113 protein-coding genes (1 of these 113 only partly in view) are annotated in these 109,392 nt (G+C 67.0%); 64 read left to right on the forward strand and 49 right to left on the reverse strand.

Annotated elements, in window-relative coordinates:
• Window positions 1-67: 67 nt before the first annotated feature.
• From dnaA to mutM, 3 genes are all read right to left on the reverse strand, one after another.
• Window positions 68-1,504 (reverse strand): chromosomal replication initiator protein DnaA, encoded by a 1,437-nt coding sequence (gene dnaA / locus DM450_RS00005; protein WP_142637300.1) that lies wholly within the window; start codon window positions 1,502-1,504, stop codon window positions 68-70.
• Window positions 1,505-2,613: 1,109 nt separating this feature from the next.
• Window positions 2,614-2,874 (reverse strand): 30S ribosomal protein S20, encoded by a 261-nt coding sequence (rpsT, locus tag DM450_RS00010; RefSeq protein ID WP_142632045.1) that lies wholly within the window; start codon window positions 2,872-2,874, stop codon window positions 2,614-2,616.
• Between the two features lie 145 nt (window positions 2,875-3,019).
• On the reverse strand, window positions 3,020-3,832 hold the full coding sequence (gene mutM / locus DM450_RS00015) for a bifunctional DNA-formamidopyrimidine glycosylase/DNA-(apurinic or apyrimidinic site) lyase (RefSeq protein ID WP_142637302.1): 813 nt from the start codon (window positions 3,830-3,832) through the stop codon (window positions 3,020-3,022).
• Window positions 3,833-3,946: 114 nt separating this feature from the next.
• Here mutM and DM450_RS00020 point away from each other — a divergent pair, with 114 nt between their 5' ends.
• The 6 genes from DM450_RS00020 to dut all read left to right on the forward strand — a co-directional run bounded on the left by DM450_RS00020 (window position 3,947) and on the right by dut (window position 10,786).
• The gene (locus DM450_RS00020; protein WP_142632046.1) at window positions 3,947-4,855 is read left to right on the forward strand and encodes a DMT family transporter; all 909 of its coding nucleotides are present in this window, start codon (window positions 3,947-3,949) and stop codon (window positions 4,853-4,855) included.
• A 206-nt stretch (window positions 4,856-5,061) separates the two neighbouring features.
• Window positions 5,062-5,793, forward strand: a complete 732-nt coding sequence (locus DM450_RS00025) for a class I SAM-dependent methyltransferase (RefSeq protein WP_142632047.1) — start codon at window positions 5,062-5,064, stop codon at window positions 5,791-5,793.
• Window positions 5,794-5,803: 10 nt separating this feature from the next.
• Window positions 5,804-7,384, forward strand: a complete 1,581-nt coding sequence (ubiB, locus tag DM450_RS00030; protein WP_142632048.1) for a 2-polyprenylphenol 6-hydroxylase — start codon at window positions 5,804-5,806, stop codon at window positions 7,382-7,384.
• Window positions 7,348-8,655 (forward strand): hypothetical protein, encoded by a 1,308-nt coding sequence (locus tag DM450_RS00040; RefSeq protein WP_260610006.1) that lies wholly within the window; start codon window positions 7,348-7,350, stop codon window positions 8,653-8,655. Before ubiB ends, DM450_RS00040 begins: the two co-directional genes overlap by 37 nt.
• A 42-nt stretch (window positions 8,656-8,697) precedes the next feature.
• Window positions 8,698-10,332, forward strand: a complete 1,635-nt coding sequence (locus tag DM450_RS00045; RefSeq protein WP_142632049.1) for a phosphopantothenoylcysteine decarboxylase — start codon at window positions 8,698-8,700, stop codon at window positions 10,330-10,332.
• Window positions 10,313-10,786, forward strand: a complete 474-nt coding sequence (gene dut, locus DM450_RS00050) for a dUTP diphosphatase (RefSeq protein WP_142632050.1) — start codon at window positions 10,313-10,315, stop codon at window positions 10,784-10,786. The genes DM450_RS00045 and dut overlap by 20 nt, the downstream gene beginning before the upstream one ends.
• Window positions 10,787-10,796: 10 nt before the next feature.
• Here the strand turns inward: dut and DM450_RS00055 are convergent, their stop codons facing one another.
• From DM450_RS00055 to DM450_RS00065, 3 genes are all read right to left on the reverse strand, one after another.
• On the reverse strand, window positions 10,797-10,976 hold the full coding sequence (locus tag DM450_RS00055) for a hypothetical protein (protein WP_142632051.1): 180 nt from the start codon (window positions 10,974-10,976) through the stop codon (window positions 10,797-10,799).
• 198 nt (window positions 10,977-11,174) lie between these two features.
• Complete coding sequence (locus DM450_RS00060; protein ID WP_260610007.1) at window positions 11,175-11,342, reverse strand: hypothetical protein; 168 nt, start codon at window positions 11,340-11,342, stop codon at window positions 11,175-11,177.
• Window positions 11,343-11,484: 142 nt separating this feature from the next.
• Window positions 11,485-12,183, reverse strand: a complete 699-nt coding sequence (locus DM450_RS00065) for a DUF4136 domain-containing protein (protein WP_409529347.1) — start codon at window positions 12,181-12,183, stop codon at window positions 11,485-11,487.
• A gap of 191 nt (window positions 12,184-12,374) precedes the next feature.
• Between DM450_RS00065 and DM450_RS00070 the strand changes: the two genes are divergently transcribed.
• Window positions 12,375-13,055, forward strand: coding sequence for an MOSC domain-containing protein (locus DM450_RS00070; RefSeq protein WP_142632053.1), 681 nt, complete (start codon window positions 12,375-12,377; stop codon window positions 13,053-13,055).
• A 39-nt stretch (window positions 13,056-13,094) separates the two neighbouring features.
• Here DM450_RS00070 and trpS read toward each other — a convergent pair whose 3' ends face one another.
• The 3 genes from trpS to secB form a co-directional block, all read right to left on the reverse strand.
• The gene (gene trpS, locus DM450_RS00075; protein ID WP_142632054.1) at window positions 13,095-14,114 is read right to left on the reverse strand and encodes a tryptophan--tRNA ligase; all 1,020 of its coding nucleotides are present in this window, start codon (window positions 14,112-14,114) and stop codon (window positions 13,095-13,097) included.
• Window positions 14,115-14,339: 225 nt separating this feature from the next.
• Entirely contained in the window at window positions 14,340-15,911 is a 1,572-nt protein-coding gene (murJ, locus tag DM450_RS00080) for a murein biosynthesis integral membrane protein MurJ (protein ID WP_142632055.1), read from the reverse strand.
• A gap of 100 nt (window positions 15,912-16,011) precedes the next feature.
• Window positions 16,012-16,527, reverse strand: coding sequence for a protein-export chaperone SecB (gene secB / locus DM450_RS00085; protein ID WP_142632056.1), 516 nt, complete (start codon window positions 16,525-16,527; stop codon window positions 16,012-16,014).
• 392 nt (window positions 16,528-16,919) lie between these two features.
• On the opposite strand from secB, the gene DM450_RS00090 reads away from it, so the two are divergent.
• The 3 genes from DM450_RS00090 to DM450_RS00100 all read left to right on the forward strand — a co-directional run bounded on the left by DM450_RS00090 (window position 16,920) and on the right by DM450_RS00100 (window position 19,622).
• Complete coding sequence (locus tag DM450_RS00090) at window positions 16,920-17,627, forward strand: Tim44/TimA family putative adaptor protein (protein ID WP_142632057.1); 708 nt, start codon at window positions 16,920-16,922, stop codon at window positions 17,625-17,627.
• A 112-nt stretch (window positions 17,628-17,739) separates the two neighbouring features.
• The gene (locus tag DM450_RS00095) at window positions 17,740-19,005 is read left to right on the forward strand and encodes a murein transglycosylase A (RefSeq protein ID WP_142632058.1); all 1,266 of its coding nucleotides are present in this window, start codon (window positions 17,740-17,742) and stop codon (window positions 19,003-19,005) included.
• Complete coding sequence (locus DM450_RS00100) at window positions 19,002-19,622, forward strand: Smr/MutS family protein (protein ID WP_142632059.1); 621 nt, start codon at window positions 19,002-19,004, stop codon at window positions 19,620-19,622. Before DM450_RS00095 ends, DM450_RS00100 begins: the two co-directional genes overlap by 4 nt.
• A 97-nt stretch (window positions 19,623-19,719) precedes the next feature.
• Here the strand turns inward: DM450_RS00100 and DM450_RS00105 are convergent, their stop codons facing one another.
• The 3 genes from DM450_RS00105 to ahpC form a co-directional block, all read right to left on the reverse strand.
• On the reverse strand, window positions 19,720-22,602 hold the full coding sequence (locus tag DM450_RS00105; RefSeq protein ID WP_142632060.1) for a TonB-dependent receptor domain-containing protein: 2,883 nt from the start codon (window positions 22,600-22,602) through the stop codon (window positions 19,720-19,722).
• A 323-nt stretch (window positions 22,603-22,925) separates the two neighbouring features.
• Complete coding sequence (gene ahpF, locus DM450_RS00110) at window positions 22,926-24,515, reverse strand: alkyl hydroperoxide reductase subunit F (RefSeq protein WP_142632061.1); 1,590 nt, start codon at window positions 24,513-24,515, stop codon at window positions 22,926-22,928.
• A 160-nt stretch (window positions 24,516-24,675) separates the two neighbouring features.
• Window positions 24,676-25,242, reverse strand: coding sequence for an alkyl hydroperoxide reductase subunit C (gene ahpC / locus DM450_RS00115; protein ID WP_142632062.1), 567 nt, complete (start codon window positions 25,240-25,242; stop codon window positions 24,676-24,678).
• A 201-nt stretch (window positions 25,243-25,443) separates the two neighbouring features.
• On the opposite strand from ahpC, the gene DM450_RS00120 reads away from it, so the two are divergent.
• Window positions 25,444-25,836: a hypothetical protein gene (locus DM450_RS00120; protein WP_142632063.1), complete on the forward strand. Its 393-nt coding sequence runs from the start codon at window positions 25,444-25,446 to the stop codon at window positions 25,834-25,836.
• Window positions 25,837-26,143: 307 nt separating this feature from the next.
• Here the strand turns inward: DM450_RS00120 and aroC are convergent, their stop codons facing one another.
• Window positions 26,144-27,211, reverse strand: coding sequence for a chorismate synthase (gene aroC, locus DM450_RS00125; protein WP_142632064.1), 1,068 nt, complete (start codon window positions 27,209-27,211; stop codon window positions 26,144-26,146).
• 94 nt (window positions 27,212-27,305) lie between these two features.
• Here aroC and DM450_RS00130 point away from each other — a divergent pair, with 94 nt between their 5' ends.
• From DM450_RS00130 to DM450_RS00145, 4 genes are read left to right on the forward strand one after another with little or no spacing between them, the layout of a single operon-like run.
• A complete protein-coding gene (locus tag DM450_RS00130; protein WP_142632065.1) occupies window positions 27,306-27,620 on the forward strand; it encodes an antibiotic biosynthesis monooxygenase family protein in 315 nt (104 codons plus the stop codon).
• Entirely contained in the window at window positions 27,617-27,964 is a 348-nt protein-coding gene (locus DM450_RS00135; RefSeq protein WP_142632066.1) for an ArsC family reductase, read from the forward strand. The genes DM450_RS00130 and DM450_RS00135 overlap by 4 nt, the downstream gene beginning before the upstream one ends.
• A gap of 25 nt (window positions 27,965-27,989) precedes the next feature.
• Window positions 27,990-28,571, forward strand: a complete 582-nt coding sequence (gene pnuC / locus DM450_RS00140) for a nicotinamide riboside transporter PnuC (RefSeq protein ID WP_142632067.1) — start codon at window positions 27,990-27,992, stop codon at window positions 28,569-28,571.
• The gene (locus DM450_RS00145) at window positions 28,568-29,083 is read left to right on the forward strand and encodes an AAA family ATPase (protein WP_142632068.1); all 516 of its coding nucleotides are present in this window, start codon (window positions 28,568-28,570) and stop codon (window positions 29,081-29,083) included. Before pnuC ends, DM450_RS00145 begins: the two co-directional genes overlap by 4 nt.
• 151 nt (window positions 29,084-29,234) lie before the next feature.
• On the opposite strand, the gene ubiG is transcribed toward DM450_RS00145, so the two are convergent.
• On the reverse strand, window positions 29,235-29,987 hold the full coding sequence (gene ubiG / locus DM450_RS00150; protein ID WP_142632069.1) for a bifunctional 2-polyprenyl-6-hydroxyphenol methylase/3-demethylubiquinol 3-O-methyltransferase UbiG: 753 nt from the start codon (window positions 29,985-29,987) through the stop codon (window positions 29,235-29,237).
• 81 nt (window positions 29,988-30,068) lie between these two features.
• Between ubiG and DM450_RS00155 the strand changes: the two genes are divergently transcribed.
• A complete protein-coding gene (locus tag DM450_RS00155; protein WP_142632070.1) occupies window positions 30,069-31,328 on the forward strand; it encodes an aspartate kinase in 1,260 nt (419 codons plus the stop codon).
• Between the two features lie 79 nt (window positions 31,329-31,407).
• Here the strand turns inward: DM450_RS00155 and DM450_RS00160 are convergent, their stop codons facing one another.
• Window positions 31,408-31,935 (reverse strand): DUF2239 family protein, encoded by a 528-nt coding sequence (locus DM450_RS00160; protein WP_142632071.1) that lies wholly within the window; start codon window positions 31,933-31,935, stop codon window positions 31,408-31,410.
• A 91-nt stretch (window positions 31,936-32,026) separates the two neighbouring features.
• Here DM450_RS00160 and DM450_RS00165 point away from each other — a divergent pair, with 91 nt between their 5' ends.
• The gene (locus tag DM450_RS00165; protein WP_142632072.1) at window positions 32,027-32,362 is read left to right on the forward strand and encodes a GIY-YIG nuclease family protein; all 336 of its coding nucleotides are present in this window, start codon (window positions 32,027-32,029) and stop codon (window positions 32,360-32,362) included.
• 472 nt (window positions 32,363-32,834) lie between these two features.
• Here DM450_RS00165 and DM450_RS00170 read toward each other — a convergent pair whose 3' ends face one another.
• Window positions 32,835-34,130 (reverse strand): acetyl-CoA hydrolase/transferase family protein, encoded by a 1,296-nt coding sequence (locus tag DM450_RS00170; protein ID WP_142632073.1) that lies wholly within the window; start codon window positions 34,128-34,130, stop codon window positions 32,835-32,837.
• A gap of 96 nt (window positions 34,131-34,226) precedes the next feature.
• Window positions 34,227-34,688 carry a hypothetical protein gene (locus tag DM450_RS00175; protein ID WP_142632074.1) on the reverse strand — a complete coding sequence of 154 codons (462 nt, stop codon included), beginning with the start codon at window positions 34,686-34,688 and terminating at the stop codon, window positions 34,227-34,229.
• 143 nt (window positions 34,689-34,831) lie between these two features.
• Between DM450_RS00175 and DM450_RS00180 the strand changes: the two genes are divergently transcribed.
• From DM450_RS00180 to DM450_RS00195, 4 genes are all read left to right on the forward strand, one after another.
• A complete protein-coding gene (locus DM450_RS00180; protein WP_142632075.1) occupies window positions 34,832-35,851 on the forward strand; it encodes an NAD(P)H-dependent flavin oxidoreductase in 1,020 nt (339 codons plus the stop codon).
• A gap of 11 nt (window positions 35,852-35,862) precedes the next feature.
• Window positions 35,863-36,729 (forward strand): formyltetrahydrofolate deformylase, encoded by an 867-nt coding sequence (gene purU, locus DM450_RS00185; RefSeq protein ID WP_142632076.1) that lies wholly within the window; start codon window positions 35,863-35,865, stop codon window positions 36,727-36,729.
• Window positions 36,730-36,738: 9 nt separating this feature from the next.
• A complete protein-coding gene (locus tag DM450_RS00190; protein ID WP_142632077.1) occupies window positions 36,739-37,155 on the forward strand; it encodes a VOC family protein in 417 nt (138 codons plus the stop codon).
• A gap of 95 nt (window positions 37,156-37,250) precedes the next feature.
• Window positions 37,251-38,126, forward strand: a complete 876-nt coding sequence (locus DM450_RS00195; protein ID WP_142632078.1) for a dienelactone hydrolase family protein — start codon at window positions 37,251-37,253, stop codon at window positions 38,124-38,126.
• A gap of 93 nt (window positions 38,127-38,219) precedes the next feature.
• Here DM450_RS00195 and DM450_RS00200 read toward each other — a convergent pair whose 3' ends face one another.
• Window positions 38,220-39,206 (reverse strand): CorA family divalent cation transporter, encoded by a 987-nt coding sequence (locus DM450_RS00200; RefSeq protein WP_142632079.1) that lies wholly within the window; start codon window positions 39,204-39,206, stop codon window positions 38,220-38,222.
• 115 nt (window positions 39,207-39,321) lie between these two features.
• Here DM450_RS00200 and msrB point away from each other — a divergent pair, with 115 nt between their 5' ends.
• Window positions 39,322-39,726: a peptide-methionine (R)-S-oxide reductase MsrB gene (gene msrB, locus DM450_RS00205; protein WP_142632080.1), complete on the forward strand. Its 405-nt coding sequence runs from the start codon at window positions 39,322-39,324 to the stop codon at window positions 39,724-39,726.
• A gap of 89 nt (window positions 39,727-39,815) precedes the next feature.
• On the opposite strand, the gene DM450_RS00210 is transcribed toward msrB, so the two are convergent.
• Window positions 39,816-42,095 (reverse strand): transglycosylase domain-containing protein, encoded by a 2,280-nt coding sequence (locus tag DM450_RS00210; RefSeq protein WP_142632081.1) that lies wholly within the window; start codon window positions 42,093-42,095, stop codon window positions 39,816-39,818.
• Window positions 42,096-42,268: 173 nt separating this feature from the next.
• Between DM450_RS00210 and DM450_RS00215 the strand changes: the two genes are divergently transcribed.
• Window positions 42,269-42,688, forward strand: coding sequence for a DUF4440 domain-containing protein (locus tag DM450_RS00215; RefSeq protein WP_142632082.1), 420 nt, complete (start codon window positions 42,269-42,271; stop codon window positions 42,686-42,688).
• Between the two features lie 59 nt (window positions 42,689-42,747).
• Here the strand turns inward: DM450_RS00215 and DM450_RS00220 are convergent, their stop codons facing one another.
• Window positions 42,748-43,323 carry a hypothetical protein gene (locus DM450_RS00220; RefSeq protein ID WP_142632083.1) on the reverse strand — a complete coding sequence of 192 codons (576 nt, stop codon included), beginning with the start codon at window positions 43,321-43,323 and terminating at the stop codon, window positions 42,748-42,750.
• A 213-nt stretch (window positions 43,324-43,536) separates the two neighbouring features.
• Here DM450_RS00220 and DM450_RS00225 point away from each other — a divergent pair, with 213 nt between their 5' ends.
• Window positions 43,537-43,932 carry a hypothetical protein gene (locus DM450_RS00225; RefSeq protein ID WP_142632084.1) on the forward strand — a complete coding sequence of 132 codons (396 nt, stop codon included), beginning with the start codon at window positions 43,537-43,539 and terminating at the stop codon, window positions 43,930-43,932.
• A 140-nt stretch (window positions 43,933-44,072) separates the two neighbouring features.
• On the opposite strand, the gene DM450_RS00230 is transcribed toward DM450_RS00225, so the two are convergent.
• Window positions 44,073-44,366 (reverse strand): hypothetical protein, encoded by a 294-nt coding sequence (locus DM450_RS00230; protein WP_142632085.1) that lies wholly within the window; start codon window positions 44,364-44,366, stop codon window positions 44,073-44,075.
• A 336-nt stretch (window positions 44,367-44,702) separates the two neighbouring features.
• On the opposite strand from DM450_RS00230, the gene DM450_RS00235 reads away from it, so the two are divergent.
• On the forward strand, window positions 44,703-45,191 hold the full coding sequence (locus tag DM450_RS00235) for a COG3650 family protein (RefSeq protein ID WP_260610011.1): 489 nt from the start codon (window positions 44,703-44,705) through the stop codon (window positions 45,189-45,191).
• A 394-nt stretch (window positions 45,192-45,585) separates the two neighbouring features.
• Here DM450_RS00235 and DM450_RS00240 read toward each other — a convergent pair whose 3' ends face one another.
• Complete coding sequence (locus DM450_RS00240) at window positions 45,586-46,014, reverse strand: OsmC family protein (RefSeq protein ID WP_142632086.1); 429 nt, start codon at window positions 46,012-46,014, stop codon at window positions 45,586-45,588.
• 300 nt (window positions 46,015-46,314) lie between these two features.
• Here DM450_RS00240 and DM450_RS00245 point away from each other — a divergent pair, with 300 nt between their 5' ends.
• Window positions 46,315-46,704 carry a hypothetical protein gene (locus DM450_RS00245; protein ID WP_142632087.1) on the forward strand — a complete coding sequence of 130 codons (390 nt, stop codon included), beginning with the start codon at window positions 46,315-46,317 and terminating at the stop codon, window positions 46,702-46,704.
• Between the two features lie 240 nt (window positions 46,705-46,944).
• Window positions 46,945-47,256 (forward strand): hypothetical protein, encoded by a 312-nt coding sequence (locus tag DM450_RS00250; protein ID WP_142632088.1) that lies wholly within the window; start codon window positions 46,945-46,947, stop codon window positions 47,254-47,256.
• 48 nt (window positions 47,257-47,304) lie between these two features.
• Here the strand turns inward: DM450_RS00250 and DM450_RS00255 are convergent, their stop codons facing one another.
• Window positions 47,305-47,778, reverse strand: coding sequence for a cupin domain-containing protein (locus tag DM450_RS00255; RefSeq protein WP_142632089.1), 474 nt, complete (start codon window positions 47,776-47,778; stop codon window positions 47,305-47,307).
• A gap of 110 nt (window positions 47,779-47,888) precedes the next feature.
• Here DM450_RS00255 and DM450_RS00260 point away from each other — a divergent pair, with 110 nt between their 5' ends.
• A complete protein-coding gene (locus tag DM450_RS00260; RefSeq protein WP_142632090.1) occupies window positions 47,889-48,689 on the forward strand; it encodes a sugar phosphate isomerase/epimerase family protein in 801 nt (266 codons plus the stop codon).
• A 143-nt stretch (window positions 48,690-48,832) separates the two neighbouring features.
• Here the strand turns inward: DM450_RS00260 and DM450_RS00265 are convergent, their stop codons facing one another.
• Entirely contained in the window at window positions 48,833-50,428 is a 1,596-nt protein-coding gene (locus DM450_RS00265) for a GMC family oxidoreductase (protein ID WP_142632091.1), read from the reverse strand.
• Window positions 50,429-50,923: 495 nt separating this feature from the next.
• Here DM450_RS00265 and DM450_RS00270 point away from each other — a divergent pair, with 495 nt between their 5' ends.
• Complete coding sequence (locus DM450_RS00270; RefSeq protein WP_142632092.1) at window positions 50,924-52,204, forward strand: dipeptidase; 1,281 nt, start codon at window positions 50,924-50,926, stop codon at window positions 52,202-52,204.
• Window positions 52,205-52,217: 13 nt separating this feature from the next.
• Here DM450_RS00270 and DM450_RS00275 read toward each other — a convergent pair whose 3' ends face one another.
• The 6 genes from DM450_RS00275 to DM450_RS00300 all read right to left on the reverse strand — a co-directional run bounded on the left by DM450_RS00275 (window position 52,218) and on the right by DM450_RS00300 (window position 56,063).
• Window positions 52,218-52,424 (reverse strand): hypothetical protein, encoded by a 207-nt coding sequence (locus DM450_RS00275; RefSeq protein WP_242526267.1) that lies wholly within the window; start codon window positions 52,422-52,424, stop codon window positions 52,218-52,220.
• A 159-nt stretch (window positions 52,425-52,583) separates the two neighbouring features.
• Complete coding sequence (locus tag DM450_RS00280; protein WP_142632093.1) at window positions 52,584-53,045, reverse strand: DUF1810 domain-containing protein; 462 nt, start codon at window positions 53,043-53,045, stop codon at window positions 52,584-52,586.
• 156 nt (window positions 53,046-53,201) lie between these two features.
• Window positions 53,202-54,038: a 2,3,4,5-tetrahydropyridine-2,6-dicarboxylate N-succinyltransferase gene (dapD, locus tag DM450_RS00285; RefSeq protein ID WP_142632094.1), complete on the reverse strand. Its 837-nt coding sequence runs from the start codon at window positions 54,036-54,038 to the stop codon at window positions 53,202-53,204.
• 225 nt (window positions 54,039-54,263) lie between these two features.
• Window positions 54,264-54,917: a guanylate kinase gene (gmk, locus tag DM450_RS00290; protein ID WP_142632095.1), complete on the reverse strand. Its 654-nt coding sequence runs from the start codon at window positions 54,915-54,917 to the stop codon at window positions 54,264-54,266.
• Window positions 54,918-54,982: 65 nt separating this feature from the next.
• Window positions 54,983-55,525, reverse strand: coding sequence for a hypothetical protein (locus DM450_RS00295; RefSeq protein WP_260610428.1), 543 nt, complete (start codon window positions 55,523-55,525; stop codon window positions 54,983-54,985).
• 34 nt (window positions 55,526-55,559) lie between these two features.
• Entirely contained in the window at window positions 55,560-56,063 is a 504-nt protein-coding gene (locus DM450_RS00300; RefSeq protein WP_142632097.1) for an SspB family protein, read from the reverse strand.
• Between the two features lie 205 nt (window positions 56,064-56,268).
• Here DM450_RS00300 and hisB point away from each other — a divergent pair, with 205 nt between their 5' ends.
• From hisB to rutA, 20 genes are all read left to right on the forward strand, one after another.
• On the forward strand, window positions 56,269-56,871 hold the full coding sequence (hisB, locus tag DM450_RS00305) for an imidazoleglycerol-phosphate dehydratase HisB (protein ID WP_142632098.1): 603 nt from the start codon (window positions 56,269-56,271) through the stop codon (window positions 56,869-56,871).
• Window positions 56,871-57,164 carry a YciI family protein gene (locus DM450_RS00310; RefSeq protein ID WP_142632099.1) on the forward strand — a complete coding sequence of 98 codons (294 nt, stop codon included), beginning with the start codon at window positions 56,871-56,873 and terminating at the stop codon, window positions 57,162-57,164. The genes hisB and DM450_RS00310 overlap by 1 nt, the downstream gene beginning before the upstream one ends.
• The gene (gene hisH, locus DM450_RS00315; RefSeq protein ID WP_142632100.1) at window positions 57,161-57,799 is read left to right on the forward strand and encodes an imidazole glycerol phosphate synthase subunit HisH; all 639 of its coding nucleotides are present in this window, start codon (window positions 57,161-57,163) and stop codon (window positions 57,797-57,799) included. The genes DM450_RS00310 and hisH overlap by 4 nt, the downstream gene beginning before the upstream one ends.
• Before the next feature lie 138 nt (window positions 57,800-57,937).
• Window positions 57,938-58,669, forward strand: coding sequence for a 1-(5-phosphoribosyl)-5-[(5-phosphoribosylamino)methylideneamino]imidazole-4-carboxamide isomerase (gene hisA, locus DM450_RS00320; RefSeq protein ID WP_142632101.1), 732 nt, complete (start codon window positions 57,938-57,940; stop codon window positions 58,667-58,669).
• The gene (locus DM450_RS00325) at window positions 58,666-58,911 is read left to right on the forward strand and encodes a hypothetical protein (protein WP_142632102.1); all 246 of its coding nucleotides are present in this window, start codon (window positions 58,666-58,668) and stop codon (window positions 58,909-58,911) included. Before hisA ends, DM450_RS00325 begins: the two co-directional genes overlap by 4 nt.
• A 21-nt stretch (window positions 58,912-58,932) precedes the next feature.
• Window positions 58,933-59,694 carry an imidazole glycerol phosphate synthase subunit HisF gene (gene hisF / locus DM450_RS00330; protein WP_142632103.1) on the forward strand — a complete coding sequence of 254 codons (762 nt, stop codon included), beginning with the start codon at window positions 58,933-58,935 and terminating at the stop codon, window positions 59,692-59,694.
• A gap of 125 nt (window positions 59,695-59,819) precedes the next feature.
• Window positions 59,820-60,020 (forward strand): PEP-CTERM sorting domain-containing protein, encoded by a 201-nt coding sequence (locus tag DM450_RS26065; RefSeq protein ID WP_242526266.1) that lies wholly within the window; start codon window positions 59,820-59,822, stop codon window positions 60,018-60,020.
• Window positions 60,021-60,070: 50 nt separating this feature from the next.
• Complete coding sequence (locus tag DM450_RS00340) at window positions 60,071-60,397, forward strand: phosphoribosyl-ATP diphosphatase (RefSeq protein WP_142632104.1); 327 nt, start codon at window positions 60,071-60,073, stop codon at window positions 60,395-60,397.
• Window positions 60,398-60,442: 45 nt separating this feature from the next.
• Window positions 60,443-60,820, forward strand: coding sequence for a histidine triad nucleotide-binding protein (locus tag DM450_RS00345; protein ID WP_142632105.1), 378 nt, complete (start codon window positions 60,443-60,445; stop codon window positions 60,818-60,820).
• 133 nt (window positions 60,821-60,953) lie between these two features.
• Window positions 60,954-61,466, forward strand: a complete 513-nt coding sequence (locus DM450_RS00350; RefSeq protein WP_142632106.1) for a YbgC/FadM family acyl-CoA thioesterase — start codon at window positions 60,954-60,956, stop codon at window positions 61,464-61,466.
• Window positions 61,466-62,176 carry a protein TolQ gene (tolQ, locus tag DM450_RS00355; protein WP_142637314.1) on the forward strand — a complete coding sequence of 237 codons (711 nt, stop codon included), beginning with the start codon at window positions 61,466-61,468 and terminating at the stop codon, window positions 62,174-62,176. Before DM450_RS00350 ends, tolQ begins: the two co-directional genes overlap by 1 nt.
• A gap of 77 nt (window positions 62,177-62,253) precedes the next feature.
• Entirely contained in the window at window positions 62,254-62,646 is a 393-nt protein-coding gene (locus DM450_RS00360) for an ExbD/TolR family protein (protein ID WP_370584544.1), read from the forward strand.
• Between the two features lie 15 nt (window positions 62,647-62,661).
• Window positions 62,662-63,660 carry a hypothetical protein gene (locus DM450_RS00365; protein WP_142632108.1) on the forward strand — a complete coding sequence of 333 codons (999 nt, stop codon included), beginning with the start codon at window positions 62,662-62,664 and terminating at the stop codon, window positions 63,658-63,660.
• The gene (tolB, locus tag DM450_RS00370; RefSeq protein WP_142632109.1) at window positions 63,657-65,081 is read left to right on the forward strand and encodes a Tol-Pal system beta propeller repeat protein TolB; all 1,425 of its coding nucleotides are present in this window, start codon (window positions 63,657-63,659) and stop codon (window positions 65,079-65,081) included. The genes DM450_RS00365 and tolB overlap by 4 nt, the downstream gene beginning before the upstream one ends.
• Before the next feature lie 140 nt (window positions 65,082-65,221).
• On the forward strand, window positions 65,222-65,758 hold the full coding sequence (pal, locus tag DM450_RS00375; RefSeq protein WP_185928657.1) for a peptidoglycan-associated lipoprotein Pal: 537 nt from the start codon (window positions 65,222-65,224) through the stop codon (window positions 65,756-65,758).
• A 133-nt stretch (window positions 65,759-65,891) separates the two neighbouring features.
• Complete coding sequence (locus DM450_RS00380) at window positions 65,892-66,428, forward strand: J domain-containing protein (protein WP_142632110.1); 537 nt, start codon at window positions 65,892-65,894, stop codon at window positions 66,426-66,428.
• Window positions 66,429-66,485: 57 nt separating this feature from the next.
• Complete coding sequence (rutB, locus tag DM450_RS00385; RefSeq protein WP_142632111.1) at window positions 66,486-67,220, forward strand: pyrimidine utilization protein B; 735 nt, start codon at window positions 66,486-66,488, stop codon at window positions 67,218-67,220.
• Entirely contained in the window at window positions 67,220-67,603 is a 384-nt protein-coding gene (rutC, locus tag DM450_RS00390; protein ID WP_142632112.1) for a pyrimidine utilization protein C, read from the forward strand. Before rutB ends, rutC begins: the two co-directional genes overlap by 1 nt.
• Window positions 67,596-68,378, forward strand: a complete 783-nt coding sequence (gene rutD, locus DM450_RS00395) for a pyrimidine utilization protein D (protein ID WP_142632113.1) — start codon at window positions 67,596-67,598, stop codon at window positions 68,376-68,378. The genes rutC and rutD overlap by 8 nt, the downstream gene beginning before the upstream one ends.
• A 5-nt stretch (window positions 68,379-68,383) precedes the next feature.
• Window positions 68,384-69,460 (forward strand): pyrimidine utilization protein A, encoded by a 1,077-nt coding sequence (rutA, locus tag DM450_RS00400; RefSeq protein ID WP_142632114.1) that lies wholly within the window; start codon window positions 68,384-68,386, stop codon window positions 69,458-69,460.
• Window positions 69,461-69,505: 45 nt separating this feature from the next.
• On the opposite strand, the gene DM450_RS00405 is transcribed toward rutA, so the two are convergent.
• Together DM450_RS00405 and DM450_RS00410 are read right to left on the reverse strand one after the other, a co-directional pair.
• Complete coding sequence (locus DM450_RS00405) at window positions 69,506-70,300, reverse strand: hypothetical protein (RefSeq protein ID WP_142632115.1); 795 nt, start codon at window positions 70,298-70,300, stop codon at window positions 69,506-69,508.
• A 154-nt stretch (window positions 70,301-70,454) separates the two neighbouring features.
• Window positions 70,455-71,228, reverse strand: a complete 774-nt coding sequence (locus tag DM450_RS00410) for a DUF4019 domain-containing protein (protein WP_142637318.1) — start codon at window positions 71,226-71,228, stop codon at window positions 70,455-70,457.
• 136 nt (window positions 71,229-71,364) lie between these two features.
• Here DM450_RS00410 and DM450_RS00415 point away from each other — a divergent pair, with 136 nt between their 5' ends.
• Window positions 71,365-71,868: a GNAT family N-acetyltransferase gene (locus DM450_RS00415; RefSeq protein ID WP_142632116.1), complete on the forward strand. Its 504-nt coding sequence runs from the start codon at window positions 71,365-71,367 to the stop codon at window positions 71,866-71,868.
• A 126-nt stretch (window positions 71,869-71,994) separates the two neighbouring features.
• Here the strand turns inward: DM450_RS00415 and infC are convergent, their stop codons facing one another.
• Window positions 71,995-72,516, reverse strand: a complete 522-nt coding sequence (gene infC, locus DM450_RS00420) for a translation initiation factor IF-3 (protein ID WP_142632117.1) — start codon at window positions 72,514-72,516, stop codon at window positions 71,995-71,997.
• 164 nt (window positions 72,517-72,680) lie between these two features.
• Window positions 72,681-73,385: a ligase-associated DNA damage response endonuclease PdeM gene (pdeM, locus tag DM450_RS00425; RefSeq protein WP_142632118.1), complete on the reverse strand. Its 705-nt coding sequence runs from the start codon at window positions 73,383-73,385 to the stop codon at window positions 72,681-72,683.
• A 58-nt stretch (window positions 73,386-73,443) separates the two neighbouring features.
• Between pdeM and hemF the strand changes: the two genes are divergently transcribed.
• Both hemF and add read left to right on the forward strand, forming a co-directional pair.
• On the forward strand, window positions 73,444-74,310 hold the full coding sequence (gene hemF / locus DM450_RS00430) for an oxygen-dependent coproporphyrinogen oxidase (protein ID WP_142632119.1): 867 nt from the start codon (window positions 73,444-73,446) through the stop codon (window positions 74,308-74,310).
• Between the two features lie 112 nt (window positions 74,311-74,422).
• Complete coding sequence (add, locus tag DM450_RS00435) at window positions 74,423-75,556, forward strand: adenosine deaminase (protein WP_142632120.1); 1,134 nt, start codon at window positions 74,423-74,425, stop codon at window positions 75,554-75,556.
• 20 nt (window positions 75,557-75,576) lie between these two features.
• Here add and DM450_RS00440 read toward each other — a convergent pair whose 3' ends face one another.
• Window positions 75,577-75,963: a VOC family protein gene (locus DM450_RS00440; protein ID WP_142632121.1), complete on the reverse strand. Its 387-nt coding sequence runs from the start codon at window positions 75,961-75,963 to the stop codon at window positions 75,577-75,579.
• A 102-nt stretch (window positions 75,964-76,065) separates the two neighbouring features.
• Between DM450_RS00440 and soxR the strand changes: the two genes are divergently transcribed.
• Window positions 76,066-76,506 carry a redox-sensitive transcriptional activator SoxR gene (gene soxR / locus DM450_RS00445; protein ID WP_142632122.1) on the forward strand — a complete coding sequence of 147 codons (441 nt, stop codon included), beginning with the start codon at window positions 76,066-76,068 and terminating at the stop codon, window positions 76,504-76,506.
• A 1-nt stretch (window position 76,507) separates the two neighbouring features.
• On the opposite strand, the gene DM450_RS00450 is transcribed toward soxR, so the two are convergent.
• From DM450_RS00450 to DM450_RS00470, 5 genes are all read right to left on the reverse strand, one after another.
• On the reverse strand, window positions 76,508-77,050 hold the full coding sequence (locus DM450_RS00450) for a hypothetical protein (RefSeq protein WP_221889442.1): 543 nt from the start codon (window positions 77,048-77,050) through the stop codon (window positions 76,508-76,510).
• 7 nt (window positions 77,051-77,057) lie between these two features.
• The gene (gene smc / locus DM450_RS00455) at window positions 77,058-80,495 is read right to left on the reverse strand and encodes a chromosome segregation protein SMC (protein WP_142632123.1); all 3,438 of its coding nucleotides are present in this window, start codon (window positions 80,493-80,495) and stop codon (window positions 77,058-77,060) included.
• 32 nt (window positions 80,496-80,527) lie between these two features.
• Complete coding sequence (locus tag DM450_RS00460; protein ID WP_142632124.1) at window positions 80,528-81,298, reverse strand: thioredoxin domain-containing protein; 771 nt, start codon at window positions 81,296-81,298, stop codon at window positions 80,528-80,530.
• 125 nt (window positions 81,299-81,423) lie between these two features.
• Window positions 81,424-82,188: a DsbA family protein gene (locus tag DM450_RS00465; RefSeq protein WP_260610016.1), complete on the reverse strand. Its 765-nt coding sequence runs from the start codon at window positions 82,186-82,188 to the stop codon at window positions 81,424-81,426.
• Window positions 82,185-82,745 (reverse strand): DUF721 domain-containing protein, encoded by a 561-nt coding sequence (locus tag DM450_RS00470; RefSeq protein ID WP_142632125.1) that lies wholly within the window; start codon window positions 82,743-82,745, stop codon window positions 82,185-82,187. The genes DM450_RS00465 and DM450_RS00470 overlap by 4 nt, the downstream gene beginning before the upstream one ends.
• A gap of 29 nt (window positions 82,746-82,774) precedes the next feature.
• Between DM450_RS00470 and mutY the strand changes: the two genes are divergently transcribed.
• Genes mutY through nudC form a run of 3 tightly spaced genes read left to right on the forward strand, consistent with a single transcriptional unit; the run spans window position 82,775 to window position 86,030 of the window.
• The gene (mutY, locus tag DM450_RS00475; RefSeq protein WP_142632126.1) at window positions 82,775-83,821 is read left to right on the forward strand and encodes an A/G-specific adenine glycosylase; all 1,047 of its coding nucleotides are present in this window, start codon (window positions 82,775-82,777) and stop codon (window positions 83,819-83,821) included.
• A gap of 26 nt (window positions 83,822-83,847) precedes the next feature.
• Entirely contained in the window at window positions 83,848-85,116 is a 1,269-nt protein-coding gene (locus DM450_RS00480) for a serine hydrolase domain-containing protein (protein WP_142637324.1), read from the forward strand.
• Window positions 85,116-86,030 (forward strand): NAD(+) diphosphatase, encoded by a 915-nt coding sequence (nudC, locus tag DM450_RS00485; protein WP_409529367.1) that lies wholly within the window; start codon window positions 85,116-85,118, stop codon window positions 86,028-86,030. The genes DM450_RS00480 and nudC overlap by 1 nt, the downstream gene beginning before the upstream one ends.
• A gap of 169 nt (window positions 86,031-86,199) precedes the next feature.
• On the opposite strand, the gene DM450_RS00490 is transcribed toward nudC, so the two are convergent.
• The 6 genes from DM450_RS00490 to DM450_RS00515 all read right to left on the reverse strand — a co-directional run bounded on the left by DM450_RS00490 (window position 86,200) and on the right by DM450_RS00515 (window position 92,929).
• Window positions 86,200-86,901, reverse strand: coding sequence for an HAD family hydrolase (locus DM450_RS00490; protein ID WP_142632128.1), 702 nt, complete (start codon window positions 86,899-86,901; stop codon window positions 86,200-86,202).
• Between the two features lie 70 nt (window positions 86,902-86,971).
• Window positions 86,972-88,252 carry an N-succinylarginine dihydrolase gene (locus DM450_RS00495; protein WP_142632129.1) on the reverse strand — a complete coding sequence of 427 codons (1,281 nt, stop codon included), beginning with the start codon at window positions 88,250-88,252 and terminating at the stop codon, window positions 86,972-86,974.
• Window positions 88,253-88,258: 6 nt separating this feature from the next.
• A complete protein-coding gene (locus DM450_RS00500) occupies window positions 88,259-89,281 on the reverse strand; it encodes an arginine N-succinyltransferase (RefSeq protein ID WP_142632130.1) in 1,023 nt (340 codons plus the stop codon).
• Window positions 89,278-90,486, reverse strand: a complete 1,209-nt coding sequence (locus tag DM450_RS00505; RefSeq protein ID WP_142632131.1) for a hydrolase — start codon at window positions 90,484-90,486, stop codon at window positions 89,278-89,280. Before DM450_RS00505 ends, DM450_RS00500 begins: the two co-directional genes overlap by 4 nt.
• On the reverse strand, window positions 90,483-91,901 hold the full coding sequence (gene astD, locus DM450_RS00510; RefSeq protein WP_142632132.1) for a succinylglutamate-semialdehyde dehydrogenase: 1,419 nt from the start codon (window positions 91,899-91,901) through the stop codon (window positions 90,483-90,485). Before astD ends, DM450_RS00505 begins: the two co-directional genes overlap by 4 nt.
• Window positions 91,898-92,929 carry a 2-oxoadipate dioxygenase/decarboxylase family protein gene (locus DM450_RS00515; protein ID WP_142632133.1) on the reverse strand — a complete coding sequence of 344 codons (1,032 nt, stop codon included), beginning with the start codon at window positions 92,927-92,929 and terminating at the stop codon, window positions 91,898-91,900. The genes astD and DM450_RS00515 overlap by 4 nt, the downstream gene beginning before the upstream one ends.
• A gap of 345 nt (window positions 92,930-93,274) precedes the next feature.
• Between DM450_RS00515 and DM450_RS00520 the strand changes: the two genes are divergently transcribed.
• Together DM450_RS00520 and DM450_RS00525 are read left to right on the forward strand one after the other, a co-directional pair.
• On the forward strand, window positions 93,275-95,620 hold the full coding sequence (locus tag DM450_RS00520; protein WP_142632134.1) for a glycosyltransferase family 4 protein: 2,346 nt from the start codon (window positions 93,275-93,277) through the stop codon (window positions 95,618-95,620).
• A 31-nt stretch (window positions 95,621-95,651) separates the two neighbouring features.
• The gene (locus DM450_RS00525; RefSeq protein ID WP_185928658.1) at window positions 95,652-96,965 is read left to right on the forward strand and encodes a glycoside hydrolase family 130 protein; all 1,314 of its coding nucleotides are present in this window, start codon (window positions 95,652-95,654) and stop codon (window positions 96,963-96,965) included.
• Window positions 96,966-96,978: 13 nt separating this feature from the next.
• Here the strand turns inward: DM450_RS00525 and DM450_RS00530 are convergent, their stop codons facing one another.
• Window positions 96,979-97,977, reverse strand: coding sequence for a cell wall metabolism sensor histidine kinase WalK (locus tag DM450_RS00530; protein ID WP_142632136.1), 999 nt, complete (start codon window positions 97,975-97,977; stop codon window positions 96,979-96,981).
• Window positions 97,978-98,382: 405 nt separating this feature from the next.
• On the opposite strand from DM450_RS00530, the gene zwf reads away from it, so the two are divergent.
• The 5 genes from zwf (at window position 98,383) to DM450_RS00555 (ending at window position 106,297) form a co-directional block, all read left to right on the forward strand.
• Window positions 98,383-99,840, forward strand: coding sequence for a glucose-6-phosphate dehydrogenase (gene zwf / locus DM450_RS00535; protein ID WP_142632137.1), 1,458 nt, complete (start codon window positions 98,383-98,385; stop codon window positions 99,838-99,840).
• A gap of 223 nt (window positions 99,841-100,063) precedes the next feature.
• Window positions 100,064-101,878 carry a phosphogluconate dehydratase gene (edd, locus tag DM450_RS00540; protein ID WP_142632138.1) on the forward strand — a complete coding sequence of 605 codons (1,815 nt, stop codon included), beginning with the start codon at window positions 100,064-100,066 and terminating at the stop codon, window positions 101,876-101,878.
• A gap of 8 nt (window positions 101,879-101,886) precedes the next feature.
• Window positions 101,887-102,879 carry a glucokinase gene (locus DM450_RS00545; RefSeq protein ID WP_142632139.1) on the forward strand — a complete coding sequence of 331 codons (993 nt, stop codon included), beginning with the start codon at window positions 101,887-101,889 and terminating at the stop codon, window positions 102,877-102,879.
• A complete protein-coding gene (gene eda, locus DM450_RS00550) occupies window positions 102,876-103,502 on the forward strand; it encodes a bifunctional 4-hydroxy-2-oxoglutarate aldolase/2-dehydro-3-deoxy-phosphogluconate aldolase (RefSeq protein WP_142632140.1) in 627 nt (208 codons plus the stop codon). Before DM450_RS00545 ends, eda begins: the two co-directional genes overlap by 4 nt.
• Window positions 103,499-106,297, forward strand: a complete 2,799-nt coding sequence (locus DM450_RS00555; protein WP_142632141.1) for a phosphoenolpyruvate carboxylase — start codon at window positions 103,499-103,501, stop codon at window positions 106,295-106,297. The genes eda and DM450_RS00555 overlap by 4 nt, the downstream gene beginning before the upstream one ends.
• Before the next feature lie 48 nt (window positions 106,298-106,345).
• On the opposite strand, the gene DM450_RS00560 is transcribed toward DM450_RS00555, so the two are convergent.
• Together DM450_RS00560 and DM450_RS26070 are read right to left on the reverse strand one after the other, a co-directional pair.
• Window positions 106,346-107,839 carry an OprO/OprP family phosphate-selective porin gene (locus tag DM450_RS00560; protein WP_260610023.1) on the reverse strand — a complete coding sequence of 498 codons (1,494 nt, stop codon included), beginning with the start codon at window positions 107,837-107,839 and terminating at the stop codon, window positions 106,346-106,348.
• A 295-nt stretch (window positions 107,840-108,134) separates the two neighbouring features.
• Window positions 108,135-108,326 carry a hypothetical protein gene (locus DM450_RS26070; protein ID WP_260610025.1) on the reverse strand — a complete coding sequence of 64 codons (192 nt, stop codon included), beginning with the start codon at window positions 108,324-108,326 and terminating at the stop codon, window positions 108,135-108,137.
• On the opposite strand from DM450_RS26070, the gene DM450_RS00565 reads away from it, so the two are divergent.
• On the forward strand, window positions 108,313-109,392 hold the 5' portion of the coding sequence (locus DM450_RS00565) for an OprO/OprP family phosphate-selective porin (protein WP_260610026.1). Its footprint extends 225 nt past the window's final position; the window shows 1,080 of its 1,305 coding nt (coding positions 1-1,080); its start codon is at window positions 108,313-108,315; its stop codon lies off the right edge, out of view. The two genes, DM450_RS26070 and DM450_RS00565, sit on opposite strands and share 14 nt — an antisense overlap.

The following is a 109,392-nucleotide window of genomic DNA, read 5'->3' on the forward strand; positions in this document are numbered from 1 at the left end:
TGTGGATAAAGTGTGGAGGTCTTGTGGGCTATTCGTGGACTATCGGGGGATAGTCCGGGGAAAAGCTTCAGGACTCCAGCTGGCGCAGCAGCGAACGGACGTCGCCGTCCATGTCGGCATCGCGCGTGCGCAGTTCCTCGATCAGGCGCACGGCGTGGATCACCGTCGAGTGATCGCGGCCACCGAACTTGCGGCCGATCTCCGGGTAGGAGCGCGGCGTCAGCACCTTGGCGAGGTACATCGCCACCTGGCGCGGACGCACCACCGCGCGGGCGCGGCGCTTCGAGCTCATCTCGGTCCGGTCGATCCGGTAGAACTGGCAGACCGTGCGCTGGATCTCGTCGATCGTGATGCGGCGGCGGTTGGCCGAGAGGATGTCGGTCAGCTGTTCCTCGGCCAGCTGCAGCGACACGGCCTGGCCGGTCAGCTGGGCATAGGCGATCAGCTTGTTGAGGCCGCCGACCAGTTCACGCACGTTGCGGTTGATGGTGCGGGCAAGGAACTCGATGACGTCCGAAGGCACGTCGACCGAAGCGAAGCGGCCGAGGCGATTCTGGAGGATCGAGCGGCGCAGTTCGATGTCCGCCGGCTGGATGTCGGCAACCAGGCCCATCGACAGGCGCGAGAGCAGGCGCGGCTCGACGCCGTCGAGCGCCTGGGGCGCACGGTCGGCGGCAAAGACCAGGCGCTTGCCTTCCTGCAGCAGCGCATCGATCGTGTAGAGCAGTTCTTCCTGCGCCGAGGCCTTGCCGATGATGAACTGGATGTCGTCCACCAGCAGCAGGTCGAAACCGCGCAGGCGCGACTTGAACTCGATCATCTGGTTCTGGCGCAGCGCCTGGACAAATTCGACCATGAAGCGCTCGGCCGAGCAGTAGAAGATCCGCGCATGGGGGTGGTGCTGGAGATAGGCGTGGCCGATCGCGTGCAGCAGGTGGGTCTTGCCCTGGCCGGTCGCGCCCTTGAGATAGAGCGGCGAGAACTGCGGCGTTTCGGTGGCAGCCATGCGCTGCGCGGCGTTGCAGGCCAGCACGTTCGACTGGCCGGTCACGAAGCTCGAGAAAGTCTGCGAGGCGTCGATGCCGGCAGGGCCCTGGCCCAGGGCCGCGAAGGCTTCGCCGGCGAGCACGGCCGAGATCGGGTCCGCGCTGCCCTGTGCCGAATCATTGGCGGGAGCGCTGGCCGGAAGGGCGCCGCCGCCGCCAAGGCGCAGTTCGGGAAGCTGGCGGCGACCCGGATGCACAAGCACACGCACGTGGCGCACGTCGGGACGGGCGATCTTCCATGCCAGCGAGAGGCGGTCCGCAAAACGGTCCGCGACCCAGTTCGCCGAAAACTCGGTGGGCAGGTAGAGATCGAGCGTGCCGGTTTCCTTGCAGTAGTTGCCCGGCTGGATCGGCTTGATCCACTGGCTGTGGGCCTGCTGACCCAGATCCTTGCGTAAACCCTGGCTGATGTCCGCCCAGTCGGCCGCCAGATTCACGGCTTCCTGATCCTCTTCCATCACCAACTTTACCGCCTTCGATTTTTTGCTCACGCCGTTAGCGCCCTGACCTGCTGTACCTGACATTAAACCAACCCCCCTTGTTGGCTGCTGCCCCGAACGGGCCCTCGCGCAACCGGAACTGGTCCATCGCCAATTGTTACGTTTACAAACGTAAAGATGCCCCCAGCCGCAAACGCATGTTTGCAGCAGATGCTTCGTTGCTGTCGATGTTCCCCGGCCGGTTCCGCAACGGCCGGGGACCCTTTTAGAAACGGGTTTGGTTGTGGTGCAATATGCCACTCCCCAAATAAAAAAAATTATGCCTGTTGACTCGGCCGGGAGTGCCCAAAATCCGTCATGAATGGATTTTTTCGTGTAAATTCATGGGCTTGAATTGAGGGCGCCACAAGGCGCCACGCGAATCGCGAGGTTTCTGCCGTTTCAATGGATTGGCGTTCCCGCGCGCAGCCGAGCGGCGCCGGAGCCGACCGGGGGCGGCTCCGACTTCGTTCTTGTTCCGTACCTTACGGTGCGGATCGCCGGGGCGATTGCCCCCCGTCCGGCGCTGCGACTCGCATGCGATTCGTCCCTGATTCCGAGTCCCGGCGGGCGCCGGGTGGGCATCGGGCGGGCAAGGAACGAATCGAATGGCGGCTCCCGCCCGCTCCGTTCCGGCACCTGCTGCACCGCGGCATATCCCGGGTCGCGGCAAGCCGTGGGTCCGGCATCGCTTGCCGTCAACGGGCAGCCGGAACGCGGCAGGGCGCGGGTAGCGGGAAAGGCGGTGGAACCGTCGGACCGGGATGCGGGGGCATCCTGCGACGATTCGGGCGAGCCGGAACGGGTTGCGCGCGGTCGGCGGGGCAGCGCGGCCATTGGCTGTAGCTGGCGGCTGTAGCTGTCGCTTTGGCTAGCGCCGGGGCCCGGGTCCGTCTCGAAAGGCGGATTCGGGCCCTGTCGGCGCAGGCCGCTCCGAACGGGGCGTTCCCGAAAGACGCGTCTTCGGTCCCTGAAATGCCATCGGCCCAAGCTTTCCGTCCGATTCTTCGCCGTGAAGCGAAAATTCCGGACGGCAGCTTGGGCCGAAGCATCAGTCCCGCCGTGAAGGCCGGACTGTCAGGCCGGGCTCAGAGAGCCGAGACGGCCTTGGTCAGGCGCGAGAACTTGCGCGCTGCGGTGTTCTTGTGAAGCACACCGCGGGCAACGCCGCGTGCCAGCTCGGGCTGGGCTTCCTTGAGCGCGGCCGAAGCAGCGGTCTTGTCACCACCGGCGATCGCGGCTTCGACCTTCTTGACGAAGGTACGGATGCGGCTGACGCGGTTGGTATTGATCTCGGCGCGGCGCTCGTTGCGACGGATGCGCTTGCGGGCTTGCGGCGTATTGGCCATCGAATTTCCTCTGTCTGGCCCCCCACACAGCGGTGATGGCGGCCCAATGCCTAACGAATCTGCTTGGCGAGCGGACTCGCCGGAAAGCGCGCCCCTTAGCGGTGTGACGCTATTCCGTCAACCCGCGAGGCGCCTCCGAAACCGCCTATTTCTGGCATTTCGGGCACCAGAACGTGCTGCGTCCACCCTGGACGAAGCGCCGAACGGTGCCGCCACATAGGCAAGGCTGGCCTTCGCGTCCATAGACCTGCCACGAAGTCGCGAAATAGCCCAGTTCTCCGTTGGGTTGGGCGTAGTCGCGGATCGTCGAGCCGCCCGCCGCGATCGATTCGGACAGCACCTCGCGAATCGCCGGGACCAGTCTCTTGAGCGCGGGGAGGGTGACGCGTCCCGATTCCCTGTCGGGCCGGATGCCGGAGCGGAACAGCGCCTCGCAGACATAGATGTTGCCGAGTCCGGCCACCAGCTGCTGGTCGAGCAGCATCTGCTTGATCGGGGCGATTCGCCCGGCAAGGTGGCTTTTGAGATGGGCCGCCGTCAGGCCCTCGCCGAGCGGTTCGGGGCCGAGCGCGGCGAAGGGGCCCCACGAATCGAGCGTGGCGGTGGGCACCAGGTCCACCGAACCGAAGCGCCGCGCATCGTTGAGCGCCAGCACATGGCCCGAGCCCGTCTCGATCACCAGATGATCGTGCTTTTCCGGTTTCTCGGGTTCGATTCGCCAGCGTCCGGACATGCCGAGGTGGAACACCATGGTCTGGTCGCGGTCGGTATGGATGAGGCCGTATTTGGCGCGCCGGCCCATCGCGGTGACACGCGCGCCGGTCATGACCTGCACGAGGTCGGGCGGGAACGGGCGGCGCAAGTCCGCGCGGTTGAGGGTGACGCGGGCGATCCGCTCGCCCTCGAGATAGCGGGCGAGGCCGCGCACGGTGGTTTCGACTTCTGGAAGCTCTGGCATCGTGCGGGAGAGATAGGGCGTCGCCGGGTCCATGGGAAGGAACGGCGTTGCCGGATCAAGTTTACGGCCGTCCCGTGCCTCGTCAGGGAGCGAACATCCCGCTAAGCCGCCGGCATGGAAGAGAACCGCTCCAATTTCCGTGCCTTTGCCATGCTTGGCCTCGTCATGCTGTTCTGGGCGGGCAACTCGATCACCGGGCGGGCGGTGCGAGACGACATCCCGCCGTTCACGCTCGCTTTCGGGCGCTGGCTGATCGCGGTGGCGGCGCTGCTGCCCTTTGCACTGGGGCCGCTGCGGCGCGAGTGGCGCGCGGTGGTGGCCGGATGGCGGTGGATCGTTGTGCTGGGGGTGCTGGGCGTCGTCTGCTTCAACGGCTTCATCTACAAGGGCCTGCACTACACCACCGCCGCCAATGCCCTGCTGCTGCAGGCGGCGATCCCCGCTGTCGTCACCGTGCTGGACCGGGTGCTGTTCGGCGGGCGGCCCGGAAAGCTGCATGTCCTTGGCGTGGCCGTCTCGACGCTGGGGGTTGTCGCCATCGTCTTCAAGGGCGATCCGGCGGCGCTGATGAGCCTGAGCTTCGGGCGCGGCGATGCCCTGGTGTTCTGCGCGGTGGCGGCATGGTCGTTCTATACGGTGCTCTTGCGCAAGCGCCCGCCGGTGCCGCCGGCGGTGTTCCTGCTGCTGACCTTCACGCTGGGCGCACTGGCGATGGCGCCGCTTTCGATGATGGAGGCGGCGAGCGGGCAGGCGGTGCGCTGGAGCCCCCATGCGCTGGCCGCCTTCGCCTATGTCGGCCTGTTTCCTTCGGCGGTGGCTTATTTCATCTACAACCGCGCGACCGCCGATCTGGGCGCGGCCCGGGCGGGGCAGGCGATCACGCTGATGCCGCTGTTCGGCGCGCTGCTTTCCGCGCTGCTGCTGGGGGAGCGGCTGATGCCCTACCACTTCGCGGGCATGGCGCTGATTCTGGCGGGGATCGTGTTCTCGGCGCTGGCGCTGCGTCGCATAAAGACTGGTTGAAAATCCGCTGAAGGCGGATTTTGGCGGCACCAGCCCACTCCCCCACCCGACCACCCACGAGTGTATCCTGATGGGTGGTCGGGTGGGGGAGTGGGCTGGTGCCGCATGAAAATGCCCGGATGGGCATTTTCCAAACATTCCATACGACAAATTGACTGCAAAACTCCGGTGGCGCCCGGGCGGCCGGACGGCTAGAGGACTGCGCCATGAGCGAAACGGTTTCCTTCGGCTACGAGGATGTGGCCACCGACGAGAAGGAGGCGCGCGTCGGCGCCGTCTTCTCCAGCGTTGCACGCAAGTATGACGTGATGAACGATGCCATGTCCGTGGGCATGCACCGTCTGTGGAAGGACAAGTTCGTGCGGCGCGTGAAGCCGCACCGCGACGAGCAGATCCTCGACATGGCGGGCGGTACCGGCGACATCGCCTTCCGCATGGCCGCGCAGGGGGCCTCGGTCACCGTGTCGGACATCAACCAGGACATGCTCGACGTCGGCGTCGAGCGGGCGATGGAACGCGGCATCGACGGCCTCGTCTGGTCGCGCCAGAACGCCGAGGAACTCTCGTTTCCCGCCCGTCACTTCGATGCCTACACGATCGCCTTCGGCATCCGTAACGTCACCCATATCGACAAGGCGCTGGCCGAGGCGCACCGCGTGCTCAAGTTCGGCGGCCGCTTCTTCTGCCTCGAATTCTCGACCACCGAATGGCCCGGCTTCAAGGAAGTCTACGATGCCTATTCGCACCGCCTGGTGCCGAAGATCGGGCAGGCCATCGCCGGGGACGCCGATTCCTACCGCTATCTGATCGAATCGATCCGTCGTTTCCCGAAGATGCCCGAATTCGAGAAGATGATCCGCGAAGCCGGCTTCAGGCACACCAAGGTCGAGCCGATCATGGGCGGCCTCGTGGCGATCCACTCGGGCTGGAAGGTCTGAGACGTACACCGTGACAGGTTCGACCACGCATATCCTGCGGCTCCTCAAGTGGGGCCGCGTCCTTGCGCGCCACGGGGCGCTGCGCGGGATCGAGAATGACCGCAATGCCCCGGTTCAGGTCAAGCGCCTGTGCCGGATCGCCCGTTTCGGCGCGCGCCAGCCGGTCGAGCCGGACTATGCCGGCGCCTTTCAGGAAATCGGCCCGGCGGCGATCAAGCTGGGGCAGGCGCTGGCCACCCGGCCCGACCTTGTCGGCGAAGGTCCCGCGCGCAACCTGCTGACCTTGCAGGACAGCCTGCCGCCGGTTGCCTTCTCCGAAATCCGCCGGGTGATCGAGACCAGCTTCGGGCGTCCGCTCGAACAGGTCTATGCCTCGATCGAGGAGCAGCCGGTCGGCGCCGCCTCGATCGCGCAGGTCCACCGCGCGGTGACGCCGGACGGGCGCACGGTCGCGGTCAAGGTGCTGCGCCCGGGCATTCGCGAGCAGTTTGCCGAGGACGTCGAGACCTACGAATGGGCCGCCGCGCACCTCGAGGCGCTGGGCGGCGAGGCGGCCCGCCTGCGCCCGCGCGCGGTCGTCGCCAATCTCAAGCGCTGGACCCTGCGCGAGCTGGACTTGCGCCGCGAGGCCGCATCGGCCTCCGAACTCGCCGAAGTCATGCACGGCATCCACGGCTACCGCGTGCCCGGCATCGACTGGGACCGCACCAATGGCCAGGTGCTGACGGTCGAGTGGATCGGCGCCACCAAGATGAGCGACATCGCCGCGCTCAGGGCAGCGGGCCACGACCTGCCCAAGCTGGCGCGCAAGCTGGTGCTGACGTTCCTCACGCAGGCGATTTCCTGCGGCTTCTTCCATGCCGACATGCACCAGGGCAACCTGTTCGTGGAAGGCAGCGGGGAAGAGGGGGCGACGATCGTCGCCATCGACTTCGGCATCATGGGCCGGATCAACCGGCAGGCGCGGCTGTGGCTGGCGGAAATCCTCTACGGTCTCACCACCGGCAATTACCGCCGCGTCGCCGAGATCCATTTCGAGGCGCAGTATGTGCCCAGCTACCACACGGTGGAAGAGTTCGCGACCGCGCTGCGCGCCGTGGGCGAGCCGATGCGCGGCAAGCCGGTGTCCGAGCTCTCGGTCGGGCAGATGCTCGACGGGCTCTTCGCGATCACCCGCGACTTCGACATGGCCGTGCAGCCGCACCTGCTGCTGCTGCAGAAGACCATGGTCATGGTCGAGGGGCTGGCAACCGCGCTCGATCCCGACATCAACATGTGGGACGTCGCCGCGCCTTTCGTGAAAAGCTGGATCCGCGACGAACTCGGCCCCGAGGCGGTGATCGCCGACCGTCTGCGCGAAGACCTCGGCACCCTGTTCCGCCTGCCCGCGCTGGTGCGGCGGATCGAGGAGAAGTTCCCGGCCAAGGGCGGGGCGCCCGAACAGGCGCCGCTGCCCGAAGTCGACCTAATCTGGTCGCCCGGCCGCGAGCGTAAACCTCAAAGTAACCATTGGGCGGGTTATGCTCTGGCGGCAATCCTGGGGGGCGGTGCTGCATGGGCGTTGACGTATTGGACACTGCTGGCGGGCTGAGCACGCCCGTCGGTACGCCGGCGGGCGCGGCCGAGGGGGCACAGGCCGAGGGGGCGAAGGACGAGGGGGCGAAGGACGAGGGGGCACAGGACGAGGGAGGCGGCGGGGACGTCTCGCTGGTCTTTGCCGCCTGGCCGGCCTGGTGCGCGCGGATCGCACTGGCGGTGCTGGCGGCACTGCTGGTCGCCTCGGCCATGGTGCCGGTCGCCAAGCCGGGCAGCCGCTCGCCGTGGTCCGGCCCGGTCGAAGGGCCGATCCCGGCTGCCGGTAAGCCCGGCGCCGCGGCCAAGCCTTACGACGAGGACATCGCGCTTTACGAAGCCGCCATCGCCCGCATCGCCCGGGGCGAGGCCTATTACGACTTCATCGTCCCCGAACAGCGCGCGCGCGACTATCCGGTGAACCCGGCCATTGCCGTGCGCCTGCCGACGCTGGCCTATCTCGATGCCTGGCTGGGCGCTGCCGGACAGATCGTTGCCGCCATCGCGCTGATGCTGGGCATCATCGCGGCGTGGTGGCGCAAGCTGGGCGAGGCGGGCATCTCCCCCCGGCTCAGGCGCATGGCGACGGCGCTGGTCTTCGTGGGGGCATCGCTGGGGCTCAACCGCCACTATTTCCCGCTGCACGAACTCTGGGCGGGCGGCCTCATCGCGCTGGCCTTCGGGCTCCACCGGATCGGCGGGCGCGGGCCAAAGGGGCGTTTACAAAAGGGGAGGTGGCACGCCGCTTTTGCCGCCGCCGCGCTGGCGCTGGCGATCCGCGAGCATACGCTGCCCTTTGTCCTGCTGCTCGCGGTGACCGCGCTGTGGCAGCGCAACTGGCGCGAGGCGGCGGCGTGGTCGGCCTTGGTGGCGGTGTTCCTTGCCGCGCTCGCCTGGCACGTGTCGCTGGTCTCGTCGCAAGTCTTGCCGAGCGATCCGCACTCCGCCCCCTGGCTGGTGCTGCGCGGCCTCTCCGGCTGGCTGGGCAATGTGGTCCAGTCGAGCAACTTGCGCTGGCTGCCGCACTGGCTGTCGGGCCCGGCGGTGATCCTGATGACGTTCGGCTGGCTCGGCTGGAACCGCAAGGAAGGGCTGTTCGCCTTCCTGCTGGCGGCGGGCTACGGGGTGCTGTTCATGGCGGCGGGGCGCTGGGACAATTTCTACTGGGGGGCGATGCTGGCGCCGGTGATCTTTGCCGGTATCGCCTTTGCGCCGCGTGCGCTCCGGGGGCTTGTGGTTGCCGCGAGGATACCCAATTCTCCGGTGAATACCGTAAACCGCCATCCCTAAATGGATTGCGCGCCCGTGAACGCTGTTGCACAAGCCCGGACCATGAGTGGTCCCCGTATTCTCCTGGTCGTCGGCGGCGGCATCGCGGCCTACAAGGCCTGCGAACTCGTGCGCCATATCCGCAAGGAAGGCGGCGAGGTGACTTGCGTGCTGACCGAGGGCGGATCGCACTTCGTCACCCCGATGGCGCTGGCGGCGCTGTCGGAGCGGCCGGTCTTCACCTCGCTCTGGGACCTCAAGAACGAGGTCGAGATGGGCCATATCCAGCTCAGCCGCGAGGCCGACCTGGTGGTGGTCTGCCCGGCGACGGCGGACCTCATGGCCAAGATGGCCTCGGGCATTGCCGATGACCTTGCCACCACGATGATGCTGGCGACCGACAAGCCGGTCATGGCCGTGCCGGCGATGAACGTGCGCATGTGGCAGCACCCGGCGACCATGCGCAACGTGCAGATCCTGCGCGAGGCGGGCGTCGACGTGATGGAGCCCGACGAGGGCACGATGGCCTGCGGCGAGTTCGGCCCCGGCCGCCTGCCCGATCCCATCGCGATCTGGCAGCGCATCGCCTGGGCGCTCGGGCTGGGGCCGGTGGAAGTGGCGCCGCTGCCGGGGTCTATTCCCGCTTTGCCGCAATCGGAGGCCTATCCCGAAGTCGGCCTCGATCTTGCCGACCCGTTCCCCTGGCAGCCGCAGTTCGCCGCGCCCGAACCCGAGCCGAGCGCCGAGGACGCGCCGTCGGACAGCTTCGGTCTGGGCGGCCTCAGCGGTTCGATGATCAGCCGGGGCCTGCAGAAGGCCAAGCAGGCGATCCGCTTCGGCGCCGAGGACGGAGCCATTGCCGATCCGCTTGGCGGCGGCGGGGCGATTGCCGATCCGGCAGCGGGCCTGCTGATCGCGCGTAAGGGCGCCGCCCGCTCGGCGCCGCCGACCGATCCGGCGGCGATCAACCACACCGTCTCCCCGGCTCCGGCGCCGCAGCCGTTCGGCGGTGCGGCGTTCGGAGCGGCTCCGTTCGAGAAGCCGGCCAACGGTCCGCTCTCGGGCCGCCATGTGCTGGTGACGGCGGGGCCGACCTGGGAACCGATCGATCCGGTGCGCTACATCGCCAACCGGTCTTCCGGCAAGCAGGGCTTCGCGATTGCCGCCGCCGCCGCTGCGGCCGGTGCGCGGGTCACGCTGGTGGCCGGGCCCGTCCATCTGCCGACCCCGCCGGGGGTCGACCGGGTCGACGTCGAAAGCGCGCAGCAAATGGCCGATGCGGTGAAGCAGGCGCTGCCCGCCGATATCGGCGTGATGGTGGCCGCCGTGGCCGACTGGCGCACGATCAGCGTCGCCAAGGACAAGCTCAAGAAGCGCGGCTCGGCCCCGCCGGCGCTGCTGCTGACCGAAAACCCCGACATTCTCGCCAGCGTTGCCGCGCGGCCCGACCGGCCGCCGCTGCTGATCGGCTTTGCCGCCGAGACCGAGGACGTGATCCGCTACGCCAAGGAAAAGCGCAAGCGCAAGGGCGCGGACTGGATCATTGCCAACGACGTCTCCGGCGATGTCATGGGCGGCGACGTCAATGCCGTTCACATCGTGCGCGGCGACGACGTGATCTCCCTTCCCGAAATGCCCAAGGAGGAGGTCGCGCGCCTCCTCGTCGAAAGGTTCGCAGATGCACTCCCCCGCCACTGAAATCCCGGTTGCCGTCAAGATCCTTCCCCACGGTGAAGGCCTGCCGCTGCCGGCTTACGCCACCGACGGCGCGGCGGGCATGGATGCGGTCTCGGCCGAGGACGTGACGCTGGCCCCCGGCGGCCGTCATGCGGTGGCCACCGGCCTTGCCATGGCGATCCCGGCAGGCTTCGAGATCCAGGTGCGCCCGCGCTCGGGCCTTGCGCTCAAGCACGGCATTTCGGTGCCCAATGCGCCTGGCACCATCGATTCCGACTATCGCGGCGAACTGAAGGTCATCCTCATCAACCACGGCGCCGAGCCTTTCGAGATCCGCCGCGGCGACCGCGTGGCGCAGCTGGTCCTCGCCCCCGTCACCCGTGCCTCGTGGCTGCAGGTCGAGGAGCTTGACGAGACGCTGCGCGGCGAAGGCGGGTTCGGCTCGACCGGCGGCGTGGTCGCGCTGGGGAACTGACCGTTGCGGGTCAGGCGCCTGAAAAGGCGCCTGACCCGCACGGGATCGGCAGGATGACCACGGCAAGCAGCAGCAATGCGATGAGGCAGCCCTTGCAGCCCCATTTGCGGTGAACGCTGTCTGCCGTATCTGCGGCGTCGAGCGCATCGGCCGCAAGAGTGATGGCATCGGCGACGTGATCGAGAGGCATGCCGCCCATCTCTGATCGGCAGGGCTGGTTTTCAAGGTGATGCGGCGAAATATCAGTCGCTTGCGAGAATTTAGAGCGTTTTCTAATCAGGTGGAATCACCTGATGACTCGGAAAACGCGTAAGATCAAAATCTTGGAGCAGTTGATCCGATGCAATCGGATCGGAAACGGCTCTAACGGTCTCGCGCCTGCGCCGGTTCAGTCCTTGCGGTCGATTCGCGCGCGCTTTTCGCGGTGTCGCCTGAACCCGTACCAGCCCACTGCCCCAAGCCCGAAAATCGCGGCCAGGCCTTTGGCAAGGAACGAGAAGGCCGATGTCAGCGCTCCGATGGTCACCCCCCAGAAGAGCTGCGACATGATGGCCATGAAGGTGTTCATTGGTTCGGGGCTATATCCGGCGCGGCTTGCGGGAGATACCCCATAAAGCAGGAACGGGCCCGCCGGTTGCCCGGCGAGCCCGTCTCCTGCTGGCCCCCCGCCTTGCAGCGGAGCGCGCAGACCCGTCAGGTCACTTCTTTTCCGGCGCCACCGAGATGCGCAGCGTCTCGCCCGAGTTGCCCGGGAAGTTCGTGAACATCGCCTCGACCAGGTTCGGCACGAGGTACTGCAGGCGGTTCGAGGTCGAGACCGCTTCGGCCTTGCCTTCGAACAGGCGCTGGTTGTCGACCGCGCGGTCGATCTTCAGCGAGATGCCGCTGGTGAACACGGTGTAGCTGTCGACACCGCCGTCGAAGAAGGGATCATACCAGCCATAGGACCAGGGGCCGCCCCAGCGCGGGCCGTAGAAGCCGCGGCCGTAGAAACCGCGACCATAGAAGCCGCCGCCGTACCACGGGCCCCAGTAACCGCCCATGCCGGGCGAGGAGCGCACGCGTTCGCGGCCATTGTCGACGCCGTAGTCGAAGCGCACGATCAGCGTGGCCTTGGCGGGATCGTCGACCGGGGTGTAGCCGAGCTTGGCCACGCGGTCGCGCACCAGCGCGGCATAAGTCGCGAATTCGAGGCCGCCGGCCAGCTTCGGATCGTCGGCGACGACGGCAAAGCTCTGGCCCTGCGGGGCCGGCAACTGCGACTGGAAGCGCGATACGTCGGCCTTGAACGGGGTGGCGCATGCAGCAAGCGCCATGAGCAGTACGGCGACTACCGCGATCCTCAGCTTGCCGAAATGCGTTCCGGGGCCGAAATCCGTTCCGGAATTGTCTGTCATTGGTCTCACTCCATGAACCCGACAGGCCCGAAACGCCCTTCCCAAGCGCGGCCTGTGATTCCTTGCGACTCTGCCTTATTATCAATGCCCTGAATAGCGGTTGAATGGTGGCACAACTGTGATGGGTCGTGGCCCTGTTCATCCGCTGCTCATGGCCCCAGCAGACCGACCCCATGTAGGAGCGCCCGGCAATGCCCACCAGTCCCCCGATCGCGGCTTGCGTGCCGATTCGCTCGCTCCAGTGCGGAAAGGTGCGCGCCTTTCGGGGCGTTGAGGAACCCAGCGCCATCGCCAAGCAGCCGGTGGCGGGGGCGGTGCGGGTCCACCTGTTGGGGCTGGAAGGCGATGCCCAGGCCGATCTTTCGGTCCACGGCGGGCCGGACAAGGCGATCCACCACTATCCGCACGACCACTATGCCTTCTGGCGCGAACAGCTGGGCGACCATCCCCTGCTCGCCCACTACGGTGCCTTCGGCGAGAATATCGCCACGCAGGGGCTGACCGAGGAGGCGATCTGCATCGGCGACCGCTGGCGGCTGGGCACGGCGCTGGTGGAAGTGAGCCAGGGGCGTCAGCCGTGCTGGAAGCTCGACCACCGATTCGGCGGCGCGGCGGTCAATGCGGGCATGGTCCGCTCACGCCGGGCGGGCTGGTACTACCGGGTGATCGAGCAAGGCGAGGTGGCCGCCGGAGAGACGATGGAACTGGCCGCGCGGCCCTGGCCCGAATGGAGCGTGAAGCGGGTGTTCGGCCTGCTGATCGCCGGCGATTACAAGCAGGATCGCGAGGGGCTTGAGGCCTTGGGGGAAGTCGCCCAACTGGCGGCACCGTGGAAGCGGCGGCGGGCGAAGCTCATGGGTCTGGACGTCTGAGAGCGGGACGGCGCGAACCCGCGCCGCCCCGCCCAGCGATCAGCCGCGCACGAGGCCGAGCGCCTCGTAGGTCTTTTCGAGCGTCGGGATCGCCAGCGCGCGGGCCTTTTCGGCGCCTTTCTTCAGGATCGCATCCAACGCGTCCTTGTCCTGCCGCAGTTCGACAAAGCGGGCGTTGATCGGCGAGAGCTTCTCGACCAGCAGTTCGCCCAGCGCCGGCTTGAAGCTGCCGAAGCCCTGGCCGCCGAACTGCGCCAGCACGTCCTCGACGCGGGTGCCGGCCATGACCGCGTAGATCGAGACGAGGTTCTTCGCCTCGGGGCGGCCTTCGAGGCCGTCCTTGTCCGCAGGCAGCGGTTCGGGATCGGTCTTGGCCTTCTTCACCTTCTGCATGATGGTGTCGGCATCGTCGGTCATGTTGATGCGGCTCATGTCCGAGGGATCGGACTTGCTCATCTTCGAGGACCCGTCGCGCAGGCTCATGATGCGGGCGGCTTCGGGCGGGATGAACGGTGCGGGCAGGGTGAACAGCGGCGCGTCCTCGGCACAGAAGTCGTTGTTGAACTTCTGGGCGATGTCGCGCGCGAGTTCGAGGTGCTGCTTCTGGTCCTCGCCCACCGGCACGTGGGTGGCCTGGTAGATCAGCACGTCGGCGGCCTGGAGCACCGGGTAGGTGAACAGCGCGACCGACTGGCCCTCGCGGTTCTTGCCGGCCTTGTCCTTCCACTGCGTCATGCGGTTCAGCCAGCCCATGCGGGCGGTGCCGTTGAGCAGCCACTGCATCTCGGCGTGCTGGGGCACCTGGGCCTGGTTGAACAGCACCGAACGATCGGGATCGACGCCGCAGGCGACGAGGGCGGCGACCATCTCGCGGGTATTGGCCGAAAGGTCCGCCGGGGTGTGCGGCATCGAGATCGCATGGAGATCGGCGAGGAAATAGAGGCACTCGCCGCCGTTGGCGGTGGCGTCGTCCTGCATCGAGACCCAGTTGCGGATGGCGCCCAGGTAGTTGCCGAGGTGCAGGTTGCCGGTGGGCTGAATGCCGGAGACGATACGCATGGACGCGTCCTTCGCGAGTTTATGGGTGGTGGGTCGTAGGGTGTGGATGCGCCGGTGAGGGCGCGTATGCAGATGGGGGCGGTGCGCGACGCGCGCCCTGCGTCAGTGCGCGACGCGCGAGACGCTCCGCCATCGCCACGAACGGCGACGGGTCTGGGCAGACTTCGGATGCGAAAGGCTCTGCATGGGCGTGGCTCATAGCACAAACCGGCATGGATGGAAGCCTCAGGACGCGGTGCGGCGGCGGCGCAGCAGGGCAAGGTCGGCGCGGGTGAAGGCGCCGGTCACCAGCGTCGCCAGCGCGTAGACCAGACCGCCCGCCGAAACCAGCGCCGCCAGCGCCAGCCCGCGCACCAGCCAGCTGCCGTGGAGATAGGGCGTCAGCAGGTCCTGCCCGAACCACAGCACCACCCCCATGGCAACGGCCGCCAGGGCCAGGCGCGGGGCGCGGCGCTTCAGGCGGGCATCGACCCGGAAATGGCCGCGCCTGACCAGCGTCCAGTAGAGCATGGCGACATTGACGGTGGAGGCAATCGCGGTGGCGAGCGGCGGCCCCATGTGCTGCAGCGGCACGATCAGCGCGAGGTTGAACGCCAGGTTCACCGCCATCGAGATCATCGCGTAGCGCACCGGGGTGCGGGTGTCCTGGCGGGCGTAGAAGCCGGGCGTCAGCACCTTGACGAGGATATAGCTGGGCAGGCCCAGCGAGAAGGCGGCGAGCGCCTCGGCGGTGCGGGCGACGTCGCCCGCGTCGAACTTGCCGTAGCCGAACAGCGCCGCGGCGATCGGCTGGCCGCAGACGATCAGCGCCACCGAGGCGGGCAGGGTGAGCAGCAGGGCGAGTTCCATGCCGCGGTTCTGGGTGTCCATCGCCGCCGCGTCCTCGCCGCCGCCGAGCTGGCGCGAGATGGTGGGCAGCAGCACGGTGCCGAGGCCGATGCCGATCAGGCCGAGCGGCAGCTGGTTCAGCCGGTCGGCCATGTAGATGTAGGTCACCGAGCCGTGGGCCAGCAGCGAGGCGGCCAGCGCGGTCGAGATGACGAGGTTGATCTGCACCGCGCCGGCGCCGGCGGCGGCGGGCAGGATCAGCTTCATCAGCTGCTTCACGTCCGCGTTCCACACCGGCAGCCTGAGGCGCATCGACACCTTGTTGGCGCGGCAGGCCCACATCAGCCAGAGCAGCTGGAGCGCGCCGGAGACCGAGACGGCGATCGCCTGGTTGCGCGCCGTCACCAGCGCGTCGGCCGAGTGGAAGCCGAGGATGGCGACGATCTGCGTCACGTTCAGCAGGATCGGCGCGGCGGCATTGACCCAGAACTTGTTCAGCGAATTGAGGATGCCGCCCAGCAGCGAGACGAGGCTGATGAAGGCGAGATAGGGCACGGTGATGCGGCTGAGCATGACCGCGTAGGCGAACTGGTCGTGGCTGACGCCGTTGAACTTGCCCGAGAGCAGGAACGTCACCGGCCAGGCGAAGACCTCGAGGATCACCGTCATCGCGAGGAGGATCGGCAGCAGCACCGACAGCGCCTGCTCGGCAAAGGTGATGCCGGCCGGAAGCCCGGGCCCGTCCTTGTCGGCCACCTTCTGGTTGAACATCGGGATGAAGGCCGATGCGAAGGCGCCTTCCGCGAAGAGCGCGCGGAACAGGTTGGGCAGCCGGAACGCGATCAGGAAGGCGTCGGAGGCAAAGCCCGCGCCGACAAAGCGCGCGAACAGGCTGTCGCGCACGAGGCCGAGAATGCGGCTGGCAAGGGTGAGGCCGCCGACACTGGCAAGCGCCTTGGTAAGATTCATGCCCCTCGGGGTCCCTACATGTCAAAAGGCCCGCCCGCGCCCACGGCCCTTGCGGGCGGGGGTGCGGGCGGGCCTGAAATCATTGGCTTTGGCGTAAGCCTCAGGCGTGGCCGACCGGCTCGCCCATGCCTTCCGCCTCGGCCTGCTGGCGGGCGGCGAGCTGCTGGAAGTAGAGGCCGTTGAAATCGATCGGCTCGAGCATCAGCGGCGGGTAGCCGGCATCGCGCACGGCATCGGCCACCACGCGGCGGGCGAAGGGGAACAGGATGCGCGGCGCTTCGGCATAGAGGAAGGCGTGCATGCTGGGCTCGTCCAGATTGCGCATGCCCACGAGGCCGCAATAGGCGAGGTCGACCACATAGGCGGTGCCTTCGTCGGCCTTGGCGGCGACGGTGATCTTCAGTTCGACTTCGTGGACTTCGCCGTCGATCGGGCGGGCGCCGATGTTGAACTGGATGTCGACTTGCGGCTGGTTCTGCCAGGAGAAGCTCTGCGGCGCGTTCGGGTTCTCGACCGAGAGGTCCTTGACGTACTGCGAGATGATGCCGGCGGCCGGCGCGTTGTCGTCGGCGTTGCCGAGGTTGATGTCGGAGATGACGTTGCCTTCGTCGGCCATTTCGATTCTGTCCCGTCTATAAGAATACGGATGGAAGTCTGGTGAAACTCAGGGCAGGGCGCGTAGCGCGTTTTCGCGGGCGGTGGAAGCTATCGCCCCGAATTTGTTGCGGGAGGCATGGGCACGGCGGCGGCAACGAATGGCCCTGCCATGCGTTGGGACCGGATGGAGCGGCTGTGAAAGGATGAAGCCGATGGCGAAAAATTCCCTGAATCCGCCGCTCACGCGTTGTTCATTTGTAAACTGTACTTATCTGGGGTTATGATGACGCTCCCCGGGCGTGTGCCCGGCCTCTCGCGCAAGCGGACGATTCGTCCACTTGACCGCGCCCTGTCGAGGCTTGCACCACCCGAGACAACAGACGCGTCCAAGCAAAGGATGGACAAAGGAACGTGACACCGGAAATCGTGATCCTGGCCATGATCGCAGCCTTCCTGGGACTGCGGCTTTATTCGGTACTCGGTCGCCGCGCCGAGCATGAGGAAGAGCCGATCCAGGGACGTTTCGAAGGCCGCCAGGGCCAGCCCGGAAGCCCGCGCGTCCCGGTTCCGCCCAAGGCCGATGGCAAGAAGGACGGCAGGCAGGACAGCAAGCAGGCGGATCGCCCGGCGCTGACTCCGCGGCAGCGGGACATGCCGCTCGCGGCGCCCTCGGTGGAGCGCGGCCTTGCCGAAATCGCCAGCGCCGATCGCCGCTTCGACGCCTTCGCGTTCCTCGAAGGCGCGCGCAGTGCCTATCGCCTGATCCTCGAATCGTTCTGGAAGGGCGACAAGGCCGAGCTTCGCGCGCTGTGCGACGGCGATGTCTACGACAGTTTCTCCGCCGCCATCGATGCCCGCATCGCCGCCGGTGAAACGCTCGACAACCGCCTGATCCGCATCGAGGAAGCCGCGATCACCGGCGCCGGCGTCGACAATGGCCTGGCCCGCATCACCATCCGTTTCCGCGCGGACATCGCCGCCGTCACCCGCGATGCCGAAGGTCACGTGATCGCAGGATCGCTCGACGATGCGATCGAGGCGGTCGACATCTGGACCTTCAGCCGCCGCATCGATGCGGCAGGGCCCGACTGGCTGCTCGATGAGACGGACGCCGGGTAAGCCGGATACGCCCGATAGGCGGTTGATTTCAGGCATGTGATCCCACAAGGATCGAGAGGCCGGGCCGAAAGGTCCGGCTTCTTGTTTTGTGGCGACAGGCCGAGTGGGGAGAATGGTCTTGCAGGCAGCTTTGGCGACGCCGCGAAAAAGGGGGGCGCTGCGGATCGCGGCGATTCTGGCGCTGGCGCTGCTTTCGGGCTGCGTGCGCATGATCCCGGGCGCCGCCGGGCCCGGCACGGTCAGCCCGCCCACGCAGCCCGGGACAACGCCGCCGGGGTCAATGCAGCCGGTGCCCCCGCCGCCGGCCAACGCCGTGGCGCTGGGGGTGCGCGCGGGGCCTGCGGTCACGGCGCTTGGCGTCGGCGCGATCGACGGCGCGGCGGCGCTCGCCTCGTTCCGCGAGAGCTGTGCCAGCCTGTCGCGCCGCACCGACAGCAGCGGCCTGACCCGTCCGGCCGACTGGCAGCCGGCCTGCGCCGCGGCCCGGACATGGCCCGGCGCCTCGGCCGCGCAGTTTTTCCAGAGCTATTTCGAGACGGTCAGGATCGGCGACGGACGCGGTTTCGCGACCGGCTACTACGAGCCCGAGATCGCCGGTTCGCGCCAGCACCTGCCGGGCTACGACGTGCCGATCTACGCCATGCCCGCCGATCTTGTCCGCGCCAGGCCCGGCGATGCCGCGCCCAATGCCAAGGGGCAGATGCCGCTCGGGCGCTATGACGCGGGCGGCACGTTCGTGCCCTATTTCGACCGCGGCGCCATCGAGGACGGGGCGCTCGCCAATCGCGGGCTGGAGATCGCCTGGGCCCGCGATCCGGTCGAGGTGTTTTTCCTGCAGGTGCAGGGCTCCGGCCGCTTGCGTGCGCCCGACGGCACCGTCATGCGCATCGGTTATGCCGGGCAGAACGGCTGGCCCTATACCGGGATCGGCGGCGTCATGCGGGACCAGGGCCTGATCGGCAGCGGGCCGGGGCAATACTCGGGCTCGATGCAGGGCATCATGCAGTACATCCACGAGCACCCGGTCGAGGGTGATGCGCTGATGCGGCAGAACCAGTCCTGGGTGTTCTTCCGCGAACTGACCGGCGACGGGCCGCTCGGCGCGCTGGGCGTGCCGGTGCGCGCGCGCGCCTCGGTGGCGGCGGATCCGATGTTCGTGCCGCTGGGCGCACCGGTCTGGCTCGGACTGGACCGGCGCGAGGCGAACGGCTTGTGGGTGGCGCAGGACACCGGCGGCGCGATCAAGGGCGCCAACCGTTTCGACACCTTCTGGGGCGCGGGTGACCAGGCGCGGCTCACCGCCGGCGGCATGAGCGGGCGCGGCGAGGCGGTGGTGCTGGTGCCCAAGGGCACGCTTGCCCGGTTGCAGCAGCCATGAGGAGACCCGGTCGGCGACTGACGGCGGATGAGGCACAGGTCTGGGCGCAGGTCGCCCGGACGGTGACCCCGCTCGACAAGCGCCGGCCGCGGGCGCAAGCGGTGGTGGCCGAGCCTGCGCCTGCCCCTGCCCCTGCCCCTGCTTTGGCCCCTGGGGCCGTGTCGCCGCCGCCCCCGCCCGCCAGGAAGGTGAAGGGCCGGGTGCCGCCGCCGCTGCCGCCGCCGCCTCCAAAGGCGATCGGGCCGGTCGGGGCCAGGCCCCAGGAATCGCAGCTGCAGCTCGACGGCTCGTGGGAGAAGCGCATTTCCAAGGGCACGCTGCTGCCCGATTTCAGCCTCGACCTGCACGGCTCCAGCCTCGATCAGGCCTATGTCCGGCTGATGCACGGGCTCACCCAGGCCAAGTCGATGGGCGCGCGGGTGGTGCTGGTGGTGACGGGCAAGTCGCGCCCGGTCGATTCGATGGACCGGGGCAGTGCGCGCGGGGCGATCCGCGCCAAGATCATCGACTGGCTGGCGGCCAGCGAACATGCCTACGACATCGTTGCGGTGCGCGGGGCCCATCGCCGCCATGGCGGCCAGGGCGCGCTCTATGTCGTGCTGAAGAAGCGCCGCTGATCGGCCGCTGATCGGCCGCTGATCGGCCCATAACCGGCCGAGGATCAGTCTGTGTCCGGCGCGGGAGGCCCTCCCGCGCCGGACATGGCGGTCTGGCCTACATCCGCACGCCGATGCGCAGGTAACCGAACTGGCCGGGGACGTCGTAAGTCGTCGGGTCGTAGTTCGGGCCGGTGCAGGTGTTGCAGGCCGGCGGGTCGGTATCGAAGACGTTGTTGACGCCGAGCGTGAAGGTGAAGGCGCTGTCCATGAAGCTGGGCGTGTAGCTCAGCTGCACGTCGCCGTAGAAGCGGTCGCCCAGCTTGTGGCCGTCGCCTTCTGTCACGCCCTTGATGTAGCGGCCGGTGAACGAGCTGTCGAAGCCGCCGATCGACCACGAGAGGATGCTGGTGGCCTTCCACTCGGGGTAGGACTGGTCGGGGAAGCCGCGGGTCGTGTCCTTGTAGCTGATGGTGGTCGAGCCGGTCCCGGTGGGGAACGATTCGGTGTACTTCATCAGGTGGTTGGCGTTGACCGAGAGGCCGAAGGTGCCCAGGTCGGTCGCCGGCGAGCTGTAGTTGAAGCTGACGTCGAGGCCGCGGGTGCGGATCGAGCCGATGTTCTGCAGCAGGCCCAGCACGCTGGCGATGCGGCCGCTGCCGGTGCGCACGACGTTGTCGCAGGCGGCGGTGTCACCCAGTTCGGCGCAGCGGGCGAGCGTGACCTGCGGGTTGATCGCCGAGATCGCGCCGTCGACGGTGATGTCGTAGTAGTTCACCTCGAGGCTGAGGCTGCGGGCGAAGCCGCCGCGCGCCCAGGCCGGGCTGTAGACCGCGCCGAACAGCCAGGTCGTGCTGGTCTCGGGCTTGAGGTTCTGGTTGCCGCCGGTCAGCGTGCCGATCTGGCCGCCGAGCGGTTCCTGGTAGCTGCCGTCGGCGGGAACGCCGTTGGCGATGCAGTTGGTGCGGATGGTGGCCGAGCTCTGCCAGCCCGAGCCGGTGACGTTGGTGCACGGATCGTCGATCGGCGCGTCGGCGCGCGACTGGGCGCCGAACAGCTCGCCGATGGCCGGGGCGCGGAAGCCCTCGGCATAGGAGGCGCGCAGCAGCAGGTCGGAGACCGGCTTCCACAGGCCGGTGGCGGTGAAGGTCGTGCTCTTGCTGCCGGTCGAGTAATCCGAGTGGCGCACCGCGCCGTCAGCCTCGAGCAGTTCGAAGAACGGGGTGTCCTTCAACAGCGGCACGCGCACTTCGGCGTAGACTTCGTCGGTGTTGTAGGAGCCCGAGGCCGCCTGCGCGGGAATGTCGGCGCCCAGGCCCGCCTGGATGACCGGGTCGGGCGTGAACGAGCCGTGCTGGTAGCGGTGCTCGTAACCCATCGCGAAGCCGACTGGGCCGGCGGGCAGGTCGAACAGGTCGCCGCTGAGGTTGGCGGTGTAGTCCTGCATGCTCTGGCTCGAACGGTCATGCTCGGTGAACGAGATGTAGTCGAGCATGGCCTGGGTGATCGAACCGGCGCCGCCGAAGATGTTGAGCGGCACGCAGTCGCCGGTGCAGTCGGCCAGCGGGCCGAGCGCCTGCGCCACCCGGGCGGCGTTGACGTTGCCGGTGAAGGTCTGCTTGGCATCGTTCCAGCCGAAGGCGGCGTTGACGTCCCAGTAGAACTTGCGGCTGCCGACATGGAAGCTGCCGTCGAGCGAGGCGTTGGCGGTCATCGTGTCGACGTGCTGCGTATACGTGCGCTGCCCGGCCTCGACGAGGCGCCGGCCGATGAAGCTGTAGGTCGCCGGCTGGCCGTTGGTGCCCGAGTTGAGCGTGATGCCGAAGGGGTTGTAGGGGTTGGTGGCGTCGATCGAGACGGTGTCGAGCAGGTTGCCGTTGCCCGCGTCGGGACCGATGAACAGCGGCAGGAACGCCGCCTGGTTCTGCGAATTGCGGCGGTTGTAGACCAGCTTGGCGCGGAACGTGACGTTCGAGCTCAGTTCCTGCTTGGCGCTGCCCCAGAAGCCGTAGCGTTCGGACGGCGTCAGGAAGTAGTTGTAGGGCGAGAAGTTGAAACGGTCGGCCGCAGTGAAGGCGCGGAAATCGCCGCCCGTCAGCGTCGGGTCATAAGTGCCCTGGCCCATGAGCGGGGCGTCGCGCACGGTCACGCTGCCGCCGGCGGGCAGCGAGGGGTTGCCCGGATTGAACACGATGCGCCCGTTCACCGCCGCCGAGGAACAGCCGCCGCGCGGATCGAGGCAGCTGGTCTGGCCGGGGTTGGGGAACTGCGAGAGGTCGCGGTCGGCGGTGCTGACCTTGCCCTGCTTGACGTAGCTGGCGCCCAGCACCACCGAGGTGGTCGGCCCCTTGATGCCGTAGCTGACGTTGTAGTCCTGGGTGTGCCCGTCGCCCTGGCGGTAGGTGCCGAACTGGCCCGAGGCGCGCAGGCCGTCCTGCTCGGACTTGGTGATGATGTTGACGACGCCGGCGATCGCGTCCGAACCGTAGAGCGGCGACTGGCCCGATTGCAGGACCTCGATGCGCTCGATCTGGTTGGCGGGAATGGTGTTGAGGTCGACCGTGGAGGGAATGCCGCTGGCCGCCGTGGCGTTGACGTAGCGCATGCCGTCGACCAGCACGAGCGTGCGCTTGGCGAGCAGGTAGCGCAAGTCGATCTCGCTGGTGCCGGCGCCGACGCCGCCGCCGTCCTGCGGGTTGCCGATGTTGCCCGAGTTGTTGACCTTGGTGTTGAGGCCGCCCGCTGCGCTGGGCAGGCGTTGCAGCACGTCGGCGACCGAGGAGAGGCCGGTCTTGGCGATCGAGGCGCTGTCGAGCACGACGACCGGGCTGGGGTTGTCCAGCGGGTTCTGGCGGATGCGCGATCCGGTGACGACGATGGCTTCGCCCGGTGTCGTCGCGGCGGCCTCGGCGTCCTGCGCCTGTACGGTGGCGGGCACCACCAGCGCGCCGAGCGTGAGCGCGGCAATGCTGCAGTGCAAATGGAAGTTCCCCGTCTTCATCTCACGACCCCCAAGAAAAAGCACCCGATATCGGGCTCTTGGGAAGGTCTCCGGCAGCATGGTGCTGCGCAACGAAATTCTGCAACATTGCAAAATATCTGCAACATTCATGCAAATATGTTGCTGCGTGGCAACAATAATAACGTTTGCGTGTGGTTTTCTCGAATGAGGCGAACGCAAAATTAGAGCGCCCGGTCAGGAAATTGCGCGCCCTGCCCATACCCGCGCCCATATCCGCGGCCATATCCGCGCCCATAGCCACACAAAAACGGGCGGACACCTCCCGGTGCCCGCCCGCTTGCTCGGGGGGATGCTGTCTGTCGTCAGGCCACTTCGAGCGCGGCGACCGGGGCCTCGTTGCGGATCAGGTAGTCGAAGGCGGAAAGCGCGGCGGTCGCGCCCTGGCCCATGGCGATGATGATCTGCTTGTAGGGCACCGTGGTGGCGTCACCGGCCGCGAAAATGCCCGGCAGGCTGGTCGCCGCCTTGTCGTCCACCACGATCTCGCCGCGGGGCGAGAGGGCGATGCCGCTGTCCTTCAGCCACTCGGTATTGGGCACCAGGCCGATCTGGACAAACACGCCTTCCAGTTCGACCTTGTGCTCTTCGCCGCTGGTCCGGTCCTTGTAGACGAGGCCGTTCACCTTCTCGCCGTCGCCGGTGACTTCAAGGGTCTGGGCGCTGGTGAGGATCTGCACATTGGCCATCGATTCGAGCTTGCTCACCAGCACCTGGTCGGCGCGCAGCTTGTCGTCGAACTCGATCAGGGTGACATGGCCGACGATCCCGGCAAGGTCGATCGCCGCCTCGACGCCCGAGTTGCCGCCGCCGATCACCGCCACGCGCTTGCCCTTGAACAGCGGGCCGTCGCAGTGCGGGCAATAGGCCACGCCCTTGTTCTTGTAGGTGTCCTCACCGGGGACGCCGAGGTTGCGCCAGCGGGCACCGGTGGTCAGCACCAGCGAGCGCGCCTTGAGCGAGGCGCCGTTGGCGAAGACCACCTCGTGATAGCCGCCAAGCTCGCGGGCGGGCACCAGCTTTTCGGCGCGCTGCAGGTTCATCACGTCGATGTCGTATTCCCCGACGTGGGTTTCCAGCGCGGCGGCGAGCTTGGGGCCTTCGGTGTAGGGGACCGAGATGAAGTTCTCGATGCCCATGGTGTCCTGCACCTGGCCGCCGAAGCGTTCGGCGGCGATGCCGGTCGAGAAACCCTTGCGCGCGGTGTAGATCGCGGCCGAGGCCCCGGCGGGGCCGCCGCCGACCACCAGCACTTCGAACGGCTTCTTTTCGGCCAGCCTGGCCGCCGCCCTGGCCTCGGCGCCGGTGTCGAGCTTGGCGAGGATCTCCTCGACGCTCATCTTGCCCGAACCCCACATCGCGCCGTTCAGGAACACGGCCGGCACGGCCATGACGCCGCGTCCCTCGACTTCGTCCTGGAACGCGCCGCCCTCGATCAGGGTGGCGGTGACATTGGGGTTGTTGAGCGCGATCAGCGTCAGCGCCTGCACCACGTCCGGGCAGTTGTGGCAGGAGAGCGAGAAGTACATCTCGAACTGATAGCTGCCTTCCAGCGCGCGGATCTGCGCCAGCGTCTCGTCGGAGACCTTGGGCGGATGGCCGCCGGTCCACAGCAGGGCGAGGACCAGCGAGGTGAATTCGTGGCCGAGCGGCAGGCCGGCAAAACGCACGGCGGCATCGGCATCGGCGGCGCGGCGGACGAGGAAGCTGGGCTTGCGCGCGTCGTCGCCGTCAAAAGTGGCGGTGACCTTGTCCGAGAGCGAGGCGATCACGGTCAGCAGCTCGCGGGTCTCGGCAGACTTGGTGTCATCGCCCAGCGAGGCGACGAGCTCGATCGGTTCGCGCAGCATGGCGAGATATTGCGAGAGCTGTTGCTTCAGGGCGGGGTCGAGCATGAGTCACAGGTCCTTATGAAATGCGTGGGGAGAGAAAGCGGCGGCCCGGGGTTCCGTCGGCCGCGAAGCGCACGGGGGTGCGGCTCCGGGGGAGGGATGCCCCGGGCCGCACACTGTCACCGCGCGACCCGGATGGCCTTACGGCCTGGTCGCGTACGTCTTAGAGCTTGCCGACGAGGTCAAGCGAGGGAGCGAGGGTTTCCGAACCTTCTTCCCACTTGGCCGGGCAGACCTGGCCGGGGTTGGCGCGGACGTACTGGGCAGCCTTGATCTTGCGGACCAGTTCCGAAGCGTTGCGGCCAACGCCTTCGCAGGTGATTTCCATGATCTGGATGACGCCATCGGGATCGACCACGAAGGTGGCGCGGTCGGCCAGGCCCGAATCTTCGCGCAGAACGCCGAAGGCTTCGGTCAGCGCGTGGTTCTGGTCGCCCAGGAACGCGTACTGGATCTTGCCGATCTTGTCCGAGGTGTCGTGCCAGGCCTTGTGGCTGAAGTGGGTGTCGGTCGAGACGCCGAACACTTCCACGCCCATGCCCTGGAGGGCGGTGTACTGCTCACCGAGGTCTTCCAGCTCGGTCGGGCAGACGAAGGTGAAGTCGGCCGGGTAGAAGAAGAACACGGCCCACTTGCCGGCGATGTCCTTCTCGGTGACGTCGAAGAAGTCCTTGCCGACCTGGAACGCGGTGTTCTTGAACGGCTTGATGGTGCTGCCGATGATACCCATGGATATAAGCTCCCTCGATTGGGTGTTGAAACTGACAAGAGCGGAGATAGGCCGCTCGTGTGACGATGTGTAGGGCCTTGATCCGATTGAGTTGATCGGATTGGCCGATCAGTGGGCGATGGACTGAGCGATTTCGTCGATAAAACCAGCGCAGTTGCGAAAATTCGTGCGGTGGTGCGGCAACTGGGGCAGAGGGGAGGCATGAACATGCTCCGACTTGGCCGTTCGGGCCGGCTTGCGCTGCTGCTCGCCGCCTGCACCTCGCTGGCCGCCTGCAACAGCTGGCCCACTTCGCTGGACAACCGCGCGGCGGGCGACATGACCTTCCGCTACCATCACCGTCTCTACGACCAGTGGTCGCTCTGGGCACCGGTCTCGCAAGGCCATGCGGTGATGTTCGCGCACGAACACCGCATCCGCGACATTTCCGGTTTCGAGATCACCGAGGGCGGGCGCACCTACCGTTATGGCGCGCGGGCGCTGGCGCCGGTGCAGCAGTTCTGCGCGGGCAGCCAGAGCTGCGTGCTGGTCTATCGCGGCGAGGGCCGGCTGGAGGCGCGCACCGCGCCGCTGGCGGACGCGAAAATGGATTGAGCGGGGCGGGACCGGCGCGGGGCGAGGGAGGGGGCGATTTTCCTACTGGCCCCGGCAGCTGTAGTGTCGCCGGAATGTCACCCGCCCGGACCCTCGCGCCCAAGCGCCCGCATGCTCAGCCTGGCTCGCCGCAAGGTGACAGGTGGCCGCGCAAGGTGACACCTTTCGTGTGCAAGGTGACGCCGTCACGGCGCAAGGTGACGGTTTCGGGACGCAAGGTGACGGTTTCGGGCCCCGGGGGGGGCGTTTTTCCCCTGGACCGTGTCAACTGTGTCAACCGGCAGGCGGCCAGTTCAGCCGCGCCTGCTCAGCCGCACTGGCCGCGGTGCAGCAGCTTGTGATCGGCCAGCACCAGCGCCATCATCGCCTCGACCACGGGCACGCCGCGAATGCCCACGCAAGGGTCGTGGCGGCCCTTGGTGAACAGTTCGGTCGCCTCGCCGTCCCGGTTGATGGTCGGCTGCGGGGTGAGGATCGAACTGGTCGGCTTGAACGCCACGCGCACGACGACCGGCTGGCCGGTCGAGATGCCGCCGGCAATGCCGCCCGCGTGGTTGGCGCTGAACTCGGGGCCGTCCGTGCCCGGATGCATCGGGTCGGCGTTCTGCTCGCCGGTCAGGCGCGCGGCGGCAAAACCGTCGCCGATCTCCACGCCCTTGACCGCGTTGATGCCCATCATCGCGGCGGCCAGATCGGCATCGAGCTTGCCATAGAGCGGGGCGCCCCAGCCGGCGGGAACGCCGGTGGCGACGCATTCGACCACCGCGCCGACCGAGGAACCGGCCAGGCGCGCATCGTCGACGATCTTCTCCCAGCGCTTCGCGGCCTGTGCGTCGGGGCAGAAGAACGGATTGCTCCCGATCTCGGCCGCGTCGAAGTTGGTCCTGTCGATGGCGTCGCCGCCGATTTCCGAGACATAGGCGAGGATCGTCACTTCCGGGATCACCAGCCGCGCCACGCCGCCCGCCGCCACGCGGCTGGCGGTCTCCCGCGCCGAGCTGCGGCCGCCGCCGCGATAGTCGCGGAAGCCGTACTTGGCGTCATAGGCATAGTCGGCATGGCCGGGACGATAGGCCTTGGCGACGTCCGAATAGTCCTTCGAGCGCTGGTCGACGTTCTCGATCATCAGGCTGATCGGCGTACCCGTGGTTTTGCCTTCGAACACGCCCGAGAGGATGCGGACCTGATCCGGTTCCTGCCGCTGGGTGGTGAACTTCGACTGGCCGGGGCGGCGCGCGTCGAGGAAGGGCTGGATGCGCCCCTCGTCGATGGCAAGGCCCGGCGGGCACCCGTCGACGACGGCGCCGATGGCAGGGCCATGGCTCTCGCCCCAGGTGGTGAATCGCAGAAGACGGCCGAAAGTGTTCACGCTCATGCCTGGCGCCTTGGCGCGCAATCTTCGGATTGTCCAGCGTTGGCGGTGTGTCACATGCTTGCGGAATGGCCTGCGAAGGGCCATGAGCGCGGCCATGTTCCTGGTAGTCTTCCGCAATCGCAAGCGCGCCGACATCGACGCCGCCGCCTATTCCGCCGATGCCGAGGCGATGGACGCGCTCGCCCGCGCACAGCCCGGCTTCCTCTCGTTCAAGAGCTACACCAGCGAGGATGGCGAAGTGATCGCGCTGTCCGAATGGGAGGATGAAGCCGCCGCGCTGGCATGGCGCCGCGTCGCCGCCCATGCCGAAGTGCAGGCCAAGGGCCGCGACCACTATTACCAGAGCTACACCGCCTTCGCCTGCAACGAACCGCGGGTGCGCCATTTCGAAAGGGAAAGCGAATCGTGAGCCTTGAATTCTACGGCATTCCCAACTGCGACACCGTGAAGAAGGCGCGTAAGTGGCTGGAAGCGCGCGGCAGCGACTACACCTTCCATGACTACAAGAAGGAAGGCGCCGATGCCGCGCGGCTTGAAAAGTGGATTGCCGTGGCGGGCTGGGAAAAGCTGCTGAACCGTGCGGGCACCACGTTCAGGAAGCTGCCGGATGCGGACAAGCAGGACCTCGATGCCGCCAAGGCGGTGGCGATCATGGTCGCGCAGCCCAGCACGATCAAGCGTCCGGTCGTCGAACATCCGGGCGGCTTGCTGGTGGGCTTCAAGGAGCCGGAATGGGAAGCCGCGCTTGGCTAAATCCTAAGGAATAACAGGGGCGACAATGGATCCGGTAGAATGGATCGCGGCGGCACTGGGGCTCGCCAATATCGCACTTCTGGTGCGGCGCAGCGTGTGGAACTACCCGTTCGGCATGGCGATGGTGGCGCTGTACTTCGTGGTGTTCTGGCAGGCCAAGCTTTATGGCGAGGCGGGCCTGCAGATCTTCTTCTTCGCGGCGCAGGGCTGGGGCTGGCTGCTCTGGGTGCGCGCGGGCGGGGGTGAGAGCCGGGTGCCGGTGCGGCGGCTGGGCGGTTTCAGCCGTGCGCTCTGGCTGGTGGCGACGGCGGCGCTGGCGCTGAACCTCGGCTGGGTCATGCACAAGTTCACCGATGCCTCGTTGCCCTATGCCGATGCGGCGATCGCCGGGGCCTCGATCGCCGCGCAGATTCTGCTGGCGTTCCGCCGGATCGAGAACTGGGTGCTGTGGATCGCCATCGATGTCGCCTCCATCGGGGTCTATGCCTACAAGGACCTGTGGCCGACGGCGGCGCTCTATGTGGTGTTTCTGGTGATGTCGGTGCTGGGCCTGATCGAATGGGCGGCGGCCGAGCGGGGCCAGGATCGGGAACTCAAGCCCGCGTGATCACGGTCTGCCTCCATGGCGCGGAAAGCACGGGCAAGTCGGTAATGGCGGCGCGGCTGGGGCTGCCGTGGGTGCCGGAATATGGCCGCACTTATTGCGAGGAGCGCGGCACCGACCTGGCGATGGCGGACCTCCTCGCGATTGCCGAAGGGCAGGCGGAGGCAAGCCGCAAGGCGATGGCAGCGGCCCCGGCGGTGCTGTTGCTCGATACCGATCAGCTGATGACGGCGGCCTGGGCGCAGATGCTGTTCGGCGAGGTGCCCGAAGCGCTGATGGGCTATCCCAAGGCAGACCACTACCTGTTGTTTTCGCCGGACGTGCCGTGGCGCGACGATGGGACGCGGTTTTTCGGGACCGACGAAGCCCGCGCCCGGTTTGCCGCGCTGGCGGAGGAGATGCTGGTGCGGGCAGGGGTGCCGTTCTCGCGCATCGGCGGATCCTGGGATGAGCGTGAGGTGCAGGTTCGTGCGGCGATTCGCGATTTGAAGGAAAGCGAAAGTCCTGGGGGATGATCCCCCAGACCCTCGAAATGTCTTCGTTGCGCCCAGCCTGTCGGTAGTGCGCTCCTTGCGGTGCAGCCATTATGTCTCCCAGCGCAGCTATGGGCGCGGAACGGATCGCACAGGGCACCACGGAGACGGTATTTTACCCCCTGAGTTATCCTTACTTCTTCTTCGTAGCCGTCACGATGAAGTTCAGCGAGAGATCGTCCGACAGGTGTAGCCCCTTCGTCGGCGACCAGGCGATGCCCCTGGGCTCGGCCAGCGTCAGGCCCGCGCCTTCGGCCAGTTCACGCAGTTCCTCGGGCGTCGCGAACTGATGCCAGTCGTGCGTGCCGCGCGGCACTTTGCCCAGCCGCTCGGCCGCCTCGACCAGCAGCAGGCGCGAGGCGGGGGTGCGGTTGGGGCAGGAGAGGATCATCAGCCCGTCGTCCGCCAGCGCGGCGGCAAGCTGGCCGATGAACAGCGCCTTGTCGGTCACGTGCTCGATCACTTCCAGCGAGCAGACGAGGTCGTAGCCCGAGAGCCCCAGCGCACCCAGTTCACCGTGTCTGTAGTCGATGGGGAGCCCCATCGCCTCGGCATGGGCACGGGCCGCCGCAACGTTCTCGGCCGCCGCGTCCACGCCCGTCACCGCCGCGCCAAGGCGGGCGAGGGGTTCGCAGAGCAGTCCGGCACCGCAGCCGGCATCGAGCGCGCGCTTGCCGGCCAGCGGTTTCAAGGCACGGGAATCGCTACCGAAATGCCGGTCGATCTCGGCGCGGATGAAGCTGAGGCGCACTGGGTTGAGCTGGTGGAGCATCGCCGAAGTGCCCTTCGGATCCCACCACTCGGCCGCCAGCGCGCCGAAGTGGGCGGCTTCCTTCGGATCGATTGTTGCGCCAGAAGGCGTGTTCGAAGCAGTTGCATTATCCATGACTCCCCCCTAACAGCCCGCCGAACTCTTATCCACACGCGCATCGTTCATGCGCACAATCTCACGGGGAGCAACGGCACCTTGGCACGTATCGTGATGAAATTCGGCGGCACTTCGATGGCCGGGACCGAGCGAATCCGGCGCGTGGCGGGTATCGTCAAACGTCAGCAGGAAGCCGGCCACGAAGTCGCGGTCGTCGTTTCGGCGATGGCGGGCGAGACGGACCGTCTCGTCAACTTCTGCCGTGAGGCCAATGCGCTTTACGATCCCGCCGAATACGACGTCGTTGTCGCTTCGGGCGAGCAGGTCACTTCGGGCCTGTTGGCGCTGACGCTGCAGGCCATGGGCTGCAAGGCGCGCTCGTGGCTGGGTTGGCAGCTGCCGATCAAGACCGACGACGCCCACGCCAAGGCCCGTATCGAGGACTTCGATTCGGAAGCCCTGCTGGCCTCGATGGCGGCGGGCGAAATCGCCGTGATTCCCGGTTTCCAGGGCGTTTCGCCGGACAATCGCATCACCACGCTGGGGCGCGGCGGTTCGGACACTTCGGCGGTGGCCGTGGCGGCGGCGGTCAAGGCTGACCGCTGCGACATCTACACCGATGTCGACGGCGTCTACACCACCGACCCGCGCATCGTCGCCAAGGCGCGCAAGCTGCCGCTGGTGACCTATGAAGAAATGCTCGAACTGGCCTCGGTCGGCTCGAAGGTGCTGCAGACCCGCTCGGTCTCCCTCGCGATGAAGGAGAACGTGCGCGTGCAGGTGCTGTCCTCGTTCATCGACGAGAACGCCCCTGCGGCAGACACCCTCCCCGGAACGATGATCGTCAGCGACGAAGAACTTGAAGGAAGCGATATGGAACGCCAGCTGATCACCGGCATCGCCGCTGACAAGAACGAAGCCAAGGTTACCCTTACCCGCGTGCCGGACCGTCCGGGCGCCGTGGCCGCGATCTTCGCGCCGCTGGCCGAGCAGAACATCAACGTCGACATGATCATCCAGAACGTCGCCAAGGACAAGGGCGAGACCGACGTCACTTTCACCGTGCCGCAGGCCGATCTCGTCCGCGCGCAGGCGCTGCTGGAAGAGCGCAAGGAAACGATCGGCTTCTACCGCATGATCGCCGACAGCAATGTCGCCAAGGTCTCGGTCGTTGGCGTCGGCATGCGCAGCCATGCCGGTGTCGCCTCCACCATGTTCAAGACGCTGGCCGATCGCGGCATCAACATCATCGCCATCTCCACCAGCGAGATCAAGGTTTCGGTCCTGATCGACACCGACGAGACCGAACTGGCAGTGCGCGTGCTGCACACGGCTTACGGGCTCGACGCGGCGGCCTGACCCTCCGGCAAGCTCAGGGGGAGCGGCCGAACAGTCCGAGTTAGGGAAAGGCGGCGCAGGTAGCGCCGCCTTTTTCGTATCAGTCTTCCTGAGATGGCTGCGCGAGTTCGAGGACGTGATCGCGCAAGTCTGCCGGCCATGCGGCCATGGCGGCGGCGAATTCTTCCAGCTTGTCTGCAAAGAGCAGGCGGCTCGCTTCCTCGAAACCGGGCAGGTCTCCGCCGAGCGCGGACATAACGCGGTAGGCGCGCTCGTGGGCGGCGCGTCTCGCGGTGCGGCCGCCGTCAGCCTTGCGCGCCTCGTCGACAAGCCGGCGCAGGGCCTGCGAGGCGCCGCCGGGTTGCCGGGCCAGCCAGTCCCACTGGCGGGGCAGCAAGGTCACTTCGCGGGCGGTGACGCCGAGTTTCGGGCGGCCGCGACGGCGCGGTGCTTCGCTTTCCTCCGGGATGGGCGCAGCGCCTCGCCAGTCGAGATCGACAGGTCTTCCGGTGGCGTCGTCGAACACCAGCACGCCTTGTTCCTGTCCTGAAAGAGTGGCGATCAGCTCGGCGGGCGTTCCGCGCGCCAAGCGGGTGGTGCCGAGGAAGGCGGTGCAGGTCTGCGTCATGGAAGGGGTCCTGAACTATTTTTGTCCGGGTAAATTGAAATCGCGGCCCAGTCAATTTATCCGGGTAAAAATGACTTCAGGGAATCGAATCATGGATCGTGCCGATCGCAAGGCCGCGCTTGCCGAATATCGCGAACGCAAACCCGAACCGGGCGTCTACGCGCTGCGCTGCAACGCCAGCGAAGAGGTGTGGGTGGGTCGCACGCCGAACCTTCCGGCGATCCGCAACCGGGTGTTCTTCACCTTGCGGCTGGGTTCCACGCCGCAGCGTTCGTTGCAGGAGGCATGGAACACGCACGGGGCAGCGGCCTTTGCCTTCGAAGTGATGGAAGTGGTGGACGCCGAGAAGATCGGCCTCGGCTGGGAGCGCGAACTCAAGAAGCGCCATGCCGATTGGGTGGAGCGGCTGGGTGCGACGGCGATCTGATTGCCTCGCACTCCCTCCTCCCCACTTTCTACTCCGGAAAGGGAATCCCGCGCTTCACCCGTCCCATTCCAACCTCGTCATCCCCGCGAAGGCGGGGATCCCGCTTGTTCTTCAGGCGAGGCTAAAGGTAAGCGGGGCCCCCGCCTTCCCGGGGCCGACGGATGGTTTTAGGCGGCGTGGACAAATTCCTCGAGGTCACGACCGGAGGCAAAACCCGTCAATTCAAGGAGGTGAGGCGCAGGACTATGTCGATAGTTCAAGCCGAACCGACGCCGAAGTGGCGGGTTTTGGTCCGGCCCCTTCGGGGTAGCCCCCATTTGCCCCCCGGCGAGGCGCGCGGACGCGGGAAGAGTGGTTCTCTTTCAAGGCCGTGCAACGCTGCCGGGGGGCAAATGGGGGCTATCGTGACCTCGAGGAATTTGTCCACGCCGCCTAGGCGAGGTCAGTTAAGTGAGGCCCGTTTTTGGTCGCTTCAGAGTGCCTTGGCCAGTTCATCCCGGAACTTCGGATCGGCGAGCCCGATCAGCAGTTCCGCCCGCTGACGCAAAGACTTGCCGCGCAAGTTGGCGGCGCCGTGCTCGGTCACGATCCAGTGGACATCGTTGCGCGGCGTCGTCACCGGGCCGTCCAATCGGGGCACGATGCGGCTGACGGTGCCGCCCTTTGCTGTTGAGCGGCAGGCGATCACCGAGGCTCCGCCTTTCGACGCATTGGCCCCGCGCACGAAGTCGAGCTGGCCGCCGGCGGCCGAGTGCTGCTGGCCGCCCATGAATTCGGAATTGCAGGCGCCCTGCAGGTCGACCTGGATAGTTGCGTTGACCGAGACCACCTTGTCGTTCCGGGCGATCACGGCGGGATCGTTCACCACGTCCACCGGCATCGAATAGACATGGGGGTTGGCGTCCAGCCAGCGGTAGAAGGGATCGTCGCCCATGGCGAAGGAATAGACGCTGAGGCCCGGCTGCGTCGTCTTCAGGCGATTGGTGACCGCCCCTTGCTGCGCCAGACGGGCGAGGGCCGGAGTGAGCAGTTCGGTATGGATGCCCAAGTCGCGCCGGTTGGCGATGCGGCGGCAGACAGCGCCGGGCAGGTTGCCGATGCCCATCTGCAGGCAGGCGCCGTCATCGATCATTTCCGCGATCAGCGCCGCGATGGCCTCGTCCTCGGGCGCGGCCTCGGCTTCTCCGAAGCCGAGCAACGGGACATGGTTCTCGACCACGGCGGTGACCTGCGAGATGTGCAGCGGCGCCGGGCACGCGACGCGCGGCATCGCCGGATTGACCTCCACGATCACCGTCTTCGCGCTATGGGCGGCAGCGGAGGTATAGTCGTTGGCGGCACCGAAGCTGAAATAGCCGTCGGCGTCCATCGGCGAGACGGCCAGCACGCAGGCATCCATGCCCACTTCGTCGCGCATCACGCGGGGCGATCCGCTGAAGGCCGTGGGAACGAAGTCAATCAGTGCTTCGGTGGAGGGATCGGCCTTGATGAGGGCGCGTTCCACCCCGCTCATGAACAGGCATTGCGGGCGGATGCGGCCGAGCAGGTCGCGCCGCAGGATCGTCGATCCGGCGTGGGCCTGCGAAAGCAGGTACCAGACACGCAGGCCGGTGAGCGTCCCCGCTTCGGCCCGGCGGGCAAGCGCGGCAAGCAGGGCAGGGGGTTCGGCCACGACCATGCCCATGGCAAGGTCGCTGTTGCTGGCGATCGCCTCGACCGCTCTGTCGGCGGTGGTCAGGCGGGCTGCGTAGAGAGTTCTGGCATCCATCCCCCCATGGCTCTCACCATGGGGCGGCCAGATCAAGTGCCACCTAAGTCGTAGGGACGACGGGAAGCAGCACCCCGCCCGGTCAGGCTGATCCGCTCAGGCCGAGCGCGCGGCCGCCATGCGTGTGCTCAGGTCGTTCAGGATGCGGGCGGCCTCTTCGGTCTCGCCCTGCGCCGCGGCATCGCGCGCACGGGCGATCCCCGCCGCGATCGTCTCGCGCATGGGCGCCGGCACGCCTTCGCCCAGTCCGTCCACCGAGCCGGCCAGCGTGGCAAGCTGGGCGGCGGCCAGGGCGCGGTCTTCATGCTTGTCGTCGAGGCGGGTAGCCGTGCGGGCGGCGGAGACCTCGATGTCGAGAAGGGCGCTGCGTGCGCTTTGCGGCAGGGCTGCGAAGCGCAGCGAGGTGTCCTGGGGGACGGCGATCTCGGCTGCTGGGGTAGCGGTTTGCACGCGCTCGATTGCCAGCCAGGCGATCACCAGGCCGGAAACGGCGGCCAGCGTGAGGAGGAACAGGCTCGAGGGCTGGAGCAGGGCGCTGCGGCGGGAGGCTTTCGACATAGGGGGTGTCCGGAGGTTTTGATCGATCAAAAGGCATTATAGACGGGCGGAAGTGGGGGCGGTGCGGGTGCTGCCGCTTGTGCGGCGGCATTCCTCATCCTATGGCGCAGGCTCGTTTATGACTGCGGGCTATGGGAGCATCGATGGCCGCCACCTCTAAGACCGCCGCGCTGATGGCGCGGGGCCGTGAATTTCTTGGCAGCGAATACGCGATCCTGTGCGGCGCCATGTCCTGGGTTTCCGAACGCAATCTGGTTTCGGCGATCAGCAATGCCGGCGGTTTCGGCGTGATCGCCTGCGGGGCGATGAATCCCGAGCTTCTCGACAAGGAGATCGCCGGGACGCGCGCCCTGACCGACAAGCCTTTTGGTGTCAACCTGATCACCATGCATCCGCAGCTTTTCGAACTGATCGAGGTCTGCGCCAGGCACGGCGTCAGCCACGTCGTGCTGGCCGGCGGCATTCCGCCCAAGGGCAGTGTCGAGGCGATCAAGGAATCGGGCGCCAAGGTCATCTGCTTTGCGCCGACACTGGCGCTGGGCAAGAAGCTGCTGCGTTCGGGCGCGGATGCCCTGGTGATCGAGGGCATGGAAGCGGGCGGCCACATCGGCCCGGTCTCGACGTCGGTGCTGGCCCAGGAAATCCTGCCGGCGCTGGCCGAGGAGCATCTGGTGTTCGTGGCCGGCGGCATCGGCCGCGGCGAGGCGATGGCCGGTTACCTCGAGATGGGCGCAGCGGGCGTGCAACTCGGCACCCGGTTCGCCTGCGCCAGCGAATCGATCGCACACCCCGACTTCAAGAAGGCCTTCTTCCGCGCCAATGCCCGCGATGCCGTGGCCTCGGTCCAGGTCGACCCGCGCCTGCCGGTGATCCCGGTGCGCGCGCTCAAGAACAAGGGCACCGAGGAGTTCACCGCCAAGCAGATCGAAGTGGCGCGCCTGCTCGACGCCGGTGAAGTGGACATGGGCGAGGCCCAGCTCAAGATCGAACACTTCTGGGCCGGTGCGCTGCGCCGCGCGGTGATCGAGGGTGACGTCGAGAACGGCTCGATCATGGCCGGCCAGTCGGTCGGCATGGTCAGCAAGGAAGAGCCGGTGGCCGACATCATCGCCGCGCTCATGGCCGAATCCGAAGCGGCGCTCGCCAGCCGCGCCGCTGCCTGAGGCCTGCCGCGATGCCTGAAGCGAAGTCGCAGCCGCTGGTCCTTGCGCTGTCCTGCGCCGATCGCCCGGGCATCGTTGCCCGGGTGACCGGTTATCTTGCCCAGGCCGGGGGCAACATCATCGAGGCGCAGCAGTTCAACGACCTCGATGAAGACAAGTTCTTCATGCGTGTCGCCTTCGATCCGGGCACCGCCAACCGCGAGGAATTCAGCGAGGGTTTCGGCCCGATCGCGCATGAATACGGCATGGCCTGGTCGATGACCCGCCGCGACCGGCCGCGCCGGGTGCTGCTGCTGGTCAGCAAGTTCGACCACTGCCTTGCCGACCTGCTCTATCGCCAGCGCATCGGCGAGATGCCGATGGAGGTCGTCGGCATCGTTTCCAATCACCCGCGCGAGGCGATCAGTTCGCTGATGATCGGCGACGTGCCGTTCCATCACCTGCCGGTGACGAAGGACACCAAGGCCGCGCAGGAAGCGCAGATCCGCGCGCTGGTGAACGAGACCCGCGCCGAACTCGTCGTGCTGGCCCGCTACATGCAGATCCTGTCCGACGAGATGGCGGCGTTTCTCTCGGGCCGCTGCATCAACATCCACCACTCGTTCCTCCCCGGCTTCAAGGGCGCCAAGCCCTACCACCAGGCGCATGCGCGCGGGGTGAAGATGATCGGGGCATCGGCGCATTACGTGACCGCCGACCTCGACGAAGGGCCGATCATCCATCAGGATGTGGAAGCCGTGACTCACGCTGACACGCCCGAGGACATGGTGCGCAAGGGCCGCGACATCGAGCGGCGCGTGCTGGCCGAGGCGGTGCGGCTGCATCTTGAGGACCGCGTGCTGCTGAACGGCTCGCGGACGGTCGTGTTCAGAGGGTAAGAGGGTTTTATGGCGGTCAGCGGTATCGATCATGTCAATGTCCTGACCGACGACCTGGAGGCCACGGCCCGTTTCTACGAGGACGTGCTCGGCCTCTCCCGCAGCCCCAACCCGACCGTCGCCGCGCATATTGCCGGTTACTGGATGCGCGACGGCGAGGGCAACGCGGTTGTCCATCTGGTCGACCGCACGACCGCGCGCGGGCGTTACGACGCCTATCGCCCCGGTGAGCCGACCAATGCGCTTCACCATTTCGCGCTGCGCTGCTCGGGCTATGCGGAGATGCGCGCACGGATCGCGGCGCTCGGCCTGCCGCACCGAGTGAACGAACATCCCGCACTTGGGCTCGCGCAGATCTTCCTGGTCGATCCCAACGCGGTGAACATCGAGCTCAACTTCCATGGCGCACTGACGGAGGCCGATTGATTCTGCTGTCGAAAGCCGGGCCGGGGCTGGTCATCGGCCTTGCCGCGGGCTAGCCTCGGCGTCTTCCTCGAAGCAGCAGCGGACCCGCCCTTTCGATGTGTGACGACTTCACCGCCGAGGCCGAAGAGGCCAACCTCGCCCGCCGCGGGCTCAATCGCCGCGAATTTTCCGCGCTGGGCGCCAGCATCGCACTGGCCGGCTGCGCCGCCGGGCTCGGTCCCAAGTCCGCCGGCAGCGACGTGCAGGAAAAGATGGTCTCGATCACCACCGACGACGGGGTGGCGGACGCCTTTTTTGTGCACCCGGCCAAAGGCGCGCATGCGGGTGTGATCATGTGGCCCGATATTGCGGGGCTGCGGGAGACGAAGAAGATCATGGCGCGCAGGCTCGCGGCGGAAGGCTACGCGGTGCTATGCGTGAACCCCTATTATCGCGGCGGCCCGGCGCCGACCTTCGAGAGTTTTTCGGACTACCGCACGGCGGAAGGCCAGGCCAAGGTCGCGCCGCTGCGCGCGGCGCTGACCCCCGATGCGATCACCCGCGATGCCAGGGCCTATGTCGCCTTCCTGCGGGGCGATCCTGCGGTCGACGGCAAGCGCGGCATCGGCAGTCATGGTTATTGCATGGGCGGTCCTTTCGCCGTGCGCGCCGTCGCTGCCGAACCTGTCCATGTGCGCGCGGCGGCCTCGCTCCACGGGGCGGGGCTGGTGAGCGATGCGCCGGACAGTCCGCACCGCCTGATCGCCAGGACGCGGGCCGGGTTCCTCTTTGCCATCGCCCGCAATGACGACGCCAGGCAGCCCGACCAGAAGAGCGAACTGCAGAAGGCCGCAGCCGCTGCGAACCGGCCCGCCGAAGTCGAGGTCTATCCTGCCGACCATGGCTGGTGCGTGCCCGATTCGCCCTCGTGGGATCCCGATGCGGCAGACAGGGCGTGGCAGCGGATGCTGGCGCTCTACGAGACGCTCTGAGTTTCCGGTTTTTCGCGTTTTCCGGGTTCTCGGGTGGGGGAGCGGGCTGGTGTCGCTCTAAAAATGCCCTTTCGGGTATTTTTCAAACAGACTCTAACGGAAGAACCCGCGCCCCCTGAGGAACAGGAAGGTCGCCAGCGCCGATCCGGCCGCCAGCACCGTGGCACCGACGGTGCCGTGGTGGCCGACCAGCGGCAGGTCGCCGGTGTTCATGCCGAAGATGCCCGTCACCAGCGTGGCGGGCAGCATCAGCGCGGTCATGACCGAAAGCAGGTAGAGGTTCTGGTTGACCCGCTGGTTCGACTGGTCGTTGATCTCGTCGCGCACCGAGCGCAACTGGTTGAGCACGCTGATGATGTCGCCGCCCACGCCCTGTACCCGCTGCGAGAGTTTCTCGACCGTGGGCAGCATGTCGGCGGGCAGGTCATCGTCGATTTCGAGCCGGCGGAACACGCTTTTCATGCCGTCGAGCATCCGGTGGAGCTGGGCGAGGCGGCGGCGCACGTCAAGTAGGCGGTGACTGCCGGGCACCGGGCGGTCTTCGACCAGCGCGTCCTCGGCGGCCTGCACTTCGCCCGAGAGGCGGGCGATCACGCGGCCGAAGTTCTCCAGCATCGCGCTCACCATCATGTCTAGCGCGCGCGGCGGCGTCATCGCCATCTCGCTTCCGCTGAGGCGGCGATGGACGATGTCCGCCGAGCCGACCGGATGATGGCGCGCCGAGACGATCAGGTTGCCGGTCAGTGCCATGTGCAGCGCGCCGATCCGGCCGGTGTCCTCGCTATCGAAATCGCGCTCGAAATCGTGCAGCACGCAGGCAACGGTGACGGGATCGACCAGCGCGCGCTGGTGGCGGTCCTGCGAGAGCAGGACCTCGCGCGCGGCGGCGGGCAATTCGGGCGTGGTCTCCACCCACAGGCGGGTGCCGTGATCGGCAAGGTTGAGATGCAGCCAGCGCAGGCGGCCGTCATGGGGGCTGTTGCAGTCTTCCACCGTGCGGTTGCCCTCAGGCGTGAATTCGATGCCCCAGATCAGACCGGGGCCGAGAGCGGGCGGTCCCCCTTCACGCGGTTCGCGCATGGTGTTTCCTCAAGCGGTTCCAGACCTTCTTCTAGCACAGCGATGGCGCATCGCCATTGAAGGAGACTGGAAAGGCGGGCCCCGCCCTCCCATATGCGCGCTCAAGGAGACGCCGATGACCGACAAGATCCACCTCACCGATGCGCAGTGGCGCGAGAAGCTGAGCCCCGAGCAGTATCATGTGCTGCGCGAGGCCGGCACCGAGCGCGCCTTCACCGGCAAGTACGACGGCAACAAGCAGGCCGGGCTCTATACTTGTGCAGGCTGCGGTGCACCGCTGTTCCAGTCGGACGACAAGTTCAATTCCGGCTGCGGCTGGCCGAGCTACACCGCGCCTGCCGAGGCCGGTGCGATCGACGAGCATATCGATACCTCGCATGGCATGATCCGTACCGAAGTGCGCTGCGCCAGGTGCGAGGGACACCTTGGCCACGTGTTTCCCGATGGCCCCGCGCCGACCGGCCTGCGCTACTGCATCAATAGCGCCTCGCTGGACTTCACGCCCGAGGCGCAGGGCTGAGCCCCGGCAACGGGCGCACCAGCGTATAAAAAAAGGGGCCGGATTTCCGGCCCCTTTTCGTGTGTCTTGATCGTCTGGCCAATCCGGCGTCAGGCGCCTGGGGTGCGTTCCGGCGCCGGGGTGCGGACGGCGCGCGGGGCGTTGGTGTTGGCCGGGCTCTGGCGCGTGCGCTGGCTTTCTTCCGAGGAAGAGCGCCCGGTGGCACGGTTGAGGAAGTCGGGGCTGGCGGCAGGTGGCACGCTACCGGAGCCGGAGCCGTTGCCGGAACCGCCGCCACCGTTACTGGGCGTACGCTGGCCAGGAGCCGATGCCGCACCGGGGCCATAGTCGGGCATCTGCGGGGCACCGGGGCCGGGGCCCGGACCGACGCTGCCATCCTCGTAGCGGGGCTGGTCGTCGCCCTGCTCGCCATTGGCGCCGGGATGGACGACGTTGCCGTTCTCGTCGACGTAGTAATAGTCGTCCGGGCTGCCCTGCAGGGCTTCGTCGTCGGGTTCCAGCTGCCATTCGGGCAGCTTCACTTCGGTCTGGAACTGCTCGACCGGGCGGGTCGAGACGGCAACCTTCATGTAGTCGGCAAAGGCGCGCGCCGGGGCATGGCCGCCGGAGAGCCCGCGCACCGGCTTGGCATCGTCGCGGCCCATCCACACGCCGGTGGTGATGCCGCTGGAGAAGCCGAGGAACCAGCCGTCCTTGTTTGAGCTGGTGGTGCCGGTCTTGCCCGCCACCGGGCGCCCGATCTGCGCGGCGCGGCCGGTGCCGGTGGCGACCGTTGTCTGCAGCAGGTCGGTGATCTCGGCAGCCACGTTGGGCGGCACGAGGACCTGGCCGCGCGCCGACTTGTGCTGGTAGAGCACTTCGCCCGAGGTGGTGGTGACCTTGACGATGCCGTAGGGCTCGACCGAGGTGCCACCGGCGGAGATCGCCGCGAAGGCGCGGGTCATGTCGATCACCCGCACTTCGGATGTGCCCAGCACCATCGCCGGCTTGGTGTTGATCGGAGTGGTGATGCCGAAGCGGCGCGCCATCGAGGCAACCGTGCCGAAGCCCACTTCGCTGCCGAGCTGGGCGGCGACGGTGTTTTTCGAATAGGCAAAGGCGGTGCGGATATCGATCTGGCCGGCGAAGTTACGGCCGTCGTTCTGCGGGCTCCATCCGTCGATGGTGACCGGTTCGTCCATCACCCGGTCGTCGGGGGTGTAGCCGGCTTCGAGCGCCGAGAGATAGACAAACAGCTTCCACGACGAACCGGGCTGGCGCACGGCATTGGTGGCGCGGTTATAGTTCGAGTTCACGTAGTCGGTGCCGCCGACCATGGCGAGCACGGCGCCGTCGCGGTCAAGGCTGACCAGTGCGCCCTGCGCCCCCTTGGGGGCATTGGCGGTCATCGAACTGGTGGCGGCCTGCTGCATCTTCGGGTCGAGCGTGGTCCAGACCTCGATCGGCTCGTTGGTGTCGGGCAGCAGCATGTCGAGCTGGGGCAGCGCCCAGTCGGTGAAGTAGCGGACCGAATTCTGGCCCTTTTCGTGGACCACGGCAACGTCGGCGATGTCGGCCCGATCGGCGTCTGCTTGCGTGATCGCGCCGTTCTTGACCATCAGGCCGAGCACCACTTCGCCGCGCGACTTGGCGGCGTCGAGGTCTGCCGTGGGCGAGTAGTTCGAAGGCGCCTTCACCAGACCGGCGATGATCGCGGCCTCGGCAGTCGACAGTTCGGTGGCGGGGTGGCCGAAGAACTTGCGGCTGGCCGCGTCGATGCCATAGGCGCCGCCGCCGAAATAGACCTTGTTGAGATAGAGTTCGAGGATCTGGTCCTTGGAGAACTTGCGTTCCAGCGCCAGTGCCAGCACCGCTTCGCGGGCCTTGCGGGTCATCGAGCGGCTGTTGTTGAGGAACACGTTGCGGGCAAGCTGCTGGGTGATCGTCGAGGTGGCCTTGGCGCGGCCACCGGTGGTCAGCGAGACGTAGACCGCGCGCACCAGGCCAAGCGCGTCGATGCCGATATGCTCGCGGAAACGGCGATCCTCGACCGAGACCATCGCACCGCGCATGACCGGCGGGATCTCGTTGTAGCTCAGCCACTTGCCATAGCTCGGCCCGAGCGAGACGAGTTCGCTGCCGTCACGCGCGCGCACGACGATCATCTGGCCGTTCTGGCTGCTCTTGAGCGCGTCGAAGGCGGGCAACTGGCTCATCGTCACGGCAACCGCGGTGCCAAGGCCGATCGCGGCCAGCAGGACCAGTGCGCCGCCCCAGATGGCCACGCGCCGCGCAAGACGGCCGAGGAACGACGATTGCTGCGGTTTCGAGCGGTTCGGATTCGAGGAGGGCTCGCCGGGCGAGCGGCTCCGGCCGGTATTCTTGGCCATTTTCTAGGTGCAGATCCCTTTTACGGACCGAGCGGTCCGAGCGCTCTCTAGCCCATGGACGCGGGTTTTGTAACCCGCCCTTAACAGAAAGCGCCGCCATATTGCGGAGAGTGGCAGGGGCGAGACGCTCCGTCGCACTGGAAACACCGTGCGCCGGCTGGCACAAGGCGGGCATGGCCACAGACCTCCCGACAAACCGTGCTTCCGCCGATGTTTCCGCCGAACTGGCGATCCGCGCGCGCCGCGCTGCCTTCAACCGGGCGATAGCCGATGGCGATGCGGCTGCGATCGGTCCGATCCTCGCACGCGACTGCGTGATGGTGACGGGCACCGACAGCGCGGTGATTGCCGGGCGCATGGGGCAGGTGAAAGTCTGGCGCCGCGAGTTCGCGGGCGACGGGCGCATGGTCTATGTCCGCACGCCCGAACGCCTGGAGATCTCGCCGGCCCTGCCGATCGCCATGGAATACGGCGCCTGGCAGGGCCGCGATGCAGCAGGCACCACTACCGCTTCGGGCAGCTATGTCGCCAAATGGCGCGAGGCGGGCGGCGACTGGGTGATCGAGGCGGAGATCTTCCTGACGCTGGGTTAGGGGCGGGCTGGCGCAGCCCTGGAAATGACCCTGCGGGCATTCATGGATGAGTGTACGGACTAGCTCGTCGCGTGTTCGGCGGCGGTCACTTCGTCGGCGGCGGCGCGGGCGCGGGCGGCCGCGGCCGCAGCGGCATCGTCGAGCGGGGGAGAGGCAGGCAGGCGCGCGGCGGGCGAGCGAGAGAGCGGCAGGGCTTGCGGTGCCGGTGTGAACTGGCGCTGGCGGAAGCCCGGCGGGGCATCGGCATTGTCGTCCCGGTCGTCGCCAGGGTCGTCGCGATCTGCCCAGCCCATCGGGCGGTAACGTCCGTCCGGCCCCTGCAGGATCATCATCTGGTCCGGCGGCGGCGCCTGCTGGAAGGCCGGAGCGCCGGGCGGCGCGGCATAGGCGAAGTCCTCGCCGCTGCCTTCGAGCGGATAGCCCTGTTCGTCGTCGTAGCCCTGACGGCGCAGGCTGCCGTGATCGCGCGCGGCTTCGCCGTCCGCGCCTTCGAAGCGCACGAAGTCGCTGCCTTGCGCCGTGTCATGCTGGCCGAAGCGCTCGGTCCAGTGGCGCAGCGGCCCGGCGGTGAGGCCGCCGGCGACGACACCCAGTCCTACGCCGGCGCCACCCCCCGCCACCAGCAGCAGAACCATCCATTTACCTGCACCCATAATCACTTGCGTCCCGTCTACATGCCCTGGCTTGCGGCAAGGCGGGTAGCCCGCCTGCCCTGTCGGTGCGGTGAATGGAAAGGCGCCATGGCAGGCGCGCTTCCGGGCTCCGCATAGTTCCGCATGCCGCCGATAACCGCACGGCAAGAGGCCTTGTGAAACGATTAAGTTCAATCCGTGAGGGTATTTTAGAAGATGTACACACGGCGCGACAGCTTTGCGATGACACCTTGCTGGTTCAAGGGCGCTCACCAGCCCGAGGGACGGCGACGGCGGGAGGAGGACGGCTCGGTGCTGTGTACCTGCCGGTTTTGCCGCAAGGAGATCCGCTCGCGCGAGGGCAAGACCTGGAGCCTGGCGGAAGGGCTGGACCTCGATGCCCTGGCGGCGGCCTGCCTGTCGAGCCACTTCAGCGTGGTCGATGTCGTCGATGGGCTGGTGATCGCCCGCTACCCGATCGGCGCGGATCTCGGCGAGGACGAGATCGCCGTGCTGCGGGCCCGGATTGGCGAGACACACGGGGTTGACGACGACGGCGATCTCGAAATCCGCCTCGTCTCCCACAAGGCCCTGCTCGACCGGCGGCATTGAAGCGCGTCTGGTCTTCCGGTCCGGAGCCGCGTGAGCGACCGGACATGCAAAAAGGCCGCCGTTCCCATGGGAGCGGCGGCCTTTTTTAAACCTCGTGGCTGCGCTGGCCGGCCCGGGAGGGGCGTCAGCGGCGCCTCACCTTACTGGGTGAGGGCGGCAGCCTGCTCGGTGGCGAGGGCGTTGCGGGCGTCGGCCAGACGGAAGTCGACGTTGCGCGAGTTGTAGGTGCCGGTCACGCGGTTGCCGCTGACGTAGAGGCGGAACGGAACCTGGCCCGAAGCGGTCCCCGAGATCACGGTCACCTTGCCCTTCTGGGCGGTGGTGTAGTTGTAGTGAACGCCGTCATGCGAGAAGCTGCGGGCGTCTTCGGCCTGGGCAGAGGTGGCGAAAACGGCGGCAAGAGCGGCGGCACCGGCAAAGACAGTCTTGAACATGGCAAAATCCTTTTTCTCAAGAAGCGGGAGATTGCCTCGGGGCATCTCTTATCTTGTTGCAGTGCAACATGTGTTGCGCGGGAGTTGTTCGCAATGGCAACAAATGCCACCAGTGTTGATAAAAGTGCAACTGTATGGAAAAACTCCGACAAGTTATGTGCTTAGCCTCTAACCCGTGCAAACCGTGCCATTTCGGGAAAAACGGACGGTTTTCTCGTGCCGGGCGCGGCAATCTGCGCCCATTTCGCAGGATGCGCCAAGTGCAATCGGGCGTCTCTTGCGGGGGTGCGGTGGCCCGGTTAGGCTTCCGGCATGTCAATGCGATCCGATACTTGCATGAAGCGCAGCCGTTTCGGCGGCGGTGAGCCGGGCCTGGTGGTCGCGGCACTGGCGTTCTGCCTGCTCCTGGGGGCATGTCACGACCGCAGCGGCGCCAACGCGGTCCCCGGGGATGCCGACGATCACCGCCCATGGAATGGCATTGCAGCGGGCGAGGGGGTGCGAATCGCCGGAACCGAACCGTTCTGGAGCGCGGAGATTCGCGGCGAGGTGCTGACCTACCGCACGCCCGAACGCCCCGATGGCGAACAGGGCCGCGTCTCGCGCTTTGCCGGACGCGGCGGGCTATCCTACAGCGGGGAGTTCAAGGGCGGCGCAGGCGGGCGACCGGCGCGCACGTTCACGCTGGCAATCGGGCCGGGGCCGTGCAGCGACGGCATGTCGGGCAAGCGTTACCCGTTCAGCGCGATGCTCAAGATCGATGATGACGTGCGCAAGGGCTGCGCGTCGAGTGACCGCGCGCCCATTGCCGGCGCTGCTTCCTAGGGAGCAAGCTCGATCCGGGCGCTCGCGCCTCGGTCCCCGGGGGCGCTCGGGGGCTGGGGAGTTAGTGACGTCCCCGTCGAGGCGAGCGCCCTTTGCGCAGGCTGGTGTGAAATCGCGGCGGTGCGGCGCACGTGTGCCGGAGCAGGCCGATCGGAGTGGGCCGAAGCCGAATCGGTTCCGGCGGGCAAAACGGCGCCGGTCAGCGCGCCTAGCGTGATGGCGCCTGCCGCAGCGACAACGGCGCCGGCGGTCAGTGATGTACGGTGTGCCAAGGGCGGTCCTCTGTTCTCCCTCCTCCGCCGACACAACGCCCGGGGCAACTGGTCGTTCCCGGGTGAGCCGGGCCTGGCGCCGTTCCCGGTGCCAGACCTTACGCTCCATTTTTCGGTGGGCCTCAGCCTTCCAGCGACTTTTCCAGCGTGATCTCGCAGTCCAGCAGCTTGGAGATCGGACAGTTCTGCTCGGCCTCCTCGGCGATCCGCGCGAAGTCTTCCGCCGAAATGCCGGGGATCGCGCCCTTGAGCACCAGCGCCGACCGGGTGACGGCAAAGCCGCCATCGGCCTGATCGAGCGTTACCGTGCACTGGGTGTCCAGCGTGCCTTCGGAAAAGCCCGCCTTGGCGAGGCCGAAGCTGGTTGCCATCGTGAAGCAGGCGGCATGGGCGGCGGCGATGAGTTCCTCGGGATTGGTGCCGGGCTTGCCTTCGAAGCGTGTGCCGAAGCCGTAGGGCTGGTCCGACAGCACGCCAGAGCGGGTGGTGATCGAACCCTTGCCGTCCTTGCCGAGTCCTTCGTAGCGGGCGGAGGCGGAATTGGTGGTCATCGCAAGGTCCTTTTGCTGCTGCGCCGAACGCTGGAACCGGCGCGGGTGGGAGAAAGCTCTCACGAAACGCGGCAGCTGTCATGACGGTGCCCGGCCGGACCGGTCGAGGATCGGCGGACAGGGCAGGTTTTGCGGCCGGCGGCGGGATGAGGAGAGGCGGTCACTGCTCCGAACGGATGACGCCGGAAGCGTCAGCCATGGCAAACAGCGCTTTGGAATTGTGCTGCCGGCTGATATGGTCGCCGCTCAGGACAAGGCGGCGCCGCACGAACGGTACCGCCACTGGAAGAGGATGATGTCATGAAGCGATTCCTGGCAGCATTGCAGGTGGGCCTCGTGGCCTTCGCGCTGGCGACAACCATGTCCGTCCAGGCGCGGGACCTGTCTGCCGCAGTGCCGCTGCCGGCCCTGTCCGAAGGGGCGGTCTCGGAGGTGTCCAATCCCGAAACGGCAATGACCGGCGCCTATCTCCTGCGCGATACCCTGGTTCCCCGAGCGGACGATCTCGCCCTCATCCAGCGCAAGCCCACGCTCTACCTGTCGAGCTTCAACGACGACATGGCGACCGTGGCCTATTCGCTGGAAGGGGGGCGGATCGTCTACCGGGTGGTTTCGGGTACCGTGGCGGGCGCCGCGCGTGATGCCATCGATCGGGCGCTTGCCCGCATGCAGCGCAGGGTGGCGCTCTAGTTTGCAACTCGCGCACCCGGACAACCGGGGCGCCGAGCCGAGGCTTGGGGAGAAGGACAAGGCGCGGCGGAGAAATCCGGCGCGCCTTGTGGCATCAGGGCCTCCTATCAGAGCCTCCTATCAGAGCCTCGTATCAGGGCCTCGTTTCGGGGAGCGGCTGGGGGTAAGACGGCGTGTCATGCACAGGGCAGGTCGGCACGCTCTGGACCGGAATGCTGCTGTGCAGCATAAGCCTGCGCCATGGAACTGGTTCACCAATATGAGCGGCTGATCAGCTGGATCGTCAGCCAATGTCCCTCTCCCGACAAGTTCGCGCATACTTATGCAGGGCTGTCCATCTGGTCGCTGGCGGCGATGATCATGCGCCGCAAGCTGAGTACGCCAGCGCCGTTCCTGGTGGTGGCCCTGGCGGAAGGCATCAACGAATATGTCGACCGTCTTGCCCACGGTTCGTGGAATTGGCCCGATACCCTGGGCGATATCGCGGCAACCCTGTTCTGGCCGCTGGCGATCATGCTGGCGCTGCGTTTGCGGCCCGCCATTCGCGGCTGAGGGGCCTGCTTGCGGGTGGACAGCGGCGGCGGCTGTTCGGTCGGCGGATCAGCGTTGCGCCGGAACGCCCGGCGTCTGCCCGGGGGCCCAGCCCGGAGCGGCAAGTTCGAAGCCGCCGAAGTGAAAACCGGGCGATACCACGCAGCTCACCAGGGCCCAGCCGCCGATCGGTTCACTGGCCTGCCAGTGGCCGGTCGGGACCAGCGCCTGTCCGGCCTCGCCTTCCAGGACCTGCGAACCCAGCACGGTGCGCGTGACCGGGCCCCGATCGCCGGGGGCGGTCAGCAGCGCGACCGGGGCTCCGGCATGCCAGAACCACAGTTCGGCACCGTCTACCCGGTGCCAGTGCGAGCGCTGGTGCTCTTCCAGCAGGAAATAGATCGCCGTGGCCGTGGGGCGACCGCCTTTCCCTTCCGTTGCCGTTTCCGCCCGCCAGGTCTGGCGATACCAGCCGCCTTCGGGGTGCGGTTCGAGGCCTAGCTGGGCGATGATCTGGGCGGGGATAGGAGCGGGATCGGACATGCAATCCTTTCATGCGTGCATTGGCTCGCGGGGCGCGATATTGGGAAGCATTGCAGTGCGCTGCAAGGTTCACAAGTCTTACGGTCCATGAGGGACGAGAGGATCCGATAATGCCCCATCCGCTCGGTATCGAGTCGCGCACGGTCGCCGGAATGGGACCGGTCGAGCATATCCGGCTGGCTGCCGAACTGGGCTGCACGCGGGTCTCGCTGGGGCTGGCGCAGGATGCCGGCAGCAACACGGGCTATCCCGCATGGTCGCTGCGCGAGGATGCGGCTTTGCGGCGCGCGGTCAGGGCGGCGCTGGCCGAAACCGGGATCTGCATCAAGGTGGGCGAGGGCGTGGCCGCCTCTGATCTGGTCTCCCCCGCCCAGCGTGCGGGGGACTTCGATCTGTTCGCGGAGATCGGCGCCAAGCGTATCTCGGCGCACGACAACGGGCTCGAACGCGCGCGCGCGCGTGACCAGTTGGGCGAACTGGCCACCATGGCGCAGGAGCGCGGCATGGACCTGTCGATCATCTTCGCCCCGGTGCTGACGATCCGCAGCCTGCCCGAAGCGCTCGAACTCGTGCACGAGATCGGCGAGGACAAGGTCAGCCTGACGATTGACGCGCTGCACTTCTTCCGCACCGGCGGGACGGTGCGCCAGATCGCCGAGCTGGACGCCGCGCTGGTCGGTCATGCCCGCATCTGCGACGGGGCGCTTTCCGGCAATGCCGAAGGCGATTCGCGCAGCCCGCGCCTGATCCCCGGCGAGGGCGACTTGCCCTTGCGCGAATTCGTCGACGCCTTGCCGCGCGGCAAGACGCTGGGCATCGACGTGACGCTGCCGCAAGCCGCGCTCGGGTTCGAGGCGGCAAAGGACTATGTGGGCGAAGTGGTGGCGCGCACGCGGGCACTGCTGGCCTGAGAATTTGTTTGAAAAATGCCCGGAAGGCCATTTTGGGCGCGGCACCGGCCCTCTACCCCATCCTGCCACCCGCGAGTATGCCCTGTTGGGAGGCAAGGGTGAGGGAGAGGGGCGGTGCCGCAAAATTCGCCTCCGGCGAATCTTCAAGCGGCCTGGTGTTTTGCGTCTTCCAGCAGCATCTCGGCGCCCTTTTCGGCGATCATCATCGTCGGCGCATTGGTGTTGCCCGAGGTAATCGTCGGCATCACCGAAGCGTCGATCACCCGCAGGCCGTCGACGCCCCGCACCTTGAGGCGCGGGTCGACGACACGGCCCATCGCCGCGGTGCCGACCGGATGGAAAATCGTGGTGCCGATCATGCCCGCGGCTTGACGCAGGTCTTCCTCGCTCTGGAAGCCGATGCCGGGGCGCAGCTCTTCGGGCGTGAAGCGGGCCAGCGCCGGCCGGGTGACGATCGCGCGGGTCAGGCGGATTGCCTGGGCGGCGACACGCAGGTCCTCTTCGGTCGAGAGGTAGTTGGGGCGGATCTGCGGGTCCAGCGCCGGGTCGGGGCCGGCGATATGGGTCGAGCCCCGGCTTTCCGGCCGCAGGTTGCAGACGCTGGCGGTAAAGGCGGGGAACGGATCGAGCGCGCCGCCGAAGGCCTCGAGGCTGAGCGGCTGGACGTGGTATTCGAGGTTGGGCGTCGCATAGTGCGGGTCGCTGCGGGTGAAGACCCCGAGCTGGCTCGGCGCCATCGCCATCGGCCCGCTGCGGCGGAGCGCATATTCGAGCCCGATCAGTGCCTTGCCGAATAGCGTCGCGGCCCGCTGGTTGAGCGTGGACACGCCGCTGACACGCCAGGCGCAGCGCAGCTGCAGGTGGTCCTGCAGGTTGCCGCCGACTTCGGGCCGGTCGAGCAGGGGCACGATACCCATGGCGGACAGCCGCGCCGCATCGCCAAGGCCGCTGCGCTCGAGAATCGCCGGCGAGCCGATCGCGCCTGCCGCCAGCACCACTTCGCCGCGGGACCGCGCCGAGCGGATGGCGCCGCCCAGGGTATAGTCCACCGCGACCGCGCGGCCGTGCTCGAACACCACCCGGTCGACCAGCGCGCCGGTCTCGACCTTTAGATTGGCACGGCTGCGTACCGGCTTCAGGAAGGCGTCCGCCGCGCTCCAGCGCCAGCCGCTTCGCTGGGTGACCTCGAAGAACCCCGCGCCGTTGTTGTCGCCGGTGTTGAAATCCTCGCTCGCCGGAATGCCCTGTTCGAGACAGGCGGCACGGAAAGCCTCGAGAATGTCCCAGCGCAGCCGCTGCCGTTCGACCCGGATCTCGCCGCCGCTGCCGTGGAAGGGGCCGGTGCCCTCGAAGTGGTCCTCCGCGCGCTTGAACAGCGGCAGCACGTGGTCCCAGCCCCAGCCGGGATTGCCCGCCTGCCGCCACCCTTCGTAGTCGGCCGCCTGACCGCGCATGTAGATCATGCCGTTGATCGACGAGCAGCCGCCCAGCACCCGCCCGCGAGGATACCTGAGCGCGCGGTCGCCGAGATTGCGTTCGGCCTGCGTCGTATAACACCAGTCGGTGCGCGGATTGCCGATGCAGTGGAGGTAGCCGACCGGGACCTTGATCCAGATGTAATTGTCCTGCCCGCCGGCTTCGAGCAGCAGGACCCGGTTGTTCGGGTCGGCGCTGAGGCGGTTGGCCAGCACGCAGCCGGCACTGCCGCCGCCCACGACGATGTAGTCGAACTCTCCCATGCCCAAGGGCTAGGCCGCGCCTGCCGGGCGATCAAGCCAGGCCGCGAAACCCGCCGGGGCGATGCACATTGGGTGCCATTTGGTTCCAGGCTTACATTATTTTAATCGGCCGCCCTCTTGCCCTGTGCGCTCAGAGTTTTAACCAGTGATCAAGGGAGTGTACCTATAGGTCGATCCGCAAGGGATGGCCGGGGTAAACGGTCTCGAACAGAATTTGTCCTAGGGGATGGCGAGAATTCGCCATTTTACCGGGAGCCGTCGGTGCTTGGTCCGTGTGGTCGTCGGGGGGCGATCCGCGCTGGATAAGGTAGAACGAGAACGGGAGGTCGCGCCCGCCTCGCGCCTTCGCCGACGGCTCCTTTTTCCTCCTGCGGCGGATTTCCCAACCCGATCATATATTTTTCGCGTTGCTGCACTTGCACAAATGGCCTGCCTGTCGTTTTCTTCCGCCCGGCCCGCAAGGTTTGGGCAGTGAGGTCGCAACAGGGGGCAATGATGGCAAAGTACCGGAACCTTCGGCTGGCGGGCGTTAGCCTGGCTTTGGCCGCGACGATGTCCGCTCCTGCGGCTCTTGCCGCGCAGACCCCCGAACAGGTTGCCGAGGCTGCATTGCGTGCCGCGCCGGTATGGGACGGGCACAACGACGTCCCCGAACAATTGCGCGAACGTCGCAAGGACGTGCTGGCGGGTTTCGACTTTCGTGACACCACCAGGACCGCCGATCCCGCGAAGGACGAGCAGGCCATGCACACCGACCTTGCGCGGCTGCGCAAGGGCCATGTCGGCGCGCAGTTCTGGTCGGTCTACGTCTCGGCGGCGCTCGACGACCAGCATGCGGTGCAGGCGACGCTGGAGCAGATCGACGTGACCCGGCGGCTGGTCGCAGCCTATCCCGGCGACATGCAACTCGCCACCAGCGCTGCCGATGTCGAGAAGGCGATGAAAGCGGGGAGGATCGCTTCGCTCATCGGCATGGAGGGCGGCCATTCGATCGGCGGTTCGCTGGGGGTGCTGCGCCAGATGTATGCGCTCGGCGCGCGCTACATGACGCTGACCCACTTCAAGAACACCCCCTGGGCGGACAGCGCCACCGACAAGCCCGAGCACGATGGCCTCACCGATTTCGGCCGTGACGTGGTACGCGAGATGCAGCGCATCGGCATGCTGGTAGACCTCAGCCACACCAGCGAGGCGACCATGATGGACACGCTGGCCGTGGCCAAGGCGCCGGTGATCTTCAGCCATTCGAATGCACGCGCGATCAACCACCATACCCGCAATGCCTCGGATACCGTGCTCAAGGCGCTGGCCGCGAACGGGGGCATCATCATGGTCAACGTGTTCCCGACGTACGTGGTCGAGGAGACGCGCCAGTGGAACGCCGCGCGGGCCGGCGAGAAGGCACGGCTCGACGCGCTTTACATCGGCGAGCCCGAGGCGGCGGCGAAGGGGCTGAAGGACTGGGAGGCCGCGCATCCGATGCCGCGCGGCTCGATCAAGGACGTGGCCGACAACATCGACCATATCGTGGCCGTGTCAGGGATCGACCATGTCGGCCTCGGCGGCGATTTCGACGGGGTGGGAACGACGGTCGTCGGCATGGAGGATGTCTCGACCTATCCGGCGCTGTTCGCCGAACTGGCGCGGCGCGGCCATTCGCAGGCCGATCTCGAAAAGATCGCCAGCGGCAACATGCTGCGGGTGATGAAAGCGGCCGAAGCTTATGCGGCGGCGCACCGGGCAGACCCGCCGATCGAATCGCCGACCGCCTTCTGAATGCCGCTTTGCCTCAGCTGCCGAGGGCGTGTTCCTCGGCCGTGACCGGATCACCCTGGCGCGGCTGCTCGTGGATCGCGCGGGTGATCCAGATCGCCGACATCGCCAGCACCGCCAGCAGCAGGCCGAAGATCAGCATCCAGCGCACGACATGCGGGGTGCTGCCCGAGCGTGCTTCATCGTCATCGAGGTGAACTTCGTCGCCAACGCGTTGCATCATGGCTCTCCCGAAGGCCGGCGGACCGACGAGGGGCCGCGCTTCGCGCATGCAGGGATGGCCACCGGGCCTCGCTGCATCACGGGCCAATCCGGGAACGCCACAGGCCGCCAGCCGGTTCCCGGCTTCTCGGCGCCTTTTCCGACCGGATGAAATCACCGTCTAGCCGGGTAGCGGCGCGGGCATGGCGAGCACGTCCAGCGTGCGCGCGTCGCGCTGGCCCCCGCAGAAGGCATCCAGCGCGCGGGAGTAGCGATCGCCGCCGCCCGCCGCCTCGAACAGGGTCATTGAGGAGCGGAACTTCATCGCGTCCACCTCGCCCAGGATCGCGCCTGCGCTGCGCTCTGCAGCCCAGCCGAGCATCACGTCGGTACACTCGTCCAGCCGGGCACCGAGCAGCAGGTGGGCCAGATAGGCATGGGCCTCGGGCAGTCCGGTGATGGCATAGCGGCGGGCGTTTTCGCTCTGTCCGAGCCCGATGATCTGGGGGAAGACGAACCACATCCAGTGGCTGGACTTCTCGCCGCGCTCGAGTTCGGCAAGGGCACCTGCATAAGTGGAGGCTTGGGCCGCGATGTAGCGGTCGAGATCGACCGTCGCCAGGGCCGGGCAGGGAATTTCCATGTCGCTGCTCCCGCAATGCCAATGGTTTTCACCAGTGGCGTTCCGGGGGGAAACGCGCCGGGGCCGCCTCGCGTTCCGTGTCGGGGCAGGGGAAAAGGAAAAGGGCCGGATGCGTCGGCATCCGGCCCTTTTCCGCATCGTGTACTGGCGGCGGGATCAGTCGCGCAGCAGCTCGTTGATGCCGGTCTTCGAGCGGGTCTGCGCGTCGACGGTCTTGACGATCACCGCGCAGTAGAGCGACGGGCCGGGGGTACCGTCGGGCAGCGGCTTGCCGGGCAGCGAGCCGGGGACAACCACCGAGTAGGGCGGAACCTTGCCGATGTGGACTTCGCCGGTCGCACGGTCGACGATCTTGGTCGAGGCGCCGAGGAACACGCCCATCGAGATCACTGCGCCTTCGCCGACGACCACGCCTTCGGCCACTTCCGAACGGGCGCCGATGAAGCAGTTGTCCTCGATGATGACCGGGCCGGCCTGCAGCGGCTCAAGCACGCCGCCGATGCCGACGCCGCCCGAGATGTGCACGTTCTTGCCGATCTGCGCGCAGGAGCCGACGGTCGCCCAGGTGTCGACCATGGTGCCTTCGCCGACATAGGCGCCGATGTTCACGAAGCTGGGCATCAGCACGACGCCCTTCGAGATGTAGGTGCCGCGGCGGGCGACGGCGCCGGGAACCACGCGGAAACCGGCCTTGCGGAAGTCTTCCTCGGCCCAGCCGTCGAACTTCACCGGCACCTTGTCGAAGGCGGGCGCGCCGCCGGCGCCGTGGGCGACGGGAGCGTTGTCGTTGAGGCGGAACGAGAGCAGGACCGCCTTCTTCAGCCACTGGTTGACCTTCCAGCTACCGTTGCCGTCGGGCTCGGCGACGCGGGCAGCGCCGGATTCGATCAGGCCGAGCGCTTCGTCGACGCGCTTGCGCACGTCTTCGCTGGCGGGGGTCACGGTGTCGCGCGCTTCCCAGGCGGCTTCGATCGCGGTTTCGAGTTCGGTCATGTTCGCGTCTCCAGAAAGTCGGCCAAATGGCATGTTTGCAGGCGCGCCTAGAGGGTGGGGACCGGCGCGACAAGCAGGAAGGATGCGGCGACTATAAGCAGCGCATCGTGAGGACAGAGAAATTCACCGGATTGAACGGAAAGTGCGCGGTTACGCATTTTCCGTTCGGGTGTTTGTTTGGAAATCCGCACTGGGCCGGTGCTGCCTCCGGACGTCAGTCCGGACTTAGGGCGCCATCAGTTCGCGCACGAAGCCGATCAGGCCGGTCTGGCGGGCGCGGCGCATGCGTTCGGCGGCGAGGATCTGCTTCACCTTCTCGAAGCACTGGTCGATGTCATCGTTGACGACGACGTAGTCATAGCCGTCCCAGTGGCTGATTTCCGAGCGGGCGCGTTCCATGCGGGCAGCGATCACGTCCATCGAATCGGTGCCGCGCCCGGTCAGGCGGCGGCGCAGTTCGTCGATGCTGGGCGGCAGCAGGAACACGCGCACGACGTCGCGCTCCAGCTTCTGGTAGAGCTGCTGGGTGCCCTGCCAGTCGATGTCGAACAGATAGTCCTGCCCGTCCTTGAGACCGGCCTTCACCTGGGCCTTGGGGGTGGCGTAGCTGTTGCCGAACACGGTCGCCCATTCGAGGAACTCGCCTTCGGCGGCCATCCGGTCGAATTCGGCCTGGCTGACGAAGTGGTAGTCCTTGCCGTCGACTTCGCCGGGGCGGGGCGGGCGGGTGGTGCAGGATACCGAGTTGCGGATGTGGGCATCGTGCTCGAGCAGCATGCGCGAGATCGTTGTCTTGCCCGCGCCCGAGGGCGAGGACATGATCAGCATCAGGCCGCGCCGGGCCAGCGTATCAGCGGGGTTTTCGGGAGAGTTGACCATGGGCCCCGATGCCGATGGTTGCGCATCAAATCAAGAGGGCAAATCAGGAGGCAAGGTCGGCCCGATCAGCTTTCGGTGCCGTCCTCGGCCATTTCGGCGAGCTGTCTTTCGCCGCTGGCACGGGCCTTGCGGGCGCGGGAGCGGTCGTAGAGCGTCTTGATGGCAAGCCCGCCGACAACCGCGATGGCGCCGGGGACCGAGTTCAGGGCGACCCGGGCAAGAAGCCCGTGGGCAATCGATTCGCCGAACGAACGACCGTCGAGAATCGCCTTGGCCTTGCGGGGGGTATAGGCCTTGCCGAGTACGGCCTGTTCCATCGCGCGGCGGGCGATCGCGGCGCCGCCGCGCAGGGCGACGTCGGCAATGATGAGGTTGGTGGCCGAATTGGGGCTGGGGCCGCGGATCTCGGGGGGCTTGGCCTTCGCCTTGAGCTTGTCCCTGACCCGGGCGGCACGGCTCCGGGGTTTGGCGGCGCCGGGCGCCGGTTTTTTGGGCGCCTGTTTTTCGGATGCCTGTATGCCGGGGGCGGCAAGAGCGACGGTTTCGGCGATTGCCGCCTGCCGCTCCTGTTCATCGCTGATCGCACGCTGGAACTTGCCCGGGGCCATGCCCTTCACGCTTTCCCGGGCTGACGCTGCCCGCCTACTTCTTTTTCCCGAAGTCGACCGAAACGACGTTCGATCCGTCTTCGCTGGGAGTAATGCGCGAGGCGACGTCGCGTTCCGCGTCGTTGCCGGGCTCCACGATCGGCTCGTCGTCCAGCTCGTCGTCGGCGATGGCCTGGAACTGCAGGCCGAAGTCCACCGCCGGGTCGACGAAGGCGGTGATCGCCGAGAACGGGATCACCAGGTTCGAGGGCCGCTGGTTGAAGCTGAGGCTGACCGAGAAGCCCTGTTCGCCCACCGCCAGGTCCCAGAACTTGTTCTGGAGGACGATCGTCATCTCGTCCGGGAAACGGGCGCGCAGTTCGGCGGGAATCGAGACCCCCGGAGCGCCGGTCTTGAAGGTGATGTAGAAATGGTGGCCCCCCGGAAGGGCGCCGCCGGAGGCTTCCACCTGGCCGAGCACGCGGCCAACGACGGCGCGCAGGGCTTCCTGTACGATCTCGTCGTAAGGGATCAGGCTGTCTTGAGGCGTATCGTTCATCGCGCTCTAGGTGCTGATGCAAGACCGGCGGGTCAAGCATGTTCGACCAGAAAATAGCATGACCAGTCGGGTTTTCCCTAGGTCGTTTTGCCTGAATGCGACCAAAGGAGGGTGTGGGAGGGGAGGTTCGCCCACCAAAGATTGCCGGGCGGCGGCGCGATACGCACAATTGATTCCACGCGGCATCGGTCTATAGGCCCTTCGCATGCGCACTGCCTCGATCAATCGCAACACCCACGAGACCCGCATCGCGGTTTCGGTCAATCTCGACGGCACCGGGACTTACGACGTCTCGACCGGGATCGGTTTCCTCGATCACATGATCGAGCAGTTCTCGCGCCATTCGCTGATCGACATCACCTGCCATATCCAGGGCGACCTCCATGTGGACCAGCACCACACGGCCGAGGACAGCGCCATCGCGATCGGTCAGGCGATCTCGCAGGCGCTCGGCGACAAGGCCGGCATCGGCCGCTACGGCGACGTCCACTCGCCGATGGACGAGGCGCTGAGCCGTGTCTCGCTCGACATTTCGGGCCGCCCCTATTTCGTGTGGAAGGCCGGTTTCACCCAGGAGAAGCTGGGCGAGTTCGATACCGAGCTGGTCGAGCACTGGTTCCACTCGATCTCGCAGGCGGTGGGCATCACCCTGCACATGGAACTGCTCTACGGCACCAACAACCACCACATCTGCGAAGGCCTGTTCAAGGGCTTTGCCCGCGCCATGCGCACCGCGGTGGAGCTTGATCCGCGCAAGGGCGGGGCGATCCCCTCGACCAAGGGCATCCTTGGCGGAGACACCCTGTAATGGCCATCTTCATCATCTCGCTTCGCTACATCGCCCCCGTCGAGCAGGTCGACGCGCTGCTGGACGAGCATGTCGCCTGGCTGCGCGGCCATCATGCCGCCGGACGCTTTGTCGCCTGGGGCCGCAAGGTCCCGCGCGAGGGCGGCATCATCCTCGCCCGCGGTGACAGCCGCGAGGCGATGGCCGCGCTGGCCGCAACCGATCCCTTCGTGGCGGGCGTTGTCGCCGAAGTCGAAGTGATCGAGTGGGCGCCCGGTTTTCTCGATGACAGCGTGGCAGGGCTCGCCGGATGACGGGAGGCGGTCAGACTCTGGCGCTGATCGACTACGGCGCGGGCAATCTGCACTCGGTGGCCAACGCCCTGCGCGCCGCTGGTGCCCGAAACGTGGCGATCACCGCCGATCCCGCCGTTGTCCGCGCGGCCGACCGCATCGTGCTTCCCGGCGTCGGCTCGTTCCGCGCCTGCGCTGAAGGGCTCTGGGGCATTGCCGGCATGGTCGAGGCGATGACCGAGCGTGTCCATGTCGGCGGTGCGCCGTTCCTCGGCATCTGCGTCGGCATGCAGCTGCTCGCCACGCGCGGGCTGGAGCACGGCGTGACCAAAGGGCTCGACTGGATCGGCGGCCAGGTGCAGATGATCGAGCGCACCGATCCCGCGATCAAGATCCCGCACATGGGCTGGAACGATGTCTCGCTCGGCCTCAAGGATCCGGCGCAGGGGCTGATCGATGCGGGGGAGGCCTATTTCCTGCACTCCTACCACTTCCAGCCCGACGACGGTGCGCATGTGGCGGCGATGACCGACCATGGCGGCGGCCTGGTCGCGGCGGTGGCCAGGGACAATGTCGTCGGCGTGCAGTTCCACCCGGAAAAGAGCCAGGCTTACGGTCTGGCGTTGCTGACGCGGTTTCTGGAATGGAAGCCGTGAGCTTCGGCAGCATGCACTTTCTTCGTCATCCCCGCGTAGGCGGGGATCCCGCTTTTCTTCTGCTCTCGTCCCGCCCAGCCGCCAGCGGGGCCCCCGCCTTCGCGGGGGTGACGAAGTAGTACAGGTCAGGATCGCCAGATGATCGTATTTCCCGCCATCGACCTCAAGCAGGGGCAGGTCGTCCGCCTTGCCGAAGGCGACATGGATCGCGCCACCGTCTACGGGGACAATCCCGCCGCGCAGGCCATGCTGTTTGCCGAAGCCGGATCGCAGTATCTCCACGTCGTCGATCTCGACGGCTCCTTCGCCGGCCGCGCCGAGAACCGCGAGGCGGTGGAAGCCATCCTCGAGGTGTTCCCCGGCCATGTGCAGCTGGGCGGCGGCATCCGCACCCGCGAGGCGGTGGCGGGCTGGTTCGACCTTGGCGTGTCGCGCGTGGTCATGGGCACCGCCGCGCTGAAGGACCCGCAGTTCGTCAAGGACATGGCGCGGGAATACCCCGGCGGCATCGTCGTCGCGGTGGACGCGCGCGACGGCATGGTCGCGACCGAGGGCTGGGCGGAAGTCTCCGACGTGTCGATCGTCGACATGGCCCGCCGCTTCGAGGACGCGGGCGTGGCCTCGCTGTTGTTCACCGACATCGGCCGCGACGGCCTGCTCAAGGGCGTGAACATCGACGCCACCGTCGATCTCGCCCGCCGCACCGACTTGCCGGTGATCGCGAGCGGCGGCGTCAAGGGCCTCGACGACATCCGCCTGCTGGCGCTTCATGCGCGCGACGGGATCGAGGGGGTCATCACCGGCCGCGCGCTCTACGACGGCCGCCTCGACCTTGCCGCCGCGATCCAGATGGCCGAGCGCGAGGGATGAACGAGAACCGCCTCATCGCGGTGATGGCGCTGGTGGTGCTGGTGCCGAGCGCGCTCTGGGCGCTGCGCGATTTTCGCGAGGGCAAGGCGAAGCTGCTGCTGTTCAGCCGCGCGCGCTCTAAAGTCGAGACCACGCTGGCGGACAATCCGCAGAGGTTCTGGGGCTATTCGGCGTTCAACCTTGCCGTGTGCCTGACGCTGGGCGCATTGTGCGTGATGCTGTTCTTCAAGCCGGTAGAGTGAAGTCATGCCAAGGATCTTGAAATGACAGTTCGTATCCGCGTCATCCCCTGCCTCGATGTCCGCGACGGGCGCGTGGTGAAGGGCGTCAACTTCGTCGACCTGATCGATGCCGGCGATCCGGTCGAACAGGCCCGCGCCTATGACAAGGCCGGGGCGGACGAACTGTGCTTCCTCGACATTTCGGCCAGCCACGAAGGCCGCGGCACCCTGCTCGACGTCGTGCAACGCACTGCCGAGGTCTGCTTCATGCCGCTCACCGTGGGCGGCGGCGTGCGCACGGCGGACGATGCCCGCGCGCTGCTGCTGGCGGGCGCCGACAAGGTGGCGGTCAATTCCGCCGCTGTCTCGCGCCCCGAAGTGGTGGCCGACATTGCCGAAAAATTCGGCTCGCAGTGCATCGTCGCCTCGGTGGATGCGCGGCGGGTGGCGCCGGGTAAGTGGGAAATCTTCACCCACGGCGGCCGCAAGGCGACCGGGATCGATGCGCTGGAGCATGCGGTGAAGCTCGCGGACTACGGCGCCGGCGAACTGCTCGTGACCTCGATGGACGGCGACGGCACCCAGAACGGCTATGACCTCGCGCTCACCCGCGCGATTGCCGAATCCGTTTCGATTCCGGTGGTTGCCAGCGGCGGCGTCGGCAATCTCGACCACCTCGTGGCGGGCGTGACCGAGGGCAAGGCGAGTGCGGTGCTGGCCGCCTCGATCTTCCACTTCGGCAAGCACTCGATCGCCGAGGCCCATGCCGCCCTGCGCGCCGCGGGATTGCCGGCGCGAGGTTAGAATCGGTCTTCATGGTTAGTTAACGCCATGGCCCGAATCGAGACATTCCCTTATACGTACTTGCCGCATGCCGCTCCCCGGCCAAGATCGGGACATATCTGTCGGCAGCTGATTGGAGAGGCCCGTTGCAGCGCTTTCATGGCACCCCGTTCCCGATTGCACCCGCTTCGCTGGGGGTTGTCGTCGCGGGCGCCCTGATGCCGCTGCCTGCCCATGCGGCCGATGCGATCACCCTGCCGGAGCCGAGCGGGATGCTGCTGCTGGGTATCGGCGTGGCCGGTGTCTGGCTCGGCCGGCGCTTTTCGCGCGGCAAGGGCAGCGATTGACGCATCCGCGGGCTTGACCCCGGACATGGCCTTGCCCATGGCTTGCCGCGATGAGCACTTCCGAAACCCTGGCGCGCCTTGAGGCAACCATCGCCGAACGCCGCGATGCCGATCCTTCGTCGAGCTATGTGGCCAAGCTTCATGCCAGGGGCATCGGCAAGATCGCGCAGAAGCTGGGCGAGGAAGCCACCGAAACGGTGATTGCCGCGCTGACCGAGGACGACAAGGCGCTGGTCGGCGAGGCTGCGGACCTGATCTTCCATCTCATGGTGCTGCTGGGGACCCGCAATGTCCCGTTCGCCTCGGTCCTCGACGAGCTCGACCGGCGAGAGGGCGTCTCGGGCATCGCCGAGAAGGCTTCCCGGCCCCGGTCGTGATGGCCGATCCTGACGGCAAGATACTGAAGTAAAGCGGAGATTTCGATGCCGATCGACCCCAGGCAGCCTTACGACGACAGCAACATCTTCGCCCGGATCCTGCGCGGCGAACTGCCCTGCGGCAAAGTCTACGAGGACGCGTTCGCGCTTGCCTTCAACGACATCCGTCCGCAGGCGCCGGTCCACGTGCTGGTCATTCCCAAGGGCCGCTACGTCTCGTGGGACGACTTCACCGCCAGGGCGGAGGACGGCGAGATCGCCGGCTTCATGCGCGCGGTGGGCAACGTGACCCGCCAGCTCGAACTTGACGGGCCGGGCTACCGCCTGATGGTCAACATGGGTACCAACGGCCACCAGGAAGTGCCGCATCTGCATGTCCACATCTTCGGCGGGCGGCAGTTCTTCCAGATGATCGCCGACTGAGCGGGATCCTCGACAAAACCTGAGGAAAACCGGGCTGCCCGCCTCGCGCGGGCGGCATGACGTCGGCATTCTTGCCGTGTGAGCCCCGCGCAGGGTTGCACCGCGCCCCCCTCCCGTTACACAGGCCCCCGGCATGAGTGCACAGACCCCCATCCCCCCCGTTTCATCGCGGGATCCCAGCCCGCAAGGCGGGGTTTTCGACGGTCCCGTCCACCGCTACGCGCTGCGCGTGTTCTACGAGGACACCGACGCGGGCGGGGTGGTCTATCACGCCAATTACATCCGCTGGTTCGAACGCGCGCGTTCCGACCTGCTTGACCTGCTGGGCATCGACCAGCGCGCCGCGCTGGATTCGGGCGCGGGGCTCTACACGGTGGCGGAAGTCAACGTGCGATACCTTTCGCCCGCGCGCCTTGGCGACGCGGTGGTGATCGAGACCCATGCCCTGCAGGTCGGCCGCGTCAGCTGCACCTTGCGCCAGATTGCCCGGCGCGGCGAAATCCGGCTTGCCGAAGCGACGGTAAAGGTCGGGTTCATCAGTCCTGAAGGACGACCGCGCAGACAGCCCGAGGCCTGGCAACAGGCCTTCGCCACCCTACTCGACAGCTCCTCGCAGGACCTCCAGACCGGCCCGGAAGGACAATGATGACCTTTGAAATGCTCGCCTCTGCCATCTCCATCGGCAGCGATTCCAACCACCTCAACCCCATCGAACTGTTCCTGCACGCGGATATCGTGGTGCAGGCGATCATGGGCGGGCTGCTGCTCGCGAGCCTCTGGGTCTGGACGATCATCATCAGCTTCATGCTGCGCATGGGCTCGGTCGCGCGCGCCTCGGACGATTATGAGGACGGTTTCTGGGAGGCCCAGAACTTCGAGGCCTACCAGAAGGACCGCCGCCGCGGCGACGTGCCGATGGGCAAGGTGGCCGGCGCGGGTCTGGCCGAGTGGCGCCGCAATGCCTCGATGAAGCAGATCGACCTCGAAGGCGCGCGTGAGCGTATCGCCATGGCCATGGGGTCGTCGGTCGGCGAGGAGGCGGACAAGCTGTCCGCCCGCCTGAACTTCCTGGCGACGGTGGGGTCGGTAGGTCCCTTTGTGGGCCTGTTCGGTACCGTCTGGGGGATCATGAACAGCTTCTTCCAGATCGGCCAGCAGCAGAACTCCTCGCTCGCGGTGGTTGCCCCCGGCATCTCCGAGGCGCTCTTCGCCACCGCGATCGGCCTGTTCGCGGCAATTCCGGCGGTTATCGCCTACAACCGTTTCTCGCACCGCGTGAACATGTTCGAATCGCGCATGCAGCGCTTTGCCGACAAGCTGCACTCCGCGCTGACCCGCGAGCTGGAGCAGCGCTGATGGCGATGGGTTCTTCGGGGGGGATGTCCGGCGGAGGACGGCGAGGCGGCCGTCGCGGTCGGGGCGGCAGGGCTCCGATGGCCGAGATCAATGTGACGCCGCTGGTCGACGTCATGCTGGTGCTGCTGATCATCTTCATGGTCACCGCGCCGCTGCTCAAGGCGGCGGTGCCGATCGACTTGCCCGACAGCCGCGCCAGCGCGACCAACGACGAGAGCGATCAGCTGACCATCTCGATCAAGCGTGATGGCACCGTCTATTACGAAGAAGACGCGCTGGCCCCCGGTGAGCTGGCCGAACGCCTTGCCGCCGTGCCTGCGGGCGCGGACGGCAAGAAGCCGCAGGTCACGCTGCGCGCCGACAAGGCGCTCGACTATGGCCGGGTGATGGAAGTCATGGGCGAACTCAATCATTCCGGGTTCACTTCGATCGCGCTGGTGACGGGTGTCAGCGGCGGTTCAGGCCGCTGAGCTAGGCTGGACACGATGGCAACGGTTAGAACCAGGTCCGGACTGAGCAAGGAAGAGGGGCTCGGCCTTGGGGTGGCGCTGGCGCTGCACGCGGGGCTGCTGGTGCTGCTGCGCGCGCAGCCGGGCGAGCCACCGGTGATTCCGCCGCCGCAGCGCATCGAGGTGACGCTGAGCGACGATGTCGCGCCCACCTCGACCTCGCCCAACCCGTTCGAGCAGGCCGCTCCCGATATCGCGCCGACCCTGGGCGAGGCCGTTCCGGCCCCGGCCCCGGCACCCGCACCCGCGCCGGAGCCGGTGCCGGTGCCGGCTCCAGCCCCCAAGCCCGCGCCGCCGCAGCCTGCGCCCAAGCCGGTCCCGGCACCGAAACCCGTACCCAAGCCGGTTCCAAAGCCCGCGCCGGTGTCGCCCCCAAGACCGGCACCCAAACCGGTCGCGAAGCCGGTTCCCAAGCCTGCGCAGCCGGCTGCGAAACCGATTGCCAGGCCTGCCGCGAAGCCGGCCACGCGCACGCCGCCGCGCAAGAACCCGATCGACCAGATCCTCACCGGCATCGACCGTTCGGCCAATACCGCCGCAAAGCCCTCGGCCGCACCGAAAAAGGCGGGCGGAAGCCGTGTCGGCTCCGACTTCCTGTCCGGCGTTTCCGGCGCGACCAGCAACCAGGGCAAGGGGACGCCTGCCGCCGCTATTGGCCCGCAAGTGCGCTCGGCGCTGTCGGGGGCGATCACCCGGCAGCTCAAGCCGCACTGGAGCCCGCCGGATGGCGCCGATGCCGATCAGCTGGTGACGATCCTCTCGTTCAATCTCAACCCGGACGGCAGCCTTGCCGGTCGGCCGACCGTTGTGCGCCAGATGGGTATCACCGATGCCAATCGCGCGCAGGCGCAGCGCCATGCCGAACAGGCGATCCGCGCCGTGCAACTCGCTTCGCCTTTCAATCTTCCCTCGGAATACTACGATGCGTGGAAACGCGTTTCGTCGTTCCGTTTCGACCTGAGGCTTTCGCAATGACTTCTCGTCCGCTTACGCTCGTCCTGTCGTTCGCTCTGGCTTCGACTGCACCGGTCTACGGTGTCTATGCCCAATCGCAGCCGGCACCGGTTCCCGCCCAGTCGGCGCCTGCTCCGGCGGCGCAGGCCGATCAGGGGCTCGAAGCCGACGATGCCGGACTCACCGGCTCGGTTTCCGCCGACGGCGCCTGGCAGGACCTCGGTATCGCGATCACCAATTTCGCGACCGACAACGACGTGCCGACCCAGACCAATGCCGGCTCGACCGGCGCGCTGGGCCGCGCCCTGTCGCAAGTGGTTGCATCCGACCTTCGCAACAACGGCCTGTTCAAGCCCTCGGGCCCGGACGGCCTGCCGCAGCCCGCCTATGCCCAGGTGCAGGCGCCTGACTATCCGACCTGGTCGGCACGCGCGGCGAACATGCTGGTGCAGGGCTATGTGCGCGCCGGAGCCGACGGCAACCTGACGATCGGCTGCTATCTCTACGACGTCCAGCTCAAGCAGCAGCTGATGAAGGGCGGCTGGCAGGTCGCTCCTTCCGACTGGCGCCGCGCGGCGCACAAGTGCGCGGACATGGTCTATTCGCGGCTTTCGGGTGAAAGTCCGTTCTTCGATTCCAAGATCGCCTACATTGCCGAGACCGGGCCCAAGGATCACCGCATGAAGCGGCTGGCGATCATGGATTCGGACGGCGCCAACCACCGCTATCTGACCAGCGGCCAGGCCACCGCGCTCACCCCGCGCTATTCGCCCGACTATTCGAAGATCCTCTATCTGTCCTATCTCAACGGGCAGCCGAGCATCTACGTCTACGACCTCGCCAGCGACAGCCAGAAGCTGATCGCCCGCACGGGCAATCCGACGATGGCGCCGCGCTGGTCGCCGGACGGCAAGTGGATCCTCTATTCGATGGCGAGCGGCGGCAATACCGACATCTACCGCATCTCCTCGAGCGGCGGCACGCCGATCCGCCTAACCAACACGCCCGGCATCTCGATCGGCGGTTCCTATTCGCCCAACGGCTCGCAGATCGTGTTCGAGAGCGACCGTTCGGGCACCCAGCAGATCTACGTGATGAACGCGGATGGTTCGAACCAGCACCGCATCAGCTTCTTCGGCGGCCGCGCGGCAACGCCGGAATGGAGCCCGCGCGGTGACCAGATCGCCTTCACCCATATCGCGGGCAATCTGCGTGTCGCGGTGATGAGCCCCAGCGGCGGGGGGCTGCGCTACCTGACCAATTCCTGGCAGGACGAGGCGCCGACCTGGTCGCCGAACGGGCGCATCGTCCAGTTCTTCCGCACCGAAAAGACCAGCGGCAAGAGCTCGATCTGGCAGGTTGACCTCACCGGCAAGAACGAACGCAAGCTGCCGACCCCGGTAGGCGCCTCCGATCCGGCCTGGGGGCCGGTTCGCCCCTGACGCCGCGGCCGATTTTGCTGTAACCTGTGCGTTGCCGCTCCCTCGGACGGCAACCGTTCAGGTTGACAGTGTTTACATTTGCACGAACACCTAAACAGACGCGGTCATTCAATTGGCCGCGCACCACAGGAGATTGCCTCATGCCTGCCCTCATGTCCGCCAACCGATCCGTGAAGACCGGCACCACCGTGCTTCTCGTTGCCGGTGCACTGGCCCTTTCGGCTTGCGGCACCAAGGCACCCAAGCAGCTCCCGCCCGAGCCCGGCCCGGCCACCACCACCCAGACCCCCGGGCAGCCCGCCGGTCCGGTCCCCGGCAGCCAGGCCGACTTCCTCGCCCGCATGATGGGTTCGGACACCATCCACTTCGGCCTCGACCAGTACGACATCGACGCCGAAGACCAGGCTGCTCTCGCCAAGCAGGCGCAGTGGCTGATCCAGTACCCCAGCAAGCGCGCGACCATCGAAGGCCACTGCGACGAGCGCGGCACCCGCGAATACAACATTGCGCTGGGTGAGCGCCGTGCCAATGCGGCCAAGAACTACCTCGTCAGCCTTGGCGTCGACGCTTCGCGTCTCAGCACCGTGAGCTTCGGCAAGGAACGCCCGATCGCGCTGGGTTCGGACGAGGCTTCGTGGGCGCAGAACCGCCGCGCGGTGACCGTCACGATCGACTGATCGGCGCCGGTTTTCCGGTTTGGCAAAGGCCCGGCTCGCATGCGCGAGCCGGGCCTTTCGTTTTCTGCCTGATTTGTCGCGGGGGGCAGTTGGGGCTTGCAATGGTTTCGAGTCGGCAGGTATCGGCGGTCGAATGAGCAGAGCAGGCCGATCCATGGACTGGGGGTTCCCGCGCTGGCGCAGCTATGGCAGCTCGCGCGAGGCGGCGCAGGTGCGCCTGTGCGACCGGCATGGCTGCACCGAGCCGGGCGATTGCCCAGCACCGAAGAGCCCCAACAGCCGCGATCGCTGGTATTTCTGCCAGAAGCACGCCGCCGAATATAATGCGGGCTGGGATTACTTTGCGGGCCTCGATGCCGAGGAAGCGGCGCGGCGCGAAGCCGAGGAGCGCTCCGAGGCGGAGGGCTACAAGGAATCGGCGCACTACGGCTGGGCGGGCTCGGGCGACGGCAGCCGCAGCCGGGATGAGCTCAACGCCTTGGAAGCGCTTGGGCTCGATCCCGATGCCGACTTCGATGCCGTGCGCAAGGCCTGGCGGATGAAGGCCAAGGAAGTCCACCCGGACGTCCGGCCCGACGATGCCGAGGCCGCCAAGGCCTTTCAGACCTATCAGCTTGCCTATGAAGTCCTGCGCGCGGCGGAAGAACGCCGCGAGTGGAAGGGCGCGTAAACACGCGATTTTTCGAAGCGGCTTGACGATTTGCTGCACCTGCTCAATCCTGCGCGGGTGAGCGAAGCAATCGTCGATCCCGTGCCAACGCGTTCCGGCCCCTCGGTGGTGCTGCCGGCGCGTCCCGAAGCGATCCGGCTCGATGCCGCGACGACGGCGGTGATCGTTGTCGACATGCAGAACGCCTACGCCAGCAAGGGCGGCTATGTGGACGAGGCTGGCTTCGATGTCGGTCCGGCGGCCAGCGTGATTCCGAAGATCGCCGAAGTCGTCGAGGTAGCGCGCACGGCGGGCATGCCGGTGGTCTTCCTGCAGAACGGCTGGGATGCAGGCTATGTCGAGGCGGGAACGCCGCTCTCGCCCAATTATCACAAGTCCAATGCGCTGAGGACCATGCGGGCGCGGCCCGAGCTTGCCGGAAAGTTCCTGGCACGGGGCGGGTGGGATTACGAACTGGTGGAGGCGCTGGCGCCGCAGGGCGATGACCTGCGCGTACACAAGCCGCGCTATTCGGCGTTCTTCAACTCGCAACTCGATTCGGTGCTGCGCGCACGCGGAATCCGTACGCTGATCTTCACCGGCATCGCCACCAACGTCTGTGTCGAATCGACCCTGCGTGACGGCTTCCACCTCGAATACTTCGGCGTGTTGCTGGAGGACGCGGTGCACCACCTCGGGCCCGACTTCATCCGCGAGGCCAGCCTCTACAACGTCGAGAAGTTCTTCGGCTGGGTGAGCAGCGTCGCCGATTTCCGCACTGCCGTCGGCCAGCTCCCTCCAAAGGAACCGTGATGCCTTTCGAACCGATCAATCCGCCGCAGTTCCCCGCCCCCATCGCGCCCTATTCGGCCGGGGCCAAGGCGGGCAATGTTGTCTACGTCTCGGGCGTGCTGGCGCTGGGGGAGGGCGGTTCGGTGCTCCATGTCGGCGATGCCGCCGCACAGACGCGCCATGTGCTGGAGGTCATCAAGACCACGGTAGAGGCCGCCGGGGGGACGATGACGGACATTGCCATGAACCACATCTTCCTCAAGGACCTGAACGATTACGCCGCTTTCAACGCGGTCTACGCCGAGTATTTCCCGGGCGATAAGCCCGCCCGCTATTGCATCAAGTGCGAACTGGTGAAGCCGGATTGCCTCGTCGAGATCGCCTCGGTCGCCCACCTTGCCTGAGGCTGGCGGGCTCTACTACGAAACGTATGGGAGCGCGGATGCTCCCCCGCTCATCCTGTCGAGCGGCCTTGGCGGCTCGGCGGGCTACTGGGCGCCGAACCTCGCGGCACTGGCCGCGCATTTCCGCGTGCTCGCCTATGACCACCGCGGCACCGGCCGCAGCGAGCGCGCTTTGCCGGAGACCACATCGGTCGAGGATATGGCGGGCGACGTGATCCAGGTGATGGACACTCTCGGCATCGAGCGGGCGCATTTCATCGGCCATGCGCTGGGCGGCGCCATCGGCGTCGAGACCGCCATCCGCAGCGGCCGGATCGACCGGCTGGTGGTCGTCAACGGCTGGCGCTCGCTCTCCCCGCATACCCGGCGGTGCTTTGCCGCCCGCCTGGCCCTGCTGCACGGCGCAGGCGAGCGCGCGTTCCTCGAAGCGCAGCCGCTGTTCCTCTACCCGCCCGACTGGATTGCCGCGCACGACGGTGACCTTGCGGCCGAGCTCGATCACCACCTCGCCGCCTTCCCCGGCATCGCCACCACCGCCAAGCGCATTGCCGCGGTGCAGGCCTATGCGCCCGTTCCTGCAGGGCTTGCCGCGCTCGAAAACCTGCTGGTCGTTGCCACGCGCGATGATTTCCTGGTGCCCTATGCCACTGCGCTCGATCTCGCCGAGCCGGTAGAGCATGCCGATGTCGCCACATTCGACTGGGGCGGCCACGCCTGCAACGTGACCGATCCCGAAGCTTTCAATCGCCTCGTTCTCGAATTTCTCAGGAGCTGAAGCCCATGCAAGTCGGCGTTTTTGTTCCCATCAACAACAATGGCTGGCTGATCAGCGAGAATGCCCCGCAATACCTGCCTACCTTCGATCTCAACAAGGAGATCGCCCGGCGGGCCGAGAAATACGGGCTCGATTTCCTGCTCTCGATGATCAAGCTGCGCGGCTTCGGCGGCAAGACGCAGTTCTGGGAATATGGCCTCGAAAGCTTCACGCTGATGGCGGGGCTCGCGGCGGTGACCGAGAAGATCAGGATCTTCGCCACCTGCCCCACGCTCATCATCCCGCCCGCCTTTGCCGCGCGCATGTGCAACACCATCGACAGCATCAGCCACGGTCGCTTCGGGCTCAACCTCATCACCGGCTGGCAGCCGCCCGAGTATACGCAGATGGGCCTCTGGCCGGGCGACGAGCATTTTCGCAACCGCTACGATGCGCTGGGTGAATATGCGCAGGTGCTGCGCGAACTGTGGGAGACTGGTCGCTCGGATTTCAAGGGTAAGTACTATGAAATGGACGATTGCCTCGTCCGCCCGCAGCCCGAAGCCGACATGAAGATCATCTGCGCGGGCTCGTCCGACGCGGGCCTCGCCTTCTCGGCCCAGTGGGCGGACTATGCCTTCTGCCTCGGCAAGGGCGTCAACACCCCCACCGCCTTCGCCTCCAACAACGACCGCCTTGCCAAGTTCACCGCGGAAACCGGCCGCGACGTGTCAGTCTTTGTGCTGGTCATGGTGATCGCGGCCGAAACCGACGAGGAAGCGATGGCCAAGTGGCAGAGCTACAACGACGGCGTCGATCTCGAAGCCATCGCCTGGCTCGCCGACCAGGGCGCGAAGGACACGGTCAACACCGATACCAACGTGCGCCAGCTCGCGGCGCCGGAAGGGGCGGTGAACATCAACATGGGCACGCTGGTCGGCAGCTACGCAAGCGTGGCGCGCATGCTCGACGAGATGGCCAAGGTGCCCAACACCGGCGGCGTGCTGCTGACTTTCGACGATTTCCTCGAGGGCGTGGAGGCTTTCGGTACGCGCATCCAACCGCTGATGAAAAGCAGGGGCGCAGCGGTACGTCCTGCCTGAACGGGGACTTGCGCTGCGGTCATTGGGGGAGGGCAACAGTGTCCATCAGGGGGCGGCGATCCGGCGCAGGGCCAGCACATCGGGCGCATGGCGCAGGCGCTGGGCGGTCTGGCGGTCGCCGGAAGCAGGGCAGTCGAACACGACGTTGAGGCGGTCGCGGCGGCCAAATTCGAGCCACTGGATGGTGAGCCCCGCGTCCCGGGTCGGCAGTGTGCAGGCAAGGCCGGACATGTGCACGCTCGCCTCGCCCGTGGGGCGGTCGGCCTTCAGGCCGGCGGCAAAGGCATTGGCGGTGTTGCGCTTCACCCTGGCCTTGTAGTGCTGGTAGTCCCAGTCGCGCTGTACCGCGTCCCAGTGGCCGAGCTCGATCAGCACTTCGCCGGTCGGGGAGACGGTGATCTTTGTCAGCCGGCATTGGGGGCACGTCCCCGCCGGTGTGACCGTGAAGACGATCGTCGCGCTGGTATCGGGGAAGACCTGCGGCTTCGGCTTGCGCAGCACGGCGCCGGTCACGAGGATCGGCGCGGATGTTGTCTCGGGCGGCGGTGCTGGCGTCCTTTCGGCCGTCCTTTTCGCCGTCCTTGCCGCCGCCGCCGTCGCCGGCTCGGGCGCGACCGGCGGCTTCACCGCTTCGGGCTGCGGAAGGCTGGACAGCACCGGCTCGCGCTGTTGGGGAGGCGGCGGGGCTTGCTCTTCGCTTGCTGCCCGCCTTGTAGCGAGCGGATCGGCGTGCATCAGCGATCCGGCGCAGCCGCTGGTGGCCAGCAGGGCGGCGAGCGGTGCGCTCCATTGCAAGGATGCGAGGGGCGGGCGCAGGGAGCGGGGCAGGAAGGGTGTCATTGGAATGAGCAGCGCAGGGCCTCGGGGCGGGGTCCGGGCGGTGTGCCGGGACGTCCTTTTCTGGCGCTGTCATTCCAAGCGCATATTTCACACGGATTTCCAATCGGGCTCCCGGGCCGCCCGCTCCTTGCAACAATCGGTCTTTTTAGGGCGTCTATTCGATGATGACGCCCACCACCCGCCACTTGCCTTCTTCGCGTTCGAGCGAGACGGTCTCCACCGCGCCGGCCTTGTTGGCATAGCGGGTGCGGAACCTGACTACCTGGTAGCCGTTGGGCGGGGCGGGGAGTTCCTCCTGGCTGAGCAGCACGCGCGAGAGCACGGCGCCGAGCGGCACGCGCACTTTTTCGGAGGTTGCGGCCCAGACCTGAGCGGTGTTCAGTTTCCGGAAGGCCGAGCCGGTGTCCCGGTAGCTGTCGTCCCAGCGGCCCTGATCGACCAGCGTGAGCCACTGGCGGGCGGTGTCCACCACTTCGCTGTCGGCTGCGGTGGCCGTGGCGGTCGGCACACCTGGTGCGCTTGCATGGGTGAGGGCGGCAAGCACTGCAAGGCCGAGGGTCAATGTCATGAGCAGGACTCCGATGATGATCCAGAGCCGGCGACGCACCGGCCCGGCGCCGTCACGCGGCGCATCGTCATGATCGTTCGCGGGGCGATCCGGGTCCTCCCCCATTCGTCTGTCCCCTAACATTTCGGGGAGAGGGCCTGGCGTGTCGCTTTCCGCCGCCAGCAGCAGGCGCGCGGCTTCGCGGCTGCTCGACACCGCCATCTTGCGGCGGGCGTCGCGCAGCCGCTCGTTGATCGTGTGGATCGAGAGGTCGAGATCGCGCGCGATCGACTTGGCATCGTGGCCGCGCACGATCAGGCGAAGGGTCTGCTTCTCCTTCTCGGTCAACCCCCAGGTGGGATCGCTGGCGGGATCGGGCATCGGCATGTTCATGGTCCTGCGAATCTAGGGCTGGCGGGCGAGTCCTCGCTACCCCCAAAAATTTGTAGTCCGCCCCCTCCTGTTTGCCGCTTGGCGTGCGTACAGCGGGGGGAGTTGATGTCCGGAGAGTACTGCCATGCAAATTCGTGTCGCCACCGAGGCCGATCTTCCCGCGCTGCATCCGGTGATCGAGCGTGCCTATCGCGGCGACAGCGCGCGGGCGGGGTGGACGTTCGAGGCGGACCTGCTGAGCGATGACCGCACCGATCTCGGCGAATTGACGGCCATCGTGTGCAGTGCGTCCGATCGCCTGTTGGTGGCGATTTCCGAGGACGGTGTGCCGATCGGCTGCGTGCAGGTGACCTCCAAGGGGGCGGGACTGGCCTACCTGGGCCTGCTCTGCATCGATCCGGTACTACAGGCGGGTGGTCTCGGCCGCCAGTTGATCGCGGCCGCCGAGGACCTTGCGCGAGACGTGTTCGGCGCGCACGCCATGGAAATGACGGTGATCGACCAGCGCGTTGAACTGATCGCCTATTACGAGCGGCGTGGTTATGGGCGGACGGGCGAGACGCGCCCCTTCCCGGTCCTGGTTGATCCGCCGCTGGCGATGGTCGTGCTGGAAAAGGCGTTGGCTTGAAAATTCGCCTTAGCCGGTTTTTGCAGCGCCGTCCCGCTGGCCCGCAAGAACTGGCCGCGAACGACAAAGGGCGCGCCTTGCGGCGCGCCCTTTGCGTTAGGCCCGATTCGATGTGCCTTGCTCGCCTTACTTGGGCGAGAGCACCATCAGCATCTGGCGGCCTTCCATGCGCGGATAGGCTTCGATCTTGGCGATGTCAGCGACGTCTTCCTGCACGCGGCGCAGCAGGTTCATGCCCAGCTGCTGGTGCGAGAGTTCACGACCGCGGAAGCGCAGGGTGACCTTCACCTTGTCGCCATCACCGATGAAGCGGACCACGTTACGCATCTTGGTCTCGTAGTCATGGTCATCGATGTTCGGACGCATCTTGATCTCCTTGATCTCCTGCGTCTTCTGGGTCTTGCGCGCGGCATTGGCCTTTTTCTGGGCCTCATACCGGTACTTGCCGACATCGAGGAACTTGCACACCGGCGGATCGGCGTTCGGCGAGACTTCAACCAGGTCGAGACCGACATCGGCCGCCTGTTCGATGGCCGCACGCGTGTACATGACACCCAGGTTCTCGCCATCCTGGTCGATAACCCGGACCTTGTCCGACTGGATCATGTTATTGTAGCGCGGTCCACTCTTGACCGGTGGCGTCATCATGCGCCGGGGTGGGGGTGCTATATGCGTTCTCCTGAATCGCTTCTGTCAAATGGCTGCAAGTTCGGGCGTCATTAATGCGAATCGCCTCGACACGCAAAGGCCGATTTCAAGGAAATCTACAGGACGCCCCGACCGTATGAAACGGTCATGACGCATATAGGTGCTCAGGCGGCCGCTCGCCAGAGGGGATAGCGCAGAAGTTGGTCCTTCGCGGCGACCAGGGCGTCGATCTCGTTGGCGGGCTGGAGCGCCTCGACGATGACGGGATCGGCGGCGTCCATCCCGCCGGTAAGCGCGCCGAAAGCAGGCAAAATCAGCCGATTGCCTCCATGGACCACGCAGGGGCGAGCGATCCGGCGGCCTCGTGCATGGACGATCAGGCGGGGGTGATAGTGCCCGGAAAGTTCCGCTCCGGTGCAGCCCGGCTTCGCCTCATGGCGCAGGGTGATGCCCGAGACCGCGATTTCCTCCACCAGGGTGCCACCCGCCTCGTGGCCGAGATGGGGATCGTGATTTCCGGTGATCCACACCCAGTCGAGCACGCGGGTAAGCGCGCAGAGCATGCCCGCGGTATGCGGATCAAGCCGCTGTGTCCCGGCGCTGTCGTGAAAATTGTCTCCCAGAGCGAAGACTCGCCGTGCGCCGGTCTGCCGCACCGCGTGGGCGAGGCGCTCCAATGTCTCGCGGCTGTCGTAGGGGGGCAGCATCTGCCCGGTCTGCGCGAAGAAGCTGGCCTTTTCGAGATGCAGGTCCGCCACCAGCAGCGCCTGCTCGCGCGGCCAGTAGAGCGCGCTCCCGCGGGTCGCCGGGGCCGAGGCGGGCGGCGGCACCAGAAAGATCTCCTGTGCGCAGAACGAAAAGGGAACCATGGCTTTCCCTTGCCGTGACCGGCGCGATTTGGCAAGCGCGGCCGCAAGGGGAAAACGAATGACCGACTGGACTGCCCACACCGACCGCGCCCGTCACTGGTTCGAGACGTTGCGCAGCCGCATCTGCGCCGAGTTCGAGGCGATCGAGCGCGAGGCAGGCTCCTCCGCTTCCTTCGAGTATACCCCGTGGAAGCGGGCGGCGGTTGAAGGCGGCGAGGACGGCGAGACCGGAGGCGGCACCCGCGCGCTGATGAAGGGTGAGGTCTTCGAGAAGGTGGGCGTCAACGTTTCCACCGTTGTCGGCGCGCTTTCGAAGGATTTCGCCGGCACGATCAATGGCGCCTCGGCCGAACAGAACGCCTTTTCCGCCACCGGCATCAGCCTCGTCGCACACATGCGCAACCCGCACGTGCCGGCCGTGCACATGAACACCCGTTTCCTCACCACCACCAAGGCCTGGTTCGGCGGCGGTGCCGATCTCAATCCGCCGCTGCCCTATGACGAGGATACCGCCGAGTTCCACGCCGAACTCAAGGCGGCCTGCGACGCCCACGGCGAGCGCTATTACGAGCGTTACAAGACCTGGGCGGACGAGTATTTCTACATTCCCCACCGCAAGGTTCATCGCGGTGTGGGCGGCATCTTCTACGATCACCTCGAATGCGCCGATGATGCCGCGTGGGAGGCCAATTTCGCCTTTACCCAGGCGGTGGGGGAGGCCTTCCTCGCGGTGTTCCCGCGCCTCGTGCGCCGTCGGATGGGGCTGGATTTCACGCCCGCCGACAAGGCCCGGCAGCTCGAATGGCGTGGGCGCTACGCCGAGTTCAATCTTGTCTACGACCGGGGCACGCTGTTCGGCCTCAAGACCGGCGGCAACATCGACGCCATCCTGATGAGCCTGCCGCCCGAGGCGACCTGGAGCTAAGTCGAAGGCAGTCCCCGCTTTTCTGGAATGGGGCGTGTCGTTTTCGTCGATGGACAGGCACCAGGGCATTCGCGGATAGAGGAACGGGGTTTCCTTCAGGTGCGAGTATCCGATGCTGCTTTCCCGACGGTCGTTCACGCAGGCCGCGCTTCTTGTGCCTGCGCTTCCTGCTCTTGGCGGCGTGCGCGCACTGGCGGCGCCTGCCGAGGGCACGGCGGGCGACATGGCCCGCTTCATCGCGGCCATGCCCAAGGCGGAATACCACGTCCATCTCGAAGGCACGCTGGAAGCCGAGATGAAGTTCGCGCTCGCCCAGCGTAACGGGTTAAAGCTGCCTTTTGCCGATGTCGCGGCGATGAAGCGCAGCTACGTCTACCACGACCTGCCGAGCTTCCTGGCGATCTACTACGACGGCATGAACGTGCTGCTCAAGCAGCAGGACTTCTACGACCTGGCCTATGCCTATCTGGCCAAGGCCCATGCGCAGAACGTGCTCTATGCCGAGATGTTCTTTGATCCCCAGCAGCATATCGACCGGGGCATCGCGGTCGAGGCGGTGATCGAGGGAATCACGCAGGCGCGTGTCGATGCCCAGGCGAAACTGGGTATCGAATCGCAGTTGATCCTCTGCTTCATGCGGGATCTTACGGCCGACAATGCCATGAAGGCGCTCGATGCCGCGCTGCCCTACAAGGACAGACTGGTCGGTGTCGGTCTCGATTCCGACGAGAAGGACAATCCGCCCGGCAAGTTTGCCGCCCACTTCGCCAAGGCACGCGCGGCCGGCCTGCACGTGACGGCGCACTGCGACGTCAACCAGAAGGATACGCTCGGCCATATTCGCGAGGCGCTGCTCGACATCGGGGTCGAGCGGATCGATCACGGCGGCAATATCCTGCAATCGCCGGAACTGATGGCTATCGCGCGCGAACGGGGCATCGCCTTCACCGTCTGCCCGACCTTCTCGGGGCAGATCCTCGTGAACGGCAAGCCGGTCGACGTCGTGCGCGGCATGCTCGACAATGGGCTCAAGGTCACGCTCAACTCGGACGATCCGGCCTATATGGGCAGCGAGTACATCAACGAGGTCATGGTGAAGGCGCAGATCCGCAGCAGCCTGACCAAGGCCGAACTGCTGCGGATCGAGCGTAACGCCTTCGATGCAGCCTGGATCTCCCCCGAGCGCAAGGCCGCGTTCCAGGCCCGGCTCGATGCCTTTGCCAAGGCGCAGGGCGTCAAGGTCTAAGGGGGGGGGGGCATGCGGACTTACGCGTAGCTGACGAGTTCGAACTCGATGCCGTCCCAGTCGAAGAAATAGAAGCGGCGGCCCGGCTCATAGTAGGCATGGTTGAACGGCACCAGGCCTGCCGCGATCACCCGGCGTTCGGCTTCGTCGAGGTCGTCCACCACCAGGCCGACGTGGTTGAGCGGGGCGCCCTTGCCGAAGCGCCTTGTGCCGTCCTTCGCCTGCGTCTTGCGGTCGGTGTAGACCGCGATGTAGCTGAAGTCCCCGCCGACATGGATCGTCTCGCCGCCGTTGATGGCGGGCCCCCGCCAGCGTTCGTGCCAGCCGAGCAGGTCCTGCAGCAGCGCGGACGAACGGTCGATGTCGCTGACGGTGATGTTGGCATGTTCGAGGCGGCCCTGGGCCATCGGAATGTCTCCTGCATTTTCCGCCGGTCGAATCGCCGGCCTCGCCTTGATGCAATCTCAAGTTAACTTGAGGTCAAACGAAAAAGGCGGCACAAGTCGCCGATGGTCGAGGATCGCTTCATCTCCATCGGGTATCTCGCCCGCCGCACCGGTGTCGCGGTTTCCGCCATCCGCTTCTACGAGGAGAAGGGGCTGCTCACTTCGCTGCGGTCGAGCGGCAACCAGCGGCGTTTCCTGCGCTCCGACATTCGCCGGGTCAGCTTTGTACTGATCGCGCAAAAATTGGGCCTCGGCCTTGCCGAGATCGAGCGCGAACTCTCCAGTTTGCCGCAAGGACGCACGCCGACGATGGAGGACTGGGAACGCATCAGCCTCTCCATGCGCGAGGCGATCGATGCCAGGATCGCGCTGCTGGAACTGACCCGCCGCAAGCTGGATGAATGCATCGGCTGTGGCTGCCTCAGCCTTGCCAAATGCCGCCTCTACAACCGCGATGACGAAGCGGCAGCATTGGGGCCAGGGCCTCGCTTCGTGCTGAAGTGAATCAGCCGCGTTCGGCGGTCCGGCGGATGGCGCCAAGGATACGCCGCCGGATCAGCCCGCTGACCGGACGGATGAGCAGCCAGTAGGGCCGGAAACGCCGGAAGGATTCGCGATCGGGGCACAAGACGCGGGTCTGCGTCGTGAGACGGCAACCATCAGGCGTCTGCTGGACATCGAAGCCGAGCGCGAGTTTGGCGACGCCGCGCTTGTCGAAGGCCTTGAACGCGTGGCCGTCCGCCACCGGGCAAAGACCGTAATCGGCCTGCCAGAACCGACCGACAAGGCCATAGACCAACCCGTCCGGCGTGCGCTCCAGCAGGGTGAAGTTTGCCATGCCGAAGGGTTCCGGGCGCCGTTTTCCGGTGAGCCGGGCGGGCAGTTCGCGCAGGGCGATCATGCTGCGGAAGAACGGATCGTTTTCCGGGCGATAGGCAGCAACAGCCTCGAGGATGGTTCCGGTTGCGGCTTTTACCTTGGCCGAATGCGTCTCGGAAAACTGGAACTGCGGCAGGTAGCCGTCGATCAGGGGAATCGGCAGGGACATCTGACCGTCATTCCGCAGCGAGCAGTTGCTCTGCACCGACAAGGTCGACGCTGACGAGGCGCGAGACGCCCTTTTCGACCATCGTCACGCCGAACAGGCGGTGCATCCGGCTCATCGTCACCGCATTGTGGGTGACGACAAGATAGCGCGTGTCGGTTTCCTTGGTCATCGCTTCGAGGAGGTCGCAGAAGCGCTCGATATTGGCATCGTCCAGCGGCGCGTCGACTTCGTCGAGCACGCAGATCGGCGCCGGGTTGGTGAGGAACAGTCCAAAGATCAGCGCGACGGCAGTGAGCGCCTGCTCGCCGCCCGAAAGCAGCGTCAGCGACTGCAACCGCTTACCCGGCGGCTGGGCGAAGATCTCGAGGCCGGCTTCCAGCGGATCGTCCGAATCGACCAGCGCGAGGTGCGCCTGGCCGCCCTGGAACAGCCGCGTGAACAGGCGGCGGAAGTGGCCGTCGACCGCCTCGAAGGCGGCGCGCAGGCGCTCACGGCCTTCGCGATTGAGATTGCCGATCGAGCCGCGCAGCCGCGCGACCGCTTCGGCCAGATCGGCTTTTTCGGTGGCGCTGACGCCAAGCCGTGCCTCGGCCTCGGCCAGTTCGTCGGCGGCAAGCAGGTTGACCGGGCCGATCCGCTCGCGCTCGGCGACAAGGCGGTCCATGCCCGAACCTTCGTTGTCGGCATGGCCGACGTCGCCGGGCATGAAGCCGAAGCGTTCGGCCAGGACCGGCGGCGGGCACTGGAAACGTTCGCCCGAAACCCGGGTGGTCTCGATACGGCGGGCATCCTCGTTCTCGGCGCGGGCAGCGGTTCCGGCGCGGTATTCGCGGGCCGAGGCGAGCGTTTCCTGCGCGGCGGCAAGCGCCGCATCAGCCTTGCGCGCGGTTTCTGCGAGGGTGCCGACGGCTGCGTCGGCCTTGGCCAGCTCCTCGGCCAGACGCTCCCGGACCGCTTCGCCTTGTTCGATCTGCTCGAGCAGCGAGGCGGGCTTGGCAGCGATGACTGCACGCTCGTTCTCGATCTCCTCCAGCCGGCCGCCCATTTGCGCAAGGCGGTTGGCGGCATCCCCGGCGCGGGCCTGCCAGCCGCGAATGTCGCCGGCCTGGGAGGTCGTGCGTTCGCGGGCGACGGCCAGCCCCTGATCGTGCGCCGCAAGTGCCGCGGTCGCCGCCTGCAGTGCGGTCCGGGAGGTATCGTTCTGCTGCCTGGCTTCGTCGAGCGCGGCGCGGCCGGTTTCGGGATCGGGCAGGGCCGCGCGCTTCGCCTCGGCGGCGGCGACATCCTGCTCGGCCGCCTGGCGCTGCTCGGTGAGTTCCGCTTCGGCGCGGGCGAGCTCGGCACGGCGGGCGGTGTGACGCTGGCGGGCGTCCTCTGCCTGATCGACGCCGCGCAAGGTGGTGCGTTCCGCCGTGGCGGCATCGGCAATCGCCCGTTCGGCGGCGACCACGGCGGTGGAGAGCGCAGCCAGCTGTTGCTGGACCTCGCCCTGGCGGGCCTCGGCAACGGAAACCGCTTCGCGCAAGGGCGGCAATTGCGCGTCGAGCTGGGCAAAGCGGTTTTCCGCTTCCAGCCGCGCCGCTTCGGCAGCGCCTTCGCCGCGCGCGATGAAACCGTCCCAGCGCCGCAGCACACCACCGCGCGTGACCAGCCATTCGCCGGGGGCGAGCGGGCGTGCATCGTCCTCATCGGTAACATGGACCAGCGCCAGGCGAGCGGCGAGTTCCGGTGGGCACCGGGTGACATGGGCGGCAAGGCTGTCCGGGACGGCAGCGGGCGCCTTGGCGCCGGTCCAGAACCGGCCGTCTGCCTTGGCGACCTCCCCCAAGGGGGCGCGGGCGTCGCGGCCCAGCACGGCGGCCAGCGCGCGTTCGTAACCGGGCGAAACTTTCACCGCGTCGATGGCGACGGGCAGGCCATGCGCCGCCTTGGCGCCTTTGGCGCGGGCTTCGCGGTCCTTCAGCAGCGCGGCATGTTCGCGCTCGATGCCGGTCAGATCGGCCCGGGCGGCGGCGAGCGTGGAGGCGGCGTTGTCGCGCTCGGCCTGAAGTTCGCCCTTGCGGGCCTGCTGTGCCTCCAGCCCGGTGCGGGCGGCGGCAAGCGCGGCACTGGCCGCTGCGGCACGCGCCTGCGCCTCGGCGAAGGCCGCATCGAGATCTTCTGCCTGCGGCAGAGCCCCGACTTGCGCGGCAAGGCGCGTCATTTCGCCGGAGAGCCGGTCAAGCCGGGCGTGGGCCTGCGCGCGTTCGGCTTCGGCGATCCGCCACTCCGCCTCGACCCCGGCCTGCGCGGCGGTGGCCTGCGCCAGATCGAGCTCGGCCGCGCGCGAGGCGCGTTCGGCGCCTTCGAGGGCATTGGCCAGCCGCGGACGCGTCGCTTCGTCGAGTTCGAGCTGGCGGCGTCCTTCGGCCAGTTCCTTCTCCAGCCGGGTGAGCGCTTCGGCCGCGTCGCGGGTCAGCCTGTCGGCATCGCCGCGATCTTCCTCCAGCCTCTGTTTCTGGCGGTCAAGGTCCTTGAGACGCTGCTCGGCGGCTTCGAACTGGCTGGTCAGCGTCGCCATGCGGTGGCCTTGCGCGCTGGCATCGTCCCGCCGGTCGGCAAGTTCGTCCCGCGCGAGGATCAGCGCCTTGGCAGCTTCGGCCTGCTGCTTCTGCGCTTCGGCGGTGAGGTCCTGCGCGGCGTTGACCCGCAGTTCGGCAGCCTGCGCTTCCTTGCGCGCGGCTTCGGCAGCGGCTGCGGCATCGCGCCAGCGGGCGAACACCACGCGGGCTTCGGCGAGGCGGATCTGGTCGGTCAGCGCCTTGTAGCGCTCCGCCGCCTTGGCGTGACGGCGCAGGGCGAGGACCTGCTTGTCCAGCCCCGCCATGAGGTCTTCGAGGCGGGCGAGGTTGGCTTCGGTCGCGCGCAGCTTGGTTTCGGCGTCCTTGCGGCGGACGTGGAGGCCGGCGATGCCCGCGGCCTCTTCCAGCATGGCGCGGCGTTCGGCGGGCTTGGCGGCGATGACGGCGGCGATACGGCCCTGCGAGACCAGTGCGGGGCTATGCGCGCCGGTGGCGGCGTCGGCGAAGATCAGCGCCACGTCCTTGGCGCGCACGTCGCGGCCATTGACGCGGTAGGCGCTGCCCGCGCCGCGCTCGATCCGGCGGATAACTTCAAGTTCCTCGCGCACGCCGTCGGAATTGAGCGCGGTTTCGCCGTGCAGCACGACTTCGGCAAAGGCGCGGGGAGGGCGATTGGCCGTCCCCGCAAAGATCACGTCTTCCATCCCGCCGCCGCGCATCGACTTGGCCGAGTTTTCGCCCATGACCCAGCGGATCGCTTCGAGGAGGTTGGACTTGCCGCAGCCGTTGGGGCCGACGACACCCGTCAGCCCGGGTTCGATGCGCAGTTCTGCAGGCTCAACGAAGCTCTTGAATCCACTGAGCTTGAGCCGCTTGATGCGCATCGATCGAGGTCAGGCCTGGGGCTGGCGGAGCATCAGCGCGCGCCGGCTTCCTGGAGCTTGGCTTCCAGTTCCTTGAACTCCATCGAACCGACGTTGCTGCCGTTGATCAGGAAGGTGGGCGTGCCGGTGATGTTGAGGTCCTTGGTGGCCTTTTCGGTCTGGTCGGCAAGCGCCTGCGCCTTGGCGGCATCGCCGAGGCACTGGTTTGCCTGATCGCGCGAGATCCCGCGTGAGGTGAAGAACTCGGTCATGCCGCTGACTTCGGAAAGCGCGGCCATCTGCTGGTTCTTGGGCAGGTTCTGGATGCCCTGAAGCCTGGCTTCACCGGCCGCCTGCAGCTTCTGGAACATGTTGGGCTGCCAGGCCCAGAACTGCTCGGCGAGCGGCAGTACTGCCTCGGTCGAACTGCAAGTGGCCTGCAGGGTGGCGGCGATATCGTAGATGTTGAGCATGAAGAAGCGCACTTCATAGCTCACCCGGCCGCTGTTGATGTACGTATCGCGCAGGGTGCCGAAGCCGTCGGTCGCGAACTTGGCGCAGTGCGAGCACGAAAGCGCGCCGTATTCGACCAGCTTGATCGGGGCTTCGGGGTTGCCGATGCGGTAGCCGCCATCGGCGGTCTTCGCGACGACATCCGACCAGGTCTTGCCGGCGGGTGCGGCGACCTTTGCCAGCGCCTCACTGGAGATGGGAGCCGAAGTGCCGCCGTCAGCCGGGTCTTTCTTGCCGCAAGCGGCAAGGCCGAGCGCGAGCGGGGCCAGGGCGAGGCCGAGAACGATCTTGCGGAAAACGGGACGGGTCATCGATGCGAATCCTCGATTGGAAGTGCGAAAGCTAGCCTATGGGCTTTCGCGTTCAAAGCTGGGGGGATGCCCGGAAAGCCTGCTTTCCCACAGGATTTCCGGGGCTTTCGGGAGGTCGGGCGAGGTTAGATGCTGCCCTTGCGCTGGGCGGCCTGCTTGGCGGACAGAGCCTGCGAGAGGCCAGCCCAGTCATGCGCATCGAGCAGCTTGCCGTCGAGCACGAAGCTGGGCGTGGAGTTGGCGCCAACCGCCTGCACGGTCTTCTGCTGCTGCTCCAGCTTGGCGAAGGCAGCCTTGTCGTTGATGCACTGGTCGGCCTTGGCATGGGTGACGCCCCAGGGCGCGACCATCGAATAGAAGTCGAAGTCGGCCGCGATGGTGCGCATACGGGTCTGGATGTCGCCCTGATACCACAGCTTCTGGCGGTCCTCGCCGATGGTGTTCAGCTTGGCCATCCAGATGTCCTGGGTAGCGAGGAAGGCATTGTGGCGCACGACAAACCGCTTGGGATCGCCGCAGGTCGTCAGCATGGCGATGGTGAGGTCGATCGGGTTGCGCAGCAGGTTGGTGATGGTCAGCGCGACCTGGCCTTTCGCCACCATGCCCTGGCGCAGCGGGGCGTCCGATTCCTTGGTGAAGTGGGCGCAGTGCGGGCAGGTGTAGCTGACGAATTCGGTGACCCGGGTCGCCGCCCTGGGGTTGCCCAGCAGGTGACTGCCGTCTGCAGTGATCGTCACCGTCGCGGCCCAGTTGGCGGTGGTGGGAGCGGGTTTGGCGGCGGCAGCCGGTTTGCCGGCCGGCTTGCGGGCCGGTGCGGCGCCGGTCGCGAGAAGGGCGGCTGCGGCTAGCGCGCCGAGCTTTGCAGCGCGCGACTTCGAGATGGTCATCATGTACCCCGTTCGTCCTTTAATGTCTCGTCCTTGGCGGCCAGACTGCGTGCCAGCGATTCCAGCACCGCGCGAAGTTCCGGATCACCGACGTCGCGCAGCGATTCGCCCAGTTCGAAGGGCACCGGCTTCACGCTTGGCGGCGCGGTCCGCGGCCTTGCAGCAGGTGGCGGCTTAACCTCGCCTTGCCGGATTTTTGCTTTGGCCACGGCCTTGTAGCCGAAGAAGCGGTTCACCCGCTCGATGATCTCGGGCACGACATGCTGGATCATCGGCGCATGGGCGGGGGCGACCACCAGTTGCAGGATGCCGTCGCACTTCTCGCCGGGCGGAAAGCGGATCGATTCGGGCGAGCAGACGCGCGCGTGGCGGGCGCCGACGATCTCCGGCCAGCGGGTCACCACGCTTGATTGCACGAAGCCGAAGCGGCGGAAGGCGGTTCGGCCCACTTCGGGCATGAGGTCGGCAATCGCACGCGCCTGTCCGCCGCGCGGGCGTTCGAAACGCTTCGGCGTCTTTGCGGCGTTCTTGCCGGAGTTCTTGGGGCGATCCCGTTCCATTGTCGGCGCTCCAATGCCATAGGGCTGGCATGGACGCCAGCCGCGATACGATCCCCGACCTGCTTCTCGGCTGGTACGACCGCAATGCCCGCACGCTGCCCTGGCGGGCGCCGCCGGGAACGCCGGCGCCGGAGCCCTACCGGGTGTGGCTGTCCGAAGTGATGCTGCAGCAGACCACGGTGGCGGCGGTGAAGGACTACTTCGCCAGGTTCACCGCGCGCTGGCCGCACGTGACCGATCTTGCCGCGGCAGCTGACGAGGAGGTCATGGCGGCATGGGCGGGGCTTGGTTACTACGCCCGCGCCCGCAACCTGCTGGCCTGCGCCCGCGCGGTGGCGGAGCGGGGGGGCGCGTTCCCCGATACCGAGGAGGAACTGCGCGCGCTGCCGGGGCTGGGCGCCTACACCGCCGCTGCCGTGGCGGCGATTGCCTTTGGGCGGCGCGCGGTGGTGGTGGATGCGAACGTCGAGCGGGTGGTTTCGCGGCTGTTCGCGCTGGAAGAGCCGCTGCCGGGATCACGGCCGACGATCCGCGCGCTGGCTGATACGATCACGCCGGACTCTCGCGCGGGTGATTTCGCGCAGGCCATGATGGACCTTGGCGCCACCGTCTGTACGTCACGCGCGCCGCGCTGCCTGCTTTGCCCGCTGGCCGATCCCTGCAAGGCGCGCGCCGCAGGCGAGCCGGAGCGGCTGCCGGTCAAGGCGGCGAAGAAGGCCAAGCCGACGCGGCTGGGGCGGGCGTTCTGGATCGAGCGGGATGACCATGTCTGGCTGGTCCGCCGTCCCGAAAAGGGGATGCTGGGCGGGATGCGCGCGCTGCCGGATGACGGCTGGATCGCGCGCGGCGACGGCAGCGGCAAGGGGCCGATCGACGGGCCTTGGGAGAATGCGGGCAGGGTCGGCCACGTCTTCACCCATTTCGCGTTGGAACTCTCGCTTCAGGTGCATATCGGCGCGTTGGCGGGCGATCCGCCGGGCGAGGGCGAATGGTGGCCGCTTGACCGCATTGACGAGGCCGGACTGCCGACGCTGTTCGCCAAGGCCGCCCGCCTCGCACTGGCGGAGACCGTGTGAGTCTTTCGGCGCTGATCGACCGGCGCATGGCCTTGAGGCTGGGCGCGGCGGCAGGACTCGGGGCGGCCTTGATGCCGCGTCTGGCATGGGCGGTAGAGCAGCCTGCGGCGCTGCCCAAAGTTTCGGCCCTGGTTGAGCGCTGGGTCGGCATCGGCAAGTTTCCCGGCATGGTCGCCTCGGTCGGCACGGCGGGGCGCGAGGCCCGTTTCGTCGCGCGCGGCATGCAGGGTTTCGACGACGGCATGCCGATGGGGCCGGACAGCCTGTTCCGCATCTATTCGATGACCAAGCCGGTCACAGGCCTGATGGCGATGCAACTGGTGGAGGAAGGGCGGCTGTCGCTCGACCAGCCGCTGGCCGACATCCTGCCCGCGTGGCGCACGATGCAGGTGCAGGATCGTTACGACGGCCCGCTCGACCGCCTGCATCCCGCACCGCGCCCGATCACGATGCGCCATCTGGTCACGCATACTTCGGGCATCGGTTATTCCATCGTCCAGACCGGGCCGATCCACGACGCTTATGTGCGGCAGGGGCTGGTGCCCGGCCGGATCAGCCGGATCGAGGTGCCGGGGCTGACGTATGGGCCGACCGTTCGCGGCCTCGATCACTTTGCCGACCGGCTGGCGGCGCTGCCGCTGGTGGCCGATCCGGGGACGCGCTGGTCCTATTCGATGGGGCTGGACGTGATGGGCCGGGTGATCGAGGTCGTGACCGGCAAGAGTTTCGACGCCTATCTCGCCGAAGCGCTGTTCGGCCCGGCGGGCATGGTCAGCACCACGTTTACCGTGCCGCGCGCGCAGGCGCGGCGGCTGACGACCAATTACGGGGCGCTGGGCGGCGTGTTGGTGCCGATCGATCCGCCGGAAAGCTCGGTCTATCTCGACCCTCCGGCCTTTCCCTTTGGCGGTTCCGGCCTGGTCAGCACGCCGCGCGACTACGACCGCTTTCTGCGCCTGCTGGCGCAGGGCGGTGTGATCGACGGGCGGCGCGTTTTGTCGCAGCGCGCGGTGGCGATGGGGACTTCGAATCTGCTGCCCGATGGGGCTGACCGCTCGCACATGATCGGCGGCCCGGCCGCGTTCGGGGCGGGGGGGCGTATCGGCCTTGGCGCGGAGACGGGCATGTTCGGCTGGTCCGGCGCGGCGGGGACGGTGGGCATGGTCGACATGAACCACGCGATCCGCTCGCAACTGTTCGTCCAGTTCATGCCGAGCGATGCGATGCCGCTCCTGCCCGAGTTCCAGACTGCATTGAAGGCCGATGTCATGGCCCTGTTGGAGAAGTCCGCTTGATCCTGCCCCCCCCGCTTCTGCCCATTGCCTTTTCAGGCGCCCACCTCGACCGCGCCGATCATGTGCGTGGCGATCCCGAAGCGCTCGCCGCCTTGCAGGGGCCGAATGCGCGGCTTCTGCGGCTGGACGGGCTCGACGCGGTGCTGGCGGGGAGCGGGGCGCTGTTGTGGGACGGGCTCGACCATGCCGCGCCGGACAGCGAACTGATCTTCCTTGGCCTCGACGGGGAGGCGGGTTGCTTTGCCGAAGTCCCCGCCGTCACGCCGCCGGGCGGGCCGCACGCCACGCCGGTCAACTGGCTGACGATGGCGGTGCTGCCGCCTTACGAACTGGCGGCCTATGGCACTGCGCGGAGTCTGGTCAGCTGGCATTGCCGCCACCGGTTCTGCTCCACCTGCGGGTCGGGCACGGTGCTGGCCAAGGGCGGCTGGCAGCGGACCTGCACCAACCCGGATTGCGGTACCGAGCATTTCCCGCGCGTCGATCCGGTGACGATCATGTTGGTCGAGCACGAGGGCCGCGCGCTGCTGGGCCGACAGCCGCGTTTTCCCGAGGGGCGCTATTCGACGCTGGCCGGCTTCGTGGAGCCGGGCGAGACGGTGGAAGAAGCCGTCGCCCGCGAGATCTTCGAGGAAGCCGGCGTCAGGGTGCGTGATGTGCGCTATGTCGCCAGCCAGCCCTGGCCGTTCCCGTCGTCGCTGATGATCGGCTGTTACGCCGTGGCCGAAAGTGACGGGATCACCATCGACACCACCGAGCTTGAGGATGCCCGCTGGTTCACCCGCGCGGAGGTGGCGGATGCGCTGGAAGCTATCGGCCGGAACGAGAACGGCAAGGCCTTCGGCGCACCGCCCGCCCATGCGATCGCGCATGTGTTGATGCGGTGGTGGCTGGATCAGCAAGCGCGGGATTAGACGGGTCCTTGGAACAGCCCGTCGCAGTTCAGACCTTACACATCAAACCTCGTCGTCCCCGCGCAGGCGGGGACCCCGCTTTTCTTGGTGAGCGGCTAAAGGCAAGCGGGGCCCCCGCCTGCGCGGGGGCGACGAAGAGATTGGTTGAAAGGCCGATCTTGGACTGACGTCAACCCGCCTCGGCAGGCGCCAGCAGCAGGTCGCGCAGGGCATGGAGGCTGGGCAACACCTTGGCGCTGGCGAGCACCATTTCCTCGGTCGGCGGCAGCAGGTCCGGCACCAGCACGGTGGCGATCCCCGCCGCGGACGAGGCGGCCACGCCCGCCGGGCTGTCCTCCACCGCCACGCAATGCGCCGGATCGACGCCGAGGCGGCTGGCGGCCAGCAGGTAGGGCTCCGGGTGCGGCTTGGCATGGGTGACGTCGCTGCGGGTCACGACGACGTCGAAGTAGGAGAGCAGTCCCGCCTTCTCCAGCCGCTGCGCCGCGTAAGGCGCTTCGGTCGAGGTGGCGATGGCGAGCGGAACGCCGGCCCTGGTGAAATGGTCGAGGATCACTTCGGCGCCGGGGCGCAGCGCGATGCCCGCCTCGACCATGGCCTCGAACACCACGTCGCTTTCATCGAAGAAATGATCGAGCGGGAAATCGGCGCCCATGCGCTCCGCCACGAGGCGGCGGCTGCCGCCGCGATGCACACCGACCATCGAATGGAGCAGATCGTCCGGCAGCGGCCGGCCGAAGGCGTGGCCGGTCTCGACAAAGGCGCGGCGATGCGCGGCCTCGGTGTCGAGCAGCGTTCCGTCCATGTCGAAGATGGCTGCCCGGATCGGATCGGGCAGCACACGCGGCGGTGTCAGTATCGATGTAGCCATGACCTCAATATGAAGCCGGATCGCGTCGGAACCATTGCAAAACGGGAAACCGCATTTGCAAAAACCGCTTTCAGTAGCTTGCCTGTTCGAGTTCGGGCAGTTCCAGTTCCCGGCACAACGCGGCGCGGGCGGCAAGGCATTGCGCCCAGATCGCAGGTTCGGACAAGTCGTCGACCGACAGTTGCTCGGGCCAGAGTCGGGCGATCAGCGCCTCGATACGGTCCAGCCTGGCGGTCGTTGCGATGAAGCGCGGGTCGATCGCGGCAGGATCGGCCACGACGCGCAGGCGCAGGCAGGCAGGACCGCCGCCATTGGCCATCGATTGGCGCAGATCGTGGACAAAGAGCTGGCGGATCGGACCATTGCCGGCGACCAGCCGCTCCAGCCACGGCCAGACGCTGGGGGATTCGCGGGCCTCGGTCGGCAGGATCAGCGCCATTTCCCCCGAGGGCTGCGTGATCAGTTGGGCGTTGAACAGGTAGGACTGGATTGCATCGAACAGGCTGACCTCGCTGGCCGGGATCTCGATGATCTCGACTTCGGGAAACTTGGCCCGCAGTTCGGCGTAAAAGCCCTCGCGATTGGCGAAGGCGTTCTCATGGGCAAACAGTACCCGCTCGTTGGCGACGGCGACGACATCGTTGTGGAAGGCGCCCGAGGCAATGGCTTCTTCCGATTGGCGGACAAGGATCGTGCGTTCGGGATCAAGGCCGTGGCGGCGCGCGATTGCCGCGCTGGCCTCGCGGTGCTGACGGGCGGGGTAGGGGCCGGGATCAAGATCGCCGGCCCCGGTGTGGCCGTAGACGAAGATTTCCACGCCCGGTGCGTCGTGGCGGGCGCAGAGGCGCATGTGGTTGGCCGCGCCCTCGTCACCGAACGGGGCCGGGATCGGGGCATGGACCGCGAAGCGTTCGGTGTCGGCAAAGGCGAGGCGAAGCTGGAACAGTGTTTCGCGCCATTCATGGCTGCGATGCGGCATCGTCATGAGATTGGCGACGGTCAGGTGGCAGCGCCCGTCGGCGGTATCGGCTGCGGGCGAGACGGTGGCGGCATTGGCCGCCCACATTGCCGAAGCCGACATGGCATTGGCACGAAGGCGCGGCTCGGCCGCCTCGACGGTGGTGCCCAGTTGCTGGAGCCAGCACGTGTCGGGCCGCCGATGCGGCAGGAAAAAGCCTTGAGCCACGCCGCGTTCGAGGTTGGCGCGGATCTTTGCCAGCCCCTGCAAGGCCGCCGCGCGTGGCTCCGATACCTTGCCGTAATTGCGGGTGGAGGCGAGATTACCGAGACTGAGGCCTGCGTAGTTGTGGCTGGGTCCGACGATGCCGTCGAAGTTGATCTCGGTGACCATGGGCGATCATGCACTCGCGTAAGTGATTTCGTCGCCCCCCTTCGTTATGTCTAGCAGAGCCGCCGCGGCAGCATCAAGTGTCACGCCGCCCTCGACAATGGTTACTTTCCCCAGGCATGCGCGGAATGCGGCCAGCCGTCCGGTAGAGACGATATGGCTGGGTTCGCTGCCGTCATCCTCGACAACGGCGACCACAGGGGCGGTGCGGGCTTCCTGCACGGTGCGGATCTGGTCGGTGCGCGCGAGCATGGTCGGGCCGCCGTCGAAGATGTCGACGTAGTTCTGGAACGAGAAGTTCTCGTTCTCCAGCATGCGCATCGCCGGACGTCCCGAATAGTGCGGCTGGCCCATCACCTGGCGCGCGGCTTCGGACAGCAGCGCGCAGTAGATCGGGTGCTTGGGCATGAGGTCGGCGATGAACTGGTTGCCGTGGGTGGCGTTGAACTCGTCGGCATCGCGGAAGCTCATGTCGAAGAAGCGCCCGGCCAGCCCGTCCCAGAACGGCGAGTTGCCCGCGTCGTCTATGGCGCCGCGCAGTTCGGCCAGGGTGGTGTCGCCGAAGCGCGAGCGGTGCGTCTTGATGAAGAGGTAGCGGCTGCGCGCCAGCAGCTTGCCGACACCCGCCGAACGCTCGGTGGCGTCTAGGTAGAGCCCGCCCACTTCGCTCGCCCCGTCGAGGTCGGTGCACAGCGTCAGCATCTCGGCGCGGAAGGTGCGGTCCAGTTCCTTGGAATGCTGGGTGATCCGGCCGATACGGTAGGAATAGAACGGATACTCGGTACCGACTTGCGAGAACGCCTGGCAGGTGCCGCGCACTTTGCCGGTGGCGGTGTCCTCGAGAATGAAGGCAAAGAGGTCGTTGGCGATCTCGTCGCTGTCGCGCGCGAAGCTTTTGGCGGTGCGTTCCAGCTTGGCCTTCAGCGTCGGCTTGTCGGGCGGCAGGTTGGTGAAGCCGCCGCCGGTGCCCTTGGCCATGCGGTAGAGGGCTTCCAGGTCCTTTTCCTGTGCGGTGCGCAGGAGGAATGTCATGTGGGCAGAACTCCGTGGCGGTCCAGTCTATGCAGGACAAGAGCAGTAAGGCGGGCGCGGGCATCCAGCGAATCCGCCAGCAGATATTCGTCCGGTGAATGGATCGAGCCGCCCAGCACGCCCATGGTATCAAGCACCGGCACCCCGCAGGCGGCGATGTTGTTGCCGTCGCAGACGCCGCCGGTGTCCTTCCAACTCATCGGCTGGCCAAGGTCGGCAGCGGCCTTGCTGACAAGGCCGTAGAGCGCCTCGGTCTTGGCCGTTATCGCCTTGGGCGGGCGCGAGACGTGGCCGTGGACATGCATGTGCACTTCGTGCGCGGCCGAGACCTGGGCGACGGCGGCCGTGATATAGGCCTGGGCTTCGGCGGCGTGTTCGGGGGTGGCAGGGCGCATGTTGAAGTGCAGCACGGCAAGGTCCGGCACGGTGTTGTTGGGAGCGCCGCCCTCGATCTTCGCCGGGTTCACCGAAAGGCCGGGGCGGCGCATCGCGGCAAGCCGCAGGGCAAGGTCGCTGGCGGCGAGCACGGCGTTGCGGCCGTCCTCGGGGTTGCGCCCGGCATGGGCGGAGCGGCCATGGACAACCACTGCGTAATTGCCCGAGCCTGGCCGAGCGCGCGCCATCTGGCCGCCGGGCAGGGCGGGTTCGTACGTTAGCGCTGCCAGCTTGCCGCGGGCCAGATCGGCGATCAGCGGGGCGGAGGAGAGCGAGCCGGTTTCCTCGTCGCTGTTGACGAGCACGTCGTAGCCGAGCGTCGGATCGCCGCGCTCGTAAGCCGCAAGGCCCGCCAGCATCACCGCAAGCCCGCCCTTCATGTCCGCCGTGCCGGGGCCGTGGAGAGTGTTCGTGTCCAGCCAGTCGCAGGCCTGGAAGGGGTGGTCGAGGGGGTAGACGGTGTCCATGTGCCCGGTCAGGATCACCCGTCGCTCTGCCTCGGGACGCACCGAAAGCACGAGGTGGCGTCCGTGGACAACCTCGCGGGATCGGCCCTGGCTGTCCACTTTCTCGACCGGGGCGGGATCGACCAGCCGCACTTCTCCGGGCAGCGCCGCAAAGGCGTCGGCCAGCCGCGTGGCCATGGCCGCCAGCCCGTCGAGGTTGGCGGTGCCGCTGTTGATCGCCGCCCAGTCCAGCGTGTGGGTCAGGATCGGTGCGCGTTCGACCGGGGCGAGCAGGCCCTGTTCCTCGAAGCTCAGTCCGCTCATGCCGAGAGCTTCCCTGCGAGCGCACCGCTGTTGCCGGTGACGCTGGCCGCCTCGAAACTGGCGACCGGGTAGGCGCAGTAATCGGCGGCGTAATAAGCGCTCGGGCGGTGGTTGCCGCTGTCGCCAAGGCCGCCGAAGGGCATCGATCCGGCCGCGCCGGTGGTCGGGCGGTTGCGGTTGACCACGCCCGCGCGGCTTTCCAGCACGAAGCGATCCCACAAGGCGTCGTCCGCGCTGACGAGGCCTGCCGAAAGACCAAAGCGGGTGGCATTGGCGGCGGCGATGGCGGCATCGAAATCGGGCACGCGGGTCACTTGCATGAGGGGGGCGAAAATTTCCTCGTCGGGCACGTCCACGCCGGTGACGTCGAGAATGCCGGGGGTGACAAAGGCATCGCTGCGGCCTTCAACGCCTTCGAAGGTGCGGATCACCGCGGCGCCGCGCTCGACAAGCCGGGCAAAGCGCGCCTTGGCGGCCGCAGCGGCATCAGCCGAGATCAGCGGGCCGAACCACGGCTCGGGCGTCTCGTGCCATTCGCCGATGATGACGCGGTCGGCCAGCGCGGCGACGGCATCGACCAGCGCGGTGCCGAACTGGTTGTCCGGCACGATCAGGCGGCGCGCGCAGGAGCAGCGCTGCCCGGTGGTGATGAAGCTCGACTGCACGACGAGCGAGGCGGCCTCGTCCAGGTCGCCGTCCCAGACCACCAGCGGGTTGTTGCCGCCGAGTTCCAGCGCGAGGATCACGTCGGGCCGGTCCGCGAAAATGCGCCGGAAATGCGCGCCCGCGCCCGCCGAACCGGTGAACAGCAATCCGTCGATATGGCCCGCTACCAGTGCCTCGCCGGTGGCGCGCGCGCCTTGGACGATCTGGAATACGCCTTCAGGAAGGTCTGCCTCCGCCCACGCATCGGCCATGGCCTGCCCGGTGGCGGGGGTCATTTCGGAGGGTTTGAACACCACCGTGTTGCCTGCCAGCAGGGCGGGGACGATATGGCCGTTGGGCAAGTGGCCGGGGAAGTTGAACGGCCCCAGCACCGCCATCACCCCGTGCGGGCGGTGGCGCAGCACGGCGGCGCCGAAGGGCATGTCCTGCCGCTTCTCGCCCGCACGCTCGGCCTGTGCGGTGATCGAGAGGCCGACCTTGCCGATCATCGAGGCGAGTTCGGCGCGCGTTTCCCAGAGCGGCTTGCCGGTCTCGCGCGAAATCACTTCGGCGATCGTGTCCTTGCGGGCCTCCAGCACGGCCTTGTAGCGCAAGACCGCCTCGACCCGTGCGGCGATCGGAAGCGCGGCCCATGCCGGAAACGCCGCGTGGGCGCGCGCCAGCGCGGCATCGACCGCCGCGGCGTTTGCCGCCTCGCCCTCCCAGACCAGTGCGCCGCTGGCCGGGTCGAACGATTGGAGCAGGCTCATGCGCTTCTCGTCACCGCGAAGATGCCGGTGGCATTGCCCGAATCGAAAGTGAGGTCGAGCTTGCCGGTTTCCGGGTCGATGTCGCGGGTGATGAATTCGTAGAACGAGCCGGGCACGTCCAGTTCGACCGCACTGCCGTCCGCTTCGAGGAACGGGCGGGCCACCTTGTCGGCAATGATCGCGGTCTGGCGGACGCGGCCGTTCTTGGACACTTCGACCGCAGCCTTCATCGGATAGCCCTCTGCCTTGAGACGGTCGGACAGGGCCATGACGTCGGCGGTGCGTGTGGTCGCGTGGTTGAAGGCATTGCCCTCGGTGGCGATCCAGGCGCCTTCCCCGGTTTCGGGCAGCAGCACTTCGTAGTCGGCCAGTGCGGGCGGCTGATGCTGGCGTTCGAAACAGGCGATCACGCCCTTCAATGCCGTCAGGGCGGTGGCGAAGTCCACCGTGCCGTCGCTGGCCAGCGTGTCGAGCGCGGCCCATTCGGCTTCGCCCAGCGGGTCGCGGGACGTGCCGAAGACGTTTGCACAGGCACCCTGCGCGGCCTCGGCCAGCTGGTCGACATGGAGTTCGGAGACAAAGAACTGCGGGATCGTTTCGGGCAGGTCGCGCTGGGCATAGGCGCGGCCGGTCATCTTCAGCTTGGGCAGCGGATAGAGGCCTACGACTTCATAACCGAGCGGGGCCAGGAAGCGGCCGAAGGCCATGTGGCCGCGGGGCAGCTCGCCGGTCTCGCCATCGATGGTGCGCAGCGCGCCGTGGTCGAACACGATGGTCTCGCCCGCGCCGCGCACGGCATCGATATAGCGCTGCGCGGTCGGCACGCGGTCCAGCAGGTCGGCAAACAGCGCGGCGTTGAGTGCCATCGCCAGTTGCGCGCGGCTGACCATGTCGCCGCTGCCTGCCAGCGCGGGGTCGAGGGTCAGCGTGGTGAGGGCCAGGTTCGCCTTGCTTTCGCCGATGGCGGCGGCAAGCAGGCGCGGCAGCGTCTGGTCGGGGTTCGCGAGAGTCTGGGGGGAGGAGGGCATCGTTTTCCCGTCGTTCCTGTTGTTGCGCGTGGCGTCAGACATAGAAAAGCGTGGCAGCCAAGTCCATGGCATGGACGGGGAGGGTTCGCGTTTTTGTCTAGACTATTTTAGTCGTTCATTTTGTGGACATTTCTGCACGCTTCGAATCGTTCGAGTCGGTCTCCTGCTGCGGCGACATGCCGCTGGAGAGGAGCACGGCGCCGCGATCTGTTCGAAATGCACGGTAGGGCGTTCCTGCGGAACACTTTGGCGCGCGACCACGTTTTTTGCGCAAGCGGGCGGGAAACCCATGGCATGATCCGGGTTTGAGAGAGCGAAATCCCTCCTGTCCCCCAAGGAGCGTGCATGAACTTGTTGTCTCACGACCAGGAACCCGGTTGGCAATCGGGTTCGGAAAAGGTGCGTTCGATCTTTTCCGGTGCCAATACGCCGGAAGAACCGTCGGTGCTCAGGCCTGCACACATTGCCCTGATCGGAAATTTTGCTCCGCGAAAGTGCGGTATCGCCACGTTCACGAGCGAGATATTCGAAAAGCTGCGTGAACATCATCCTGAAATCACGGTCGACGTGCATGTTCTGGACGATCGCGCGGCGCCGCTTGGCTATGGTCCGGTCGCCGGCACCATCGCCCATGACGATCCGCAGGACTACGCCCGCGCTGCCCGGCAGATCAACGAGAGCGGCGTGGATGCGGTCTGGCTCCAGCACGAATACGGGATCTTCGGCGGCGAGGATGGGGCGATGGTCTGTCCTTTCGTCGACCGGCTGGCGCCGCCGCTGATCCTCACGCTGCACACCGTGCTGTCCGAGCCTTCGCCGCGCCAGCGGGCGATTCTCGACCATCTCGTGACGCGCGCGTCACGCATCATGGTCATGTCCCGCCATTCCCGGGACTTGCTCGAATGCGAATACGCGGTGCCCGCCGCCATCATCGAGGTGATCGAGCATGGTGCCCCCGACCGGCCATTCGGCCGCCAGCAGGAATTCAAGGCGCGGCTCGGTCTTGCCGGGCGCAAGGTGCTGATGACGTTTGGCCTGCTCGGCCCGGGCAAGGGGCTTGAGCATGCCATCGCCGCACTGCCGGCGATCGCCGAGCGCCATCCCGACGTGCTCTACCGGGTGGTCGGTGCCAGCCATCCCAACCTCGTCGCGCGCGAGGGCGAGGCCTACCGCGAGAAGCTGGAGCGGCTCGCCGCCGATCTCGGCGTGGCGGCGCATCTGGCCTGGGACAATCGTTTCCTCGAAACCGACGAATTGCTGGACCAACTCGAGGCCTGCGACATTTACCTGACGCCGTATCCGGGCCTCCAGCAATCGACGTCGGGCACGCTGAGTTATGCGGTGGCGCTGGGCAAGGCGCTTGTATCCACGCCCTACGTGCATGCCCGCGAATTGCTTGGGGATGGAGCGGGTGTCCTGATCGAGCCGGGATCGAGCGAGGCCATCGCCGCTGCCGTCAATGCCCTGCTGGACGACCCCGGCGAACGGCTGGCCATGCAGCGCCGGGCCTGGGCGCGAGGGCGCGAGACGGTCTGGCCGCGCTTTGCCGAAAGCGCGGCGCGGCTCATCGACCATGCCCGTGCGCCTGACTGGCGTTGGGGCCTGCCCGCGCCGCCCATCACCGCCACGCCAGGCCTCTCCGCGGTTTTCGCGATGAGCGATGCCACCGGCATGCTCCAGCATGCCATCGGCGTCGTGCCTGACCGGCGCCACGGCTATTGCCTCGACGACAACGCACGCGCGCTCATGCTGATGAATCTTGCTGGCGGGCTGCCTGCCGCCGAGCGCATGAAGTGGAGCTTCGCCTACGCCGGTTTTATCCAGTACGCCTGGAATGGCGAGGCCGGACGGTTCCGCAATTTCATGAACTACGACCGCACCTGGTGCGAGGACGAGGGGTCGGAGGATTCGAACGGCCGCGCGCTGTGGGCGCTGGGGCAGACCTATGAGTCAGGCAGCGACCCGCTCCTTGCTGCCTGGGCTCTGCAACTTTTCGAGCAGGTCCTGCCCTCGCTCGCCGAGATGGGGTCGCCGCGCGCCATCGCCTTTGCCATGCTGGGTGCCTGCGCGGTGCTGCGCAGTGCGCCGGATCACGCGGCGGCCCGCGCGCAAGTGGAAGGCGGCGGCGCGTTCCTGATGCGGTTGCTCGGCCATGGCCGCAGGCCCGACTGGGGCTGGTTCGAGGCCGTGCTCGGCTATGACAACCCGCGCCTGCCGCAGGCGCTGATCGAGGCGGGCGTGGCGCTGGGGCGGGAGGACTGGATCGGTGACGGGCTCGCCACGCTGGAATGGATCTGCCACCAGCAGGTCTCGGCCCGAGGCGCGTTCCGTCCGATCGGTTCGGAAAGCTTCCACAAGCCTTACAGCTATCTGCCGTTCGACCAGCAGCCCCTGGAGGCTCAGGCGGCCATCGAGGCGGCGCGCTCAGCCTGGCGCGTCACCGGCGGGGCATTCTGGCGCGAGCATGCCCTGGCCGCTTGGCGCTGGTTCTTTGGCGGCAACGATCGCGGCGTGGTGCTGGCCGACATGGCTTCGGGACGCTGTCATGACGGGGTGACGCCGCGCGGGGTCAACGGCAATTGCGGGGCGGAATCCATTCTCGCTTTCCAGCTTTCGCATTATGCTCTGTCCGAGCTTGCCCGATCGGGGCCGCTCGTTTCGTCCGGCCCGCTCGCATCGGCGGGGGGCTGATGTTTGTTCGGGGGCGGCCAAGGAGGTTTGCGTGAACCGGCCCGAAACAGCCTGGACTGAGCCGCTGCACATTTTCGAGACCCGCCTGCACGCCGATCCGGCACGGGTGGTCCTGCGACCCTTCCACCTCGGCTGGCAGGCGAAAAACGCCCCCGGCGGCCGGGCGATGCAACTGGTGGAGGACATCGCCGCGCTCACCGAGGAGCGTGCCGATGCCGAATACGAGCGGGTGCTGCGCGACTTCAAGGAACGCCACTGGCAGACCGAGAACATCTTTGCCGAACGCTTTGCCGAAGTGGCGGCCAATCTCGATCTTGATCCGGCGCGGTTTTCCGAGGCGCGCAAACGCCTGATCGGCTCGTACTTCTGTCATGAATACACGTTTGCCGCCGCCGCGCTGATGAACCCCTCGATCGTGCCCGCGCCCGACCAGTCGGGCATGCAGGATGGATCGGTGCGTTTCATCATGAGCCTGCGCGCGGTGGGCGAGGGGCACATCAGCTCGATCGCCTTTCGCGAGGGCATTGCCGAGGCGGACGGCACGTTCAGCCTCTGGCCGCAGGCAGCGTTCGCGACGTCGGTGGAACTCGATGACGAGGAGCAGATCGATGCCGAGGACTGCAATGTCCTTGTCCATCGCCAGCCCGATTCGAGCCTGTCGAACACGGTGATCTTCCCGATTACCGAGCAGCAACGCGGCGGACTGGAGGATTTGCGCCTCGTCCGCTTCGACCACGGCGGCGGCGACTACGAATGGGTGGGGACTTATACCGCCTATTCGGGCAGCTCGATCCGCTCCGAACTGCTGCGCACGCGCGACTTCCGGGCTTTCGAACTGGAGCCGATCCGGGGCCGGGCCGGGCGCAACAAGGGCATGGCGCTGTTTCCCGAGAAGATCGGCGAGCAGTTCTGCATGGTCGGGCGACAGGATGGCAAGAACCTTTTCCTGCTGAAATCCGACGACCTGGCGGTATGGGATGATGAAGGGGTGATGCTGATGGGGCCCAAGTACCCCTGGGAGTTCATCCAGATCGGCAATTGCGGCAGCCCGATCCCGACCGAGCATGGCTGGCTGTTGTTCACCCACGGCGTCGGCGCGATGCGCAAGTACGCGCTGGGCTGCGCGTTGCTCGACCTCAAGGACCCGTCGAAAGTGCTGGCCCGCACCGTGGAGCCGGTGCTGACCGCCGAAAACGCCGACCGCTCGGGCTACGTGCCCAACGTGGTCTATACCTGCGGGGCGCTCAAGGTGGGGGAACGGCTGCTGATCCCCTACGGCATTTCCGATAGCACCGTGGGTTTCGCGACGTGCGAGATCACGGCGCTGCTGGGCCTCATGACGTAGCGGCTGCGAGCGGTTATCCCAGGGCCTCTTCCTTGCGCAGCGGGAGCATGATCGAGGCGGTGGTGCCGCTGCCGGGGCGGCTGTCGATGTCGAAGCGGCCGCGGTGGCGCTCGACGATGTGCTTGACGATAGAGAGGCCGAGCCCGGTGCCGCCCACCGCGCGGCTGCGGCTGGTGTCGGCGCGGTAGAAGCGCTCGGTCACGCGGGGCAGGTGTTCGGGGGCGATGCCCTCGCCCTCGTCGCGTACGGTGACGAGGACCCAGCCGGTCGCCGTCGCCTCCAGCGAGACGTCCACGTTGCCGCCCTGCTTGCCGTACTTGATCGAGTTGTCGATCAGGTTGCGCAGCACTTGTGCCAGTTGCCCACGGTCGCCGGTCACCACTGCGGCATCGCAGTTGGTGTGGACCGTGACGTTGGAGCCCGGCTTCGATTCGCCTGCCATCGTTTGCGCCAGCGCCACCATCTCGACCTGATCGGAGGGCACTTCGTGCTTCACCGCCTCGATCCGCGAGAGGCTCATGAGGTCGAGGATCAGCGCCTGCATGCGCTGCGCCTCGTGGCGGATGGTGTCGAGAAAGCGGTTGCGCACGCCTTCGTCGCCGCCCGCCTTGGGGTTCATCAGCGTTTCGACATAGCCCATGACATTGGCCAGCGGGGTGCGCAGTTCGTGGCTGGCATTGGCCACGAAGTCGGCGTGCGATTTTGCCACGCTGACCCGTTCCGACAAGTCGTAGAGGCTGACCAGGCGGTCTGTCGGCGAGAGCACGCGGCAATCGACTTCCCACACGCTGCCTCCGGTCGAGAGACCGGAGACACGGGCGATGCCGCCTTCCTCGCTGAGGATCGCGGCCACCGCGCGCGGTTCGCGAATGGCGATGCGCACGTCCTGCCCGACGATATGGGCGCCCAGCAGCGCCTTGGCGGCGCCATTGGCGAAGCGCACCTGTCCGCGCGAGACCACCATCGCCGGGGTCTGGAGATGTTCGAGGAGGTGGACGCCGTCTGCGGCCATGTGGCTTTGCTTTCTAAGGTTCTAAACGTCTGACCTGTTTCCATGCATGCACTGGACGACAGGACAAAGACGCTGGGGCAAGGAACTTGCGGAAAATCGCCTCGATAATGGCGGTCCTATACGTATGCGCACATTGTATGAGTTCAAATGGTGCAAACGAGGTTGAGGTTTGCCGCGCTCTCGCCTAGCACTGCCCACGCAGTCCATGCTATGCTGCAACCGCGAAGACCAGACGTCCTGCCTGACACCGTTTCATCCTGTTTACATCTTCAGGATCGACGAAATCCCATGGCCGACCCTTTCTTTACCGGTGCGTATGGCTGGAATGCTGGAGGAGGAAACCCGCCGGTCCCCGGCGGACATGACGAAGAAGGTGAATAACCCCCAGAAGGTGGACAGCGCCCTGTGACCAATTCTACTAAGGCCCAATTCACGTCCGACCGCTTGTTGCTGTTCGGCGCCACGGGCGATCTTTCGCGCCGCATGCTCCTCCCATCGCTTTGCGCGCTCGATGCCGAAGGCTTGCTCGATCCCAAGATCGAGATCATCGGAACCGCGCGTTCCGAGCATGACGATGCCGAGTTCCGCAACTTCGCACGCGCCTCGCTCGAACAGTTCCTGCCCGCCGAACGGCGCGGCGGCATGGCCCGTTTCCTCAACCGCCTGTCGTACCAGACGCTCGACGCCAACCAGATGGAAGGCTTCAATGCATTGGCGGCCAAGGTGGGTGAGCCCAAGGACGGGTTGTCGATCTTCCTCTCCACCGCGCCCAGCCTGTTCGAGCCGACCATTCGCGGCCTCCAGGCGAGCGGGCTGGCCGGTGACAATGTGCGCATCGGCCTCGAAAAGCCGCTGGGCATCGATCTTGCCTCCAGCAAGGTGATCAACGACGCCGTCGCCCGCGCTTTCCCGGAAGACCGTATCTTCCGCATCGACCACTATCTGGGCAAGGAAACCGTCCAGAACCTGCTGGCGCTGCGCTTCGCCAACCTGATGTTCGAACCGCTGTGGAACGCGGCGCATATCGACCATGTGCAGATCACCGTGGCCGAAACCGTAGGCCTCGAATCGCGCGTTGCCTATTACGACGATTCGGGCGCGCTGCGGGACATGGTGCAGAACCACATGCTTCAGCTGCTCGCGCTTGTCGCGATGGAGCCGCCGGTCAGCTACGACGCCACCAGCGTGCGCGACGAGAAGGTGAAGATCCTGCGCTCCTTGCGCAAGGTTGCCGCCAACGAGACGGTGACCGGCCAGTACCGCGCCGGTGCCATCGGCGGCCAGGCCGTGCCGGGCTACGACGACGAACTCGGCAAGGATTCGAACACCGAGACTTTCGTCGCGATCAAGGCGCATATCGACAACTGGCGCTGGCAGGGCGTGCCCTTCTATCTGCGCACCGGCAAGCGCCTGCCGCGCCGCACGACCGAGATCGTCGTGCAGTTCCGCGATGTGCCGCACTCGATCTTCCACGGCCGCGGCGCCAAGACGGTGCCCAACCGCCTCGTCATCGGCATCCAGCCGAGTGAGAACATCACGCTCTCCCTCATGGCCAAGGTGCCGGGGCTGGACCGCAACGGCTTCGGCCTGCGCTCGATCCCGCTCGCCATCACCATGCCCGACGCCTTCGCCGGACCGCAGCGCCGCATCGCCTATGAGCGCCTGCTGCTGGACCTGATCGAGGGCGAGCAGACGCTGTTCGTCCGCCGCGACGAGGTGGAAGCGCAGTGGGACTGGATCGACGCGATCCGGACCGAGTGGGAGGAACAGGCGCAAGAGCCCAAGACCTACACCGCCGGAAGCTGGGGCCCCTCCGCCGCCATCGCCCTCGCCGAGCGCGATGGCGTAACGTGGCACGAGTAAGCAGGCCAGAACGGGCATGATCGCGCAGCGCACCCTATATCGTGGGGTGCGCGCGCATCCCCGTGCCCATGCCCCCGCGAACCGGTGGAAGATAACTATTGACACCGGTTACCTAAACGCCTTCAAGCCTCGCCCGGGAGATCCCGAGGGCGCGGCTTCGGGAGGCTGAGACAAGACAGACGCCACGACAGCAGTGGCAGACGGACAGAGCAGGAGTAACCCCATGAGCAACCTCAGCCCGGTGGTCGCCCGCGTGACCGATCGCATCATCGAGCGATCGAAGCCCACCCGCGAACGTTATCTCGCCATGGTCGAGCGTGAAGCCGGCCGCCATTCGGACCGTTCGTTCCTTTCGTGCTCCAACCTCGCGCACGGCTTTGCCGCGAGCGGTGAGGACAAGCCTGCCATTGCCACCGGCAAGGCGATCAACGTCGGCATCGTCACCGCCTATAACGACATGCTCTCGGCGCATCAGCCCTATGGTCGCTATCCCGAGCAGATGAAGCTCTATGCCCGCGAAGTGGGCGCGACGGCGCAAGTTGCCGGCGGCGTGCCCGCCATGTGCGACGGCGTGACGCAGGGCTTCGACGGCATGGAACTCTCGCTGTTCAGCCGCGACACCATCGCCCTTTCCACCGCCGTCTCGCTGAGCCACGCGATGTATGACGGCATGACCCTGCTCGGCATCTGCGACAAGATCGTGCCCGGCCTCGTCATGGGCGCGCTGCGCTTCGGCCATCTGCCTGCCGTGTTCATCCCCTCGGGCCCGATGCCCAGCGGCATCTCCAACAAGGAGAAGCAGAAGGTCCGCCAGCTCTATGCCGAGGGCAAGGTCGGCCGTGAGGAACTGCTCGCCAGCGAAAGCGCCAGCTATCACTCGGCCGGCACCTGCACCTTCTATGGCACCGCCAACTCCAACCAGATGATGATGGAGATGATGGGCCTGCATATCCCCGGGGCCGCTTTCGTGCCCCCGAACACGCCGCTGCGTCAGGCCGTGACCCGCGCCGCCGTCCACCGCGTGACCGAGATGACCCGCAAGGGCGACGACTTCCGTCCGATGGCGCATGTCGTGGACGAAAAGGCGATCGTGAACGCCATCGTCGGCCTGCTGGCCACCGGCGGATCGACCAACCACGCGATCCACCTGCCCGCCATGGCCCGCTGCGCCGGTGTCCTGATCGACTGGCAGGACTTCGACGAACTGTCCAGCGTGGTGCCGCTGATCACCCGCGTCTATCCCAACGGTTCGGGTGACGTGAACCACTTCCACGCCGCTGGCGGCATGGCATGGATCGTGCGCGAACTGCTGGATGCGGGCCTTGCGCATGAGGACATCCTCACCGTCTCCAAGGGCGGCATGCGCGACTATGCCACCGAGCCGACGCTCGATGAAGGCGAACTCAAGTGGAAGCCCGCCCCGGCGGTCAGCGGCGACGAGGCCATGCTGAGCACGGTGGCGAAGCCTTTCCTGCCCGACGGCGGCATGCGCCTCGTCTCCGGCAACCTGGGCCGCGCCACTTTCAAGACCAGCGCGGTCGACAAGGAGCGCTGGACCATCGAGGCCCCGTGCCGCGTGTTCGAGACGCAGGAAGCGGTCATCAATGCCTTCAAGGCGGGCGAACTGGATCGCGACGTCGTTGTAGTCATGCGCCATCAGGGCCCCCGCGCCAATGGCATGCCCGAACTCCACAAGCTGACCCCGCCGCTGGGCGTGCTGCAGGATCGCGGCTTTAAGGTGGCGCTGGTCACCGACGGCCGCATGTCGGGCGCGTCGGGCAAGGTCCCCGCTGCCATCCATGTGACGCCCGAAGCGCTGGCCGGTGGCCCGCTCGCCTACCTGCAGGACGGGGACATCGTGCGTCTCTCGGCGGAAGACGGCACGCTCTCGACCACGGCGGACCTCTCCGGTCGCTCACCCGTCCCGGCCCCGGCTCCGGCCGAAGGCATGGGCCGCGAACTCTTCGCCATGTTCCGCATGAATGCGGGCGGCGCCGAACAGGGCGGTTCCTCGATGCTGGAGGTCGCCGGTCTGTGAGCGCTTCTGTGAGTACCGAACTCGTTGCCGTCGATATCGGCGGTACCCATGCCCGCTTCGCGCTGGCCTCGGTCGGCGTTGACGGGCAGATCACGCTCGGCGAACCCGTCACCCTCCACACCAGCGACCACGGCAGCTTCCAGCTCGCCTGGCAGGCCTTCCGCGAGCGCATGGGCGGAACCTTGCCCGATGCCATCTCGATTGCCATCGCCGGCCCGGTCGGCGGCGAGGTGATCCGCTTCACCAACAACCCGTGGATCATTCGCCCGGCGATGATCCCCGAGAAGATGGGGGTGTCGCGCTACACCGTGGTCAACGACTTCGCGGCGGTCGCCTATGCCGTCGCGCTGGCGCCGGACGAGGCGTTCCTGCACCTTGCCGGGCCTGATGTGCCGCTGCCCCGGTCCGGTACACTGAGCGTGCTCGGGCCGGGCACCGGCCTTGGCGTCGCGCACTTGTGGCGCAACGGGTTGCCGCACGGGCAGGGCGGCTTCTACCACGTGCAGGCGACCGAGGGGGGGCATACCGACTATGCCCCGCTCGACCTCATCGAGGACGCGATCCTCGCCCGGCTGCGCAAGCGCCACAACCGCGTCTCCACCGAGCGTGTGGTCTCGGGCCCGGCCATCGTCGACATCTACCAGACGCTGGCCGCCATGGAGAACCGCGCGGTCCACGACATGACCGACGTCGATATCTGGACCGCGGGCACCAATCTCTCCGATCCACTGGCCGCCGCCGCCGTCGACCGTTTCTGCCTCGCGCTCGGCAGCGCGGCGGGGGATTGCGCGCTGTCCCATGGCGCCAGCGGCGTCGTGATCGCCGGCGGGCTCGGCTACCGTATCCGCGAGACCATTCTGTCCTCGGGCTTTGCCGAGCGTTTCTGCGCCAAGGGCCGCTTTGCCGGCATGATGGCGCAGATGCCGGTCAAGCTTATCACCCATCCGCAGCCCGGCCTGTTCGGCGCGGCTGCCGCCTATGTCAGGGAGCACCATCAATGAGCAGCCCGTCCGAAGCCGTCGAAAAGGTCATGCGTCTGGCCCCGGTGATCCCGGTGCTGGTGATCGAGGATATCGAACACGCCCTGCCGATCGCCGAAGCGCTGGTCGCAGGCGGCCTGCCCGCCCTCGAAGTGACGCTGCGCACCGAATGCGCGATCGAGGCGATCAAGGTGATGAAGCAGGTCCCCGGCGCCGTGGTCGGCGCAGGCACCGTGCTTTCGCCCGATGACCTCAAGCGCTCGATCGATGCAGGCGCGGAATTCATCGTCTCGCCCGGCCTCACCCCGATGCTGGCCGAAGCCGCCTACAAGACGAAGATCCCGTTCCTGCCCGGCACCGCCAACGCCAGCGACGTGATGTTTGCGCTGGAATGCGGGTTCGACCGCCTGAAGTTCTTCCCGGCCATGGCGGCGGGCGGACCTCCGGCGCTGAAGGCGATCTCGGCACCGCTCTACAAGGCGAAGTTCTGCCCGACCGGCGGCGTCACGCCGGAGAACGCGCCCGAATGGCTGGCGCTGGACGCGGTGCTCTGCGTCGGCGGCAGCTGGATGGTGCCCAAGGGCAAGCCGGACGTCGCCAGGATCGAGGCGGCGGCCCGCGCTGCGGCAGGGCTCGCACGTTGAGCCCGGCGGCGCTGACCACGGTCGACGATCTCGACCGCCGCCTTCAGGAACTCCATGTCCTGACCGCCCAGACGCCGCTCTACAATCCGGTTTTCCAGTTGGGGCTCGAACTGTCGCGCCAGCTGGAAAACGGCGAAATGGGCCTCGACCAGATCGAGGCCCTCGTCGCCGAGATGGAGTGCGAGGGGCTGCGCACCCGCGCCGCGCGGCTGGACCGCATGCTGGCGCCGATCGCGCCCGCCGAAAATGCGGCCCGTCTCGATGCGGCGGCGAGCGCCACGGGAACGGGGGATGATTTCACCGCCTTCGCCGTGCGCTGGCAGCGCCCCGCCGCCCATGTGGTGTTCACCGGGCACCCGACTTTCCTGCTCTCCACCGCCCAGACCGAGGCCGTCGCCCTCGCCGCCTCCACCGGCGACCATAGCGAAGCCGCCGTCTGCGTCGCCTCGCCCGATCGCGACACGATCACGCTCGATTACGAGCATGGCAAGGCGATGGATGCCATCGCGCGCGGCCAGAAGGCCCGCGACCGCATCAACGAGCGCCTGTTCGACATTGCCGCCGCCCGCTGGCCCAAGCGCTGGAAGGGCCTGAACCCGATGCCGGTGCGCTTCGCATCGTGGGTCGGCTACGACATGGACGGCCGCACCGACATCGGCTGGTCCACCTCGATCCGCTACCGTCTGGAGGAAAAGGCCCAGCGGCTTGCGAGCTATGCCGAAACGCTGGCCCAGGCCGCGCCGGACATCTCGGCCAGGCTGGCCCGCGCTGCCGCGCATGCCGCCGATATGGCCGCGCGCTTTGCCGCCGACCTTTCCGCGCCCGAGGCGCTCTCCGCTGCCGCCAATGCGCTGACCGCCGACCATGCCGACAAGCTGGTCAGCCTCGATGCGATCATCAGCGACCTCGAATCCGAGGCGCGCCACGCCGATCAGGACCAGGCGCGCACGCTCCTCGTGGCCGCGGCCGCCATGCGTGCGGACGGCCTTGGCATGGGCTGGATCCACTTCCGCGTGAATGCCTCGCAGCTCCAGAACGCGATCCGCCTGCGCATCGACCCCGAAGGCCGGCTGAACCTCGCCAGCCAGGCCGCGCTGGTGCGCATGCGCGAGCTGCTGGCCGAAGTCACGCCGCTGAAGTCCAACTTCGCCGCGCTGGCCATCGAGAACTCGACCGCCGTGCGCCAGTTCCTGGCAATGGCGCAGATCCTCGGCCATATCGACGCCGATGCGCCGATCCGCATGCTGGTGGCCGAGTGCGAGGAGCCGACCACGATCCTCGCCGCGCTCTATTTTGCGCGCATGTTCGGGATCGACGACAAGGTCGACGTCTCGCCGCTGTTCGAGACCGAGTCGGCGCTTGAGCATGGTGGACGCTTCCTCGATGCGGTCCTGGCCGAGCCTGCCTACCGTGACTATGCCCACAAGCGCGGCCGCGTCTCGATCCAGACCGGCTTTTCGGATGCGGGGCGCTTTGTCGGGCAGGTTCCCGCCGCACTCGCGATCGAGCGTCTGCAAGGCCGCCTCTCCGAAGCGATGGTCGCCAATGGCCTGACCGACGTTTCGGCGCTGATCTTCAACACCCACGGCGAATCGATGGGGCGCGGTGCGCATCCGTCCAGCATCGAGGATCGCTTCCAGTGGCCGATGAGCCCCTGGGCGCGCCGCCGTTTCCTGCGCGCGGGCATCCGGCTGGAGCCGGAAGTCTCGTTCCAGGGCGGTGACGGCTACCTCTGGTTCGGATCGGACGAACTGGCGCTCGCCACGCTTACCCGCATGGCCGAAATGCCGCTTTGGGGCGCCGACGCCGATGCGCCGACCGACTTGTTCTATCGCCGCACCGACCTCAGCCTCGATTTCTACCGCGCGATCCGCGGCGTGCAGCACGAGCATCTGGAATCGGCCACCTACAGCCGCGCGATCACCGCATTCGGCCTCGGCCTGCTCAACGACACCGGCAGTCGCAAGTCGCGCCGTCAGTCGGACCTTGCCTCCGACCGCTCGATGAGCCTCAGGCAGATCCGCGCGATCCCGCACAACGCGATCCTCCAGCAGCTAGGCTATCCGGTGAACGTGATCGCCGGGATCGGCACCGCGTCGGACGGCAACCGCGAGGAAGTGGCCGCCTTGCTGCGCGAGAGCGAGCGCGGGCAGCAGCTCATGCGCCTTGCCCGCAGCGCCAATGCCCTGGCCTCGATCAAGACGGTGGCGGCTTATGGCGAGCTGTTCAACTCCGCCTACTGGGCCAGCCGCCCCTATCGCGGCGATGAAAAGCACATCGCCGGGGCCTGTCTCAAGCTGGCGGAATACCTGACCAAGGACGACCGCACCGGGGTCTATCGCCGCCTCGCCTCGCGCCTGCGGGTCGATGCGATGAAGCTGCACTTCCTGCTCGACCTCTTGCCGGACGAGACCCCGCTGCCGGACCGCGAGCATACCCGTCGCAGCCTCGGCGTGCTGCAGTCGCTGCGTATCGCCTTGTTCAAGCACATGTTCCTGCGCGCCGTCATGGTGCCGCAGTTCAGCCGCGCGAACGACATCAGCCGCGACGACGTGCTGGAGATGTTCTTCACCTTGCGTGTCGAGGACGGCCTCGCCCAGTTGCGCCGCGCCTTCCCGACGAGCTTCCCCTCGATCGACGACTTCACCGTAGACAAGCCCAGCGACTACCCGGATTCGAGTGCGACCGGCTATGCGCAGATCCACCGTGAATTCATCGATCCGATTGCGCGGTGCTATGCGCTGTCCTTGCGCATCACCACGGCGCTGGCGAACGAGTTCGGCGCCCACGGGTGATCTGTTTGAAGGGAGGCCACGGTTATCCGCGGCCTCCCTTCGCAAATCCTAGAAGTCGAGCTCGAAGCGCGTGCCGATGACGTTCGCGCCATAGTCGGTCCGGCCGGACGGCAGGGCCTTCGCGCCCTTGTAGGCGAGCCGCGCGTAGTTGAGATTGAAGCGCAGGTACTCCACCGGGGTCCAGACCAGCGCGGCAATATAGGCCTGCTGGCTGCCGCCGCGAATGTCGCGGTCGTCGAGGTCGAGCCAGTCGTAGCGCGCGGTGAGCTGGAGCGAGCCGAAACCGCCACTGCCGAGCGGACGCGCCGGGGCCTTGTTGGTGAAGATGCCTTCCTTGTAGCCCCGGCTGTCGCCCGGCGTCAGGAACACGCCCAGTTCGCCGTACGCGCCCTGGAAGCGGACCGAGGGCGCGTCCAGGCGATCGGCGGTGAGGGTGTTGTATTCGGCGGCGGCATGCCAGCGGCCCCGGATCACGGCCGTTTCCAAGCCCCAGTTGAACTCGCTCGCGACCTGCATCGCCGGGGTGCCGATCAGGCGCGTGTTGGTCGAGTGGACGAACGGGCGCTGGCGATAGCGGGTATCCCCTTGCGACAGCCGCCCCAGATTGCGCCAGTGGACGGAGCCGCCCAAGTGCAGCTGGGTCTTGCCCAGCCTGGGCGCATAGACCAGCCGCGCATCGACGCCGTGGCTGTCGTTCTCGTCGCCCCCGGTCTCCCCGTCCGCATCGTTGGCGAGCGCGCCGATGTCGTCGCTGAACAGGCCTGCCTGCGCGAGCAGGGCGCCGCGCTGGTATTGCACCGAGGCGCCGAGGCGGCGTTCGAAATTGAAGGCGTCGGTGAAGGCGGCGCGCTCCATCACGCTGCCGCTGGTGTCGCCGGTCAGCTCGTCGAGCGATTGGAACGGGTTCTGGTTGCCCAGTTTCACGTTCCACGGCCCGTGTTTGTAGCTGACATAAGTATCGACAAGATCGACGGCATTGTCGGAGAGTTCGAGTTCCAGCTTGTACCCGAAGCCGCCGCCGATCGCGCCTTCGGCGCCCAGCCGGATACGGCGCATCTCGTTGGAGAAGCCAAGGCCTTCGTCACCCAGCGAGCCGGGCGCACGGACGTAGTTGGCATCGGCCTGGATGCGGCCCTTGACCTTGAAGGCGCGGTCACCCTCGGTGATCTGCGGGCTGCCTTTCCAGCCGATCGCGGCGCCGGGGCGGGGATCGGCCGGGGCGGCTGCGGGTGTGGTGGCGGCAACGGCGGGGTGCGTGGCGGCGGGGGACGCGTCACGCGCGGGCGCGCTGCTGGCGGGAGCGACGCCGGCAGGGGCGACGACAGTGGGGGGGGCGCCAGTGGGGGCAAGGCCGGCGGCGGCGAGGCGGGCTTCCATCGATTCGACTTGCGCCTTGAGCGCGGCGACTTGCGCCTGCAGACTGGCGGCTTCCGCGGGGGAGATCGCCTGTGCCTGTGCCTGGATGGGCGCGAGTGCGGACATCACGGTGAGCGGCGGGGCAAGCAGGGTCGCCAGCGCGGGTGCAAAAGACGGGTGGGGCATGTTCGCCATTCTAGAGGGCATCGGGCGTCGGCTTCCGGGTCGCTGGGCGGATTATCGCAAAAATGGGCCCGTGAGTGGGCGCCGACCGGCCGACTATGGCTCTAGAATGACGGTTGAGTGACAATTGTGACCGCCGGGTGCGTCGACATGCTTTGTCATGGAGTAGTCGCAAACGGGCCATAAACTTTCATAGCAAAATCCGCAGGAAACCGCGCTTTCCGGCGCCCGCGCTATAAAGTGTCATGGAATTGAAACACGCCAGTCATACTGGCGTCGTGTCGATGCCATCAAAGTTTCATGAAAGGTCGGGCAAGGTGAGGAAACCAAAGGCAATTTTAACGCTGGCGCTGTCCGTGCCGGCACTTGCCATTGCTGCGGGCTGGGCGAATCCGGCTGAGGCGGCATCGTCTTCGTCATCGGATTCGGCTGCGATTCGCCAGGAACTGGAAGCGATGCGCGCGCAGATGAAGGCGATGGCCAGCCGCATCGATTCGCTCGAAGGCCAGTTGGCGAACGCCAATGCCCGCGCCGATGCCGCGACTTCCGCCGCCGCCAGCGCCGCCCAGAGCGCCGCGCAATCGGCCAGCGTTGCCGCTGCCGCCAAGGAAACCGTCACCCAGCAGGCCGCCAAGGCGCCGCCGGTGCAGGTCGCCTGGAAGGGCGCGCCGGAATTCAAGGGCGACAACGGCTGGAGCTTCAAGCCGCGGGGCCGTCTCCAGATCGATGCGGGCGGTGTCGACGGGCCCTCGGGCCTCAACGAGAGCTCGAGCAATCACCTCGGCGTCAGCACCGAACTGCGCCGTGCCTACCTCGGTTTCGACGGCACCATGCCGGGTGGCTTCGGTTATCGTTTCGAGGTCGACCTTGCCAATTCGAGTGTCGCCATCAATGACATGTACCTGACCTACCGGGTCAATCCGAAGATCACCCTGGCGCTGGGCAACCAGAAGCCGAACACCGGCCTCGAGGACCAGACCTCGGACCTGTTCACCAGCTTCATGGAGCGTGCCGCCTTCACCAGCGCCTTCGGCTTCGAGCGCCGCGTCGGCCTCAATGCCCAGTACCTGGGCAAGGACGTGGTGCTGCAGGGCGGTGTGTTCAGCGACGATCCCAATTCGCTCAACAGCGACTACGACAAGTCGTGGAGCGTGGACGGCCGCGCCGTCTACATGCCCAGGCTGGCGGGCGGCACGCTGCACCTGGGCGGATCGGTCCACTGGCGCACGCTCAACGATTCGATCACCACGGTGACCTACCAGAGCCGTCCCTTCGTCCACACCACCGACTTGCGGCTGCTCAGCGGGGGCGTCACCGGGGCGACCAACGAACTCGGGCTCGGGCTCGAGGCAGCGTGGATCAAGGGGCGTTTCCATGCCTCGGGCGAAAGCTACTGGCAGAAGGTGCGGCGCACCGGCTTTGCCGACCCTACCTTCAACGGCGGTTATGCCGAAGTTGGCTATATGCTCACCCATGACGAGACCGCCTACAAGAATGGCGTGTTCGAACGTATCCGTCCGCATGACGGCTTCGACAAGGGCGGCCTCGGCGCGGTC

Source organism: Sphingomonas sp. IC081, assembly GCF_006874585.1.
Taxonomy (GTDB): Bacteria; Pseudomonadota; Alphaproteobacteria; order Sphingomonadales; family Sphingomonadaceae; genus Novosphingobium.

Coding starts and splice junctions, on each gene's coding strand:
- dnaA (WP_142637300.1), bottom strand. CDS start 1,504: ATGGAAGAGGATCAGGAAGCCGTGAATCTGGCGGCCGACTGGGCGGAC.
- rpsT (WP_142632045.1), bottom strand. CDS start 2,874: ATGGCCAATACGCCGCAAGCCCGCAAGCGCATCCGTCGCAACGAGCGC.
- mutM (WP_142637302.1), bottom strand. CDS start 3,832: ATGCCAGAGCTTCCAGAAGTCGAAACCACCGTGCGCGGCCTCGCCCGC.
- DM450_RS00020 (WP_142632046.1), top strand. CDS start 3,947: ATGGAAGAGAACCGCTCCAATTTCCGTGCCTTTGCCATGCTTGGCCTC.
- DM450_RS00025 (WP_142632047.1), top strand. CDS start 5,062: ATGAGCGAAACGGTTTCCTTCGGCTACGAGGATGTGGCCACCGACGAG.
- DM450_RS00040 (WP_260610006.1), top strand. CDS start 7,348: ATGGGCGTTGACGTATTGGACACTGCTGGCGGGCTGAGCACGCCCGTC.
- DM450_RS00045 (WP_142632049.1), top strand. CDS start 8,698: ATGAGTGGTCCCCGTATTCTCCTGGTCGTCGGCGGCGGCATCGCGGCC.
- dut (WP_142632050.1), top strand. CDS start 10,313: ATGCACTCCCCCGCCACTGAAATCCCGGTTGCCGTCAAGATCCTTCCC.
- DM450_RS00055 (WP_142632051.1), bottom strand. CDS start 10,976: ATGCCTCTCGATCACGTCGCCGATGCCATCACTCTTGCGGCCGATGCG.
- DM450_RS00060 (WP_260610007.1), bottom strand. CDS start 11,342: ATGGCCATCATGTCGCAGCTCTTCTGGGGGGTGACCATCGGAGCGCTG.
- DM450_RS00065 (WP_409529347.1), bottom strand. CDS start 12,183: ATGACAGACAATTCCGGAACGGATTTCGGCCCCGGAACGCATTTCGGC.
- DM450_RS00070 (WP_142632053.1), top strand. CDS start 12,375: ATGCCCACCAGTCCCCCGATCGCGGCTTGCGTGCCGATTCGCTCGCTC.
- trpS (WP_142632054.1), bottom strand. CDS start 14,114: ATGCGTATCGTCTCCGGCATTCAGCCCACCGGCAACCTGCACCTCGGC.
- murJ (WP_142632055.1), bottom strand. CDS start 15,911: ATGAATCTTACCAAGGCGCTTGCCAGTGTCGGCGGCCTCACCCTTGCC.
- secB (WP_142632056.1), bottom strand. CDS start 16,527: ATGGCCGACGAAGGCAACGTCATCTCCGACATCAACCTCGGCAACGCC.
- DM450_RS00095 (WP_142632058.1), top strand. CDS start 17,740: ATGGTCTTGCAGGCAGCTTTGGCGACGCCGCGAAAAAGGGGGGCGCTG.
- DM450_RS00100 (WP_142632059.1), top strand. CDS start 19,002: ATGAGGAGACCCGGTCGGCGACTGACGGCGGATGAGGCACAGGTCTGG.
- DM450_RS00105 (WP_142632060.1), bottom strand. CDS start 22,602: ATGAAGACGGGGAACTTCCATTTGCACTGCAGCATTGCCGCGCTCACG.
- ahpF (WP_142632061.1), bottom strand. CDS start 24,515: ATGCTCGACCCCGCCCTGAAGCAACAGCTCTCGCAATATCTCGCCATG.
- ahpC (WP_142632062.1), bottom strand. CDS start 25,242: ATGGGTATCATCGGCAGCACCATCAAGCCGTTCAAGAACACCGCGTTC.
- DM450_RS00120 (WP_142632063.1), top strand. CDS start 25,444: ATGAACATGCTCCGACTTGGCCGTTCGGGCCGGCTTGCGCTGCTGCTC.
- aroC (WP_142632064.1), bottom strand. CDS start 27,211: ATGAGCGTGAACACTTTCGGCCGTCTTCTGCGATTCACCACCTGGGGC.
- DM450_RS00130 (WP_142632065.1), top strand. CDS start 27,306: ATGTTCCTGGTAGTCTTCCGCAATCGCAAGCGCGCCGACATCGACGCC.
- pnuC (WP_142632067.1), top strand. CDS start 27,990: ATGGATCCGGTAGAATGGATCGCGGCGGCACTGGGGCTCGCCAATATC.
- ubiG (WP_142632069.1), bottom strand. CDS start 29,987: ATGGATAATGCAACTGCTTCGAACACGCCTTCTGGCGCAACAATCGAT.
- DM450_RS00160 (WP_142632071.1), bottom strand. CDS start 31,935: ATGACGCAGACCTGCACCGCCTTCCTCGGCACCACCCGCTTGGCGCGC.
- DM450_RS00165 (WP_142632072.1), top strand. CDS start 32,027: ATGGATCGTGCCGATCGCAAGGCCGCGCTTGCCGAATATCGCGAACGC.
- DM450_RS00170 (WP_142632073.1), bottom strand. CDS start 34,130: ATGGATGCCAGAACTCTCTACGCAGCCCGCCTGACCACCGCCGACAGA.
- DM450_RS00175 (WP_142632074.1), bottom strand. CDS start 34,688: ATGTCGAAAGCCTCCCGCCGCAGCGCCCTGCTCCAGCCCTCGAGCCTG.
- DM450_RS00180 (WP_142632075.1), top strand. CDS start 34,832: ATGGCCGCCACCTCTAAGACCGCCGCGCTGATGGCGCGGGGCCGTGAA.
- purU (WP_142632076.1), top strand. CDS start 35,863: ATGCCTGAAGCGAAGTCGCAGCCGCTGGTCCTTGCGCTGTCCTGCGCC.
- DM450_RS00190 (WP_142632077.1), top strand. CDS start 36,739: ATGGCGGTCAGCGGTATCGATCATGTCAATGTCCTGACCGACGACCTG.
- DM450_RS00195 (WP_142632078.1), top strand. CDS start 37,251: ATGTGTGACGACTTCACCGCCGAGGCCGAAGAGGCCAACCTCGCCCGC.
- DM450_RS00200 (WP_142632079.1), bottom strand. CDS start 39,206: ATGCGCGAACCGCGTGAAGGGGGACCGCCCGCTCTCGGCCCCGGTCTG.
- msrB (WP_142632080.1), top strand. CDS start 39,322: ATGACCGACAAGATCCACCTCACCGATGCGCAGTGGCGCGAGAAGCTG.
- DM450_RS00210 (WP_142632081.1), bottom strand. CDS start 42,095: ATGGCCAAGAATACCGGCCGGAGCCGCTCGCCCGGCGAGCCCTCCTCG.
- DM450_RS00215 (WP_142632082.1), top strand. CDS start 42,269: ATGGCCACAGACCTCCCGACAAACCGTGCTTCCGCCGATGTTTCCGCC.
- DM450_RS00220 (WP_142632083.1), bottom strand. CDS start 43,323: ATGGTTCTGCTGCTGGTGGCGGGGGGTGGCGCCGGCGTAGGACTGGGT.
- DM450_RS00225 (WP_142632084.1), top strand. CDS start 43,537: ATGTACACACGGCGCGACAGCTTTGCGATGACACCTTGCTGGTTCAAG.
- DM450_RS00230 (WP_142632085.1), bottom strand. CDS start 44,366: ATGTTCAAGACTGTCTTTGCCGGTGCCGCCGCTCTTGCCGCCGTTTTC.
- DM450_RS00235 (WP_260610011.1), top strand. CDS start 44,703: ATGAAGCGCAGCCGTTTCGGCGGCGGTGAGCCGGGCCTGGTGGTCGCG.
- DM450_RS00240 (WP_142632086.1), bottom strand. CDS start 46,014: ATGACCACCAATTCCGCCTCCGCCCGCTACGAAGGACTCGGCAAGGAC.
- DM450_RS00245 (WP_142632087.1), top strand. CDS start 46,315: ATGAAGCGATTCCTGGCAGCATTGCAGGTGGGCCTCGTGGCCTTCGCG.
- DM450_RS00250 (WP_142632088.1), top strand. CDS start 46,945: ATGGAACTGGTTCACCAATATGAGCGGCTGATCAGCTGGATCGTCAGC.
- DM450_RS00255 (WP_142632089.1), bottom strand. CDS start 47,778: ATGTCCGATCCCGCTCCTATCCCCGCCCAGATCATCGCCCAGCTAGGC.
- DM450_RS00260 (WP_142632090.1), top strand. CDS start 47,889: ATGCCCCATCCGCTCGGTATCGAGTCGCGCACGGTCGCCGGAATGGGA.
- DM450_RS00265 (WP_142632091.1), bottom strand. CDS start 50,428: ATGGGAGAGTTCGACTACATCGTCGTGGGCGGCGGCAGTGCCGGCTGC.
- DM450_RS00270 (WP_142632092.1), top strand. CDS start 50,924: ATGGCAAAGTACCGGAACCTTCGGCTGGCGGGCGTTAGCCTGGCTTTG.
- DM450_RS00275 (WP_242526267.1), bottom strand. CDS start 52,424: ATGATGCAACGCGTTGGCGACGAAGTTCACCTCGATGACGATGAAGCA.
- DM450_RS00280 (WP_142632093.1), bottom strand. CDS start 53,045: ATGGAAATTCCCTGCCCGGCCCTGGCGACGGTCGATCTCGACCGCTAC.
- dapD (WP_142632094.1), bottom strand. CDS start 54,038: ATGACCGAACTCGAAACCGCGATCGAAGCCGCCTGGGAAGCGCGCGAC.
- gmk (WP_142632095.1), bottom strand. CDS start 54,917: ATGGTCAACTCTCCCGAAAACCCCGCTGATACGCTGGCCCGGCGCGGC.
- DM450_RS00295 (WP_260610428.1), bottom strand. CDS start 55,525: ATGGCCCCGGGCAAGTTCCAGCGTGCGATCAGCGATGAACAGGAGCGG.
- DM450_RS00300 (WP_142632097.1), bottom strand. CDS start 56,063: ATGAACGATACGCCTCAAGACAGCCTGATCCCTTACGACGAGATCGTA.
- hisB (WP_142632098.1), top strand. CDS start 56,269: ATGCGCACTGCCTCGATCAATCGCAACACCCACGAGACCCGCATCGCG.
- DM450_RS00310 (WP_142632099.1), top strand. CDS start 56,871: ATGGCCATCTTCATCATCTCGCTTCGCTACATCGCCCCCGTCGAGCAG.
- hisH (WP_142632100.1), top strand. CDS start 57,161: ATGACGGGAGGCGGTCAGACTCTGGCGCTGATCGACTACGGCGCGGGC.
- hisA (WP_142632101.1), top strand. CDS start 57,938: ATGATCGTATTTCCCGCCATCGACCTCAAGCAGGGGCAGGTCGTCCGC.
- DM450_RS00325 (WP_142632102.1), top strand. CDS start 58,666: ATGAACGAGAACCGCCTCATCGCGGTGATGGCGCTGGTGGTGCTGGTG.
- hisF (WP_142632103.1), top strand. CDS start 58,933: ATGACAGTTCGTATCCGCGTCATCCCCTGCCTCGATGTCCGCGACGGG.
- DM450_RS00340 (WP_142632104.1), top strand. CDS start 60,071: ATGAGCACTTCCGAAACCCTGGCGCGCCTTGAGGCAACCATCGCCGAA.
- DM450_RS00345 (WP_142632105.1), top strand. CDS start 60,443: ATGCCGATCGACCCCAGGCAGCCTTACGACGACAGCAACATCTTCGCC.
- DM450_RS00350 (WP_142632106.1), top strand. CDS start 60,954: ATGAGTGCACAGACCCCCATCCCCCCCGTTTCATCGCGGGATCCCAGC.
- tolQ (WP_142637314.1), top strand. CDS start 61,466: ATGACCTTTGAAATGCTCGCCTCTGCCATCTCCATCGGCAGCGATTCC.
- DM450_RS00360 (WP_370584544.1), top strand. CDS start 62,254: ATGGCCGAGATCAATGTGACGCCGCTGGTCGACGTCATGCTGGTGCTG.
- DM450_RS00365 (WP_142632108.1), top strand. CDS start 62,662: ATGGCAACGGTTAGAACCAGGTCCGGACTGAGCAAGGAAGAGGGGCTC.
- tolB (WP_142632109.1), top strand. CDS start 63,657: ATGACTTCTCGTCCGCTTACGCTCGTCCTGTCGTTCGCTCTGGCTTCG.
- pal (WP_185928657.1), top strand. CDS start 65,222: ATGCCTGCCCTCATGTCCGCCAACCGATCCGTGAAGACCGGCACCACC.
- DM450_RS00380 (WP_142632110.1), top strand. CDS start 65,892: ATGAGCAGAGCAGGCCGATCCATGGACTGGGGGTTCCCGCGCTGGCGC.
- rutC (WP_142632112.1), top strand. CDS start 67,220: ATGCCTTTCGAACCGATCAATCCGCCGCAGTTCCCCGCCCCCATCGCG.
- rutA (WP_142632114.1), top strand. CDS start 68,384: ATGCAAGTCGGCGTTTTTGTTCCCATCAACAACAATGGCTGGCTGATC.
- DM450_RS00405 (WP_142632115.1), bottom strand. CDS start 70,300: ATGACACCCTTCCTGCCCCGCTCCCTGCGCCCGCCCCTCGCATCCTTG.
- DM450_RS00410 (WP_142637318.1), bottom strand. CDS start 71,228: ATGCCCGATCCCGCCAGCGATCCCACCTGGGGGTTGACCGAGAAGGAG.
- DM450_RS00415 (WP_142632116.1), top strand. CDS start 71,365: ATGCAAATTCGTGTCGCCACCGAGGCCGATCTTCCCGCGCTGCATCCG.
- infC (WP_142632117.1), bottom strand. CDS start 72,516: ATGATGACGCCACCGGTCAAGAGTGGACCGCGCTACAATAACATGATC.
- pdeM (WP_142632118.1), bottom strand. CDS start 73,385: ATGGTTCCCTTTTCGTTCTGCGCACAGGAGATCTTTCTGGTGCCGCCG.
- hemF (WP_142632119.1), top strand. CDS start 73,444: ATGACCGACTGGACTGCCCACACCGACCGCGCCCGTCACTGGTTCGAG.
- add (WP_142632120.1), top strand. CDS start 74,423: ATGCTGCTTTCCCGACGGTCGTTCACGCAGGCCGCGCTTCTTGTGCCT.
- DM450_RS00440 (WP_142632121.1), bottom strand. CDS start 75,963: ATGGCCCAGGGCCGCCTCGAACATGCCAACATCACCGTCAGCGACATC.
- soxR (WP_142632122.1), top strand. CDS start 76,066: ATGGTCGAGGATCGCTTCATCTCCATCGGGTATCTCGCCCGCCGCACC.
- DM450_RS00450 (WP_221889442.1), bottom strand. CDS start 77,050: ATGTCCCTGCCGATTCCCCTGATCGACGGCTACCTGCCGCAGTTCCAG.
- smc (WP_142632123.1), bottom strand. CDS start 80,495: ATGCGCATCAAGCGGCTCAAGCTCAGTGGATTCAAGAGCTTCGTTGAG.
- DM450_RS00460 (WP_142632124.1), bottom strand. CDS start 81,298: ATGACCCGTCCCGTTTTCCGCAAGATCGTTCTCGGCCTCGCCCTGGCC.
- DM450_RS00465 (WP_260610016.1), bottom strand. CDS start 82,188: ATGATGACCATCTCGAAGTCGCGCGCTGCAAAGCTCGGCGCGCTAGCC.
- DM450_RS00470 (WP_142632125.1), bottom strand. CDS start 82,745: ATGGAACGGGATCGCCCCAAGAACTCCGGCAAGAACGCCGCAAAGACG.
- mutY (WP_142632126.1), top strand. CDS start 82,775: ATGGACGCCAGCCGCGATACGATCCCCGACCTGCTTCTCGGCTGGTAC.
- DM450_RS00480 (WP_142637324.1), top strand. CDS start 83,848: ATGGCCTTGAGGCTGGGCGCGGCGGCAGGACTCGGGGCGGCCTTGATG.
- DM450_RS00490 (WP_142632128.1), bottom strand. CDS start 86,901: ATGGCTACATCGATACTGACACCGCCGCGTGTGCTGCCCGATCCGATC.
- DM450_RS00495 (WP_142632129.1), bottom strand. CDS start 88,252: ATGGTCACCGAGATCAACTTCGACGGCATCGTCGGACCCAGCCACAAC.
- DM450_RS00500 (WP_142632130.1), bottom strand. CDS start 89,281: ATGACATTCCTCCTGCGCACCGCACAGGAAAAGGACCTGGAAGCCCTC.
- DM450_RS00505 (WP_142632131.1), bottom strand. CDS start 90,486: ATGAGCGGACTGAGCTTCGAGGAACAGGGCCTGCTCGCCCCGGTCGAA.
- astD (WP_142632132.1), bottom strand. CDS start 91,901: ATGAGCCTGCTCCAATCGTTCGACCCGGCCAGCGGCGCACTGGTCTGG.
- DM450_RS00515 (WP_142632133.1), bottom strand. CDS start 92,929: ATGCCCTCCTCCCCCCAGACTCTCGCGAACCCCGACCAGACGCTGCCG.
- DM450_RS00520 (WP_142632134.1), top strand. CDS start 93,275: ATGAACTTGTTGTCTCACGACCAGGAACCCGGTTGGCAATCGGGTTCG.
- DM450_RS00530 (WP_142632136.1), bottom strand. CDS start 97,977: ATGGCCGCAGACGGCGTCCACCTCCTCGAACATCTCCAGACCCCGGCG.
- edd (WP_142632138.1), top strand. CDS start 100,064: ATGAGCAACCTCAGCCCGGTGGTCGCCCGCGTGACCGATCGCATCATC.
- eda (WP_142632140.1), top strand. CDS start 102,876: ATGAGCAGCCCGTCCGAAGCCGTCGAAAAGGTCATGCGTCTGGCCCCG.
- DM450_RS00560 (WP_260610023.1), bottom strand. CDS start 107,839: ATGCCCCACCCGTCTTTTGCACCCGCGCTGGCGACCCTGCTTGCCCCG.
- DM450_RS26070 (WP_260610025.1), bottom strand. CDS start 108,326: ATGCGGCTGGCCATCGCCTTCATCTGCGCGCGCATCGCTTCCAGTTCC.